Origin of the sequence: Candidatus Planktophila lacus, assembly GCF_002288385.1 — a bacterium.
Classification (GTDB): domain Bacteria; phylum Actinomycetota; class Actinomycetes; order Nanopelagicales; family Nanopelagicaceae; genus Planktophila; species Planktophila lacus_D.
Genome location: NZ_CP016783.1, coordinates 512,302 through 627,644 on the forward strand (window position 1 = coordinate 512,302; position 115,343 = coordinate 627,644).

106 protein-coding genes and 1 tRNA gene (1 of these 107 running past the window's edge) are annotated in these 115,343 nt (G+C 48.4%); 77 read left to right on the forward strand and 30 right to left on the reverse strand.

Annotated elements, in window-relative coordinates:
- The 3 genes in view from A1sIIB60_RS02590 to era are tightly spaced (at most 45 nt apart) and all read left to right on the forward strand, a layout consistent with a single transcriptional unit that may run on beyond the window.
- Positions 1-618: the 3' portion of a YifB family Mg chelatase-like AAA ATPase gene (locus A1sIIB60_RS02590; RefSeq protein ID WP_095677260.1), read on the forward strand. It extends 903 nt beyond the left edge of the window; 618 of the gene's 1,521 nt are visible here — the last part of the coding sequence; its start codon lies off the left edge, out of view; it ends in the stop codon at positions 616-618.
- Entirely contained in the window at positions 615-1,472 is an 858-nt protein-coding gene (gene dprA, locus A1sIIB60_RS02595) for a DNA-processing protein DprA (RefSeq protein ID WP_095677261.1), read from the forward strand. The genes A1sIIB60_RS02590 and dprA overlap by 4 nt, the downstream gene beginning before the upstream one ends.
- Before the next feature lie 45 nt (positions 1,473-1,517).
- Positions 1,518-2,435: a GTPase Era gene (gene era / locus A1sIIB60_RS02600; protein ID WP_095677262.1), complete on the forward strand. Its 918-nt coding sequence runs from the start codon at positions 1,518-1,520 to the stop codon at positions 2,433-2,435.
- On the opposite strand, the gene A1sIIB60_RS02605 is transcribed toward era, so the two are convergent.
- The gene (locus tag A1sIIB60_RS02605; RefSeq protein ID WP_095689009.1) at positions 2,432-3,304 is read right to left on the reverse strand and encodes a DMT family transporter; all 873 of its coding nucleotides are present in this window, start codon (positions 3,302-3,304) and stop codon (positions 2,432-2,434) included. The two genes, era and A1sIIB60_RS02605, sit on opposite strands and share 4 nt — an antisense overlap.
- Positions 3,305-3,340: 36 nt before the next feature.
- Positions 3,341-4,507: a glycogen synthase gene (gene glgA, locus A1sIIB60_RS02610; RefSeq protein WP_095689010.1), complete on the reverse strand. Its 1,167-nt coding sequence runs from the start codon at positions 4,505-4,507 to the stop codon at positions 3,341-3,343.
- A 71-nt stretch (positions 4,508-4,578) separates the two neighbouring features.
- Between glgA and glgC the strand changes: the two genes are divergently transcribed.
- On the forward strand, positions 4,579-5,802 hold the full coding sequence (glgC, locus tag A1sIIB60_RS02615) for a glucose-1-phosphate adenylyltransferase (RefSeq protein ID WP_095689011.1): 1,224 nt from the start codon (positions 4,579-4,581) through the stop codon (positions 5,800-5,802).
- Here the strand turns inward: glgC and A1sIIB60_RS02620 are convergent.
- Both A1sIIB60_RS02620 and xylB read right to left on the reverse strand, forming a co-directional pair.
- Positions 5,792-6,778 carry an alpha/beta hydrolase gene (locus A1sIIB60_RS02620; RefSeq protein WP_223298717.1) on the reverse strand — a complete coding sequence of 329 codons (987 nt, stop codon included), beginning with the start codon at positions 6,776-6,778 and terminating at the stop codon, positions 5,792-5,794. The genes glgC and A1sIIB60_RS02620 overlap by 11 nt on opposite strands.
- A complete protein-coding gene (gene xylB, locus A1sIIB60_RS02625; RefSeq protein ID WP_095689013.1) occupies positions 6,726-8,150 on the reverse strand; it encodes a xylulokinase in 1,425 nt (474 codons plus the stop codon). The genes A1sIIB60_RS02620 and xylB overlap by 53 nt, the downstream gene beginning before the upstream one ends.
- A 98-nt stretch (positions 8,151-8,248) precedes the next feature.
- On the opposite strand from xylB, the gene A1sIIB60_RS02630 reads away from it, so the two are divergent.
- From A1sIIB60_RS02630 to A1sIIB60_RS02640, 3 genes are read left to right on the forward strand one after another with little or no spacing between them, the layout of a single operon-like run.
- Complete coding sequence (locus A1sIIB60_RS02630) at positions 8,249-9,274, forward strand: 6-phosphofructokinase (protein WP_095670957.1); 1,026 nt, start codon at positions 8,249-8,251, stop codon at positions 9,272-9,274.
- A 42-nt stretch (positions 9,275-9,316) separates the two neighbouring features.
- Complete coding sequence (locus tag A1sIIB60_RS02635) at positions 9,317-10,663, forward strand: class II 3-deoxy-7-phosphoheptulonate synthase (protein WP_223298718.1); 1,347 nt, start codon at positions 9,317-9,319, stop codon at positions 10,661-10,663.
- A gap of 10 nt (positions 10,664-10,673) precedes the next feature.
- Complete coding sequence (locus A1sIIB60_RS02640; RefSeq protein ID WP_223298719.1) at positions 10,674-11,168, forward strand: methylated-DNA--[protein]-cysteine S-methyltransferase; 495 nt, start codon at positions 10,674-10,676, stop codon at positions 11,166-11,168.
- Here the strand turns inward: A1sIIB60_RS02640 and A1sIIB60_RS02645 are convergent.
- The 10 genes from A1sIIB60_RS02645 to A1sIIB60_RS02690 all read right to left on the reverse strand — a co-directional run bounded on the left by A1sIIB60_RS02645 (position 11,145) and on the right by A1sIIB60_RS02690 (position 21,649).
- Positions 11,145-12,185, reverse strand: coding sequence for a threonine aldolase family protein (locus A1sIIB60_RS02645; RefSeq protein ID WP_095689015.1), 1,041 nt, complete (start codon positions 12,183-12,185; stop codon positions 11,145-11,147). The genes A1sIIB60_RS02640 and A1sIIB60_RS02645 overlap by 24 nt on opposite strands.
- Before the next feature lie 12 nt (positions 12,186-12,197).
- Positions 12,198-13,292 carry an EamA family transporter gene (locus A1sIIB60_RS02650; RefSeq protein ID WP_095689016.1) on the reverse strand — a complete coding sequence of 365 codons (1,095 nt, stop codon included), beginning with the start codon at positions 13,290-13,292 and terminating at the stop codon, positions 12,198-12,200.
- A 12-nt stretch (positions 13,293-13,304) separates the two neighbouring features.
- On the reverse strand, positions 13,305-14,165 hold the full coding sequence (locus tag A1sIIB60_RS02655) for a DMT family transporter (RefSeq protein ID WP_095689017.1): 861 nt from the start codon (positions 14,163-14,165) through the stop codon (positions 13,305-13,307).
- Positions 14,162-15,019 (reverse strand): deoxyribonuclease IV, encoded by an 858-nt coding sequence (locus A1sIIB60_RS02660; protein ID WP_095689018.1) that lies wholly within the window; start codon positions 15,017-15,019, stop codon positions 14,162-14,164. The genes A1sIIB60_RS02655 and A1sIIB60_RS02660 overlap by 4 nt, the downstream gene beginning before the upstream one ends.
- Positions 15,020-15,023: 4 nt before the next feature.
- Positions 15,024-16,970, reverse strand: a complete 1,947-nt coding sequence (gene pknB, locus A1sIIB60_RS02665) for a Stk1 family PASTA domain-containing Ser/Thr kinase (RefSeq protein ID WP_095689019.1) — start codon at positions 16,968-16,970, stop codon at positions 15,024-15,026.
- A 10-nt stretch (positions 16,971-16,980) separates the two neighbouring features.
- Entirely contained in the window at positions 16,981-17,517 is a 537-nt protein-coding gene (locus A1sIIB60_RS02670) for a uridine kinase family protein (RefSeq protein ID WP_095689020.1), read from the reverse strand.
- Entirely contained in the window at positions 17,483-18,073 is a 591-nt protein-coding gene (gene pnuC, locus A1sIIB60_RS02675) for a nicotinamide riboside transporter PnuC (protein ID WP_095689021.1), read from the reverse strand. Before pnuC ends, A1sIIB60_RS02670 begins: the two co-directional genes overlap by 35 nt.
- A gap of 99 nt (positions 18,074-18,172) precedes the next feature.
- Positions 18,173-19,078: a phytoene/squalene synthase family protein gene (locus A1sIIB60_RS02680; protein ID WP_095689022.1), complete on the reverse strand. Its 906-nt coding sequence runs from the start codon at positions 19,076-19,078 to the stop codon at positions 18,173-18,175.
- On the reverse strand, positions 19,079-20,563 hold the full coding sequence (crtI, locus tag A1sIIB60_RS02685) for a phytoene desaturase family protein (protein ID WP_095689023.1): 1,485 nt from the start codon (positions 20,561-20,563) through the stop codon (positions 19,079-19,081).
- Positions 20,564-21,649: a polyprenyl synthetase family protein gene (locus A1sIIB60_RS02690; protein WP_223298720.1), complete on the reverse strand. Its 1,086-nt coding sequence runs from the start codon at positions 21,647-21,649 to the stop codon at positions 20,564-20,566.
- 34 nt (positions 21,650-21,683) lie between these two features.
- Between A1sIIB60_RS02690 and metF the strand changes: the two genes are divergently transcribed.
- Positions 21,684-22,553, forward strand: coding sequence for a methylenetetrahydrofolate reductase [NAD(P)H] (gene metF, locus A1sIIB60_RS02695; RefSeq protein WP_095689025.1), 870 nt, complete (start codon positions 21,684-21,686; stop codon positions 22,551-22,553).
- Positions 22,550-23,182, forward strand: coding sequence for a CDP-alcohol phosphatidyltransferase family protein (locus A1sIIB60_RS02700; RefSeq protein ID WP_095689026.1), 633 nt, complete (start codon positions 22,550-22,552; stop codon positions 23,180-23,182). The genes metF and A1sIIB60_RS02700 overlap by 4 nt, the downstream gene beginning before the upstream one ends.
- Here the strand turns inward: A1sIIB60_RS02700 and A1sIIB60_RS02705 are convergent.
- The 5 genes from A1sIIB60_RS02705 to A1sIIB60_RS02725 are packed head-to-tail and all read right to left on the reverse strand — an operon-like array spanning position 23,132 to position 28,050.
- Entirely contained in the window at positions 23,132-24,649 is a 1,518-nt protein-coding gene (locus tag A1sIIB60_RS02705) for a phytoene desaturase family protein (RefSeq protein ID WP_223298721.1), read from the reverse strand. The two genes, A1sIIB60_RS02700 and A1sIIB60_RS02705, sit on opposite strands and share 51 nt — an antisense overlap.
- Positions 24,646-25,716, reverse strand: coding sequence for a glycosyltransferase family 2 protein (locus tag A1sIIB60_RS02710; protein WP_223298722.1), 1,071 nt, complete (start codon positions 25,714-25,716; stop codon positions 24,646-24,648). Before A1sIIB60_RS02710 ends, A1sIIB60_RS02705 begins: the two co-directional genes overlap by 4 nt.
- Positions 25,717-25,741: 25 nt before the next feature.
- On the reverse strand, positions 25,742-26,545 hold the full coding sequence (locus A1sIIB60_RS02715; protein WP_095689028.1) for a carotenoid biosynthesis protein: 804 nt from the start codon (positions 26,543-26,545) through the stop codon (positions 25,742-25,744).
- 39 nt (positions 26,546-26,584) lie between these two features.
- Positions 26,585-27,262, reverse strand: coding sequence for a spheroidene monooxygenase (locus A1sIIB60_RS02720; RefSeq protein ID WP_095689029.1), 678 nt, complete (start codon positions 27,260-27,262; stop codon positions 26,585-26,587).
- Positions 27,259-28,050 (reverse strand): alpha/beta fold hydrolase, encoded by a 792-nt coding sequence (locus A1sIIB60_RS02725; RefSeq protein ID WP_223298723.1) that lies wholly within the window; start codon positions 28,048-28,050, stop codon positions 27,259-27,261. The genes A1sIIB60_RS02720 and A1sIIB60_RS02725 overlap by 4 nt, the downstream gene beginning before the upstream one ends.
- 60 nt (positions 28,051-28,110) lie before the next feature.
- Here A1sIIB60_RS02725 and A1sIIB60_RS02730 point away from each other — a divergent pair, with 60 nt between their 5' ends.
- Together A1sIIB60_RS02730 and A1sIIB60_RS02735 are read left to right on the forward strand one after the other, a co-directional pair.
- Positions 28,111-28,800 carry an aquaporin gene (locus tag A1sIIB60_RS02730; protein ID WP_095689031.1) on the forward strand — a complete coding sequence of 230 codons (690 nt, stop codon included), beginning with the start codon at positions 28,111-28,113 and terminating at the stop codon, positions 28,798-28,800.
- Positions 28,801-29,199, forward strand: a complete 399-nt coding sequence (locus A1sIIB60_RS02735) for an arsenate reductase ArsC (protein WP_095689032.1) — start codon at positions 28,801-28,803, stop codon at positions 29,197-29,199.
- On the opposite strand, the gene A1sIIB60_RS02740 is transcribed toward A1sIIB60_RS02735, so the two are convergent.
- The 3 genes from A1sIIB60_RS02740 to A1sIIB60_RS02750 all read right to left on the reverse strand — a co-directional run bounded on the left by A1sIIB60_RS02740 (position 29,176) and on the right by A1sIIB60_RS02750 (position 30,521).
- Positions 29,176-29,565, reverse strand: a complete 390-nt coding sequence (locus A1sIIB60_RS02740; RefSeq protein ID WP_095689033.1) for a VOC family protein — start codon at positions 29,563-29,565, stop codon at positions 29,176-29,178. The genes A1sIIB60_RS02735 and A1sIIB60_RS02740 overlap by 24 nt on opposite strands.
- A 76-nt stretch (positions 29,566-29,641) precedes the next feature.
- Positions 29,642-30,028: a hypothetical protein gene (locus tag A1sIIB60_RS02745; RefSeq protein WP_095689034.1), complete on the reverse strand. Its 387-nt coding sequence runs from the start codon at positions 30,026-30,028 to the stop codon at positions 29,642-29,644.
- A 4-nt stretch (positions 30,029-30,032) separates the two neighbouring features.
- Positions 30,033-30,521, reverse strand: coding sequence for a YbaK/EbsC family protein (locus tag A1sIIB60_RS02750; protein ID WP_095689035.1), 489 nt, complete (start codon positions 30,519-30,521; stop codon positions 30,033-30,035).
- A 22-nt stretch (positions 30,522-30,543) separates the two neighbouring features.
- Here A1sIIB60_RS02750 and A1sIIB60_RS02755 point away from each other — a divergent pair, with 22 nt between their 5' ends.
- Positions 30,544-31,755 (forward strand): MFS transporter, encoded by a 1,212-nt coding sequence (locus A1sIIB60_RS02755; RefSeq protein ID WP_095689036.1) that lies wholly within the window; start codon positions 30,544-30,546, stop codon positions 31,753-31,755.
- On the opposite strand, the gene A1sIIB60_RS02760 is transcribed toward A1sIIB60_RS02755, so the two are convergent.
- Both A1sIIB60_RS02760 and A1sIIB60_RS02765 read right to left on the reverse strand, forming a co-directional pair.
- Positions 31,752-32,489: a sulfite exporter TauE/SafE family protein gene (locus A1sIIB60_RS02760; RefSeq protein ID WP_095689037.1), complete on the reverse strand. Its 738-nt coding sequence runs from the start codon at positions 32,487-32,489 to the stop codon at positions 31,752-31,754. The two genes, A1sIIB60_RS02755 and A1sIIB60_RS02760, sit on opposite strands and share 4 nt — an antisense overlap.
- A gap of 80 nt (positions 32,490-32,569) precedes the next feature.
- Positions 32,570-32,998 carry a DoxX family protein gene (locus A1sIIB60_RS02765; RefSeq protein WP_190279224.1) on the reverse strand — a complete coding sequence of 143 codons (429 nt, stop codon included), beginning with the start codon at positions 32,996-32,998 and terminating at the stop codon, positions 32,570-32,572.
- A gap of 180 nt (positions 32,999-33,178) precedes the next feature.
- Between A1sIIB60_RS02765 and A1sIIB60_RS02770 the strand changes: the two genes are divergently transcribed.
- The 21 genes from A1sIIB60_RS02770 to A1sIIB60_RS02870 all read left to right on the forward strand — a co-directional run bounded on the left by A1sIIB60_RS02770 (position 33,179) and on the right by A1sIIB60_RS02870 (position 55,595).
- A complete protein-coding gene (locus A1sIIB60_RS02770; RefSeq protein WP_095689039.1) occupies positions 33,179-33,460 on the forward strand; it encodes a DUF6504 family protein in 282 nt (93 codons plus the stop codon).
- Between the two features lie 7 nt (positions 33,461-33,467).
- Positions 33,468-36,746 (forward strand): DNA polymerase III subunit alpha, encoded by a 3,279-nt coding sequence (locus tag A1sIIB60_RS02775; RefSeq protein WP_095689040.1) that lies wholly within the window; start codon positions 33,468-33,470, stop codon positions 36,744-36,746.
- Positions 36,743-37,939 carry a DNA polymerase IV gene (gene dinB, locus A1sIIB60_RS02780; RefSeq protein ID WP_095689041.1) on the forward strand — a complete coding sequence of 399 codons (1,197 nt, stop codon included), beginning with the start codon at positions 36,743-36,745 and terminating at the stop codon, positions 37,937-37,939. The genes A1sIIB60_RS02775 and dinB overlap by 4 nt, the downstream gene beginning before the upstream one ends.
- Positions 37,940-38,010: 71 nt before the next feature.
- On the forward strand, positions 38,011-38,379 hold the full coding sequence (locus A1sIIB60_RS02785; RefSeq protein WP_095689042.1) for a DUF3040 domain-containing protein: 369 nt from the start codon (positions 38,011-38,013) through the stop codon (positions 38,377-38,379).
- A 206-nt stretch (positions 38,380-38,585) separates the two neighbouring features.
- A complete protein-coding gene (gene mraZ, locus A1sIIB60_RS02790) occupies positions 38,586-39,017 on the forward strand; it encodes a division/cell wall cluster transcriptional repressor MraZ (protein WP_095677281.1) in 432 nt (143 codons plus the stop codon).
- Positions 39,018-39,227: 210 nt separating this feature from the next.
- Positions 39,228-40,184, forward strand: coding sequence for a 16S rRNA (cytosine(1402)-N(4))-methyltransferase RsmH (rsmH, locus tag A1sIIB60_RS02795; RefSeq protein WP_095689043.1), 957 nt, complete (start codon positions 39,228-39,230; stop codon positions 40,182-40,184).
- Positions 40,185-40,616 carry a cell division protein FtsL gene (gene ftsL, locus A1sIIB60_RS02800; protein WP_095689044.1) on the forward strand — a complete coding sequence of 144 codons (432 nt, stop codon included), beginning with the start codon at positions 40,185-40,187 and terminating at the stop codon, positions 40,614-40,616.
- Entirely contained in the window at positions 40,609-42,432 is a 1,824-nt protein-coding gene (locus A1sIIB60_RS02805; RefSeq protein ID WP_095689045.1) for a peptidoglycan D,D-transpeptidase FtsI family protein, read from the forward strand. Before ftsL ends, A1sIIB60_RS02805 begins: the two co-directional genes overlap by 8 nt.
- Positions 42,432-43,925 carry a UDP-N-acetylmuramoyl-L-alanyl-D-glutamate--2,6-diaminopimelate ligase gene (locus A1sIIB60_RS02810; RefSeq protein WP_095689046.1) on the forward strand — a complete coding sequence of 498 codons (1,494 nt, stop codon included), beginning with the start codon at positions 42,432-42,434 and terminating at the stop codon, positions 43,923-43,925. The genes A1sIIB60_RS02805 and A1sIIB60_RS02810 overlap by 1 nt, the downstream gene beginning before the upstream one ends.
- Positions 43,922-45,307 carry a UDP-N-acetylmuramoyl-tripeptide--D-alanyl-D-alanine ligase gene (locus A1sIIB60_RS02815; protein ID WP_095689047.1) on the forward strand — a complete coding sequence of 462 codons (1,386 nt, stop codon included), beginning with the start codon at positions 43,922-43,924 and terminating at the stop codon, positions 45,305-45,307. The genes A1sIIB60_RS02810 and A1sIIB60_RS02815 overlap by 4 nt, the downstream gene beginning before the upstream one ends.
- On the forward strand, positions 45,308-46,366 hold the full coding sequence (gene mraY / locus A1sIIB60_RS02820; RefSeq protein ID WP_095670989.1) for a phospho-N-acetylmuramoyl-pentapeptide-transferase: 1,059 nt from the start codon (positions 45,308-45,310) through the stop codon (positions 46,364-46,366).
- A gap of 12 nt (positions 46,367-46,378) precedes the next feature.
- Positions 46,379-47,764 carry a UDP-N-acetylmuramoyl-L-alanine--D-glutamate ligase gene (murD, locus tag A1sIIB60_RS02825; RefSeq protein WP_095689048.1) on the forward strand — a complete coding sequence of 462 codons (1,386 nt, stop codon included), beginning with the start codon at positions 46,379-46,381 and terminating at the stop codon, positions 47,762-47,764.
- Positions 47,761-48,936, forward strand: coding sequence for a peptidoglycan glycosyltransferase FtsW (locus A1sIIB60_RS02830; RefSeq protein WP_095689049.1), 1,176 nt, complete (start codon positions 47,761-47,763; stop codon positions 48,934-48,936). The genes murD and A1sIIB60_RS02830 overlap by 4 nt, the downstream gene beginning before the upstream one ends.
- A complete protein-coding gene (locus A1sIIB60_RS02835) occupies positions 48,933-50,015 on the forward strand; it encodes a UDP-N-acetylglucosamine--N-acetylmuramyl-(pentapeptide) pyrophosphoryl-undecaprenol N-acetylglucosamine transferase (RefSeq protein ID WP_223298724.1) in 1,083 nt (360 codons plus the stop codon). Before A1sIIB60_RS02830 ends, A1sIIB60_RS02835 begins: the two co-directional genes overlap by 4 nt.
- On the forward strand, positions 50,015-51,418 hold the full coding sequence (gene murC, locus A1sIIB60_RS02840) for a UDP-N-acetylmuramate--L-alanine ligase (RefSeq protein ID WP_190279225.1): 1,404 nt from the start codon (positions 50,015-50,017) through the stop codon (positions 51,416-51,418). The genes A1sIIB60_RS02835 and murC overlap by 1 nt, the downstream gene beginning before the upstream one ends.
- A gap of 13 nt (positions 51,419-51,431) precedes the next feature.
- Entirely contained in the window at positions 51,432-52,118 is a 687-nt protein-coding gene (locus tag A1sIIB60_RS02845) for a cell division protein FtsQ/DivIB (RefSeq protein WP_095677291.1), read from the forward strand.
- 182 nt (positions 52,119-52,300) lie between these two features.
- Positions 52,301-53,431: a cell division protein FtsZ gene (gene ftsZ, locus A1sIIB60_RS02850; RefSeq protein ID WP_095670996.1), complete on the forward strand. Its 1,131-nt coding sequence runs from the start codon at positions 52,301-52,303 to the stop codon at positions 53,429-53,431.
- A 32-nt stretch (positions 53,432-53,463) separates the two neighbouring features.
- On the forward strand, positions 53,464-54,129 hold the full coding sequence (gene pgeF / locus A1sIIB60_RS02855; protein WP_095689051.1) for a peptidoglycan editing factor PgeF: 666 nt from the start codon (positions 53,464-53,466) through the stop codon (positions 54,127-54,129).
- The gene (locus A1sIIB60_RS02860) at positions 54,126-54,812 is read left to right on the forward strand and encodes a YggS family pyridoxal phosphate-dependent enzyme (RefSeq protein ID WP_095689052.1); all 687 of its coding nucleotides are present in this window, start codon (positions 54,126-54,128) and stop codon (positions 54,810-54,812) included. Before pgeF ends, A1sIIB60_RS02860 begins: the two co-directional genes overlap by 4 nt.
- Positions 54,813-54,821: 9 nt before the next feature.
- The gene (locus tag A1sIIB60_RS07370; RefSeq protein ID WP_095670999.1) at positions 54,822-55,289 is read left to right on the forward strand and encodes a cell division protein SepF; all 468 of its coding nucleotides are present in this window, start codon (positions 54,822-54,824) and stop codon (positions 55,287-55,289) included.
- 24 nt (positions 55,290-55,313) lie between these two features.
- Complete coding sequence (locus A1sIIB60_RS02870) at positions 55,314-55,595, forward strand: YggT family protein (RefSeq protein ID WP_095671000.1); 282 nt, start codon at positions 55,314-55,316, stop codon at positions 55,593-55,595.
- Positions 55,596-55,605: 10 nt separating this feature from the next.
- Here the strand turns inward: A1sIIB60_RS02870 and ileS are convergent, their stop codons facing one another.
- Positions 55,606-58,725, reverse strand: coding sequence for an isoleucine--tRNA ligase (gene ileS, locus A1sIIB60_RS02875; protein WP_095689053.1), 3,120 nt, complete (start codon positions 58,723-58,725; stop codon positions 55,606-55,608).
- A gap of 106 nt (positions 58,726-58,831) precedes the next feature.
- On the opposite strand from ileS, the gene A1sIIB60_RS02880 reads away from it, so the two are divergent.
- The 30 genes from A1sIIB60_RS02880 to A1sIIB60_RS03025 all read left to right on the forward strand — a co-directional run bounded on the left by A1sIIB60_RS02880 (position 58,832) and on the right by A1sIIB60_RS03025 (position 90,719).
- Complete coding sequence (locus A1sIIB60_RS02880) at positions 58,832-59,632, forward strand: TraR/DksA family transcriptional regulator (protein ID WP_223298725.1); 801 nt, start codon at positions 58,832-58,834, stop codon at positions 59,630-59,632.
- A gap of 1 nt (position 59,633) precedes the next feature.
- On the forward strand, positions 59,634-60,149 hold the full coding sequence (gene lspA / locus A1sIIB60_RS02885) for a signal peptidase II (protein ID WP_095689054.1): 516 nt from the start codon (positions 59,634-59,636) through the stop codon (positions 60,147-60,149).
- Entirely contained in the window at positions 60,150-61,088 is a 939-nt protein-coding gene (locus tag A1sIIB60_RS02890; RefSeq protein ID WP_095671004.1) for an RluA family pseudouridine synthase, read from the forward strand.
- A gap of 19 nt (positions 61,089-61,107) precedes the next feature.
- Positions 61,108-64,641, forward strand: a complete 3,534-nt coding sequence (gene dnaE, locus A1sIIB60_RS02895) for a DNA polymerase III subunit alpha (protein WP_095689055.1) — start codon at positions 61,108-61,110, stop codon at positions 64,639-64,641.
- 67 nt (positions 64,642-64,708) lie between these two features.
- A complete protein-coding gene (gene hisD, locus A1sIIB60_RS02900) occupies positions 64,709-66,016 on the forward strand; it encodes a histidinol dehydrogenase (RefSeq protein WP_095689056.1) in 1,308 nt (435 codons plus the stop codon).
- On the forward strand, positions 66,013-67,113 hold the full coding sequence (locus tag A1sIIB60_RS02905) for a histidinol-phosphate transaminase (protein WP_095689057.1): 1,101 nt from the start codon (positions 66,013-66,015) through the stop codon (positions 67,111-67,113). Before hisD ends, A1sIIB60_RS02905 begins: the two co-directional genes overlap by 4 nt.
- A gap of 29 nt (positions 67,114-67,142) precedes the next feature.
- Positions 67,143-67,727, forward strand: coding sequence for an imidazoleglycerol-phosphate dehydratase HisB (gene hisB, locus A1sIIB60_RS02910; protein WP_095671008.1), 585 nt, complete (start codon positions 67,143-67,145; stop codon positions 67,725-67,727).
- Between the two features lie 2 nt (positions 67,728-67,729).
- Complete coding sequence (hisH, locus tag A1sIIB60_RS02915; RefSeq protein ID WP_095689058.1) at positions 67,730-68,332, forward strand: imidazole glycerol phosphate synthase subunit HisH; 603 nt, start codon at positions 67,730-67,732, stop codon at positions 68,330-68,332.
- Complete coding sequence (gene priA, locus A1sIIB60_RS02920) at positions 68,329-69,081, forward strand: bifunctional 1-(5-phosphoribosyl)-5-((5-phosphoribosylamino)methylideneamino)imidazole-4-carboxamide isomerase/phosphoribosylanthranilate isomerase PriA (RefSeq protein ID WP_095671010.1); 753 nt, start codon at positions 68,329-68,331, stop codon at positions 69,079-69,081. The genes hisH and priA overlap by 4 nt, the downstream gene beginning before the upstream one ends.
- On the forward strand, positions 69,082-69,855 hold the full coding sequence (gene hisF / locus A1sIIB60_RS02925; protein WP_095671011.1) for an imidazole glycerol phosphate synthase subunit HisF: 774 nt from the start codon (positions 69,082-69,084) through the stop codon (positions 69,853-69,855).
- A 14-nt stretch (positions 69,856-69,869) separates the two neighbouring features.
- On the forward strand, positions 69,870-70,220 hold the full coding sequence (hisI, locus tag A1sIIB60_RS02930; RefSeq protein ID WP_095689059.1) for a phosphoribosyl-AMP cyclohydrolase: 351 nt from the start codon (positions 69,870-69,872) through the stop codon (positions 70,218-70,220).
- Complete coding sequence (locus A1sIIB60_RS02935; RefSeq protein ID WP_095689060.1) at positions 70,220-71,710, forward strand: anthranilate synthase component I; 1,491 nt, start codon at positions 70,220-70,222, stop codon at positions 71,708-71,710. The genes hisI and A1sIIB60_RS02935 overlap by 1 nt, the downstream gene beginning before the upstream one ends.
- On the forward strand, positions 71,703-71,894 hold the full coding sequence (locus tag A1sIIB60_RS02940; RefSeq protein WP_095677305.1) for a hypothetical protein: 192 nt from the start codon (positions 71,703-71,705) through the stop codon (positions 71,892-71,894). Before A1sIIB60_RS02935 ends, A1sIIB60_RS02940 begins: the two co-directional genes overlap by 8 nt.
- Positions 71,891-72,664 (forward strand): indole-3-glycerol phosphate synthase TrpC, encoded by a 774-nt coding sequence (gene trpC / locus A1sIIB60_RS02945; RefSeq protein ID WP_095689061.1) that lies wholly within the window; start codon positions 71,891-71,893, stop codon positions 72,662-72,664. Before A1sIIB60_RS02940 ends, trpC begins: the two co-directional genes overlap by 4 nt.
- A gap of 10 nt (positions 72,665-72,674) precedes the next feature.
- Positions 72,675-73,886, forward strand: coding sequence for a tryptophan synthase subunit beta (gene trpB, locus A1sIIB60_RS02950; RefSeq protein WP_095689062.1), 1,212 nt, complete (start codon positions 72,675-72,677; stop codon positions 73,884-73,886).
- Positions 73,886-74,686, forward strand: coding sequence for a tryptophan synthase subunit alpha (gene trpA, locus A1sIIB60_RS02955; RefSeq protein ID WP_095689063.1), 801 nt, complete (start codon positions 73,886-73,888; stop codon positions 74,684-74,686). Before trpB ends, trpA begins: the two co-directional genes overlap by 1 nt.
- Entirely contained in the window at positions 74,683-75,171 is a 489-nt protein-coding gene (locus tag A1sIIB60_RS02960) for a DoxX family protein (RefSeq protein ID WP_095671018.1), read from the forward strand. Before trpA ends, A1sIIB60_RS02960 begins: the two co-directional genes overlap by 4 nt.
- 2 nt (positions 75,172-75,173) lie before the next feature.
- Positions 75,174-75,854: a DsbA family protein gene (locus tag A1sIIB60_RS02965; RefSeq protein ID WP_095671019.1), complete on the forward strand. Its 681-nt coding sequence runs from the start codon at positions 75,174-75,176 to the stop codon at positions 75,852-75,854.
- Between the two features lie 11 nt (positions 75,855-75,865).
- Positions 75,866-76,675, forward strand: coding sequence for a prolipoprotein diacylglyceryl transferase (gene lgt, locus A1sIIB60_RS02970; RefSeq protein WP_095689064.1), 810 nt, complete (start codon positions 75,866-75,868; stop codon positions 76,673-76,675).
- A gap of 41 nt (positions 76,676-76,716) precedes the next feature.
- Positions 76,717-77,439: a VIT1/CCC1 transporter family protein gene (locus A1sIIB60_RS02975; RefSeq protein ID WP_095689065.1), complete on the forward strand. Its 723-nt coding sequence runs from the start codon at positions 76,717-76,719 to the stop codon at positions 77,437-77,439.
- 150 nt (positions 77,440-77,589) lie between these two features.
- Complete coding sequence (gltB, locus tag A1sIIB60_RS02980; protein ID WP_095689066.1) at positions 77,590-82,107, forward strand: glutamate synthase large subunit; 4,518 nt, start codon at positions 77,590-77,592, stop codon at positions 82,105-82,107.
- Complete coding sequence (locus tag A1sIIB60_RS02985; RefSeq protein ID WP_095689067.1) at positions 82,100-83,554, forward strand: glutamate synthase subunit beta; 1,455 nt, start codon at positions 82,100-82,102, stop codon at positions 83,552-83,554. Before gltB ends, A1sIIB60_RS02985 begins: the two co-directional genes overlap by 8 nt.
- A gap of 98 nt (positions 83,555-83,652) precedes the next feature.
- Positions 83,653-85,092, forward strand: a complete 1,440-nt coding sequence (gene pyk / locus A1sIIB60_RS02990; RefSeq protein WP_095689068.1) for a pyruvate kinase — start codon at positions 83,653-83,655, stop codon at positions 85,090-85,092.
- Positions 85,093-85,131: 39 nt separating this feature from the next.
- Positions 85,132-85,204 (forward strand) — tRNA-Leu (locus A1sIIB60_RS02995).
- A gap of 1 nt (position 85,205) precedes the next feature.
- The gene (locus A1sIIB60_RS03000) at positions 85,206-85,826 is read left to right on the forward strand and encodes an ANTAR domain-containing response regulator (RefSeq protein WP_095689069.1); all 621 of its coding nucleotides are present in this window, start codon (positions 85,206-85,208) and stop codon (positions 85,824-85,826) included.
- 139 nt (positions 85,827-85,965) lie between these two features.
- Entirely contained in the window at positions 85,966-87,114 is a 1,149-nt protein-coding gene (locus A1sIIB60_RS03005) for a branched-chain amino acid ABC transporter substrate-binding protein (protein ID WP_095689070.1), read from the forward strand.
- A 128-nt stretch (positions 87,115-87,242) separates the two neighbouring features.
- A complete protein-coding gene (locus tag A1sIIB60_RS03010; RefSeq protein ID WP_095689071.1) occupies positions 87,243-88,193 on the forward strand; it encodes a branched-chain amino acid ABC transporter permease in 951 nt (316 codons plus the stop codon).
- Positions 88,194-88,196: 3 nt separating this feature from the next.
- A complete protein-coding gene (locus A1sIIB60_RS03015; protein ID WP_095689072.1) occupies positions 88,197-89,231 on the forward strand; it encodes a branched-chain amino acid ABC transporter permease in 1,035 nt (344 codons plus the stop codon).
- Positions 89,232-89,233: 2 nt separating this feature from the next.
- The gene (locus A1sIIB60_RS03020; RefSeq protein ID WP_095689073.1) at positions 89,234-90,010 is read left to right on the forward strand and encodes an ABC transporter ATP-binding protein; all 777 of its coding nucleotides are present in this window, start codon (positions 89,234-89,236) and stop codon (positions 90,008-90,010) included.
- Complete coding sequence (locus A1sIIB60_RS03025; RefSeq protein ID WP_095689074.1) at positions 90,000-90,719, forward strand: ABC transporter ATP-binding protein; 720 nt, start codon at positions 90,000-90,002, stop codon at positions 90,717-90,719. The genes A1sIIB60_RS03020 and A1sIIB60_RS03025 overlap by 11 nt, the downstream gene beginning before the upstream one ends.
- A 39-nt stretch (positions 90,720-90,758) precedes the next feature.
- On the opposite strand, the gene A1sIIB60_RS03030 is transcribed toward A1sIIB60_RS03025, so the two are convergent.
- Positions 90,759-91,184 (reverse strand): PaaI family thioesterase, encoded by a 426-nt coding sequence (locus tag A1sIIB60_RS03030; protein ID WP_095689075.1) that lies wholly within the window; start codon positions 91,182-91,184, stop codon positions 90,759-90,761.
- A 47-nt stretch (positions 91,185-91,231) separates the two neighbouring features.
- On the opposite strand from A1sIIB60_RS03030, the gene polA reads away from it, so the two are divergent.
- Positions 91,232-93,838: a DNA polymerase I gene (gene polA, locus A1sIIB60_RS03035; RefSeq protein WP_095689076.1), complete on the forward strand. Its 2,607-nt coding sequence runs from the start codon at positions 91,232-91,234 to the stop codon at positions 93,836-93,838.
- 4 nt (positions 93,839-93,842) lie between these two features.
- Here polA and A1sIIB60_RS03040 read toward each other — a convergent pair whose 3' ends face one another.
- Positions 93,843-95,069: an MFS transporter gene (locus A1sIIB60_RS03040; RefSeq protein WP_095671033.1), complete on the reverse strand. Its 1,227-nt coding sequence runs from the start codon at positions 95,067-95,069 to the stop codon at positions 93,843-93,845.
- Between the two features lie 123 nt (positions 95,070-95,192).
- On the opposite strand from A1sIIB60_RS03040, the gene rpsA reads away from it, so the two are divergent.
- The 13 genes from rpsA to A1sIIB60_RS03105 all read left to right on the forward strand — a co-directional run bounded on the left by rpsA (position 95,193) and on the right by A1sIIB60_RS03105 (position 110,809).
- Positions 95,193-96,548 carry a 30S ribosomal protein S1 gene (rpsA, locus tag A1sIIB60_RS03045; protein WP_095689077.1) on the forward strand — a complete coding sequence of 452 codons (1,356 nt, stop codon included), beginning with the start codon at positions 95,193-95,195 and terminating at the stop codon, positions 96,546-96,548.
- 95 nt (positions 96,549-96,643) lie between these two features.
- Complete coding sequence (coaE, locus tag A1sIIB60_RS03050) at positions 96,644-97,234, forward strand: dephospho-CoA kinase (RefSeq protein ID WP_095689078.1); 591 nt, start codon at positions 96,644-96,646, stop codon at positions 97,232-97,234.
- A gap of 9 nt (positions 97,235-97,243) precedes the next feature.
- The gene (gene uvrB / locus A1sIIB60_RS03055; RefSeq protein ID WP_095689079.1) at positions 97,244-99,337 is read left to right on the forward strand and encodes an excinuclease ABC subunit UvrB; all 2,094 of its coding nucleotides are present in this window, start codon (positions 97,244-97,246) and stop codon (positions 99,335-99,337) included.
- A complete protein-coding gene (gene uvrA / locus A1sIIB60_RS03060) occupies positions 99,338-102,211 on the forward strand; it encodes an excinuclease ABC subunit UvrA (protein ID WP_095689080.1) in 2,874 nt (957 codons plus the stop codon).
- On the forward strand, positions 102,212-104,149 hold the full coding sequence (uvrC, locus tag A1sIIB60_RS03065) for an excinuclease ABC subunit UvrC (protein ID WP_095689081.1): 1,938 nt from the start codon (positions 102,212-102,214) through the stop codon (positions 104,147-104,149). It abuts the gene before it with no gap.
- Between the two features lie 32 nt (positions 104,150-104,181).
- Entirely contained in the window at positions 104,182-105,051 is an 870-nt protein-coding gene (rapZ, locus tag A1sIIB60_RS03070) for an RNase adapter RapZ (RefSeq protein WP_095689082.1), read from the forward strand.
- Positions 105,048-106,001 carry a gluconeogenesis factor YvcK family protein gene (locus A1sIIB60_RS03075; protein ID WP_095689083.1) on the forward strand — a complete coding sequence of 318 codons (954 nt, stop codon included), beginning with the start codon at positions 105,048-105,050 and terminating at the stop codon, positions 105,999-106,001. Before rapZ ends, A1sIIB60_RS03075 begins: the two co-directional genes overlap by 4 nt.
- 19 nt (positions 106,002-106,020) lie before the next feature.
- Positions 106,021-106,998: a DNA-binding protein WhiA gene (gene whiA / locus A1sIIB60_RS03080; RefSeq protein WP_095671041.1), complete on the forward strand. Its 978-nt coding sequence runs from the start codon at positions 106,021-106,023 to the stop codon at positions 106,996-106,998.
- A gap of 143 nt (positions 106,999-107,141) precedes the next feature.
- Entirely contained in the window at positions 107,142-108,140 is a 999-nt protein-coding gene (gap, locus tag A1sIIB60_RS03085; protein ID WP_095689084.1) for a type I glyceraldehyde-3-phosphate dehydrogenase, read from the forward strand.
- A 16-nt stretch (positions 108,141-108,156) separates the two neighbouring features.
- Positions 108,157-109,341 (forward strand): phosphoglycerate kinase, encoded by a 1,185-nt coding sequence (locus A1sIIB60_RS03090; RefSeq protein WP_095689085.1) that lies wholly within the window; start codon positions 108,157-108,159, stop codon positions 109,339-109,341.
- A gap of 50 nt (positions 109,342-109,391) precedes the next feature.
- Positions 109,392-110,171, forward strand: coding sequence for a triose-phosphate isomerase (gene tpiA, locus A1sIIB60_RS03095; protein WP_095689086.1), 780 nt, complete (start codon positions 109,392-109,394; stop codon positions 110,169-110,171).
- Positions 110,172-110,235: 64 nt separating this feature from the next.
- On the forward strand, positions 110,236-110,466 hold the full coding sequence (gene secG, locus A1sIIB60_RS03100) for a preprotein translocase subunit SecG (protein ID WP_095671045.1): 231 nt from the start codon (positions 110,236-110,238) through the stop codon (positions 110,464-110,466).
- A 4-nt stretch (positions 110,467-110,470) separates the two neighbouring features.
- A complete protein-coding gene (locus A1sIIB60_RS03105) occupies positions 110,471-110,809 on the forward strand; it encodes an RNA polymerase-binding protein RbpA (protein ID WP_095689087.1) in 339 nt (112 codons plus the stop codon).
- 19 nt (positions 110,810-110,828) lie between these two features.
- Here A1sIIB60_RS03105 and A1sIIB60_RS03110 read toward each other — a convergent pair whose 3' ends face one another.
- Genes A1sIIB60_RS03110 through A1sIIB60_RS03120 form a run of 3 tightly spaced genes read right to left on the reverse strand, consistent with a single transcriptional unit; the run spans position 110,829 to position 115,312 of the window.
- Positions 110,829-112,364 carry a hypothetical protein gene (locus A1sIIB60_RS03110; protein WP_095689088.1) on the reverse strand — a complete coding sequence of 512 codons (1,536 nt, stop codon included), beginning with the start codon at positions 112,362-112,364 and terminating at the stop codon, positions 110,829-110,831.
- A gap of 6 nt (positions 112,365-112,370) precedes the next feature.
- Positions 112,371-114,419, reverse strand: coding sequence for a transketolase (tkt, locus tag A1sIIB60_RS03115; RefSeq protein ID WP_095689089.1), 2,049 nt, complete (start codon positions 114,417-114,419; stop codon positions 112,371-112,373).
- Positions 114,420-114,451: 32 nt separating this feature from the next.
- Entirely contained in the window at positions 114,452-115,312 is an 861-nt protein-coding gene (locus A1sIIB60_RS03120) for a COX15/CtaA family protein (RefSeq protein WP_095689090.1), read from the reverse strand.
- Positions 115,313-115,343: the final 31 nt, after the last annotated feature.

Below are 115,343 nucleotides of genomic sequence, written 5' to 3' on the forward strand. Positions count from 1 at the left end.
CTCTTTATCGATGAAGCCCCCGAATGCGCAGTTGGAGTTTTAGATTCACTCCGCCAGCCGTTGGAATCCGGCACGATCACGATTGCACGTAGCGTTGGCAGCATTACCTTTCCCGCACAATTTCTCTTGGTGCTGGCTGCCAATCCTTGTCCATGCGGAAAGTTCTCCGGTAAAGGTCGGGCATGTATCTGTTCCTCACTTGCGGTGCGGCGCTATCTCGGAAAGCTATCTGGACCTTTGATGGACCGAATTGATATGCGCGTGCAAGTTGAACCAGTTAGCCGAACTGAAATGGCGCAGACCGAACTCGGTGAAAGTAGCGCAGTAATTCGCGATCGGGTAGTTGCCGCAAGAGCTACTGCAGAAGAGCGATTTGCGAACGAGAGTTGGAAGTTGAATTCGCAGATCCCATCTCGGGCACTGCGCACGACATATAAACCTGAACGCGCTGCCATGAATTTTCTCCACGACCAATTAGAGAAAGAGTTGCTCACTGCGCGCGGATTACACAAGATCATCCGCCTTTCGTGGACTCTGGCAGATCTTGCCGGCCACACAATTCCGAACCTTGCTGATGTGCAACGCGCTCACCAACTACGAGAGGGATCAGAGTTATGAGAGATACCCAGGCCCGGCTGGCACTCTTTGCCGCCATTGAAGGTGGACATGTTTTCTGGAGCCAAGAGATCGCAACTTATGGTTCTGATCATGTCTATAAGAAGTTAATAGAAGGAGGTTATGACGGAGTTAAATTCGGAAAGACGATAGACCGATTGCGCGCTCTTAAGGTAGACGAAATTGCCAAAAGCATTGAAAGCGCAGGTGCGATCTTCTTAACGCCAGAAATGGCGCAATGGCCCGAGCAATTAAATGAACTCGCTGCGCCACCAATCGGTTTAATTGTGAAAGGTGATATTGATGTATTGCAAGAACGAGGTCTCGCAATTGTCGGAACGCGCAATCCCACGCCTTATGGAATCCGTAATGCTGGAGATTTCGCTGCTGGCTTTGTAGATCGCGAATGGACGATTATCAGCGGTGGTGCATATGGGATTGATTCAGCAGCACATAAAGGTGCGCTTATTGCCGAAGGATCAACAGTTGCGGTGCTTGCTGCTGGAATAGATGTTGCATACCCGGCAGGAAATGCTCGGCTATTTGCTGAAATCTGCGAGAACGGTGCACTGGTCTCAGAAGTTATTCCTGGCGCCCATGCAATTCCGTCACGTTTTCTAACGCGCAATCGAATAATTGCCGCGCTTTCACAAGCAACCTTGGTAGTTGAAGCCGCCTTTCGTTCTGGCTCACTTCGAACCGCACGCGATGCCGCAGAGCTAATGCGTCCGGTAATGGCTATACCTGGGCCGATAAGTGCTCCAACATCTGAAGGCTGTCATCGCTTAATCGGCGAACGCGCCGCTGAGTTGGTTACATCTGTTGGAGATGCGATCGAGTTGATTTCTACCCTTTAAAAATTTGGTTTAGGCAATGCACGCGCTTAATGAGAGAATAAGCGCATGAGTGAATTCCGTTCGGGCTTTGTCGCAATTGTCGGCCGCCCTAACACCGGAAAATCAACTCTCATCAACGCACTTGTCGGTAGCAAGATCGCGATAACTTCACCGCATCCCAACACCACGCGCCATGCGATCCGTGGCATCGTAAACCAACCAACTTTTCAAGCAGTGCTGGTTGATACCCCAGGTATCCATAAGCCAAAGACTCTGCTCGGCCATCGCCTAAATGCAGTTGTCGGCGAGAGCATGGATTCAGTAGATATCGTTTTGATGTGCCTGCCAGCAGATGAAACTTCTGGGGGAGGAGATGTATTTCTTGCCCAAGAGATTGCTAAACACCCGCGCGCTAAGAAATTCGCACTAGTTACTAAGACAGATTTAATCTCTAAGGAGAAATTGGCCCTGCGTCTAGCCGGAATCAACGATCTCGCTAAGGGATTTACATGGGATGAGATCGTTCCGATCTCTGCAGCGATACATTCACAGATCGATTTATTAGCTGAGTTAATTGGTAAAAGCTTGCCGGTTGGCCCAGCCTTCTATCCCGAAGGAATGAAGAGCGATCAAGATCAGCAGCAGTTGATCTGCGAGTTAATTCGCGAAGCTGCCATGCGCGATGCCCGTGAAGAACTTCCACACTCGATTATGGTGACAATCGATGAGATGTCAGAGCGCGATGAAAAAGGCTCACGACCATTCTTTGATATTCACGCAACTATCCACGTGGAACGCGATTCACAGACCGGAATCATCTTGGGCCATAAAGGCGAGAGATTGAAAGATATTGGAATGCGTGCACGTGCAGATATCGAACGCGAACTTAACGCGCGAATCTTCTTAGGGCTACATGTAAAGGTATCTAAAGAATGGCAGCGCGATCCTAAGTTGCTGCAGCGTTTGGGATTTGGCGAAAACTAAGCGCTTGTTCTGCGGCTTGCTAAATATGAGCCGATCAAAACCAGTGGCAGTCCAACGATAATTCCAAGGGTCAGTGGTTCATTTAAAATAATCACGCCAAGGACAACGGCAAAAGCGGTATTCATATAAGTAACTAGCGATGCGCGGGTTGGCCCGATCTCAGCCATAACTGCAAAGAAGATGGCAAATGCGATGCCGGTCGAAAATACACCTAGTGCGATCAGCGAATAAATTGCCTCGTGGCTTACGGCGCGATCTGGCCAGAAGATAAAGAGCGCTGGTGAGTAAAAGACTGCAGTCATCGCCATTGCAATACCGTTGATCGCAACACCTGAGCCTTCCGGCATCTTGCGCGTAATGTAGATAACGGCGAAGGCGTAACCGATAGATGCAGCAATTACCATCAAGATTGATAGCGGATCAGATGAACCGGTCAAGCTTTCGATTCCTACAAGTAAGAAGACGCCAAGGAAACCGATGGCGATTCCAAACAACCGCTTTGGTTGCCAGACAGATTTATCACCGTAGCGCGATGCGATTAGAGTCGAAAAGATAGGTACTGAGGAAACGAGCAAACCAGCTAGCCCAGATGAGATCTTCTGCTCAGCAGTCCCGATCAGAATCCAAGGACCAACCATTTCGAAGAGGGCATATACCGCTATGTAGCGCCAATTTTTTAGCGCCGTAAAGAAAGTTTTATCGTAAATCGCAATTGGAATAAGAATTAGCGCACCGATGACAACTCTTCCCAAGACCACAATCGCTGGATGAAATCCATCCTGTGGATCAACGGCAACGCGAATAAATAGATAAGGGATGCCCCATAAAAAGCCGGAAAGTAGAAAGAGGATCAAATTTCGGCGCGACATGAGTCGGGGTGCTCCAGTGCTAGAAAGTGTTTTGAATTAACGCAGCACGCTGCGATAGAGCGCAATAGTAGCCTGTGCAACAGCATCCCAGCCAAAGTGCGTTGTGGCGCGTTCGCGACCTGCTTTTCCATAGCGCTTAAGTAGTTCTGGATCCGCCAATAAACGAGTAATCGCTTGCGATAAATCACCCTCAAATTTGGCGTGATCTTCGGTGTATTCAACTAATTCACCAGTTTTTAAGTGATCGACAACTTCTGGAATACCGCCTACGCGCGATGCCAGAACCGCGGTTTGGCATCCCATCGCCTCTAAATTAACAATTCCGAGTGGTTCATAAATTGATGGACATAAGAAGAGTTCGGCTTGAGTTAATACAGCTGTTAACTCATCGTGCGGCAACATATCTTTGATCCACCAGATGTTGTTGCGAGTTTTCTGTAGTTCAGCAATTAGATCGGCAACTTCTGCGCCAATACCTGGTTCATCGGGGCTTCCGGCGCAGAGCACCAAACCATATTCGGCAGGTACTGATTTCCAGGCGCGCAGCAAATGAGCTAAACCTTTTTGACGAGTAATACGACCAACAAATGTGGCATAAGGCCCAGTGATTCCATACTTTGCCAAAACAGATGGATCAGGATTTGGTGCAAACTTTGCAACGTCTACTCCATTTCGAATGGTGTAAACCTTACTTGGATCAACGCTTGGATAGGCGCTTAAGACATCGGCGCGCATTCCATCGCTAACTGAAATTATTGCAGCAGCGCTTTCGTAAGCGGTTTTTTCCGCCCAAGAAGAAATCTGGTAACCACCACCGAGTTGTTCAGCTTTCCATGGGCGCAGCGGTTCAAGTGAATGCGCGCTAACAATGTGGGGGATACCGTAAAGCAACGATGCAGTATGTCCGGCCATATTGGCATACCAAGTATGTGAATGTACAAGCTGCACGCTCTCAAGATTTGCAGCGATTGCCAGGTCTGTTGCGATCGCTTGAAGCGCAGGATTTGCAGATGCGAATTCGCTGGGGGTGTCATATCCAAAAGCGCCATCGCTACGTTCTCCGCCAAAGCAATGCACATCTACCTGAACTCCACTGATGGATCGAAGCGCCTGAGTTAATTGGAAGACATGTACTCCGGCTCCGCCATAGACCTGAGGTGGCCACTCTTTGGTGACAATTCCTACCTTCAGATCTTTACTCATAGATCAGAGCCTAAACCAATTAGCGCTCATTTCATCTGTTGCATCGGCGCTATCGCGAGTAGATTTAGGACATGCAGCGAAGAGAGCGTCCACTAGGAATAGTCCTTGCTGGTGGCGAAGGTAAGCGCTTAATGCCGTTGACCGCAGATCGCGCAAAACCGGCGGTGCCGTTCGGTGGCACCTATCGTTTGGTCGATTTCGTTCTCTCTAATTTAGTAAATGCTGAGATGCGCAAGATCGCTGTACTAACGCAATATAAATCGCATTCTCTCGACCGCCACATAACAACTACTTGGCGCATGAGCACTTTAACTGGAAATTACATAACGCCAGTTCCGGCGCAACAACGCCTTGGACCTCGTTGGTACACCGGTAGCGCTGATGCAATTTTGCAGAACTTCAATTTAATTCATGATGAAAACCCAAACCACGTTCTTGTCTTTGGTGCAGACCACGTCTATCGCATGGATCCTGATCAGATGTTTGAGGCGCATATCGAATCTGGCGCTGGCGTAACTATTGCCGCAATCCGTATGCCACGCGCTGAAGCCCATGACTTTGGCGTAATTGAGTTAGCTGATGATGGAATCACAATTAAGGCATTCCACGAAAAGCCATCGGACCCACCTGCCATGCCAGGCCACCCTGATCTGTGTTTAGTTTCAATGGGAAATTACATCTTCCGCCGCGATGTTATGGAAGAAGCTCTAATTCTAGATTCTGAAGATTTAGAGAGTCGCCATGATCTCGGCGGAAATATCATTCCGATGCTCACCGCAAATGGCAGCGCAAAGGTTTATGACTTTGCAGACAACGTAGTGCCGGGTGAAACCGAACGCGATAAAGGCTACTGGCGTGATGTGGGATCAATCGACGCTTATTACGATGCTCATATGGATCTAGTTTCGATCCACCCAATCTTTAATCTCTACAACCGTGAATGGCCATTACTTACAAATCCACCATCACTTCCTCCTGCAAAATTTAGTGAAGGCGGTATTGCTCAGGATTCAATCGTTGGCGCAGGTTCCATCATCGCCGGTGGCCATGTAAACCGCACTGTTATTTCTCATGATGTTCATGTCGGAGCCGGCGCATTTGTAGATGGTTCTGTGCTTATGCCATCGGTAAAGATTGGCGACAAGGCAGTTATTCGCAGTGCAATCTTGGATAAGAATGTTGTTGTTGAACCAGGTGCGCAGATCGGCGTTGATTTAGAGCGTGATCGTGCTCGATTTACTATCTCTGATGGCGGAATTGTCGTAGTCGGTAAGGGAGTTCGCGTTACTGCTTAGTTTTTACAACAATTTCTTTTGCTGCAAAATCAAGTGCCAGATGTGACGAGGGCGTTGCAGCAACGTTGGCAAAGAAGCCATGGATCATTCCTGGAAATTCTTTATATATAAATTCGGCGCCATCTTTTTCTAGCTTGGCGCAGTAATTCTCAGAGTCACTTACCAACGGATCGTATTGAGCAGTGATCACGATTGATGGGGCAACTCCTGCAAGAGACTTTGCGCGCATGGGCGCAGCATATGAATTGTTATCGTGCTGGCTACCTTGCAGGTATTGATCCCAGAACCATTGCATCGCTTGCGTTGTTAACCCGTAATCTGTTGCCGCATCGACATACGACTTAGTTGTGAAGTCACGATCCAGGCAGGGATAAACAAGTAATTGATAAGTTAAGGAAACCTTTTCATCGCGTGCTTTTAGGGCAACTGCTGCCGCGAGATTTCCGCCAGCGCTATCTCCGCCAACACCAACGCGATTGGGATCGATACCAATTTCTTGGGCGTGTGCTTTAACCCAGAGAAGTCCGGCGTAACAATCATCAAATGGCGCTGGGAATGGATGCTCTGGCGCTTTCTGATAATTAACGCTGATTATTACCGATCCACTTTGATTAGCTAAGCGGTGAAGCGCGGCATCATAAATATCTAGAAAATTTAATACCCAACCACCACCATGGAAAAAGACCATGGCGGGTGCGTTCTGATCTTGATTTGGGCGATAGATCCGAATCGGCAGATCTGCAGAGGGGCCTGGAATAAAGCGATTTGTTACAGAGAGAATTGGTTCTGGAACGCCTGCAAATGCAACGCGACCTTGCGTCAGCTCACGAATAACAGCAACGGGTGCTTCCCAAACTTGCGGAAGTCCTGCCGCTTTCTGATCTGCAAGTTGCTGAATTATTTCAGGGGCTAAGGTCATGTAATTAACTCCAATTCTCTGTGCGATCGCGCAGCGTGCGATATCGCTCAACGACATCGGGTGTTGCAATTGCAGAAACTTTTTCAATCTTTCCAAGATCCCAAATCGGTGCGCTATCTCCACCAAGTAAGGCCCAAGCTGCTTGGCGGGCTGCGCCATTTGCTACATATTCTCCTGCTGGCGGAACAAGTACTTCCCGACCAAAGAGCGCTGCAGCAATTTGCGAAACCGCAGGGTTCTTGGCTGCGCCACCAATCAGAATAATCCGTTTTACATTTACGCCTAACTTCTCGAGCGCATCCACAGCATCTACTAAACCGCAGAGCATTCCTTCGACCATCGCGCGTGCGATATCTGCAGCATTTGAGTTATTTAGATTCATTCCGCCGAAGACACCGGTTGCATGTGGTCGGTTAGGGGTGCGCTCACCTTCGAAGTAAGGAAGTAGCGAAAGCCCGTTGGCACCTGGCTTAGCCGATAAGGCAAGTGCGCCAACTTCATCATGAGTTTTTCCAAGGATACGAGTTGCGGCATCCAATATGCGCGCTGCATTTAGCGTGCAGACAAGTGGCAAGTAGCGACCAGTTGCATCAGCAAAACCGGCAACCTGGCCAGATGCATCATGGGTTGGTGTCTCAGAGACTGCAAATGCGGTTCCACTAGTTCCGAGTGAGACAACAACATCGCCGGCTTGTGCCTGAATACCAAGTGCGGCGGCTGCGTTATCTCCGGCTCCCGGTGCAATTGGAATTCCAGATGGCGTTATTCCGCCAAATTGAGCTGGCGAAATAATTTTTGGCAGATATATTTCGCGATCGGTGCGCAGAACCTTTGCCAAAATATCGCGGCGATATTGCGAAGTTGTTGGATCGAAGTAACCAGTGCCCGATGCTTCGCTGCGATCAGAGAAAAGTTTTCCGAAATCTAGAGCTTCACCTTTACTGTGTTGCAGTTGCCAAGATAACCAGTCGTGGGGGAGAGCAACGCCTGCAACCTTTGCCGCGCTATCTTTCTCAGAATCTGCCAGCCAACGTAATTTTGTGGCGGTAAATGATGCAACCAATACCGAACCAATTTGTTTGGCAGTTTCTGCATTGCCACCAAGCTCTTTATTTAGTGCTGTTGCGGCATCGGCAGAACGCGTGTCATTCCATAGAAGTGCATCGCGAATTACTTTGCCTTGCGCATCGAGTGCGACCATTCCATGTTGCTGTCCACCGATTGAGATCGCTTCAACGCCATCAAGACCGCCAGCTGCAGAAATAGCGGTATCTAGGGCGCTGACCCAGTATGCAGGATTAACTTCGGTGCCATCAGGATGAGTAGCGCGGCCTTCGCGGACTAACTCGCCGGTAACGCCATCGCGGATGACGACCTTGCAAGATTGAGTAGATGAATCCACGCCCGCGATGAGTTTTTGGTTAGCCATGGGTAGAGGTTAGACTGTGCCTGTCAACGTTGACCACTTATTCTCAAGTCTAAAATTCATTTTGGCTTAGATTTATAATTTTTTGAACTGGAGTTTTCATGCGTATTGGCGTCCTTACAGGTGGCGGAGATTGCCCTGGTCTTAATGCGGTTATCCGCGCAGTAGTTCGTAAAGGTGTAAAGGAATACGGCCACGAGTTTGTTGGCTTCCGTGATGGCTGGAAAGGCCCACTCGAGAACTACACAATGGAGCTCAACCTTGAGACAACCCGCGGCATCTTGCCTCGCGGCGGAACTATTCTCGGTTCATCTCGTACCAACCCATTTAAAATTGAAAATGGCGTAGAACGCATCAAGCAGAACCTCGCTGATCAAGGCATCGATGCACTTATCGCAATTGGTGGCGAAGATACTCTCGGCGTTGCCACAAAGTTAGATGCACTTGGCGTAAAGGTAATCGGCGTTCCAAAGACGATCGATAACGACCTTAACAACACCGATTACACATTTGGGTTCGACACATCTGTAAACATTGCAGTTGAAGCGATCGATCGCCTTCACACGACTGCTGAATCACATCACCGCGCACTTATCGTTGAAGTTATGGGCCGCCATGCTGGTTGGATCGCACTTCACTCAGGTATCGCAGGTGGAGCCGCTTGTATCTTGATCCCAGAAGTTAAATTCTCGGTAGATAAGGTCTGCGAATGGGTCGAGTCACGCTTTAAGAGCAGCTATGCACCAATCATCGTTATCGCTGAAGGTGCAATTCCTCAAGATGGTGACATGATCACCAAGGATTCAGAGCTCGATGCTTTCGGTCACGTAAAGCTTTCTGGAATTGGCGAATGGCTTGCTAAGCAGATCGAAACCAAGACCGGCAAAGAGGCACGTACATCTGTTCTCGGCCACATCCAACGTGGTGGAACGCCAACTGCCTTTGACCGCGTTCTTGCTACACGTTTTGGTTTGCAGGCGATCACCGCTGCATCTGAAGGCGACTGGGGCAAGATGGTTGCACTTCACGGAACAGATATCGTCCGCGTTCCGCTTGCAACAGCGACTGAGAAGCTCAAAACTGTTCCAATCGAGCGTTACAAGGAGTCAGAGATCTTCTTCGGATAATTCTCACCCGAGAAACTATCTGAACAAACTACTCTTTATCCCATGATGAATTCATTAGAGACTCTCTTCACCCCTGGACTCGTTGCGGCGCAACAACCGCAATGGCCGGGTGGTGTTGAAGGTGCTCCTGTGAAAACCGCAGTTGCTCAACTGAAATCTTTTCCACCACTTGTCTTTGCTGGTGAGTGCGATGATCTAAAGGCGAAGATTGCTGAAGCAGCTGCAGGGCGCGCATTCTGGTTACAAGGCGGAGATTGTGCCGAAACATTTGCAGCTGCAACTGCAGATTCAATTCGCAATCGCATTAAGACGATATTGCAGATGGCCGCTGTTTTGCAGTACTACTCAAGTCTGCCAGTTGTAAAAGTTGGCCGCATGGCGGGGCAGTTTGCAAAGCCGCGTTCAAATGATTTTGAAACCCGCGGTGATGTAACGCTTCCTGCCTACCGCGGAGATGCAGTCAACGATCTCGAGTTTAATGAAGCATCTCGTACGCCAGATCCAGATCGCATGGTTCGTGTTTACAACACATCGGCTGCAACTCTTAACCTAGTTCGTGCCTTTACCCAAGGTGGTTTTGCAGATCTGCGCCAAGTTCACGAATGGAACAAGGGCTTTATCCGAGATTCGTCTGTTGGCGATCGCTACGAACAAATGGCACGCGAGATCGGCCGCGCACTCGACTTTATGAAATCAGCAGGCGTTGACCCAGATTCATTTAAATCTGTTGATTTCTTCTCTAGCCACGAAGCGTTGATCATGGAGTACGAGAAGGCGTTGACGCGCATCGATTCACGTACCCAACTTCCTTACGATGTTTCTGCACACTTCCTGTGGATCGGTGAACGCACACGTCAGTTAGATGGCGCACATATTGATTTTGCTGCCAAGGTACGCAACCCAATCGGCGTAAAGCTCGGACCTAAGTCAACTGTTGATGATGCGCTGGCTTTGATCGATCGCCTTGATCCCAATCGCGAGCCAGGTCGACTCACATTCATTACTCGTATGGGTGCAGGAAAGATCCGCGAAGCGCTCCCGGCTCTTGTCGATGGCGTTACTAAATCAGGTGCACAAGTGCTTTGGGTCTGCGATCCAATGCACGGCAATACCTTTGAGGCAGCAACTGGTTACAAGACCCGTCGCTTTGATGATGTTATGGATGAAGTTAAGGGCTTCTTTGAAGTACATAAGAGCCTTGGCACACATCCAGGCGGAATCCATATCGAGCTAACCGGTGATGATGTCACCGAGTGCCTAGGCGGCGGAGAGCAGATCTCGGAAACTGATTTAGCCACCCGCTATGAAAGCGCCTGCGACCCAAGACTTAACCATTCTCAGTCGCTAGAGCTTGCCTTCCTAGTTGCTGAAATGTTGCGCGATCGCTAATTTAGCGGACGTGGCACTGCAGATCTCGCACTACAAATCTCCTATCGGGGTTTTAAATCTAATTGCCGATGAACAAATTCTGCTGGGGCTAAACCTTTCTAATATGAAGGCGCTTAAAGATGGCCTCTCCCCAGATGATTTTCAAAAGGGATTTAAGGAAGTTTCTAAGATCCCAGTCATCACTGATTTGTTAAATGATTACTTTGCCGGAGATATCGCTGCCATCAATGGAATTTCTGTCCGCCAACCTGGTGCGCCATTTTCACAGGCAGCCTGGAAAGCGATGCGCAAAGTTAAGGGCGGCAAAGTACTTTCTTATGCAGATTTAGCAGATAACGCTGGATCGCCAGCTGCGGTGCGCGCTGCGGGTTCGGCATGTGCCAAGAATGCAATTGCACTCGTTGTGCCATGTCATCGCATAGTAAAAACTGGGGGAGCCCTCGGAAATTACGCCTATGGGCTAAGTAAGAAAGAGTGGTTGTTACGCCACGAGAACGCGCTTTAATATTTCAATTGCAGCAGCGCATTGCTCGTCATCAAAATCTAAATGAGTAACTAAGCGCGCGTACTTCGGACCTAGCGCGCTAATCCATAAGCCTGCTTCACGGCAACGCGTTGCTAGTTCTGCTGCGGTGTATGGAGCGTTTGCTAAATCAAGTCCAACGATATTTGTCTCAACTAAAGCCGGATCAACAAAGGATTTATCTATAGCAGCGATGGCAACAGCCAACTCTTTAGCGCGGCGATGATCTTCCGATAAGCGAGCAATATTGTTATCGAGTGCGTAATGCGCAGCACCTGCGAGCAAGCCAACCTGGCGCATTCCGGCGCCATAACGCTTGCGCCAGATACGCGCCTTTGTCACACGCTCTTTGGTGCTGAGCATCACTGAACCAATTGGCGCACCTAAACCTTTAGATAAACAGACGCTGATCGTGTCGAAGTATTTTCCGTATTCAGTGAAAGCAACGCCACTTGCAACGTGAGCGTTCCAGATACGTGCACCATCTAAGTGAAGTGCAACGCCAATTTCATCGGCGCCTTTACGAAGCGCTTTAATTTCTTCAAGTGGTTGAACTGTTCCGCCACCAAAGTTATGGGTATTTTCGACTGCGATTGCAGTTGTTGAAACAAGATATGGGCCAGAGTTTGGACGAGCAATTTCCAGCGCATCCTTAGCGACCAACAGCCCATTTTTAGCGGGCCAAGTGCGCGTTGTAATTCCACTAAATACTGCGGCGGCGCCTAGTTCGGCGCGAACGATATGTGAATTAGTTTCAGCGATTAACTCTTCGCCAGGGGCAACGAGCATGCGAATGGCCAATTGATTGGCTAGAGATCCAGTGGGAGTAAAGACTCCGGCTTCTTTTCCAAAGAGCGCAGCGACTCGTTCTTCGAGTGAGTTAACCATTGGATCATCGCTATAGACATCATCGCCAACTTCAGCACTTGCCATCGCTTGGCGCATCGCCTGTGATGGGCGAGTTACGGTATCTGAGCGAAGATCAATTGGGTTGGCCATGGCCTAAGCCTCTCACGCCTCTTTCATTACGATCAAATACATCGCGATCACAACCAAGATTCCGCCAATTGAGACTTGAAGTGAGAGAGATTCTCCACCAAATACAACTGCGAAGAGCGCAGCGAAGACAACTTCCATCGTCAAGATAACTGCCACCTTGGTAGAAGTCATATGGGCTTGCGACCAAGTTTGTACGATGAAGGCAACTGCGGTGCAAACAACCGCGGTGAAAATTACTACGCCCCAAACTCCAGCATCTGGCGGTGTTTCATAACCTTGTCCAAGAGAAATTACGCCAGTTAAGATCGCGCAAATTGTGAGCTGAACAACGGTAAGTGCATAGGCATCTAAACCTAAACTCCATTTACTCAAAGTTACGATATGCGCGGCAAAAGCGATAGCGCTAATGAAGACGAGCGCTTCACCAACTCCGACTGACCAGCCTTGTAGCGAAAGCAGCGCAAGGCCAATCGTTGCCAGCACAACGCAGAACCAGGTAAAAGCTCTGATTCGCTCCTTTAAAAATAACGCTGCAATGAGCGGTGTTAGAACAACGTAGAGTCCAGTAACAAAACCTGTAATTGCAGCCCCAGTGCGAGCAAGTCCGAGAGTTTGGAATATATAACCAGAGCCTAAGAAGAGACCGGCTAGTGAGCCTTTCAAAATTAATTCACGATTTAACTTCTGCAAGACACTTGGGCGCAGAATTACCATCGCAAGAACCGCCACCACAAAACGTGTTGCTAGAAAACTATTTACTGCTTGGCGCTCGATCGCTGGTTTCATCAAAACGAAGGCTGCGCCCCAAGATGCTGAGACCGCTAATAGCGCCCAAGGCGCGCGAACGATATGTGAATTAGTTTCAGCGATTAACTCTTCGCCAGGGGCAACGAGCATGCGAATGGCCAATTGATTGGCTAGAGATCCAGTGGGAGTAAAGACTCCGGCTTCTTTTCCAAAGAGCGCAGCGACTCGTTCTTCGAGTGAGTTAACCATTGGATCATCGCTATAGACATCATCGCCAACTTCAGCACTTGCCATCGCTTGGCGCATCGCCTGTGATGGGCGAGTTACGGTATCTGAGCGAAGATCAATTGGGTTGGCCATGGCCTAAGCCTCTCACGCCTCTTTCATTACGATCAAATACATCGCGATCACAACCAAGATTCCGCCAATTGAGACTTGAAGTGAGAGAGATTCTCCACCAAATACAACTGCGAAGAGCGCAGCGAAGACAACTTCCATCGTCAAGATAACTGCCACCTTGGTAGAAGTCATATGGGCTTGCGACCAAGTTTGTACGATGAAGGCAACTGCGGTGCAAACAACCGCGGTGAAAATTACTACGCCCCAAACTCCAGCATCTGGCGGTGTTTCATAACCTTGTCCAAGAGAAATTACGCCAGTTAAGATCGCGCAAATTGTGAGCTGAACAACGGTAAGTGCATAGGCATCTAAACCTAAACTCCATTTACTCAAAGTTACGATATGCGCGGCAAAAGCGATAGCGCTAATGAAGACGAGCGCTTCACCAACTCCGACTGACCAGCCTTGTAGCGAAAGCAGCGCAAGGCCAATCGTTGCCAGCACAACGCAGAACCAGGTAAAAGCTCTGATTCGCTCCTTTAAAAATAACGCTGCAATGAGCGGTGTTAGAACAACGTAGAGTCCAGTAACAAAACCTGTAATTGCAGCCCCAGTGCGAGCAAGTCCGAGAGTTTGGAATATATAACCAGAGCCTAAGAAGAGACCGGCTAGTGAGCCTTTCAAAATTAATTCACGATTTAACTTCTGCAAGACACTTGGGCGCAGAATTACCATCGCAAGAACCGCCACCACAAAACGTGTTGCTAGAAAACTATTTACTGCTTGGCGCTCGATCGCTGGTTTCATCAAAACGAAGGCTGCGCCCCAAGATGCTGAGACCGCTAATAGCGCCCAAGGCGCAAGCTTTAACTGGAGTTGATGGCGCGCGCTCATCCACGTAAACCTTTTAGAAGTTCAACCTCTTTACCGTGCTCTGGTTCCATGCCGGGTGTCTCCAAAATTAGGGGAGCGTTCTTAACTGCCGGGTGCTTTAGTAACTCTTTAAAGGGATCTACGCCGATAAAACCATCGCCGATATTTTGGTGGCGATCTTTAAGCGCACCGCAGACATCCATCGAATCATTGGCGTGGATTAATTGGATTCGTTCGGCGCCAGCGACTTCAACAAGTAAATCCAAAGTCTCTTTCATGCCACCTTTTTTAGCGATGTCATGGCCTGCGGCAAAGACATGGCAGGTATCAAGACAGATGCCGACTTTAGGGTGGTACTCCAGCGCCTTTAAGTAATATTCCAGATCTTCTAACCGCTTAACAAGTGATTGTCCTTGGCCGGCAGTTGGTTCTAGTAGCAACATTGGAGCATCATCAGTTAGCGCGTTAAGGATCGGCATCATCCCTTTATGGATCTGCTTCCACGCTTTATCAATAAAATCTTCATTAACGGCTGAGCCGGTATGAACTACAACGCCATGTGCACCAATCTCTTTACCGCGCTTTAGTGAAAATTCGGTAGAGGCCAGTGAGTTTTTATAAGTTCCTTCAGTTGGAGAACCCAGATTGATTAGAAATGGTGCGTGTACATAAACCTCAAGATCTAACGCTGCTACCTTTTCACGAAATAACGCATCTGCTTCATGGTTGGTCTCTGGCATTGCCCAGCCGCGTGGATTAGAGGTAAATACCTGGATCGCTTCGGCGCCGATAGTTTCGGCATATGCGATAGAGCGCTTAGCCATTCCACCGGTAGTCGGAGTATGTGCACCGATACGCGGTGAGGTTTTTGGCATTTGCCTACCCTACTGTGATCGTAACTGTGCTGCCACGTTTAACCTTCGTGCCGACCTTCGGAGCGATATTTGTGACCGACTTGACCTTCTTGGCACCGATCTTCTTTACAACAACTTTAAGTTCTAGATCTGCAAGCGCAGCGCGAGCCTTTGCTTCAGTAAGTGAGAAGACGTTAGGGATAAATACAAATTGCGATCCCTTAGAAATCGTCAAGGCGATTTTCTCGCCCTTTGGTAGCGGTGCTCCGCCTGATGGAACCTGGCTAATAACGGCACCCGCTAAAACACTTTCGCTAAATTGATCAATTGTTTCTACATCAAATCCAGCTTCAGTCAATTCATTGAGTGCTTGGTCGGCGGACTTTCCAACATAGGAAACGACATCAAGTGTTTCTACGCCCTTACTTACCAAGATATCAACTATTGCATCGCGCTTAACTTTCTCACCTTGCGCAGGGCTTGATGAGATAACAAATCCCCTAGGCGTTCTATCGTTAAAGACTTCCTTTAACTCGCCAACTTTTATTGGAGACTTTGCAAGAAGATTTACCGCTGCCTCTGGCGTGAGCCCAACCAACATCGGAATTACAAAACGTTCTGGGCCTTTGGAGATAATCGCCTTTACTTGTCCGCCAGCATCAACTTTGCCGCCACCTGCAGGATCAGATTCGATAATCTGGCCATCGCCAACTTCTTCATCAAAGCGTTTTTCAGAGATCACCAGCGTTAATCCGAGAGGAGATAGCGCGCTTAACGCTTGGTTCTCTGTCGCACCGACAATTGATGGCACAACAACACGTGAACCTGGACCGACGAGCGCATACCAACCGAAGATTCCTAGTGAAATTGCCAGACCGGCTGCGATAAAGCGATTACGACGAACTCGCTTGCTTATCTTCTTACGCTTTTTAATCTGCGCCGTTGTTTCGCGCTTTGTCGGCTCTCCCTTTTCAGGTAATTCATTTGAGTCTTCACGATTCTTCTTTAGCGACACAGTCTTTTCCTTTTCGGCGCGCGCACGTTCACGGCGACTTGGTTTCTTCGATGCCGGGCGCATCGGAGCAATAGGGATATCTAGCTCCAAACTCATCTGTCTCTGATTTGGGTCAAGTGATTGTGCGATAGCGCTTAGTGCGGCATGGAATTCGCCAGCATCTTTGGGGCGCCCATCTGGATCTGAATTTGTAGCACGCTGAATCAATTGATCTAGTTCGGCAGGGATACCGTTCTTCTTTGTGCTCATCAGAGGCACGCGTTCATTAACGTGCATATATGCGATCTGTATTGGTTCATCTCCTGCAAATGGTTTCTCACCAGTAAATATTTCAAATGCGGTAATTCCAGCGGAGTAAACATCGCTACGTGCATCTGCAATTCCGCGTTGAACTTGCTCGGGGGATAGGTATGAAACGCTGCCGAGTATGACGCTGGATTCAGCGGTCATCGTTGTGCCAAGTAGCGGCCCCTTCGCTAAACCAAAGTCAGCGATCTTGATACGTCCTTCTTTAGAGATCAGGATATTTTCTGGTTTGATATCGCGATGAACGATTCCAACTTTATGCGCTGCGGCTAGTGCGCTTAAGACAGGTAAGAGAAATTGAATTCCGTTAGCAACCGAGAGCGAGCCCTGCTCATTTAAATATTCACGAAGGGTGTGGCCCTCGACCATCTCCATCACCAGAAAAACCGCAGGCGTTCCGTTCTGATTCCACCCTTGATCTTGTACCGAAACAATGTTGGGATGAGAAAGCGCAGCTGATGCTTTGGCTTCGCGAATAAAGCGTTCTACAAATTGTTCATCCTGTGCAAGATGGGGATGCATGATTTTTACGGCAACTTTGCGATCTAAGCGGGTATCAACTGCCTCATAAATTGTTGCCATGCCACCTGCCGCCATCTGGCGAAGGAGCTGATAGCGCCCATCAATTAGCTCGCCAGTTAGATCGGACATATCTGCAATTTTAGGTAGTGAGAATGAAATCTGCCTTTTCGCGCGTTGAGTGTTGTAAGAAATATTCGGCTTGTGTTCCAAGCCACTTTTGCATCTGCTCATGCATCTGCGCGCCATCGCGATCTAATACACGTTTTAAGCCATCTGCGGGGTCAATCTCCATCCAGATTAGAGCTGCAAATCGATCCTGCAACTCTTTATCTCCGCAACCAACTCCCTCGAGAATTAGGAGATCGCTAACCGGCAGTTCTTCACTTTCGCCGAAGGAAGAACTCTCCCAGTTATACCTTTGAATTTTGGCGGGAGCTTTCGCTTCATGTTGGCTTACTAGGTATTGCAGAATCGTGGAAAGGTCTTTCGATAGAGCGTTATCCCAGCCGTCGTACAAGTCATCCATATGAATAACTTGTACAGACATCTTGTTACTTAGGGCTAAGAAAATTTCATGGGCCAAGGTTGTTTTCCCTGCCCCAGCTGGCCCATCAATTGCAATGACCGGCCGCGACTTCTCCTTACAGAGATCGGCTAGCGCTGCGATGAGCTCCATACCATTTGCTCCATCCCATAGCCGCTAGCACTGTGAAAGTAATATAAAGCACTGAAGTAAAGAGTAAATCCTGTGATGCATAAAGTGCTACATATCCAGCATCTACGACCAACCAGATAATCCAACTTTCAAACTTTTGATAGACCATCAAGATTTGTGCAGAAAGTGAACCGAAGAAGAGAATCGCATCAGCGTAAGTTGATGCCGCACCCCAGTATTTAAGTAGCGGTGCCAGCGCCAACGTTGCCAAGATGATTGCTACTAAAACATATGCGCGATGGCTGCTCTTCAATCTTCCAGGCTTTGCGCCACTTGGTTCCCATCCAAACCAACCTGCAATTGCAGCGATGATAAATACGATTTGCAGCGCCGCGCTGGCGTAGAGCTCCCATTGGAAGAAGAGAATTCCGTAGAGAACTGAACTTAGCGCCCACCAGGGCCAAGTAATTCGTTTACCGGTTATGCCAAGTGCAACTCCGATGAAAGAGGCCATTACCGCGATTAGTTCGAGATAAGACAGTTCGTATCCCCAAATAGTTAAAAATGTAGATGACATAGTTTTACCCTTTCCGCATCCGCATTACCGGACGGGTCAAGCGGTCGATCTGAATTTCAGATCCTCTCAGCCGTTTCAGCGGCTCCCGCGAGATTTACTTTAGCGCAAACGCGCTGCAACGGCGCTTATATAAGCCGCGAAAGCCACTCGCGCTCTGCGAGCTGTCGAAGTCTTGGCGCGCTTATTGAAGATGTCATAACCAATTTTTTCTACCTCATCAACGATTCCACAGTACAACTCACTTGCTGCGCGGATACATGGCTGGCTGGTCTTATCTAGTAGCGCAATACCTGGTTCGGCAGCCTTCTGTAGTTGGCGAACGCGAGCGATCTGAAACTTAAGTGCGCTAATAATTTCAGGAGTTAACTTGCGCGCTTCCAACATTTGGCGAGTTACGCCATGTTCGGCAAGTTCTTGTAGCGGCAGGTAAACGCGGCCGCGGTCTAAATCTTCGCCAACATCGCGAATAAAGTTAGCGAGCTGGAAGGCAACGCCCAGATTCTTTGCTGCTTCTAAAGAATTAACAGTATCTCCGCCCAAGATCGGCACCATCTGCAGACCAATCACTGCGGCAGATCCATATACGTACTCGTATAGATCATCAAAGGTTTGATATTCAGTAACGGTTAGATCCATCTCCATGGAGTGCAAGAAATCTACGAAATGTTGGTGGGGGATATCAAAGCGCTGCACCGTATCTATAAGCGCACGACCAACGAGATCCGAACTCTTACCTGTTTCTAAACCGCGCAGTACATCGGAACTCCATGCGCGCAGAACTTTGGCTTTTTCTTGTGCCGTTAGCGTTGAGGCTAAATCATCGACAATCTCATCGGCATAACGTGCAAAGCCATAAAGTGCGTGAACAAATGGGCGCTTGCTCGCTGGTAATAAAAGAGTTGCGAGATAGTAAGTCTTGCCATGTAGCGAGTTAAGCCGTTTGCACTCTGCATAGGATGCGCGAAGTTCAGGATCGGTAATCCCTGCAGCGTTTAACTCACTCACTTACTTAACCGGACCTACGATTCGCTCTGCCGCTAAGCGTCCAGAAATCAAAACCATCGGAACGCCAACGCCTGGTTGTGTACCTGAACCGGCAAAGACGACATTTTCAAAACCAGCTGCGATATTGCGGGGACGGAATGGTCCGGTCTGGAAGAAGGTATGTGCGCTGGCAAACGGTGCGCCGCGTTCCATGCCTTGTGCTTGCCAATCAAGTGGCGTGGTCATTACTTCGGTTTCTATTGAATCGCCAAAGCCGGTGTAACCGCGATCTTCTAGAGTCTTAATCATGTGATCTCGATATGGCCGCGCTTGGGTCTTCCAGTCAATATCGGCATCCAAGTTTGGAGTCGGATAGAGAATGTAGTAACTCTCTTTGCCGGCTGGGGCAAGAGCTGCATCATCCTTAGTCGGAATAGTCACCAGTACTGAAGGATCAGACATCAAGGTCTTTTTCTTGATTAGCTCATCAAAGACGCCATCCCAAGATTTTCCGAAGTGAATATTGTGGTGAGCGACGTGGTCATACTTCTGAGAAGAACCAACTAGCAAAGTCGCACAAGACGGTGAGTACTTAAGGCGCTTAATGTTTAACGGAGTTTTGCCAAGTAGATCGCGCCAAACAACGGGTAGATCTGGGTTCATGACAACCACATCGCATTCGATGCGTTCGCCCTTATCGGTGATAACCGCTTTAGCGCGCCCGTTCTCAACTTCTAGACGAGTGACAGTGGTGCTGTATTTGAAAGTTACGCCATGCTTTTGCGCAGCAGCAGCAAGTGCGCGAGGTACAGCATGCATTCCACCCTTAGGAAAGAAGACCCCATTTACTGAATCCATATAAGCAATAACTGCATAGATTGCTAGCGCCTGTTGTGGGCTGACGCCTGCATACATAGCCTGGAATGAGTAAACCTTCTGCAGGCGTGGATCTTTAAGGAATTGATTTACTTTTGGAGAAAGTTTTCTAAATCCACCGAGTGCGATCAAGCGTGCCAAGTTGGGGGTCAACAAATTAAATGGAGAATCGATATTGCGATCGATGAAATCGTTCATCTCGTACTTGTATAGCTTGGTTACGAAATCTACGTAACGGCGGTAGCCCAGGGCTTCTTCGGCGCTAACTGTGCGACGGATCTCTTCTTCCATCTCAGCGGTATTGGCATGGACATCGATCTGCGAACCATCGTGATAAAAAGCGCGATACAGCGGCTTAAGCGGTGAAAGCTCTAGCCAATCCTTCATATCTTCACCGACGCAGCTAAAGGCATCTTGAATTAGCGAAGGCATAGTTAAAACAGATGGACCGGTATCAAATGAGTAGCCATCTTTTTCTAGCAAACCGTTGCGACCGCCCGGAACAGATTCGCGTTCTACGACCGTTACTTTGCGACCTGCGCCCGCTAAGCGAAGTGCAGCGCTTAACCCAGCAAGTCCTGCACCAACTACGACTACGTGATCAGTTGGTCCCTTTACCTTTGCCGGCATTTAATGGCTCCTACGAGTTGCGCTAGTTGCGAGTTCAACGAGTAACTCGCGGGCTGAAGGGTCAATTTCATCAGAGTTTGCCGCAGTTAGCGCGTTGGAAAGAAGCCCCTCGATGAGATCTTCGACAACTTTAACTGCGCCCGTTGCGGTAATAAGGGCACGAATTTCTTCGATTTGATCGGCGGTTAGATCTTCGCGGCCTAAAGCGGCGGTGATCTTGGCGCCACTTGCTTGGTCTGCGCGCTCTAGCGTCATCGCCATCAAAACAGTGCGCTTGCCTTCACGAATATCATCGCCGGCTGGCTTACCGGTAACAGATGGATCGCCAAAGATTCCGAGCATGTCATCACGCAATTGGAATGCCTCACCAAGTGGCAGACCATATGCGCTCAAGATATTTGTTAAATCTTTTCGTTCTGCCTCATCGGTAATCGCAAGTGATGCACCTAAATGCAGTGGGCGTTCAATTGTGTACTTTCCAGATTTGTAACGGGCAATGCGAAGTGAGCGATCAACGCTAGGAGAACGTTCACCGGCTTCACGAACATCTAAATACTGTCCCGCCATAAGTTCGATGCGCATCTCATCATGCACCTTTAGCGCCGATAAGAGCGCGCTATTTTCAACACCAGAGGTATGAAGTAAATGATCTGACCAAACTAAAGCTAAGTCGCCGAGAAGTACTGCTGCTGCTTCACCAAATTGATCTGCCAAACCGCTCATCGCTTCTTGTTGATGCAAGTTCTCAAAGTGGCGATGTATCGCAGGTTTTCCGCGGCGAGTATCTGAACGATCCATTAAGTCATCATGGATAAGCGCACATGCTTGCAATAGTTCGAGGCTGGTGAATGCGCGAATATCGGCAGCGGTTGCAACCTTGCCAGTTGCCGCAAAGCCGGCATATGCAAAGAGTGGGCGAAGGCGCTTCCCACCTTCAAGCAAGAAAGATTCGAGGGCATCGCATACTGGGATTAACTCAGAGCCGATGCCACTTAAATATTCGCGCTGCAAGGTCAGATAAGAAGTTAGTTCGCTTTGAACCGTCTCGCGTACCGCTAAAAGCGTGCCACGTGCATCGTTAACCACGGCGCAACGGTACCCTGACCGCGTGGAGATGCGCATGAAGGAGATCGGCGAAGGCGTTACTTACTCCTTCGAGTTCTTTCCTCCGAAAGACCCAGAAGGTGAAGAACGCCTATGGAGCGCTATGCGCGCCCTTGAGCCAATTGCTCCTGATTTCATCTCAGTTACTTATGGTGCAGGTGGCACAACCCGCGATCGCACGATTCGGATAACTTCCGAGATAACGCAGCGCACCCATATTCCAACAGTTGCGCACTTAACTTGCGTTGGTTCCACGCGCGATGAGTTAATCGAAATTTTAGCTCGCTATAAGCAATCTGGAATCCATAACATTCTCGCCCTTCGTGGAGATCCAACCGGGGGACCGCGTGCGCCTTGGACGCCAACACCTGGCGGTTTAAATCACGCCGACGAATTAGTAACGCTCGCTGCTGAAGTCGGCGGATTCACAATTGGCGTTGCCGCATTCCCCGATGGACATCCCGCATCAGGGTTAAATTTCGATGAAGATATTGAAGTTCTGCTCCGTAAAGAAAAAGCCGGTGCATCATTTGCAACAACACAGTTCTTCTTCGAAGTAGATAAATGGAGAGCGCTCGTCGATCGCTTATCAGCACGTGGCTCAAAACTGCCGATCATCGCAGGCATATTGCCGGTCACAAATGTTGCGCAGTTAAATCGTATGGCCGAGTTAAGCGGCACACCGATTCCACCGGCTATCGCTGCGCGTTTTGAAGCGCTGAAAGATTCACCAGATGATGTCCGTAAGTTAGGCGTAGAAATCGCCACAGGCCTCTGTGAAGATTTACTGGATGCAGGCGTGCCGGGTCTTCACTTCTACACAATGAATACTTCTTCGGCAACACGCGAAATATTTGAGCAGATCAAAGATAAGAAACGCGGATGAACCAGACCGATTTTTTCGCCAAGTGGAGCGCGCTCCACGGTAACGCTGAGATAAAGGGAATTGTTAAGGCTTGGCTCAAGATCTCATTTGCATCAGCTAAATTCGTTTCAGCACTGCGCTTAACTCCGAACTTACTCACGCTGCTAGGAATTGTTTTTGCGGTTGCGATGGCAGTTAATCCACTATCGCTCTGGGCGATTCCGCTGCTTGTACTTTCGCTTTACGCCGACGGCATTGATGGCAGCGTTGCTATTTATCAGAACCGCGAGAGCCAATTCGGTGCGATTCTGGATTCAGTTGCCGATCGCATCAGCGAGGCGCTCTGGTTCTATGTCGCCTATCGCATCGGCGCACCTGCCTGGTTGGTACTGATTACCTATGTAATTGCATCTACTCAAGAATATGCGCGTGCCCGTTTAGGTGGTTTAGGAATCAAAGATGTTGGAGTAGTTACACCTGCAGAACGACCAGTTCGCGCCAGTTTTATCTTTATCGCGCTAGTTGCCTATGCAATTGGTCTTAATTTAGTCGTTGTAGTTATGGCAGTTCTCGCCGCACTTCAAATATTTAGCTTCTACCTAGTGGGTCGTTGGGCCTACAACTGCTTGCGCAACAATTTCAGCGCTTAGCCCAACTAAAGGTAAGCCTCCACCTGGATGAGCCGATCCACCAACGCAGTACAAACCCTTTAATGGAGAACGATTCTTGGCGCGCAAAAATGCCGAACGCGCTCCGTTGCTGGAAGTGCCATAGATCGATCCACCTGGCGCCATCACTGTGCGCTCGAGATCTGCAGGTGTGCGAATTTCCAAAACTTCTAAGCGGTCTCTAACTGATATTCCGCGCGCTTCAATGGCATCGATAATCTTCATCGCATAGCGGTGGTTGGCATCTTTATCGTTCCAGTTAAAGCCATCGCTATCGCCATGGCGCGGTGCATTAACCAGCACAAACCAAGCTTCGTGCCCGGGGTGTTTAACCATCGCATCGTCATTTGGCGCGCAGATATAAATCGTTGGATCTTCAACTGGCACCTTACGGCTGAAGATATCTTCAAACTCTTCATCATAATCTTTGGGAAAGAACACATTGTGATGCGATAAACCTGTTGGCTGATCAGTGGGACGAAGTCCAAGTAGAAGTGAGAATCCAGCGAGTGATGGTTCAGCCTTGGCCAAGTTCTTACGGGTGCGCTTTAACTTAGAGACTTTGCCTGAAATCAACTTGTTATAGACCAGCGAAGCATCAGCGTTTGCTACGACAACTTCATAGTCAATTGATCGGCCATCTCCAAGTGAAAGGCCAGTTACAGATTTACCATTCTGGTTAATCGCAGCAACGGGGGAGTTGAATTCAAATTTAACTCCGCGATCAAGGCAACGTTGATAAACGGCATCGGCTAGCTTTCCAACCCCGCCTTTAATGTGCCAAGCCCCGAATGCTTCTTCAACGAAGGCAATAGATGCCAGAACCGCAGGTGCAACGCGCGGATCAGATCCGCTATATGTTGCATAGCGATCCAAGATATTTCGTAGATGAATATCTTTAATCTTTAGCCCGCGCAGAGTTTTCCAGGGAGCAATGATTCGTAAATCACGAAGCAGCGTTGGACGCTTTAAAAGAGATGCAATAGAACGCAGTTCAGATTCGATAAATGGTTCGCGCGAGACATCCCACATCGCCTCAGCAGTGCGCATTACGCGATCCCACTCCTGCCCTGCTTCTGCGCCGAGCGATTCAGTGATTGCCGCCAGAGTCTCTTTGCGAGATAAGTTGGCAAACTTAACTGACTTGCCATCGGCAAAACGGTAATCAAATGATGGATTAACGGGAACTAGCTCTAGAACTCGACCCATGACTTCACCGGTGCGCTGAAAGAAATCGCGATAGACCGCAGGAAGAGTTAAAAGTGATGGGCCGGTATCGAATGCGTAATTTCCGATCCATTCTGTGCGGCACTTACCACCGTGGCGATCAGATGCTTCATAGACAGTTACTTGGTGGCCAGCCTTTGCTAAACGCGCTGCAGTTGTCATTCCGCCCATGCCGGCACCGATTACAGCAACAGCAGGTTTAATTCCACTTACTCTGCTCACAGGGTGCGACCTTTCCATGCAACAACCCCACGAGCGCGCCAACTGTAGATAATTAAATAGATCAAGATCGCACAAGAAATCGGATGCAGAATTGAATCTAGGATTCGCCCGCGCGAACGCGCTGCGCTAAGTGCGCGGGTTATAACTACAAATTGGTAGGCGAAGAAGCCCAGGGGATGGCCACCAAACCAGGCAATTACTGGAGCGATGCCAGTAATAAATAGAAATGCAATCGCAGCTGCGCTGCCGCTCTGACTGCCGAATGCTTTCCAGAGAGATTTTCCATACCCAGCTTTGATTTCAGAGAAGTTTTTATACATGCGGGTCTGCGCCAGCGATGAACCATCTGCGACTCCACCAAATGCGCCTGATTTAATCAGCGCGCGAGCAAGTTCCATGTCGTCGAGAACTTCTGCAGCGATCGCAGTAAATCCGCCGATTTGGTCCAACGCGCTTTTGCGCACCAGAAAGAATTGTCCGTTGGCAACTGCTAAAGAAGTGCGCGTAGATTTCTCGGCAACGCGCAAAGGCACTGTGCTCATCCATGACCATTGCAGTAGCGGTTGAATCAATCGTTCTGAAAAAGTCTTAGCGATCTGACGTGGATACGGCGAGATAAATGAGCGATCGCCCAGCATTGCAATGGCTTGTGCAATAGCGGTTGACGTTAAACGAACATCTGCATCAAGAGTTACAACGATTTCACCCTTAGCCTGCAAATATCCCTGCTGCAACGCCCATGGTTTACCTAGCCAACCATCTAGAAGTTCAGGGGCGTTGATAACTTTAATTTGAGCGCCACCATCTTTGGCTTCCTGCAACTTGTCTGCTGTGTCATCGGTGGATGAGTCGTTGATGAAGATGATCTCTGACTTATTCAAGAACTGTTGTGCCTGCAGGCTAAGTACTAGATCTGCGATGTTTTCCGCTTCATTCCGCACCGGAATCAAAATAGTTACAGATTCACTGCGTTCTGCAGCAGGTGCGGGGCGGCGGATCGTAAAGAAGTTTGCGACGGCTAGCCAGAGTAGAGCAACGGATGCAAAGAAAATTAAGTTAGTTAGCACGATTTATTCGATACAAGTTAAACTGTTAAGGGCGCCCGAGCCAGCGTGAGAAGAGATACGGTGCAAGGAAGGCGCCATAAACCGTTCCGAATAAGAATGCGATACCTGGGCGATCAAAGAAGAATAGATTTGAAACGATGCCGCCAAACCAAGTCCAGATTAAGAAGAAATCAACTGCCGTGTAACTCGCGCTCTGCTTGCGGCGATCGCGCGGTAGAACTAAGTGCAGAACTGCAATTAAAGCCATGCCAGATAACAACCATCCAAATGCATTTGAGAGTGGAATTTCAGGGGTGAAGGGAACATGTGAGCCAGTTACCTCCCAAGTCCAACGACCACCACTAACCATCTGCGGATCAAGGAATAAGTCATAGGCCATCATTCCAAAGCCACCGTAGAGAAACACCCAGTTCTTAGTCACTCGGCGCGCAACACATAAGACTGGATGCGCGATCATCGCCCATGCAAATGGCACAACAAGTGGAACGCTAATTAATTGCGGACCAAGTGATGGGTCATATGAATAGACTCCAAATGGCCAGCCAGTAGAGACGCCAATTAATTCAATAAAGAAACCAAAAGTTAGCGCAATAGCTAAATATGTAAACGCATAACGTGCACCGTATGACAACAGCGCATGTAGCACCATGGCGCCGGCGCCCCAATAAACAGTTGCAATAGTTACAACGCGAAGCGTTTCACCTTCAAGAAGTGGATAGGAAACTTGTAAGAGCAGAGCAACGCCAAGCACCAGATAGAGAAAGAGGCGGGAGCGATCCGAGATACCGCGGCGGTGGCGCCTGCGGGGGTTGTAATGACGAATCGACATGGGCTAATTCTGCCCTAGTAATCGCTCCCAGAAATACCTCTATTTATTAAGCGAACCGCGGATATCGCGCACAGAAAAGCGTGCAAAGAGTTCTTCGGCATACCAAGCATGGCGTTCAGTGGCTGCAATCGCTTCTTGGTGGGCGGCGCCCTTGTAAGCAAAGTTTCTTAAATCTGCGCCAGAGCGCCAATGTGAAAAAGTTCCTTGCAGACCTATCGGAGCTTCACCAATTCCGATGGTCTGCAATAAACCAGGAGATGAATGCAGACTCGAAGTTACTGGTGGAACGGCTTTCCAGAAACGCACATTTTGGGCCCACTTGATTCGAGCGCGTGTAATCGCAACAACTTCACCATCACCAGCGCTCTTTACGTAGTCAAAGGGATTTACCTTGGCCCATAAACCATGAGATGAAATCGGATCAACGAGATATCGAACTTCTTCGCTGCTATTTTTCCGCCAGCGCTTAATTAACTTTGAGCTATCTAGCGCAGCCAATTGAGATTGTTCAATAACAACTAGCGCACCCCAGCGAGTTATATCAGCATCGCGCGGGGTAAATGTTTCACCTTTTCCCGCACCAAGCATCTTGGCAAAACGCACGCCCTTCATTCTGCGAAGGCCGCCACGATCTAGCGCCATCCGCAGAAGTGCGAAACCTAATTTGCGCTGCGTTATCTTCCAGAAATAAATAACTGTGACAAGTTCATTGTTCATCTATTAATACCTGCTACAGCAAATATCTCTGCGGCAACCTCCTGCGGGTGATCCCACATTGGAGCATGGCCACATTCTGCAAATATTTTCCATTGCGCGTGCGCAGGTGCCATTAGGCGTTCTTGGCAGGTTGTCGCTGGCAGAGTTTTATCTGAATCTCCAAAGATAATCGTCACTGGAATCGAGGAATCTACCTTCGAATCAAAACGCTTATTTAGCATTCCATCCCAAGCTGGAAAATAACCCGGGGAATTAGCCATCGCCAAAGTTGCATCTAAGCAAAGCTCTGTAGAAAATTCGCGCCAACGCGGACTAACCGATTCAAAACCTAACTTCCGCGACCACTCATACTTTAAAAATGTAGGCGCAAGCGGCGCAGAATTCTTCGCCAAATAACGAAGCGTTGAAGTGCCCGGATATCGCTGCACAAATGTTGCCAACCAGAATCCAGCAGGGGCAAGGGCAACAACGCTCTTAACCGTTTGCGGATGTGCGGCGGCCATTTCAAGTGCAATCCAGCCACCCCAAGAATTTCCAACAAGATCAAACTCGTTAACTTGAAATTCTCGCCCGACTTCCTTAACAACTAAATTGGCCAATGCATGCGGATCCATCGACATGGTTTTATCCATAGGAGTTTTTCCATGGCCAGGGAGATCAATAGTGATGACGTTGTAACTTCGCTGCAGTAACGGGGTAAGGGGCTTCCAGGCTGTTGCTGCCGAGCCCATCCCATGAACCAGCACAATATGAGGCGCTGATTCGGCCTCAGATGGGAGGAGTTGCATAGAAAGGTTCATCTTAAATTCAGATATTACTCCGTGGCGCTGGTTATTACCTGTTCATCTATGGCCGATGATAGCCATGTGAATTTGAGAAAAACCATCGCCGAGGCAGTTGGTACTGCGACTCTTTTGTTGGTCGTTATCGGCTCTGGCGTAATGGCTACCAATCTTTCAAAAGATGTTGGTGTGCAGTTAACAATTAACTCAGCGGCAACCGGATTAATTCTCTACATCTTGATCACCTTGCTTGGCCCGATTAGCGGCGCCCATTTCAACCCAGTTGTGACTGCAATCCAGTTGTTCAAGAAGAACATCACAGCAGCTCTTGCTGCCGCCTACCTGGCGGCTCAGTTGTTTGGTGCGGTAATTGGCGTTGCACTTGCTAACTTCATCTTTAACTTACCAATAATCGAAATTTCCCAGAAAGACCGAACTGGCGCTGAACTCTTCGTGAGCGAAATTCTGGCAACCGCTGGCCTAGTCTTCATTATATTTACCGCAATCGCGCAAAAGAGCGAGGCGAAGATTCCAGTTCTTGTCGGCGCTTACATATCAGCAGCTTATTTCTTCACTTCATCAACGAGCTTTGCCAATCCAGTGGTGACTGTGGCCAGAACTCTCTCAGATACATTCGCTGGTATCGCACCAAGTTCTGTTGCTCCTTTCATCGCGGCGCAGATTTTGGGCGCTGTCCTAGGTCTAGCTCTAACCAAATTTATAAATTCCCCAAATGAAACAGGAAACGAGAAGTAAATGAGCAAACCAACAGTTCTCTTTGTATGCGTACACAATGCCGGTCGCTCACAGATGGCGGCGGGCTTTATGCGCGAACTCGGGCAGGGACGTGTAGAAGTACTCTCTGCCGGTTCTGCTCCAAAAGATTCCATTAACCCAGTTGCCGTTGCAGCGATGGCTGAGGTCGGAATAGATATCGCAAATAACACTCCAAAAGTATTAACAACTGAGGCTGTACAAGAGTCAGATGCGGTTATCACCATGGGCTGCGGCGATGTCTGTCCGTTCTATCCCGGTAAGCGTTATGAGGATTGGGTACTTGAAGATCCTGCGGGACAGGGGATTGAGCCAGTGCGTGTAATTCGAGATGAGATCAAAGCTCGAGTAGAAAAGTTATTGGCCGAGCTTCTCGATTAAATCCCACTTATTTCCATACTTATCCTTGAAAACAACTACTTGACCAAAACTTTCCTGTCGCGGAGTTTCGGCAAATTCGATCCCGCGAGATTTATATAGTTCGTATGTTTCATTAAAATTAGTTGTGTACATAAAGAATCCAACTCGACCACCTGTTGAGTTTCCTATTGCAGCTATCTGCGCCTCATTTGCTGCTTTTGCCAGCAAAATCTTTCCACCCGTGTCACCAGGTGCGACTACAACCCAACGTTTTTCAGGAGTTAGCACGGTATCTTCGATCAGAGTGAAGCCCAAATCATTTACATAGTGTGCAATCGCTACGTCATAATCGTCTACGACAATTGCGACCATTCCTAAAGTAAGCATTTTTAATCCCCAACAACCATTGCGGAAGCGCTCTTTGATGTTTGATCTTGGGCTCGCACTAAAAGTACCTTCGCCGTTATTTCTGTTCTTTTGTGTCGGATTTTAAAATTCGATAAAAAGCAAATGTAATTATTAATGCAGGGATAACGTTCCAACGCTCATTAGCGCTTCGAGATGCTGCATTAGCCAGAATTCCCAAGGCTCCGAGAATTAGAAAAGCTTTAACTATCCATTTTGGCTTAATTGCTAGGCCGTAGGCGAAGCGAGTAAAAATCACTACCTGATAGGTAATTAGAGCAAAATTTAAAATGTAAATAAATCTTAAGTAGGATGGAAAAACCTCAAATTGGCCACCAGCTGCGCGATCAAGTGCGTAAGAAGCACCCAGCATCACACCGCCAACGAGATATAGGTTCCAGGCAAAAGAAGCAAAAACTGCAGTTACAAAAGTTTTGTTCCTCATTTAACTAGTCTCCTACAACCATTGGGGTGGCGCCCGTGCAAGTAATTAATTCGGCGTAACTAGTTGGGTAGACCGCATGCGGGTGTCCAGATGCTGCCCAGACAACTTCATAATCATTTAACGCTTGATCAATCAGAATCTTCTCGGGTTGGCTAATCCAACCAAGTGGTGCAACTCCACCTACTGAATAACCAGAAATTTCTTTTACATAATTGGCATCTGCGCGACCAAGTTCGGCGATACCTAAATTCTTCGCAACTAAATCAGTATTAACGCGGTGGCGACCACTGGTGATGATCAATAGGGGATTGCCTGAAGGAAGTTTGAAGATAAGAGAAGAGGCGATCTGCCCAACTTCAATTCCTAAACCATTGGCGGCATCGACTGCAGTTCGGGCGGTCTCAGCAAGAACAGTTACTTGTCCTTTAACGCCAAGGTTGGTGGCTGCTTGAATAAAGCGTTTTACCGCTGCCTTTTCGAGGATGCCTTCCATAGTTGCAGGATACCCTTGGCGAATGTCTATCGGAGCACTTGATCAAAACCACCGTGCGAAATTAGCTAGAAATTCTCTTCGCGTCTGTTTCCTCTTGCTCGGAATAGTTTCTATGGGTTGGGTTCCGCGCATTCCCGAGATTAAAGATCTAATCGGGCTTTCAAATGGAGCTTTTGGCTTTGTTCTTTTGGGAAGCACCTTCGGATCAATTACTGGAGCACAGCTTGCCGGAAGGTTGATGCATACCTTCGGATCGCAGAAGGTAATTTTCGTTGGAGTATTCATAATGCCTGCTGGGTTAGCGGGTATGGGCCTAGCAACTAATGCAGTCACCTTGTTCTTGACTTTGTACACCATGGGCCTTGGCTATGCCCTGATTGATATGTGTTACAACTTTCAAGCAACCGTGGTTGAAAATATTTTGGGCCGCCGTTACATGTCCTCATTTCACGCAATGTGGAGCATGGGCGCGTTTGTGACAACTGTTCTTGGTGGCGCAATTACTCGCCATGTTTCACCGCGCACAAATTTGGTTGCCATTGCGATCGTCTCTTTGATCGCCTATCTCATCGCTGCTTACTATTTGCTTCCTTCATCGATTGACGGGCATAAGGGCGATGAAGAACATCAAGCAAAGATTCCGCTTTTCGGTAAATCTGTTATGCCGCTCTGGTTCTTGGGCGTCGGACTTCTCGCCAGCTTGGTCGGTGAAGGCGCGGCAAGTGACTGGGGCGCAATTTTATTGCGCGATGAAATGGGCTATGGCAAAGGTGTTTATGCATCAGCATTCGCATCCTTTGCTCTCGCCATGATTGTCAGCCGCTTCTTAGGCGATCGCGCACTCGATTATTTCGGTCCAGCGCGTTTAGTAAAACTTGGTGGATATTTCGGCGGAAGTATTTGGGGGATTGCGATGCTAATTGCGATTCCAATGTCGGATTCTTATCCAATTCCTGCGCTGATAATTGTGAATATCGGCTTCATCGCAGCAGGCCTTGGCATTGGTCCAATGTTTCCTGCATTTATCTTGGCGGCAAGTAAGACTCCAGGGATTGCGCCAGCAGTTGCAATATCGCGCGTTGGTGTAATTGGTATCGCCGGCTTCTTCTTCGGTCCAACGGTTACAGGTTTGATCGCCGAATATACAAATCTTTCAATTGGTATGGCTTATCCGGTTTTGATGTTGATTCTGGCGGGCTTCTTATCGAAGTCGATTAAGACAGGTAAGGCTTAAATCCAAGTTTGCAATAAAGTAAAGATTGCCAATACAACGAGTACGCCGGCAAAGAACTTCTTTGCTAATACATTGCTATGAGTTTGGTGATGAGAAGACAATAAGGCGATAACCATCGCACTAGCTGCCATCACGAGTGGAATCTTCCAATCAACTTCATCCCAGTGTGATTGATGGCCAATAAATGCAGTTATCGAGTTAAGAGCAATAACAGCTAGTGAAGTTCCAGTTGCAACCCGTGCCGGCGTTCCAAAGGCATGCATCAACACGGGAATGACTATGAAGCCACCACCGATTCCGAAAAGTCCGGTTATCGCGCCAATGCCCAAAGAGAGCAACACCAGGAAGCCAATCGACATCCTGCGTTCTTCTTGTTCTTCAGATTTTTTAAGCATTGAAAGCGCTGCAATAAACAATGTAATGCTAAATCCAGTTGTGATTACTTGATCGCTTAACTTGTGAGCCAAGATCGAGGCCGCGAGGTTGGTAACTAACCCAAGTGCCCAAATGACTACTGCTTCACGGTAGAGAATCTGCTTGGCGCGAATTTTTGGAATAGAGCCTGCTATAGCGGCAGCAAGAACTATCGCTAGCGCACCTGTGGTTGCAGGAATTGCGGTAAACCCAAATACATATAAAAGAATCGGAACCGAGAGCATTGCTCCACCGGCGCCTACAACGCCTAAAACTGCGCCTATAGCTCCACCAGAAATCAGCGCCAGCAAGATATCCATTTCTTAATAATCTCACCCAAAAGCAAAACGGCCCCCATCTCTGGGAGCCGTTTTGGATAAAGCTTTGTAACTTATTGAATTTACTTGTTGAAGAAAGAGATGTTTCCGATGTGTGGACCGAAAGCATCTGCTGAAATTGCACCGCTGTAGATAAGTGCGAAGATGATTAGTGATGCGCCAGCTAAAGCGAGATCCTTGTTGAAAGCGATCATTTCGTTCTGCTTTGCAGTTGCATCAGTCTCTTTCCAGTAGTTGTGGAAGATGACTGCGGCAAGCACCAAAGTGATTGCAAGCATTAGAGCGCCAAGGTCTACCCAGAAGCCGAGTGCGATGTAGATTCCACCGAGAAGGAAGAAAAGGCCACTTGCGATTACGCCGAGCTTTGCAGCAGGCAACTTCTTGTACTTGGCATAGCCAGTCATCATTTCAAGCTTGGCAAAGTGAGCGATTCCTGAGGTGATAAAGATGAAGGCGAAAAGAATTCGGCCAATTACGAGTACTACGTCCATGATTCTCCTTATTTAGAAACTGATTAATAGCGGTTCTGACTCTGGCAATTGTAGGGGAGATAGTTGAACTTTCAACTATTTTGAGCGTGGCGACACACCTTTCTTGCCAATGTCAGGGCCTTGGGCTAGTTTTCGAACACATGTTCGAATTATCCACAGGAAGGCCAGAGGCGCGTAAAAATGTCAGTCCCAGAGATATCACCAGCCTACGAAGTAGTTTCCGATGGAGCAGCAACGCCCATCGAATTCACCTTTCGCGGCAAACGTTTTCGCATCCATGCAGTTCTATCGCGTTGGTGTGAAGCAGGTGGTTGGTGGAACCGGGTTAGCGATGGCATCTATCGCCCCGATGATGGCGCTCGCGCTTTATGGACAGTTGAAGCTGCTCCTATCGGTGCACTTAACACCTTTCAATTAGAACGCGACGAGATAACAGGTTCGTGGATCGTTAAACAAGTATGAGACAAGTATGAGTTTTATACATCTACGTACATCGAGCGCCTTCTCGCTTAAATACGGAACAACGCAGCCGCAAGATCTGGTGCAACGCGCTGCCGAATTTGAATCACCGGCGCTCGCTCTCACCGATCGCGATGGTTTATCAGGATCCATTCGCTTTGCCCGCGCCTGCCTGCAGTACGGGATCGCACCGATTATCGGAGTTAATTTAGCTATCGATTTGTTAAACGATCCGAACAATAAAAACCCCTTAGCGAAAGATCTGCCACGTGTAACAGTTCTGGCACATGGAGACGGGGGATGGCGCGCACTTGTTCGTTTCATGACCGGACTATCCATGAACGCCGTTGATCGCAAGCCAGTTATTACCCTCGAACTACTGCAACGCTTTAGCGAATACTCAACACAGTTACATTTGCTGCACGGCCCTGAATCACCTTTAAGCCAAGCGCTAGTCTTGCACCGCAGCGATATCGCCTACGAGTTATTTAATAAGACTCGCCCCTTCTTTGGTGATCAAGCAATTGACTGTGTTTCACATCTTGTTGCTGGCAAAGGCCCGTTTTCAACAACACATGCCGCGCGCTCTTTAATCTTTGCCCGCGATCACGATATCGATGCAGTTATCACCAATGCGGTGCGGATGCGCGATGCCGCCGATGGACCAGTTGCCGACATCCTCGATTGTGCGCGCCAATTAGTTCCGTTGCATCAACGCCACCTCGAAAGACGTAACGCCGAAGGTTATTTAAAATCTAACGAACAAATGGTTTCACTCGCCGCCGAAATTGCGCGCGCTGCAGGAGAACGAACGCCACGTGCACTTTTAAACACCACGCGACAATGGGCCGAACGCGCGCTGTTATCGCCACAACGCGATCTTGGTTTAGGGGCGATCCATCTACCCGAACCCCATGTGGTTGGGGCAGATTCGGCCAATCAAATGCGCACTTTGCTGCGCAGCCGTTGCGAATCCGGAATCAATTGGCGCTACAACGATTCAACTCTCATCGCTAAAGCGCGCACTCGTTTAGATGATGAACTCGCAACAGTTGCAACCCTTGGTTACGAGTCATATTTCTTAACCGTTGCTGATATCACCGATATGGCGCGCGAAAACAATATCCGCGTTGCAGCTCGCGGCAGTGGCGCGGGCTCTTTGATCTGTCACTTACTTGGCATCTCTGGCGTAGACCCAATGCGCCATGGCCTTTTAATGGAACGTTTCTGTTCACCGCTACGTCGCGCTCTTCCCGATATAGATATCGATGTTGAATCCGCACGGCGTTTAGAAATTTACGACATGGTCTTTAAACGCTATGGAGATACCGATTGGCGCGCACCAGGTGCGCTCTCGCGATGTGCAACTGTGGCGATGGTTGACACCTACCGCGCCCGAAACGCTATCCGCGATACCGGCGCCGCACTTGGTATGTCGCCGATGGAGATCGATCTAATCGCTAAATCTATGCCGCATGTGCGCGCCCGCAATATCGAAGCAACTCTTAAATCACTTCCTGAACTTCGCTCACTTAATTTATCGGCGCCCCTTACCGCGATGGCGATCTCACTTGCCCAGCGCCTTGATGGCTTACCGCGCCATTTAGCGATGCACCCATGCGCCGTTGTTCTCTCTGATGCAGGCTTGCTAGATCGCGCGCCAGTTCAATTTAACGCCGGCGGTTACCCAATGGTTGAATTCGATAAAGATGATGTTGAAGAAATCGGTTTACTAAAACTCGACATCCTGGGTGTGCGGATGCAATCAACAATTGCTCATGCTGTTGCAGAAATAAAACGAGTTGATCAAGCCGAAATTGATATTGATGCCGTGCCACTAGATGACAAAGCAACTTACGAGTTAATCCAATCAACCCGCACCTTAGGTATCTTTCAAGTCGAAAGCCCGGGGCAACGTGAGCTTGTCGGAAAGTTAACTCCGAAAACTTTTAACGATCTCGTAATCGATATCTCGCTCTTTCGCCCTGGCCCAGTAAAGAGCGACATGATCCGCCCCTTCTTAAGTGCGCGCCATGGCTTTACTTCGGCGCAGATAATTCATCCTGATCTCTACGAGATCTTGGCTGAAACTGAAGGCGTGGTTGTATTTCACGAACAAGTGATCTCAATTATCGCCACCATGACCGGCATATCTCTAGCTGCCGCCGACGAAAAACGGCGCGCTTTAGGCAGTAAAGAAGGCCAACAAGAAGTCTGCGATTGGTTCTTTCCTGCCGCAACCGCGCGCGTTTACGAGTTAACAACTATTACCGAGATCTGGGATGTCTTGCGCGCCTTTGCATCCTTTGGTTTCTGTAAGGCACACGCTGCAGCTTTCGCACTTCCTACTTATCAATCTGCATATTTAAAGAGCCATTACCCAGCAGCATTTATCGCCGGTGTTCTTACCCACGACCCTGGCATGTACCCAAAGCGTTTGATGGTTGATGAAGCACGTCAGTTAGGCGTTGGGCTGGCACCGCTTGATATCAATTTTTCAAATGAAAACTACACAGTTGAGAAAAGTAACGAAGGCGCTTACAGCGTACGTATCGCACTTTCTACAGTTGGCGGCATTAGCGCGGGGGAGATCGATTCAATAATCGCAGGGCGTCCCTATATTGATTTAGCAGATTTCTATCGCAGATCAGGTGCCTCACATCCAATCATCGAAACTTTAATCATGACTGGCGCTTTCGATCGAGTGCACTCGCTTAGCGATGGCGCCCTAAATCATCGCGATCTACTTCTGCATTTATCTGATCTAACTCGTTCACCGGCTTCAAATATTTCTGGTTCGCAGATGGTCTTTGGCTTTGCCCCACCCGCACTTGCCACCAGTGGTCTACCTGCGATGGGCGCTTCTGAAAAAGTGCGTAACGAAGTCGAGCGCTTAGGAATGGATATCACCCACCATATGCTCGAGTTCTACGCGCCATTTCTAAATGCCATCGGCGCAGTTAAATCATCGGATCTACTAACACTTCGATCACAGAGCGATATCTTGGTTGCAGGAGTAAAGGTGGCGATGCAGACCCCACCAGTGCGCTCTGGGCGGCGCGTTATCTTCTTAACTCTCGATGATGGTTATGGTTGCACTGATTCAACATTCTTCTCTGATGCGCAAGAGGGTTTTGCTTCCACTCTCTACTCAACATCCTTATTGTTAGTCCGTGGCAAAACTAGACGCACCGGCGAACGCGGTATCTCGATCAACGCTAGCGGTGCCTGGGACCTACGCCAGGCTTATGAAAAGTGGTCGCGCAAATTAATCGAGAGAGCGATATGACCCAAGAGAAAGCGCAAGAGTCCACGATCTTGCATGTGGATATGGATGCCTTCTATGCATCTGTTGCCGAACTCGATCACCCAGAACTTCGCGGTAAGGCAGTTGTTGTTGGCGCAGGTGCCCGCGGCGTTGTTCTATCTGCAAACTACGCCGCACGTAAATTCGGAATCCGTGCAGCAATGCCAGTAGGCCGGGCGCAACGTATGGCACCGAACGCAATCTTTATCGCACCAGATCACCATCGATACTCTGAAATCTCCGAACGCGTAATGAAGATCTTCGAATCATTCACTCCGCTGGTAGAACCGATCTCACTAGATGAAGCTTTCTTAGATGTAACAGGTGCGCGCAAATTACTGGGCACAGGTCGCGAAATTGCAACGGCTATCCGCGCCAGGGTTGAGCAAGAAGAAGGCATAACCTGTTCAGTCGGTATCGCTCCTTCAAAATTTATTGCAAAGCTCGCATCACAACATTGCAAACCAAATGGCATGCTCGAAATAACAACTGATCGCATCTTGACTTTCCTACATCCACTGCCAGTTGGCGCAATCTGGGGAGTCGGGCCAAAGACTGCTGAACAGCTGGAAAGACTTGGGCTTCATACAGTTGCAGATATCGCAAACACGCCGCGCAGCACTTTGATTCGCGCACTTGGTGATGCAGCAGGTGCTTCACTTTATGAACTTGCGTGGGGGCGCGACTATCGCGATGTCACACCTGAAGAACCAGATAAATCAATTTCGGCTGCTGAAACATTTTCCACCGATCTTGATAATCCAATTGAGATCTTGCAAGAGTTTCTACGTATGACCGAGAAAGCAACGGCGCGACTTCGCGAGAAAGGTTTATTTGCAAAGACAATTTCGATCAAGGTGCGCTTTGCAGATTTCTCAACGATCAACCGCTCAAAGACTCTGCCACTTGCAATCGATAGCACCCACGAGGTTTACGAAGTTGTTAAGGCGCTTTACTTGGCGTTAAAGATCGATCGCGCACGGCTTCGCTTAGTTGGAGTCTCATTGGAAAACTTGCAGGATGATTCACCAGAACAGTTGGTCTTGGGTGCGCGTGAAAAGGGTTGGCGCGATGCTGAAGGGGCAATTGATCGTGCAAAGGCGCGCTTTGGGAGGGGCAGTGTGCGGCCGGGGCGCCTGATTAAGGCTGAATCTGATGAGGAAGAGACCGACTAGCACCGCTAGGTCCTCTGGACTAGTTGGTGAACCAACTAGCACCTAGAGAAATCTTGTTCTATTGTGGGCATATGGCACTTTCCGATCGCGAATTACGCTTGCTAGCCGAGATGGAGCAGGCGCTATCAGCTGATGACCCAGCTCTCGTCTCCACGCTCTCAGGTACACGCCGTCGCGGCCCAGGCGCTGCAATTGGTGTTGTCGCCCTAATCGTAGGAATCGCCACTCTCTTTGCCGGCCTAATCGCACAGGTCACCGTCGTCGGCGTCGTCGGCTTTATCTTCGCCCTCGTAGGCGTAATCGTCTTGGCCAATGCGATCTCGGCTGCGGCTAACGGCGCTCGCCAGGGTTCCTTTGCCAAGCGCCCACGCGGTAAAGGCTTTGGAAAGGGCTTCACCCAAGGTTTTGAAGATCGTTGGGATCAGCGCAATAACGGCTAACCGCCGCTAAATCAGACCTACCAAGCCCTCGCTCACGCGGGGGCTTTTTTCTTGCCTATTTGCGGGCAAAACCGGTGGGGAGGCGTGGGGAGGCTGTGGGGGAAAGGTGGCGGAGGGTGGTTGAAAAAGGAGGAAAGTGGAGTAAAGTGGGGGATTAAGCGGGAATTGCCGCTTATCAGAGTCCTCGGGGAAGGGGGTTCGCGAAGATGTTTCTCGGTACCCACGAGCCACGCCTTGATGAAAAGGGCCGCTTAATCCTTCCCGCAAAATTCCGCGAAGAACTCTCTGCAGGTTTAGTAATCACAAAAGGACAAGAACGTTGTCTCTACGTTTTTCCATCTGCTGAATTTGCAACGATCACCGAAACACTGCGCCAGGCACCAGTTACATCAAAGAATGCCCGCGATTACATGCGCGTGATGTTTGCCGGCGCACACGATGAAATTCCTGATCGCCAAGGTCGCGTAACTATTCCTGCAGGACTTCGCACATATGCAGGACTTGAAAAAGAGTGCGTTGTCATTGGTGCAAATACTCGCGTTGAAATTTGGGATAACGCAGCTTGGAACTCTTATTTATCAGATCGCGAAAAGGGCTTTGCCGAGGTTTCAGAGGAGATTTTTCCGGGTCTCTTCTGAGAAAAATTAATACAACTTAATAAAACAACTAAATAGCAAGTAAAAAATTAAATAGCGCTCTCATCTGTGGCCACCGCCGACCTAAAGCCGGCAGCGACACCCCTTCCCCGGTGTCGCTTTCGTTAGATCCGTCGGCCGGCGGTGACCAGAGATGAGAGATGAAGTTAAATAAGTAAATGCGAGATAACTAGTTAAGAAAAGGGGGAGTGTATGAACGATGCAAGTACGCAACATATTTCAGTAATGCTTGATCGTTGCATTGAACTACTCTCTCCAACAACTCAGCTAACCCAATCACCAGTTATCGTTGATTGCACACTTGGTTTAGGCGGTCACACCGAAGCCCTCCTTGAAAAGTTTCCAACCCTTACCGTAATCGGAATCGATCGCGATCCAATTGCCTTAGAACGCGCATCTGCACGCCTTGCTCGCTTCGGAGATCGCTTCAAACCAAACCACGCTATCTTCGATCGCATTGGTGAAGTTGTTGCTAGCCATGGGTATAAAAGCGTGAATGGAATCCTCTTTGATCTTGGCGTTTCATCCATTCAATTAGATGAAGTAGATCGCGGATTTTCATATTCACAAGATGCGCCTCTTGATATGCGCATGGACCGCACTCGCGGGATTACCGCTTCAGAGATTGTAAATACCTATGCTCCAGGCGCACTGGTAAAGATTCTGCGCACTTACGGTGAAGAAAAGTTTGCAACACGTATCGTTGAAAATATTGTTAAGGCCCGTGCGAAAGCACCTCTTAACTCAACCCAAGAACTTGCTACATTAGTTAAAGAGAGCATTCCTGCTGCAACCCGTCGCACCGGTGGTAATCCGGCAAAGCGCACCTTCCAGGCCCTACGCATTGAAGCCAATGACGAACTCGGTGCGGTTACTCGCGCACTACCTGTTGCACTCGATCTCTTGATGGTGGGCGGCCGAGTTGTTGTTCTCTCCTTCCAATCGCTAGAAGACCGCATCGTTAAAGAGATCTTTGTTGAGCGTTCGACATCAAAGACGCCACGTGATCTTCCAGTTGATCTTCCAGAATTTGCTGCGAAGTTTGCACTTGTTTCCAAATCAGGTGAAACACCTTCTGATCAAGAGTTAGCTAACAATCCGCGCTCGGCATCGGTTCGATTACGTGCGATCGAAAGGTTGGCTGCTTAAATGGCACTTACCCAAACGATTGCAACTCGCGCCCCACGTGCTCCACGCCAGAAGCTCTCTGAAAAATCTGCAGAAGTATTCTTAAAGTTAGTACCAAATGTTTCTGATGGTGCCCAAGCTACTCATCGCTTCTTTGCAACCTTCTTATCGGTTGTTGCCGGTATCGGTTTGTTGATGTTGCTAGTTGTAAATATCTTGCTGGCACAAGATGCCTTCACGCTCTCAGAGTTAAAGGCTGAAGCCAAGATCGTTGCAGATCAACGTGAAGCGATTAACCGCCAGATTGATCTCGCATCATCACCAGAGGCGCTAGCTAAGAAAGCAGCCGAACTCGGAATGCGTCCATCTGAATCTCCCGTATTTCTAAACCTGGCACCAATTGCAGACGCTGCAACTTCTGAAATAACTAATGGAGATGTAGCCCGTGGGTAATTTAAATCTGGCCGCATCTCGCATCCGCATACTCATCGTCTTTATCTTGATCTTCTTCCTACTATTTGCGGCGCGCTTGATTCAAATCCAGGCGATCCAAGCCAGCGACTATCGCGCTAAAGCTGCCAATGAGATGGAGTCAACGCGTGCTATCCCAGCCGCGCGCGGTGAGATAACCGATATAAATGGCGTTGCTTTTGCGCGCAGCGTCTCAGCGATAAATATCGTCGTTGACCAAACTTTGATTACCGATGCACCTGCCAGCGCGAACTTTGCTGCGCCAATCCTTGGAATGACAGTTGCGCAGGTACAGAGCGCGATATCTGGAACAAAGCGCTATTCGATGGTTGCTCGAAATGCGAAGCCTGCGATTTGGCGCACCTTAAGCGATTCCATCGATGCTCATAATGCAGCGCTATCAAAAGAGAATTTTGATAAGCGAATTCTGGGTTTCTTCGCCGAGCGCAATTACATCCGCGAGTATCCATCTGGCTCTCTTGTCTCCTCTCTTGTTGGCTTCGTTCGCCAAGATGGAATCGGTGCTACAGGCCTCGAATCAAGTATGAACTCACTGATTTCCGGAACCGATGGACGTTATTCATATGCGCGTGGCTTAGGTGCAGAAATTCCTGGTTCACAGAATGAAATAGTTGCGGCAAAGAAGGGCACAACGGTTCGTTTAACTATCGACCGTGATGTGCAGTGGGTTGCAGCGCAAGCTATTCAAGACGCGGTTTCCAAATCTCGTGCAACTAGCGGAACAGTAATTGTCATGGATCCAAAAACTGGCCATATTTTGGCGCATGCGACTGCTCCAACATTTGATCCAAATAACACTAAGTCGGTTTCTCAATCACTGATGCGAAATCCATCAGTACAAGATGTTTATGAGCCTGGTTCAACTGGAAAGATTATGACTCTGGCTGCTGCGCTTGAAGAAGGGAAGATAACTCCAGAGACGGTTCTATCTGTTCCTTACTCAATCAAGCGCGGGGGAGATACCTTCCACGACCATGAGCGCCATCCAGTTCAGCATCTAACAACTTCTGGAATCTTGGCAGTTTCCTCAAATACTGGAACTATAAAAATTGGCGAAATGCTTTCAAACGACAAGTTGCACAACTATTTAACTAAATTTGGAATTGGCGTATCAACGGGATCTGGTCTACCTGGTGAATCTAAAGGGTTATTCCGCCCTGTCAGCGATTGGTCTGGAACTACAGCGCCAACTGTTGCTTTTGGTCAGGGATACTCAGTTACCGCAATGCAGGCAACTAGCATCTTTGCAACTATCGCAAATGATGGTGTTCGCGTTTCTCCAACTGTTATTGCAGGCACTAGCGACAGCACTGGAAAGTTTACTGTGGCCGCAGATCGCACCAGCCAGAGAGTAGTTAGCGCAAAGACTGCACAACAGGTTCGCTTGATGATGGAATCAGTTGTTTCAGGACACGGAACCGCGCCAAGTGCGGCGATACCTGGATATCGAGTGGCTGGTAAAACTGGAACTGCCGAACGTTACAACGTTGATTGTGGTTGCTACAGCGGATACACCGCATCATTTATTGGCTTTGCCCCTGCAGATGCTCCAAAGTATGTTGTTAGCGTGACTATCCAAGATCCAAAGGGCTCGTACTACGGTGGCTCACTCGGTGGTCCAGTATTTAAAAAGGTTATGACATTTGTATTGCAGGCAGAGCATGTTGCACCAACTGGAACAAAAGTTCTTCCAGTAGCGCTAACCCAAGCAGAGCTTCGCCAGAAAGAGCGTCGCGAAACTGCGGCAACCGCACAGGCGAGTTTAAAGAGCAGATAATGCGCCCATTTAGCCAGAGCACTTTAAAGTTAACGAAAGTCGCCGGCGCTGTCTCTGCAACCTGTGAATTAAGCGAAGCGGAACTTTCTAAGATAGAAATTTCCGGCCTCACTCATAACGATTCTCAAGTAGAACCCGGAGATCTCTTTATTGCGATACCGGGTGCTAATCGCCATGGTGCAGAGTTTGCGATGAGCGCAGTAAGTAAAGGCGCGGTAGCGATTTTGACCGATAGTGCAGGAGCCGCTTACGTTCAGGGCATCCCAGTTCTAGTTGTGGCGGATCCTCGCCGCGTTGCGGGCAATATCGCTGCTCTGTTCTACAACGAACCAATGCGCGATCTATCGAGTATCGGAATTACCGGTACAAATGGCAAGACGACTGTTTCTACTTTGATTTATCAAATATTCGAAGCAGCTGGGCGCGATAGCGGGCTAATCGGAACGATCGAAACACGTATCGGAAAAGATGCCATTGATAGTTCGCGAACCACACCGGAAGCCACAGATTTGCAAGCGCTCTCGGCGGTAATGCGCGAGCGACATATGCGCCATCTAGTTATGGAAGTCTCTAGCCATGCCATGGTCTTACATCGCATGCAAGGCGCACATTTTGCCTTTGTTGGTTTCACAAACTTGACTCAGGATCACCTAGATTTTCACGGAGATATCGAGAGTTATTTTGCAGCCAAAGCCAAGTTGTTTACCTACGAATTTGCAGATCAAGCCGTTATCAATATAGATACTGAATATGGCGCAAGGTTGGCTGATAAAACTGAACTTCCAGTGATCTCTCTATCTCGGCTGAATCCGCAAGCTACTTGGCACTTTACAGATATTGATACCTCTGGAAAGCAAGTTCACTTTAAAATCCGTGGCTCTGGCGGAATGCTTATTGAATCCTCAACAAAACTTCGCGGTGGCTATAACTTGGATAACCTTTTAATGGCTATCGCTATCGCAGTTGAATCTGGTGTGGATCCAATCGATATTGCAGCCGCTGTTCCGGCGCTATCAGGTGCAGCAGGTCGGCTAGAAGAGGTAAGCGTTGGTCAGAGTTATTCGGCCTTTGTTGACTATGCGCACACTCCTGATGCAGTCTCTAACGTGCTCGAATCAATTCGCGAATTTACATCTGGAAAAGTTATCGCCGTGCTAGGTTGCGGCGGGGATCGCGATTCCTCAAAGCGTCCCTTGATGGGGCAAGCGCTTCTAAAGGGTTGCGATATTGCAGTGTTTACCAGTGATAATCCGCGATCTGAAGATCCAAGCCAGATTCTCAAAGAGATGGTTGGTAACTTAAAAGTTTCTGCGCCAGCGATAGTAATTGAAGATCGCAAGAGCGCGATTGAGTACGCCGTATCTTTGGCATCGCAAGGAGACACAATTGCGATCTTGGGTAAGGGCCACGAACTCGGGCAAGAGATTGCTGGACAGAAATTAGATTTTGATGATCGCAAAGTTTTGGCACAGGCGATTGCAGGTGTGAAATGATTGAATTAAAGGCATCAGAGATCGCCAAGATCGTCGGCGGAGATTTAATAGGCAGTGATATCACCGTCACAGCAGCACCGATCTTTAATTCAAATCAAGCGACTAAAGGATCAATCTTTCTCGCTCTCGTAGGTGAAAAAACTGATGGCCATAACTTCGTTTCAGATGCTTTTGCGCACGGCTGCGTTCTCGCCTTTGTAACTAGGGAAGTCCCAGAACGCTGCATAGTCGTCAAAGATGTTCTTGCAGCGCTTAACTCACTTGCATCTTATGTTCGCCAGGCGCTACCTGAATTAAAGGTAATTGCGCTAACTGGTTCTCAAGGAAAGACAACAAGTAAAGATCTGCTCCGCCACATCTTGGAAACCGTCGCACCTACCGTGGCCCCGGCTGGAAACTTCAATAATGAACTAGGTGCACCGATCACTTTGTTGCAATGCGACGAGAAAACCAGATTCTGCATCCTAGAAATGGGAGCTCGTCATGTTGGCGATATCGCAAAGTTATGCCAGATGGCCACTCCAGATATTGGAGTTGTTCTCAGAGTCGGAACTGCACACGTTGGTGAATTTGGATCCGAAGAGTTAGTCGCCAAAGCTAAGTCAGAGATGATTTCATCACTAAGCGGCTCTGCGATAGCGGTTCTCGGTCAATACGATCAATACACGCCAGCAATGGCTTCCTTGCACAGCGGCGCAACGGTGACATTTGGTGAGACAACAAGTGCAGATGTTCGAGCCACAGATATTGAAATTCGCGAGGGCCGTCCGCATTTTGATCTAGTAACTCCGGCAGGTCGTGCATCGGTTGGCTTAAGAATTGTTGGAATTCATCAAGTATCTAACGCACTTGCCGCGGCAGCGATCGCAACCAATTTAAAGATCTCAATTGATCTAATTGCTGGCGCACTTTCTACCGCCGAGCTTCACAGCAAGTGGCGGATGGAGATCGCAGAGATAGATGGGCTTGTGCTAATCAATGATTCTTACAATTCAAGTCCTGAGTCGGCTGAAGCAGCGCTACGCACCTTGGTGCTCTTTGCCCAAGAACGGGGCGGTCAATCCTGGGCTTTCCTAGGAAAGATGCATGAACTCGGCGCGTCATCGCTTCAACACCATTCACGACTTGGCACCCTTGCTTCAGAGTTAGGAATTGACCATCTCGTCTGCGTGGGTTCTCCAGAGTATGCCGCGCAGATTACTGGTTCCAGCGCAATGACAGTTCACCTCCTTGACTCTAAAGAGTTGGCAGATGAGTTAGTTAGTCAGATGAGCCAGGGAGATGTAGTTCTAGTGAAAGCATCTCGCGCAGAGAAGTTTGAGGAAGTTGCAGAGTCAATCACTGAAAAGTGGAATAGCCGTGAAGTTGGGGGAGAGAATTAAATGAGAGAAATTCTGATCGCTGGTGCGATCGCCTTGTTCTTATCTCTCTTCGGAACGCCAGGTTTAATTCGCATACTTGCCCGCCGCGGTTATGGACAAATTATTCGAGATGATGGACCTTCTTCGCATCACACTAAGCGCGGGACGCCAACTATGGGCGGCATCATTATCATTTTCGCAACGGCAGTGGGATATTTCATCGCCCACGCAATTTCGCGAAACACAGTTAGCACCTCAGCGCTCTTAGTTCTTGGTTTGATGGCAGGTCTGGGATTTCTTGGATTCTTAGATGATTGGCTAAAGGTTTCTCGCCAGAAATCACTTGGTTTAAATGCCAAGCAGAAAATCTTTGGGCAGATTGTGGTTGCTGCAACCTTTGCTTACTTAGGAATCAACTTTCCAGATCGCGATGGGCTTACGCCAATATCCCAGAATTTATCTACCGTTCGCGATACCTCAATTACTTTAGGAACCACCTTGGTAATCATCTGGGTTGTCATAATGGTGACCGCTACCAGCAATGGTGTGAACCTCACCGATGGTTTAGATGGCTTAGCCACTGGCGCAGCTGTAATGACATTTATCGCATTTATTTTGATTGGCGTTTGGGAATTTGGTCAGAGTTGCGCGGTATCACCTGGCGCTAACTGCTATCTAGTTCGAGACCCGTTAGATATTGCTGTTCTATCTGCAGCGCTAGCTGGGGCCTGTGCCGGTTTTCTCTGGTGGAACGCTTCGCCAGCAAAGATATTTATGGGCGATACCGGTTCGCTAGCACTGGGCGGTGCCCTTGCTGGAATCGCAACAACGCTGCGTATTGAGTTATTACTAATTCCACTAGGTGGCTTATTTGTAATAATTAGCGCTTCAGTGATTCTGCAAGTTGCCTACTTTAAAATCTCAGGTGGAAAGCGAATCTTCAAGATGGCGCCACTGCAACATCACTTCGAATTAATGGGCTGGGGTGAAGTAACAATTGTGCTTCGCTTCTGGATCATCGCTGGCCTTTGCGTCGCAGCTGGCCTCGGACTCTTCTACGCGCAATGGGTTACGGCATAAGGCCGAGAAGAAATGGCTATTAACTTATCGGGTGAGAGCGTTTTGATCCTTGGCGCTGGAGTAACTGGAATAGCAGTCGCCAGATCACTCAGCGCTAAAGGCGCATCAATTCTCTTCGCCGATGACCAGGTTGAAACTGTAGAAGGATTTAAAGTTTCAAAGTCAGATCAAATACAGGTTGATGGGCTTTCATTTATCGTTATCTCACCAGGCTGGAAAGAGAGCCATCCACTTATCGTTAAGGCGCAAGCCGCCGGCATACGTTTGGTAAATGAGATTGATCTGGCTTGGTCTTTTCGCGCAGAACTTGTTCCCGGTCAAAAGTGGATCGCTTTAACTGGAACCAATGGAAAGACAACAACTGTTGAAATGGCGGCTGCAATGCTGCGCGCAGGTGGGGTTTCAGCCATTGCTTGCGGAAATGTTGGTACGACGGTAATTGAAAGCGTAGAAAGCCCCGAGAAGTATGAAGTCCTCGTGCTTGAACTCTCATCTTTTCAACTGCACTGGTTGAGAGAAGCAAGTTTTGTGGCGGCAGCGATTTTAAATATTGCTGAAGATCATCTTGATTGGCATGGCACTTTCACCGAATATGCCCGCGTTAAGGGTTCGATTCTAGATCGCACATCTACTGGAATCTTTAACTCGGCAGATTTGGAAGTCGTAAATCAAGCAGCGCATTGGCAGGGACGTAAAGTCTTTTTCTCACTCGACACGCCTGCACCTGGTGAAATCGGCGTAGTTGAAGAGTTATTGGTAGATCGTGCATTTGTAAGTGATCCCCAGGAAGCGGCGATGCTTGCAGAGATAGTTGATGTAAAACCTACCGTTCCACACAACGTGGCAAATGCCTTGGCCGCCGCAGGGCTGGTTCGAGCCCTTGGCGTATCTCCGGAGGCAGTTCGCAGCGCTCTACAAAATTTCTCATTGGGCAGACACCGCATCGAAGAAGTAGCAAATATAAATGGAATCTCTTGGGTAAATGATTCAAAGGCGACAAATCCCCATGCGACAGTGGCATCTTTAAACTCAGCGCTATCGTCTATCTGGATCGCAGGTGGTTTGGCTAAGGGCGCTGAGATGCAAGAGCTAATCGCTAAGTGCAAATCAAGAATTAAAGTTGCAATTCTTATCGGTACCGACCGCGAGCTAATCGCCGATGAATTGCGTTCGCAAGCACCAGAAATTGAAATCGTTTACGTCGATGCTCCCGGCACATATCAGCGAGGCGGAACAGATAATTCACTGATGGAGGCGGTCGTTAAAGCTGCCGCTGAACGCGCTAAGACCGGGGATCGAGTATTACTCGCCCCAGCTTGCGCATCAATGGATCAATTCATCTCCTACTCCGATCGTGGAGATAGGTTTGCAGCAGCGGTAAAGAAAGTAGTCCAATGAGCGCCCCAGCCAAGTTCTTCGCAAAACCAGTTAACAATTTCTACATCTTGGCAGTCAGCTCTCTCGCACTCTCGGTTATTGGTTTGGTGATGGTCTTTTCGGCATCATCGATTCATTCCTTAGATACAAGAGGCAACGCTGTTGCAATTGTTCTACGCCAAGGCTTCTTCTTCGCACTATCTATCCCGTTAGCAATCTATCTATCGCAAAGATCGCTAACCCAGTGGCGTTGGTTGGCAAGATTTGGCTTACTCATTTCAGTTGCAATTCTCGCTTTCCTGCAAATCCCTGGCGTTGGAAAGACAGTTAATGGAAATACCAACTGGATCGCTCTTCCATTTGTAGATGTGCAGCCAAGTGAAATCTCAAAATTCCTCTTGATTCTCTGGGCGAGCTACTTGTTGGCAAATCAGGAGAAGAACGGAAAGACTCGGATTAATGTCTTTGCTCTTATTACTCCGGGATTTATGGTTGTTATCTTCTTAATCTTGTTGGGTCGCGATCTTGGTACGGCATGCGTTGTTGCAGCAATACTCGGCGGATTACTTTTTGTTTCAGGCGTTGAACTTCGTTTGCTAGGTACATTGGTTGCAGCCGGAGCAGTTGTTCTGGCAGCGCTTATTGCAACCGCTGGCTATCGTGCCGCAAGATTTCTTGTTGTACTTGATCCATTCGCAGCAGAGCAGTATAAAAACGCAGGTTGGCAACCAGCACATAGTTTGCTCGGGCTAGCATCTGGTGGAATTTTTGGAGTTGGCTTAGGGGGCAGTCGTCAAAAGTGGGGCAACCTTGCCGAAGCACATACCGACTTTATCTTTGCAGTAATCGGTGAAGAACTCGGGCTACTCGGCACTCTTGCGGTTCTAGCCTTACTTGCAGCGCTGATCTTTTCAATCTTTAAAATCGCGCTTCGTTGCAAAGATCCAATGTCTCGTTATGTTGGCTCTGGAATCGGCTGTTGGATCGCAGTACAGACAGTTCTTAACATTGGTTCAGCAACTAGTGTGCTACCTGTTGTCGGTGTAACTCTTCCCTTTGTTTCCTATGGAGGCTCAGCGCTAATTTCTCTCTATATCGGACTCGGTTACATATTTGGCAGCGCGCTGCGCGATCCTGAAGTTTCCAATGAACTCCAGAAAGCGATAGAACGGCGTAGATTACGCACATCATGAAGATCGTTCTTGCAGGCGGTGGAACTGCTGGCCATGTCGAACCAGCCCTTGCCGTCGCCCGCACCTGGCGCGCAAATCACTCAGGCGATCAGATTGAATTCCTCGGAACTAAATCAGGGCTCGAAAATCAACTAGTCCCTGCAGCAGGATTTAACCTCTCACATATCTCGAAGGTAGTTATTCCCCGCAAAATCTCACTCTCACTCTTTGTCGCACCTACGACATTAACTCAGGCTTTTCTTGAAGCCCGCGCAGTGCTTAAAGGCGCCGATCTTTTAATCGGTTTCGGGGGATATGTTTCTGCACCGGCGTATTTAGCCGCTCGCTCCTTAAAGATTCCGATAGTCATACATGAAGCAAACGCGAAGCCAGGTTTAGCAAATCGCTTAGGCGCACTTTTCACAAACCATCTAGCCGTCGCTCAACCAGTTAAATCCGGAAAATTGAGCAGGGCGCTAATTACTGGGCTGCCACTGCGTTCTGATGTGTCGAAAGCTCTTCAAGCTAGCGGCAGCGATTGGGCAGCAGCGCGGAGTAAAGCAAAGGCTGCTCTAGGAATGAGTGAAAAGGCACCAGTCATTGCAATCTTCTTTGGCTCCCAAGGCTCGGTAGCGCTCAATAAGGTAATCGCCGATTCTCTCCCTATCTTTGAAAAGAATGGTGCACAACTGCTCCACGCAGTTGGCAAATCAAATCAACTTCCCAAAGCTGCACCTAATTACAAACCTGTCTCATATCTCGAAGATATGGCCAGCACTTATCTAGCTGCAGATTTGATTATCGCGCGTAGCGGCGCCGTAACTTGCTCAGAAGTAAATGCGCTCGGAAAATATGCGCTCTTTATTCCACTGCCGATTGGAAATGGCGAACAGAAAGTAAATGCCCGTTTGGTGACCGAACAATCTCGTGGAGAAATCATCGATCAAAGCGAATTCACTTCGCAATGGATTGAAAAGCACCTAGATCGCTTACTTAAGAATTGCGAGATGGCTAGCCCGTCAGGCAACGCTTCTGATTTGCACGCCAGCGAAAAAATCGTGGCTCTTATGGAAGAAGCCTTGAAAGTGAAGGCGAAGTAATGGCAAACGATATTTCGAACTGGTCGGGCAAGCGCCTGCACTTCATCGGTATTGGTGGGGCAGGCATGAGTGGTTTAGCGCGCATTGCTCTCTCGCACGGGATTACAGTTACAGGCTCTGACGCCAAAGATTCAACGGTATTAAGCGCGCTGCAGGCACTTGGAGCGCAGGTTTCGCCAGAGCATAAAGCGAGCCAGGTAGATGGCGCTGACTACATTATTTTTTCAACAGCTATCGGTACAAGTAATGTTGAGTTGATTCGCGCCCAAGAGTTACAGATTCCTGTACTGACGCGTGCGCAGGCGCTAGCAACTTTAATGTCGCAAGATCGCAGCATCGCTGTCGCCGGAACTCATGGCAAGACGACTACTTCATCGATGTTGACTGTTGCGCTGCAATCATGTGGATTGGATCCTTCATTTGCGATCGGTGGCACGTTGACTTCATCAGGATCCAATGCTCATAAAGGAACGGGCGATCTCTTTGTCGCCGAAGCCGATGAATCTGATGGATCATTTATTGAATACCATCCCAATGCAGCGATCGTTACAAATATTGAGCACGATCACGTTGACTTTTTCGCAAAGCCTGAGGATGTAACCAACGCATTTAACTCTTTTGCTGCAACCATTAGTCAAGATGGAGTTCTGGTTTATTGCGCCGATGATGCGGGTTCTGCCGCTTTGGGCAGAGACCCCAAATTGCGCCCTGATCTAAAAGTTGTTTCCTATGGAACTACCCAAGGTAGCGACCTATATATCGATTCAATCAATCTATTGGCGATGGGATCAACGGCGAGAGCGCTTTGGAACGGCCGCTTAGTCGGGACTCTCTCACTGCAAGTTCCTGGTTTACACAATGTTTTAAATGCAGGCGCAGCTTTAGCGATGGGCCTAGCCCTTGGCGCACCAGCTGCCGAACTACTTGCCGGATTAGCAAGTTTCCATGGCGCCGGGCGTCGCTTTGAGTTAAAGGGAACGGTTCATGGAATTCGCGTAATCGATGATTACGGACACCACCCCACTGAAATTACCGTGACCTTAGAAGCGGCAAAGCGCTATGCCGGTGATGGAAGAGTTCTTGCGATATTTCAACCGCACCGTTATTCGCGAACGCAAGCATTTATGAAGGAGTTCTCAACGGCGTTAGATATAGCCGATGAAGTAATTCTCCTTGAAATCTATGCTGCATCCGAGAAACCTTTTCCCGGTGTAAGCGCTGCGCAGATCGCATCCGCAATGGAACGCGGCCAATTTATTCCAAACTTTATCGAGGCATCTGACTGGGTTATCGAAAATGCAAAACCAGGAGATGTAATCCTGACCCTTGGTGCAGGAGACGTGAACTCACTGGCGCCAATTATCTGCGATGGGCTAGCGCGCCGATTTAACTCACCGGTCTAAAGATCTGAAAAAAATGAAGATAAGCCCCAAAACCGCGCGCATCGCAATCGTCGTCATTCTCATCTTTGGCGCAGGCTCTTACCTTCTAGGTTGGTCTCCACTACTTTCAGTCAGAAGTGTTGAAATAATTGGGGCGCCGACTAAAGAGAGTCAACTTGCAATCTCGCGCTCTTTAAATATCGCAGAAGGCGAAAAGTTAGCCAGAGTTGACCCCAGATCACTCTCGAATCGTTTACGTTCATTTGATTGGATTGAAAGTTCGCAGGTCTCAAGAAATTGGATTAATGGAAGAGTTTCGATTTCGATTACAACACGAACTCCAATCGCTCTATATAGCCAACCAGGTAAACCTCAAGTAGTACTTGACTCTTCAGGAAATACCTTTGCCACTCCGGCAGATATTGAAGAAGGACTTCCGAAGGTAAGCGCCAAATCAGTTGATGGGGGGCTGGCGGCGATTAAAGTCTTTACATCGCTACCTGAAAGCTTCAGCAAAAATATCGATCGCATGAGCGCTGCCCGCAGCGATAACTTCTTAATTTACGGCAGATTTGAAGGACAGGATCTACGAATTATTTGGGGAGATGGCGAAGATACAGATCTGAAGGTTGAGGTAATCGAGGCGCTGTTAAAGCGAGAAGAGAATAAGAATTTACGGATGATTGATGTAAGTGCTCCACATGCTCCTATCGTGAAGTGATGTGAAGATTAATTTTTTTAAATATTTACTCGATTTCTTTTCTCTAAAATCGTTGAAAAATTTATTGAAAATTCTTTGAGTCGGTCTTTGCTTTCGCTTGCCTAACGCCTTACGTTGCCCTTATTACAGAGAGTAGAAATGTAATTCTCAAGTAGAGGTTTACAGTTCTAAAGGGGGATATTGTGGCTGCACCACAGAATTATTTAGCTGTCATCAAAGTAGTTGGAATTGGTGGCGGTGGAGTCAATGCAATCAATCGCATGATTGATGTTGGATTGAAAGGCGTTGAGTTCATTGCAATTAATACCGATGCACAACATCTATTGATGAGTGATGCTGATGTGAAACTAGATATTGGTCGCGCATCAACTAAAGGTCTTGGTGCAGGCGCTGCTCCTGAAAAAGGTCGTCAAGCGGCGATCGATCACACAGAAGATATTGAAGAGATTTTACGTGGCGCAGATATGGTCTTCGTTACAGCAGGTGAAGGTGGCGGTACCGGTACGGGTGGTGCACCAATCGTTGCAAAGATCGCGCGCGATCTTGGAGCGCTAACAATCGGTGTTGTAACTCGTCCGTTCTCATTTGAAGGAAAGATTCGCTCTGCGCAAGCAGATGAAGGAATCGAACTACTCCGTGCAGAAGTAGATACCTTGATTGTTATCCCAAATGATCGCTTACTTGCAATTTCAGATCGCAACATAACTGCAGTCGATGCATTTAAGAGCGCTGATCAAGTTCTTCTCTCAGGCGTTCAAGGAATTACCGAAATCATTACACAACCAGGTCTTATCAACCTTGACTTTGCAGATGTTAAAACAGTTATGACCGATGCTGGTTCTGCTCTTATGGGAATCGGATCTGCGCGCGGAGAAAATCGCGCAACACGTGCCGCAGAACTGGCGATCTCAAGTCCGCTTCTAGAAGCATCAATTGACGGTGCAATGGGAGTTCTTCTCTCAGTAGCTGGTGGATCAGACCTTGGGCTCTTTGAGATCAACGAGGCTTGCGAACTAGTTCAAGCAGCTGCACATCCCAATGCCCGCATAATCTTCGGTACAACTATTGATGACGCTCTAGGCGATGAAGTTCGCATCACTGTTATTGCTGCTGGCTTTGATGGCGGAGAGCCGAAGAAGGTTTCAGTTCCGGTAATTGATAAAGCGAGCCTTTCAGGTATCGCTAATCCAATTCCAAGTAACGATCCAATTTCTGTCGCCCTTGATCTCGATGGCAGCGCACCTCGTAAGCGCGTTACCTTTGAAGATCTCGTTGCCGAAGATGAGATCGACGTTCCCGACTTTATGAAGTAATTAGCTCCACTCCAAAGGCGAGTGAGCTAACTATGGGAACCTTCTTTACCGATCGCTTAGGTGGCAACAGTTCTGGTGAGTATGCATCCCTTAATTTGGGGGACCATGTTGGGGATACTCCGGAGGTAGTTACCAGCAATCGCGCTTTGATTGCCGCAAAATTTGGACCCACTCAATATATGAACCAAGTCCATGGCAATCGCGTTGCGATCATCGAAGAAGTTACAGATGAATTTCCAACTGCGGATGCGCTAGTTACGGGAATTCCGGGAGTAACTCTTGCGGTCATGGTTGCCGATTGCATTCCACTCTTACTCAAATCCAAGGACGCCGTTGCGGCAGTTCACGTTGGTCGTAAAGGTTTGCTCAACCGAGTAGCGGAAAAAGCTATAGAAGTAATGCGCGAGATTTCCGATGCCCAGGTTACAGCGATTATCGGGCCCGCTATTTGTGGCAAATGCTATGAAGTCTCAAAAGAAATTTTTAGCGAGGTAACTGCTAGCCATCCAGAGAGCGCTAGCCAAACTGCATCCGGAACTCCTTCTCTGGATCTAATCTCTGCCCTCATCTCAGATCTTCAAAAATTGGGGATTACAGATATTGATAACCAAAGTCGTTGCACCTTAGAACACGATGATCTCTACTCTTATAGGCGAGATGGAGCCACCGGGCGCCAAGCAGGGTTGGTCTGGCTATGACTGAGCGCCGTGAATTTATCAGCAACTCACTGCAAGATGTGAAGTCACGAATTGCTAGCGCCGCTCAATTGGCTGGGCGGGATATTGCCGAGATAACTTTGATCGCTGTTACAAAAACTTATCCAGTATCCGATGTTCAAATTCTTCGCGATCTTGGCGAAGGAAATTTTGGCGAGAATCGAACCGAAGAAGGCGCGGTGAAATCCTTAGAGGTGCCTGGGATTTGGCATTATCAAGGACAAGTGCAGAGTCGAAAATTACGTGAGATCGCTTCTTGGGCCAATGTCATTCATTCCTTAGATCAAATAAGTCATATCGAAAAGTTAAACCGCATCTGCGAAGAGCTAGATAAGAAAATTAGCGTCTTTATCCAACTCTCTCTAGATGGCGCACCCGATAGAGGGGGAGTAGTTGAGCAAGAACTAGCGGGGCTTGCCGAAGTCGTTGCTACAAGCTCGGCGCTAGAACTCAAAGGGTTGATGTGCGTTCCCCCAGTTGAGTATGAGCATCAACTCGCCTTTACCGAAATCGCGCAAATTCACCAACGTTTTATCAGCCGATTCCCAAGCGCAAAATCACTATCTGCTGGTATGAGTTCTGACTTTGAAATTGCCATTGCCCATGGCGCGACACATATCCGGATAGGTAGCCAAATCCTCGGTTCGCGGACCTATCACCCCTAACCTTTACCTATGTCTGCACTCAATAAAATGATGGGCTACCTCGGTTTGGTAGATACCGATGAAGAAGCTCAACAACAAGAAGCAACTCCAGTTCGCAACACTGAACGTCCAGCACGCGAGATAGCACGTCCATCTCGTGATCGCGCCGGCGTAACCGTCGTTGGTTCAACTGTCGCAGCTGCTCCAGTTCAAGAGTCGAATTACCACATCATCACTTTGCAACCACGTTCATACTCTGAAGCCCGCAAAATGGGCGAGCACTACCGCGAAGGTAATCCAGTCATCATCAATCTCGATGATATGGAAGAGAGCGAACGTAAACGTCTAGTCGACTTCGCAAGTGGACTTGTATTTGGTTTACACGGACGTATCGAACGAGTTAGCCATAAAGTCTTCCTTCTCTCACCTGCAAATGTAAATGTAAGCAGCGAAGATAAGACCGCTGCAGCACAGGCAAGTTTCTTTAACCAGAGTTGATTTAAGAACCTTCCCTCTCAGTTAATGATTACTTCACTCCTGCTCACGCTACTTGATCTCTTCAAGTATGCACTTTTCATTCGCTTAATTGTTGACTACGCCAGAATTTTTGCACCTAATTGGCGCCCTAAATCTTTCTTGATCGCTTTCTTCGAATTGATTTATTCAATAACCGATCCACCAATGAAATTTGTTGGTCGCTTCGTGCCACCACTGCGTTTGGGTGGAGTAGCAATTGATCTTTCATTTATCGTTCTCTTGATCGGCATTAGCCTGGCCAAGAGCATCATCATCGTCGTACTTTAAATATAACTTTCTAAGCTTTTTTAAGTACTACTTCGATCCCAAGTTCATTATCGCTAGTTGCAATCGTTTCATCGCGCTCGAACTCGAGAGCAAGTACTTCATCGCTGATATGCGCCTTTGCACTTGAAATTGCAGATAGAACTGATTGTTCCGCGTTCCAGCGAACTTTGATCCGGTCCGAGATCTCAAAGCCATCGCTCTTGCGACGTTCCTGGATAAAGCGGATTACTTCACGAACGTTTCCGGCCTCAATTAACTCAGGTGTTAGCGCTAGATCAAGAGCTACCGATTCGCCATCGTGGCTAGCAACCATCCAGCCAGATTTCGGCACTTCAGTCACAACGAGATCAGCTAAATCAATCTCCCATGTGCCCACTTTGGCGCTACCAGATTTGCGAAGACCCTTAACAAGTTCTGTTGGATCGGTAGCAGCAATCGCCTTAGCAATATCTTGAACCTCTTTGCCAAACTTAGCGCCGAGTGATTTGAAGTTAGCCTTTACAGAGATATCAACTAAATCTCCATCGGCATCGGCGATATCGGCTAGATCGATCACATTTAACTCATCTGCGATCTGTTCCTTCATATCTGTTGGCAGAGTCGACCAGCCATTTGCAGAAATCAGAGCGCGTTGCAACGGTTGGCGAATCTTGATCGCCGATTCAGCGCGAGCAGAACGGCCCAATTCAACAACGCGTCGAGTCATCGCAACTTGCGCATTTAGTTCTAGGTTAATTCGGGAAGGATCGGCGATAGGGAAATCTGTTAGGTGCACAGAGGCGGCAACGGATGGATCTGCAACCTTTACCAACTCTTGCCAAACATGCTCGGTAATAAATGGAACCATCGGTGAAAGTAGCTGAGTCAGCGAGACTAGACATTCATGAAGTGTTGCCAAGGCAGCGGCGTCGCCATCCCAGAAACGACGACGCGAGCGTCGCACATACCAATTAGAAAGGTCATCGATAAATCTGGCTAGCGCCTTACCTGCGTTCTGTGAATCAAATTCTGAATATGACTTATCAACTTCTTGAACGAGTGCGTTTAACTCGCTGATGATCCACTTATCCATCATCGAGCGATCCTTGAGCGCTGGTGATTGGCTTAGCTCAAATCCCGATGCTTCGGCATAGAGAGTATGGAATGAGATCGTGTTCCAGTAAGTAAGTAAGGTCTTGCGTACAACATCGCTGATCGCATCGTGGCCAACGCGGCGCGCAGACCAAGGAGAACCGGCGGCCAACATGTACCAACGCACCGCATCCGCGCCATGTTGATCCATTAGCGAAATCGGTTCGAGCACATTGCCCAGGTGCTTACTCATCTTGCGACCATCTTTATCAAGGATGTGGCCGAGGCAGAGCACGCTCTTATATGAACTTTGATCAAAGACCAAAGTTCCAATAGTCATCAGCGTGTAGAACCAGCCGCGCGTTTGATCGATCGCTTCGCAGATAAAGTCAGCAGGATAAGCAGCTTTAAATTTTTCAACTGAACCTGGCTTATGTGGATAGCCCCACTGAGCAAATGGCATGGCGCCTGAGTCATACCAACAGTCGATAACTTCAGGTACGCGATTCATAACTTTGGAACATTGCGCACATGGGAAGGTAATGTCATCAACAAATGGGCGATGCGGATCTAGGTTAGAAAGTTCTTGCCCGGCAAGCGCGCCGAGTTCAGCGAGTGAATCAACGCAGATTTCATGCTTATCTTCACAACGCCAGATCGGTAGTGGCGTTCCCCAGAAACGATTTCGCGATAGCGCCCAGTCAATGTTGTTATTGAGCCAATCACCGTAACGACCACTCTTAATTGTCTCGGGATGCCAATTGGTCTTGTTATTCTCGCGGATCAACTCATCTTTAATTGAGGTAGTGCGGATATACCAAGATGGTTGTGCGTAATAAATAAGAGCAGTGTGACAGCGCCAGCAGTGTGGGTAAGGGTGCTCAAATGGCTGGTGCTTATATAAAACACCGCGTGATTTAAGTTCCTTAACCAAAGTCTTATCGGCTTCCTTAAAGAAGAGCCCGCCAACTAGTGGAACTTCTGGCAAAAACTTTCCATCAGGTGCGATTGGATTTACAACAGGAAGTCCATAGCCACGGCAAACCGCTAAATCGTCTGCGCCAAAGGCAGGGGATTGGTGAACTAAGCCAGTTCCATCTTCAGTTGTTACATATGTTGCAAGAACGATGAAGTGTGAATCAGGAATTTCAATCAAATCAAGTGGACGCTTATAAGTAACTCGCTCGAGGTCCTTACCCTTAATCACCTTAAGAACTTTTACTTCACCGGTCAGGGAGCTAAGAAGCGCTTCTGCAACAACTAGGACTTCCCGGTTTTCTTCAACCACAACTTCAGCGACCGCGTAATCAACATCTGGATGAACTGCAACAGCGGTATTTGAAACTAAGGTCCAAGGCGTAGTTGTCCAGACAAGAAGCGCGGCACCAAGATCTGCTAACTCACCAGATGTAACTGGGAAGCGAACATAGACCGAAGGATCGGTAACTGTTTCGTATCCCTGTGCTAATTCATGATCGGACAGGCCGGTTCCACAACGCGGGCAATATGGTGCAACGCGGTGATCTTGAACGAGGAGACCTTTCTTCCAGATTTCCTTTAAGCTCCACCAAACGCTTTCGACATATTCGGGAGCCATCGTCCAATAAGCCTGATCAAAATCAACCCAGAAACCCATCCGGTTGGTCATCGTTGTAAATGCATCAACGTGGCGAGTTACAGATTCGCGACACTTATCGTTAAACGCTGCAATTCCATATTTCTCAATATCGCCTTTTCCAGAAAAACCTAACTCTTTTTCGACCGCGATTTCTACAGGTAGGCCATGGCAATCCCAACCTGCTTTGCGAGTTACATACTTACCCTTCATCGTTTGATAACGCGGGAAGACATCTTTAAATACACGCGCTTCGATGTGATGCGTTCCGGGCATTCCATTGGCTGTTGGAGGGCCTTCATAGAAAGTCCAAGGTTGTGCGCCTTCTCTTGCCTGTGTGCTTGCCTCAAAAATCGAATTCGTGCGCCAGAAATCTAGGATCGAACGCTCCATACCTGGGAGGTCGATCGCAGCGGGAATTGGGCGCATCTTTGGAGAATTCATAAGGAGGCGAGTCTAACGCCCGCCTTGCGCAGAACTGTTCAAGAATTTGTGCGGGCTATGAGTGGCAGAGTTGGTGGCGCGTGGAAAAGGGCATAAGGTGCGCGGCGTGCCAGCAAAAAAGAAGACCGTGAAGAAGCCGGTTAAGAAGGTAGCCAAGGCAAAGAAGGCGCCTGCTAAGAAAGCCGCGGCCAAGAAAGCTTCTGCCAAGAAAGTTGCTAAGAAAGCTCCTGCTAAGAAAGTTGCTAAGAAAGCGCCAGCTAAAAAAGCCGCTGTTAAAAAAGCGCCAGCCAAGAAATCTGCCTTGAAGAAAGCGCCAGTTCGACCTTTCCCATCTAAGGCTGGAAAGACAACTCTTACCGTTGATGAAAAATCTCAAACAGTTAGCGTTGCAACAGTTGTTGCGCCAGTTGCTGCTCCAGTAATTGAAGAGCGCCGTCTAGTAATGCCCCCACCTCCGCGCCCAGTAAAGAGTGGAAAGAAAGTTGCGCCACTTAAACCAATCAAAGCAGCGCCTACTCCGGTAACTGCCAGCGATGGTGAAGCGCCATGGTCGGCTGCAGAGTTAAAGGCAGTTAGAACTGAAATCTCTGCTGATCTTGAACGCCTGCGCCGTGAACTTGCACTAGTAGAAGCAGAGATGGATGAGTTGATTTCTGATTCTGGTGAAGGCGCTGGAGATGATCAGGCAGATTCAGGTACGAAAACCTTTGAACGTGAGCATGAGATGTCTCTGGTAATTAACGCGCGCGATATGGTTTTGCAAACAGAGCGCGCTCTTGAACGAATCGACAATAAAACTTATGGAAATTGCGAAGAGTGCGGCAGCCCAATCGGTAAAGCCCGCCTTCAAGTATTTCCGCGTGCGACGCTCTGCATGATCTGTAAGCAGAAGGAAGAGCGGCGCTAACGTGCGCCTTTCTCCACTTAGCAAACGTCTCTACTCAATCGCCTGGGCTATTTGGCTAATTGATTTCGCTACCAAGACTTGGGCGATCGCTAATTTAGATTCCCGAGATCCCATTAAATTGATTGGCTCATTTCTACAGTTAACGCTAGTTAAAAACTCAGGAGCAGCATTTAGCTTTGCGACAGGTGCAACTCTTATTCTCTCAATATTTGCTTGTTGCGTCGTAGCCGCAATTGCTTACTACGCACCAAAGATCACCTCAGAGGGATGGGCGATCGTGATTGGTCTAGCCCTTGGTGGAATCGTGGGCAATTTAACTGATCGAATCTTCCGTGCACCGGGCTTATTTACCGGCCATGTGATCGACTGGATTGAGTTGCCAAATTGGCCGGTATTTAACATCGCAGATACCGCTATTGTGGTTGCAACAGCGATCGCAGTGGTCCTGTCAATAAAAAATATTTCTCCGATAGAGCCAGCAAATATCGAGAAAAAAGATCGTTCCGAGGAGGCGTAAATGTCACGCGAAGCGCGCACATTAAGCGTTCCTGAAGGAGTTGCAGGCGAGCGTATCGATAGCGCGCTAACTCGTGTTCTCGGGCTCTCTCGAACCGCAATCGTAAAACTTTTAGAAGATGGCGACATCACAACTTCTGGTCGTGCGATGGCTAAATCAGAGCGCGTAACCAGCGGACAAGTTATCGATGTCTTAATGCCAGAACCGCTGAATCAAGATCCAATTCCGCTAACTCCACTTGATGGGTTACGAGTTGTTTACGATGACGAACACATCGTTGTAGTTGATAAGCCGGTTGGTTGTGCAGCGCACCCAAGCCCAGGATGGATGGGGCCAACAGTTGTCGGCGCACTTATGGCTGCTGGTTACACAATATCTACTTCAGGTCCTGCCGAACGCGCGGGAATCGTTCATCGCTTAGATGTTGGCACGAGCGGTTTAATGATCGTTGCCAAAACTGATGTTGCCTACACACGATTGAAGGAAGCATTCCGTAACCACGAAGTGGAAAAGACTTATCACGCACTCGTGCAGGGACATATGGATCCTGTTTCTGGAACCATCGATGCACCAATCGATCGTCATCCCAAAGAAGATCATCGCTTCGCAGTAATTGCCGAAGGAAAAGAGAGCATCACTCACTACGAAGTTATCGAGTTCTATCGCTCCGTCTCACTCGTAAAAGTTGAACTCGAAACTGGTCGCACACATCAAATTCGCGTGCATTTTTCTGCGTTAAATCATCCACTCGTGGGGGATACAACTTATGGCGCAGATCCAGTCCTTGGTAAATCGTTAGCCATGTCACGTCCGTGGTTGCACGCCCTTGAACTTCGCTTTAAACATCCCGTCTCATCAGAAGAGCTCATTCTCAACGCTCCCTATGCACCTGACCTTCAGGCTTGCTTGGCGTTGCTATCCGAGGCTGTTCTGCCGTAACGACTAATCTTGTGCAACTGTGACAACCGAAAACCCAACCCAGCCAAAAGCGAGTAAAGATTCTTTTGTGCACCTTCATGTGCACACTGAATACTCAATGCTCGATGGTGCCGCACGTATTGGCGATCTCGTAGAAGAAGTAGCGCGCCAAGAGATGCCGGCGATCGCAATGACTGATCACGGAAATGTGTTCGGCGCTTTTGATTTTTATAAGCAAGCGGTCAAGGCGGGCGTTAAACCAATCATTGGTATCGAAGCTTATGTGGCTCCAGAATCGCGCTTTGATAAGAAGAAGGTTCAATGGGCCGATGGTGGAGATGACGATGTTTCAGGCGGCGGTGCATATACGCATATGACCATCTTGGCCGAGAACAATCATGGTCTGGCTAATTTATTTAGACTCTCTTCTCTTGCTTCCCTTGAAGGTTATTACTACAAGCCGCGTATGGATCGTGAACTACTCTCTAAATATGCAGATGGCTTAATAGCAACTACTGGTTGCCCAGGCGGAGAAATCCAGACTCGCCTGCGTATGGGAAATTACAAAGAAGCGATGCGCGCGGCAAGTGATTACAGAGATATTTTTGGGGCACATAATTTCTTCCTTGAGTTAATGGATCACGGTATTGATGTTGAAACCCGCGTTAAAGAAGATCTCATCAAACTTGGCCGCGAACTTAAACTTCCGCTGCTTGCGACAAATGATCTGCACTACACCCGACACGAAGATGCGCCTGCACATGAAGCCCTGCTCTGCGTGCAATCTGGTTCCACTCTGGCAGATCCAAAGCGCTTTAAATTCGATAACGATGAGTTCTATCTAAAGTCACCTGCGCAAATGCGCGAGCTCTTTAAGGATCTGCCTGAAGCCTGCGATAACACCCTGCTCATCGCCGAGCGCTGCAATGTAAAACTTCGCGAAGGCGAAAATCTCATGCCCGCCTTTGCGGTGCCGCCAGGTGAAACAGAAGATTCTTGGTTACGTAAAGAGGCAGAGCGCGGGCTGGTTACACGTTTTGGAGATAAGGCAACAGATGCTCATCGCGTTCGGTTGAGTTACGAATTAGATGTAATGGCCAATATGGGATTTCCAGGTTACTTCTTAGTTGTTGCTGACTTAGTTGCGCATGCCAAGAAAGTTGGAATCCGTGTTGGTCCTGGTCGCGGCTCTGCTGCGGGCTCATTAGTTGCGTATTCACTCGGAATTACCGGCCTTGATCCAATCGAACACGGCTTACTCTTCGAGCGATTCTTAAATCCAGAACGTATCTCTATGCCTGATATCGATCTGGACTTTGATGAACGTCGGCGCAGCGAGATGATCCGTTATGCAACTGAGAAATACGGCGAAGATCGCGTAGCCCAGATCATCACCTACGGCACAATTAAATCTAAGCAATCAATTAAAGATGCAACACGCGTTTTAGGCTATCCCTATGTAATTGGTGAGAAGTTAACGAAAGCGCTTCCACCTTCAGTGATGGGAAAAGATATTTCACTCGCTGGAGTATTCGATTCACAAGACTCGCGCCATGGCGAGGCTGGCGAATTTCGCGAGCTCTATAACACCGACCCTGGTTCAAAGAAGGTTGTTGATTTAGCGCGCGGACTCGAGGGACTCAAGCGCCAATGGGGCGTGCATGCCGCTGGCGTCATCCTTTCGCGTGAACCACTTCTTGATGTAATCCCAATCCATCGACGCGAAGCCGATGGGGCAATCATCACCCAGTTCGATATGGGCGCTTGCGAATCAACAGGCTTGTTAAAGATGGACTTCCTGGGTCTTCGCAACTTATCCGTACTAGATGACGCACTACTAAATATCAAAGAGAATCAAGGAATAGATGTAGTCCTTGAAGATCTACCACTGTCAGATCAAAAGACATTCGAACTCTTATCACGCGGTGACACACTTGGTGTATTTCAACTCGATGGTGGACCAATGCGCGCACTCCTTCGCAGCATGGCGCCAGATTCATTTGCCGACATATCTGCGGTTATCGCGCTCTACCGCCCTGGTCCAATGGGCGAAAATGCACACAATAACTATGCCGATCGCAAGAACGGACGCAAACCAGTTGAACCAATTCATCCAGAGCTCTCTGAAGTTCTCCAAGAAATTTTGGGGGATACCTACGGTCTTATTGTTTATCAAGAACAAGTAATGGCGATCGCCCAGAAAGTTGCCGGGTTCTCACTTGGTCGTGCAGATCTTCTACGTAAGGCGATGGGTAAGAAGAACAAGGAAATTCTGGATAAGGAGTACATACCTTTCGAAGCTGGTATGAAAAAGAATGGATTCTCAACCGCCGCTATCAAACGTTTATGGGATGTTCTTATTCCCTTCTCTGACTACGCATTTAACCGAGCACATAGCGCAGGTTACGGTGTTGTTTCATTCTGGACCGGTTATTTAAAGGCGAATTATCCAACCGAATATATGGCAGCCCTGCTTACCAGTGTGCGTGATGATAAAGATAAGTCAGCGCTTTATTTATCCGAATGTCGTCGCATGGGTATCAATGTTCTGCCGCCCGATGTCAATGAATCAAATGCTGAGTACACGCCTCGCGGCAAAGATATTCGCTTTGGGCTTGCTGCAATCCGTAACGTTGGTGAAGGCGTAGTCGCTTCCATAAAGTCTGCCCGTACAACCAAGGGTGCCTTCACCTCATTTGGTGATTTCCTCGCCAAGGTAGATGCGCAAGTTTGCAATAAGAAAACAATTGAATCTTTGATTAAGGGTGGAGCGTTTGATTCGCTAAACCATCCACGTAAGGCTCTAATGTCTGTTCACCTAGAAGCTATTGATTCGGTAATCGAAACCAAGCGAGCAGAGGCGATCGGTCAATTTGATCTCTTTGGAGGCGAGTCTATGACGCAAGTTTCAGGTCTGGAAATTGAGATTCCAAACTTCGAATGGGATAAGTCAACGCTGCTTAGTTTTGAACGCGAAATGCTGGGCCTCTATGTTTCAGATCATCCACTGCTTGGTGTTGAACATATTTTGCGTTCCAATACCGATATGTCTATTAGCGCGCTACAAAGTGATGAAAGTACGCCAGATGGCATGGTCACTTTGGGCGGCTTGATTACAGGCGTTCAACGCAAAGTTTCTCGCACAGGTTCATCGTGGGCGATTGTTAGTCTGGAAGATCTGGAAGGCGCTATAGAAGTTCTCTTCTTCTCAAATACTTACAACCAATATGCACTTACCTTGATTGAAGATCGCGTTGTCACTGTTCGCGGTCGCTTTGAACGGCGCGATGATGTACTGCGCTTTACGGCTCTTGAAATGAAGTCGCTCGATGTTTCGACTGGCCCCATTGGACCATTATTAATCTCTTTGCCAATCGCGCAGTGCACACCACCAGTAGTAGATCGCATGAAGGAAATTCTGCGTTCACATCCCGGCAAACGCGAAGTACATATGCAGATCGATGACCAAGGCGTACTAACAACGATGAAGATCGATGCACTCGTAACAGCATCGCCGAGTTTGAGCGCAGATCTGAAATCTATCTTGGGGCCAGACTGCTTAGTTCGAATGTGATTTTGCGCTTTATCGCCTAATTTTATTGGCAACGCCCCGAAGAGGTGGCAGCCGTTAGACTTGCCCCATGATTCGCTCGCTTGATCTACGCGGTAAAGCTCTTACTAAAGCGGGCTACCAGAAAGCTATTCCGCGAGCGAAGTTAGATATCGCAGCCGCCCTAGTTGCGATTGAGCCAATTCTGCAAAAAGTTAAATCAGGTAACGAGGCAGACTTAATGCAACTTGCCGAGGAATTTGATGGCGTTCGACCACCTTCAATCCCCGTTCCACAATCTGCTTTAGATAAAGCACTTGCCGATCTAGATCCAAAGATTCGCGCCGCACTTGAACTATCGGCTGAGCGAATCCGTAAAGTTCACAACGATCAAACCCGTGGCGTAACTTCTACGAAAGTTGTTGATGGGGGAGTTGTAACCGAGCGCTGGATCCCGGTTGACCGAGTCGGTTTATATGTTCCTGGTGGTCGCGCCGTTTACCCAAGTAGCGTCTTAATGAATGTCATCCCAGCACAGATCGCCAAAGTTTCTAGCATCGCTGTTGCATCACCACCACAGAAAGAGTTTGGCGGACTTCCGCACCCAACGATTCTTGCTGCTTGTGCACTCCTTGGTATCACTGAGGTTTACGCAGTCGGTGGAGCACAAGCAATCGCGCTCTTTGCCTATGGCATGGATGGCCTCTGCGAGAAATGTGATTTGGTCACTGGTCCAGGCAATATCTATGTCGCTGCTGCTAAGCGCGCTCTCCGCGGTGTTATCGGTATTGATTCCGAGGCAGGCCCAACTGAGATTGCAATTTTGGCTGATGAAAGTGCGCGCGCAGGAGATGTTGCCGCAGATCTAATTAGCCAGGCCGAGCACGATGTTATTGCCGCTGCAGTTCTAGTAACAACTTCTGAAAAATTAGCAGGCGATGTTGTTAAAGAGTTGGAAGTCAGAGTCGCCAAGACGAAACACTCAGCCAGAATCCGTGAGGCACTTTCTGGTATTCAATCTGCAATCGTTCTGGTTGATTCAATTGAACAAGGATTAGATGTCGTAAATGCCTATGCAGCAGAACACTTAGAGATCCAAACCCAGAACGCTGCGAAAGATGCGTTGAAAATTCGTAACGCTGGCGCAGTCTTCATCGGACGCTTCTCACCAGTCTCACTTGGCGATTATTCAGCAGGTTCAAACCACGTACTCCCAACAGGTGGATGTGCCTGCCACAGTAGTGGGCTATCTGTACAAACCTTCTTACGCGGGTTGCACTACATCGAATATTCGAAGGAAGCATTTATTGATATTTCACAGACCGTGATTACTCTTGCAAATTCAGAAGATTTGCCAGCACATGGTGAAGCGATGACCGCGCGTTTGGAAGATTTATGAGTGAGAAGAAATGGCCACTTTGGCTGCCACTTCGCGATGATTTAACTTCTCTTTCCCCATATGGAGCGCCACAGGTTCCAGCTGAGGCGACGTTAAATACCAACGAGAATCCTTATGCTCCATCTCCTGAACTCGCACAAGCGATCGCCGACCGCGTGCATAGGGTTGCTACAACTTTAAATCGCTATCCAGATCGTGATGCCACAGTTCTGCGCGCGGCTCTTGGTAAATTTATAAATACTCTATCTGGAACAAATTTCACAGCAGATTCAATCTGGGCAGCCAATGGCAGTAACGAGATTATCCAATCTCTTTTCATGGCATTCGGTGATCGAGGCGCACTTGGATTTACACCTTCATATTCAATGCACCCGCTAATCGCCAAGGTAGTTGGCGTTACTTGGCAAGATGGAGGACGTCGCGCAGATTTCACTTTAGATACCGCCAAGGCGATCACGGAGATTTCGGGAAAGAAACCAGCCCTAACTTTCGTGACAACTCCAAATAATCCAACCGGCACTCTTCTAAAAATCGGCGAGATTGAAGAGTTAGCAAAGGCGACAGCACAAGTTAACGGTTTGCTAGTCGTTGATGAGGCTTATGCAGAATTTTCTAGCGAAATATCTGCCGTCACGCTAATTGAAAAGTATCCAAATGTGGTGGTTATTCGAACCATGAGTAAAGCATTCGCTTTCGCCGGTGCGCGCGTGGGTTATTTAGTGGCCAACCCCGATGTCGTGGATGCGATGTTTCTGGTGAGATTGCCTTACCACTTAAGCGCAATTACTCAGGCAGCTGCTGAAGTTGCACTTGAGTATCAAGGCGAACTTTTAGGAACTGTTGCGACGCTGATTGATTCACGTGGGAAAGTTATTGCTGAGCTGGAATCCATGGGCCTAACCGTTGCTCCAAGCAGCGCAAACTTCATCATCTTCTCAGGATTTAACTCAGAGCCAGCGCAGATCTGGCGCCAACTTCTCGATCGCGGTGTTCTGATTAGAGATGTGGGATTATTAGGGCACTTGCGTATGACCATTGGCAATGAGGCCGAGAATCAGAAATTTGTTGGCGCCTTAAAAGAGATTTTGCAGAAGTAATTTAATACCAAGCTAATGGAGATAAATAGATGAGAACAGCCCGAGTAGAACGTAAAACTAAAGAGTCCCACGTAATTGTTGAGTTAAACCTCGATGGTGTCGGTGAGATATCAGTTGATACTGGCGTGCCATTCTTTGATCACATGCTTTCACAGCTTGGAAAGCACTCCGGTTTCAACCTCACTGTAAAGACAACAGGTGATATAGATGTCGATTCTCATCACACGGTTGAAGATACTTCACTGGCATTTGGACAAGCGCTACGCGAAGCACTCGGGGACAAAATTGGTATCCGTCGCTTTGGTGATGCCATGGTTCCACTTGATGAAGTTCTAGTTCAGGCAGCAGTTGATCTTTCTGGTCGTCCATATCTAGTTCACCGCCAACCAGAAATCGTTGAGTTAATCGGAACTTTCGATACCACTCTTGGTAAGCACATCTGGGAATCAATCGTTGCCGAAGCTCACATCGCACTGCATATTCGCGTTTTAGAAGGACGCAATGCCCACCACGTATTTGAAGCACAATTTAAAGCGGTTGCTCGCGCACTTCGCGATGCAGTTTCCCTTGATGGCGGAATCGCAGGAGTTCCTTCAACAAAAGGTTCGCTTTAATAGTGATCGCAATCCTTGATTACGGTTCTGGAAATTTAAGGTCGGCACAACGCGCTTTCGAGCGCAGCGGTAAAGAAGTTGTCGTTACATCTGATCGCGAGATCGCACTCAATGCGCAAGGGTTAGTGGTTCCGGGCGTCGGTGCATTTGCGGCATGTATGCGCGGTTTAGTTGCAGTTGGGGGAGATGCGATTGTTCGCGAACGCCTTGCTAAGCAACGTCCAACTTTAGGAATCTGTGTTGGAATGCAAATTCTCTTCAGAGATGGCGATGAACATACCAACGGGCCACTGCACCAAGGCGTTGGCATCTGGCAAGAGAGCATCACCAAGTTAGATGCGCCGATATTGCCGCATATGGGTTGGAATACCGTAGAAGTCTCGTCAAACTCGAACTTGTTTAAAGGAATAGAAGATCAGTCCTTCTACTTTGTTCACTCTTATGCGGCAAAGAAGCCAGTTGGTATTGCACAGGCGTGGAGCACGCACAATGAAAAGTTTTTGGCGGCGGTAGAAGACGGTGCTATTGCAGCGACGCAATTTCATCCTGAGAAATCTGGCGATGCCGGTCTTGCGTTAATTAAGAATTGGGTTGGGATGCTATGACGACAAACAATCACCAAGTAAATTATCTGGAGCTCTTGCCAGCAGTGGATGTTAAAGATGGCAAAGCAGTTCGCTTAGTCCAAGGTGAACTTGCTCAAGAAAGTATCTATGGCGCACCTCTTGAAGTCGCACTCGAGTTTCAAGCAGCGGGAGCTGAATGGCTTCACCTAGTTGATCTAGATGCAGCATTTGGTCGCGGCGAAAATACATCTTTGTTAGCCGAGGTCGTGGGTCGCCTGGATATAAAAGTTGAACTCTCTGGTGGCATTCGTGACGATGAATCTTTAAAGCGTGCATTGGCCACAGGATGTACTCGCGTAAACCTTGGCACTGCCGCTTTAGAAAACCCCGAATGGACAGCGCGCGTGATTGCCGAACACGGAGATCGCATCGCAGTCGGTTTAGATGTCCGTGGTCATGTTTTAGCGGCACGCGGTTGGACTAAAGAAGGCGGCGATCTCTTCGAAACAATTGAGCGTCTGGAGCGCGATGGCTGCTCTCGTTACGTTGTCACCGATGTTACAAAAGATGGAACGCTCCAAGGTCCAAACCTAGAACTACTTAAAGAGGTATGTGCGGCAACTAAGAAGCCGGTTGTTGCCAGCGGTGGAATCTCATCTCTTGCCGATATCACTGCACTTTCATCACTTCATGCAATTGGAGTTGAAGGCGCAATAGTTGGTAAGGCTCTTTATGCAGGTGCGTTCACCCTTGAAGAAGCTTTGGCGATCACTAAGGGCGCGAAGTAAATGGCGTTATCTATTCGGATCATTCCCTGCCTTGATGTAACCGAAGGACGCGTAGTAAAGGGAGTTAACTTCACCGATCTGGTTGATGCGGGTGATCCAGTTGAGATGGCATCTCTTTACAATCTAGAAGGCGCCGACGAGCTAACTTTTCTAGATATCTCTGCCAGCAGCAGTAACCGCGAAACAACTTTGGATGTAGTGCGCAAAACGGCTGAACAAGTCTTTATCCCGTTAACAGTTGGCGGCGGCATTCGCTCGGTTGATGATGTGGACCGTTTACTGCGCGCCGGTGCAGATAAAGTTTCAATCAATACATCTGCCATTGCGCGCCCTGAATTAATCGCAGAAATCGCCGATCGCTTCGGCTCTCAAGTTTTAACCATCTCTATTGATGCGCGCCGCGCAAGAACCGAATCAGGATTTGAAGTTACAACGCATGGTGGTCGACAGAGCGCCGGGCTTGATGCTCTTTCATGGGTTGAAAAAGCTTGTGCACTTGGAGCAGGAGAGATCCTGCTCAACTCAATGGATGCCGATGGAACTCGCGCGGGCTATGACATCGGAATGATTACCGCGGTTCGCGCCATCTCTAAAGTTCCACTAATCGCCAGCGGTGGTGCAGGCGCGCTAGAAGATTTTGCCGCTGCCCTTGATGCTGGCGCAGATGCGCTACTTGCAGCAAGCGTCTTTCACTTTGGAATTCACCGCATAGGTGATGTGAAGCGCTATCTAAGCGCGCAGGGTTATTCCATTCGCAACAACGCAACTGCGTAAGGCAGAATAAGCACATGAGCGCTGCGATCCCACTAGATATAGCAACGCGCCTAAAAGAGGGTATCGATTTAATTCCAGCGATCGCCCAAGATGCGCAAACCGGTGAAGTCTTAATGCTGGCGTATATGAACCGCGAATCTCTTGCACTAACTCTGGCAACAGGTAAGGCAACTTACTGGAGCCGCAGCCGCAGCGAACTCTGGGTAAAGGGTGCGACATCAGGACACACCCAAGAGGTAGTTTCAATTTCACTTGATTGCGATGGCGATGCGTTGCTACTGAAAGTTAACCAAGTTGGCGCCGCTTGCCACACTGGAGATAAGACTTGTTTCCACAACCCTCTACAGATAAGTGCGGGAAAGTAATGCAACTATCTGAATTTCGCGAATACGCGAAGAGTTACAACGTTATTCCGGTCTATCGCAAACTCCTTGCCGACGGTGAAACACCGCTAGGTGTTTATCGCAAGATTGCAAAGAACGAAGCATCAACTTTTCTCTTGGAATCTGCCGAACACGGGGGAGCCTGGTCGCGTTATTCATTTATCGGCGCCCATTCGCAAGCAACTTTAAGTGAGAAAGATGGCAGTTCAATTTGGGTTGGAACAACACCTGCCGGCGCACCTGTCGGAATAGATCCACTTGAAGCGCTTCGTCTATCAGCTGCGCATCTGAAATCTCCAAAAATTGCCGGACTCCCACCGCTTACTGGTGGGCTAGTTGGCTACATGGGTTATGACGCAGTTCGCCGCTTAGAGAAATTGCCGAACCAAAGCGCGAAAGATATTCCACTTCCAGAAATCGCCTTTATGTTAACTAGCGATCTCGCTGTGATGGATCACGCTGAGGGAACGATTACCTTGATCGCAAATGCCATCAACTGGGATGGCAGCAATGAGCGAATTGATGAAGCATTTCACGACGCTCAACTTCGTTTAGATCGTATGCAATCTGATCTGCAAAGTTCGCTGCCTGGTTACATCGATCAGATTCCAGAACGCCAAACTCCAAAATTCACCCAGAACATTTCCAGTGATGAATTCAAAACTAAGGTGCTACAGGCCAAGGAAGAGATTGTTGCGGGTGAGGCTTTTCAAATAGTCCTATCACAGCGCTTTGCTATGGAATGTAGCGCTGATGCTTTAGATGTTTATCGTGCGCTGCGTCTTCATAACCCGAGCCCTTATATGTATCTCTTCCGCTTTACAGATGGGATTGAAGTAGTTGGATCAAGCCCAGAAGCTTTGGTTAAGGTGACCGGTAAAGAGGTAATGGTTCATCCAATCGCTGGAACTAGAAAACGTTCATCTTCTGCTGAGGAAGATCATCGTTTAGGCGAAGAGTTATTGGCAGATCCTAAAGAGCGCGCCGAACATTTGATGTTAGTTGATCTAGGTAGAAATGATTTAGGGCGTATCTCAAAGCCAGGCACCGTTGAAGTTATCGACTTCATGCATATCGAACGCTATTCACATGTGATGCATATCGTTTCAACAGTTATCGGGGAACTTGCAGAAACCTCTACGCCAGTTGATGCGCTCTTTGCCGTATTTCCTGCTGGCACTTTATCTGGCGCTCCAAAGCCAAGGGCGATGGAGATTATTGAAGAACTCGAACCTACTCGACGCGGGCTCTATGGTGGCGCAATTGGATATATTGATTTCACAGGCAATATCGATACTTGTATCGCAATTCGTACCGCACTGATTTATAACAAGATGGCATACGTTCAGGCAGGCGCCGGAATCGTAGCGGATTCGGATCCTGCATCTGAAGATCAAGAATGTGCAAATAAAGCAGCGGCGGTTCTAGGTGCCATTAGCGCTGCAAATAAAATGAGGTCATCCAGTGTCTGAGTTTGTTCAAATTGCCATCTCAATTTTAATTGTTGCAGCGCTCACGATCTATATCTCTAAACGTTTTAGAATTTCCAAACGTTACGAACGCCAATCGCGGAGTACGCCACCCATGAATTCCTGGAGCGCGCTCGATCACGGAATAGATCCCAGCGAAGTTAAAGGCGAGACTGAGAAACCATGACTGTTCTAGATTCAATTATTGAGGGCGTGCGCGAAGATTTAGCAAAGCGTCGCAAATCGCTCAACCAAATTCATGAAGAGATGACACAGGCTGCTCCGGTTCGCGATGCTCACATTGCCTTAACAGGGGATGAGATGAAAGTGATTGCGGAGGTAAAGCGATCTTCGCCTAGCAAAGGGGCGCTATCTGCAATCGCTGATCCCGCAGCGTTGGCTGAGCGTTATCAAAGCGCAGGTGCAAGTGTGATTAGCGTTTTAACAGAAGAGCGCCACTTTAAAGGATCGCTCGCTGATTTAGATGCAGTACGTGCTCGCGTTGATATTCCAGTTTTAAGAAAAGATTTCATGGTTGATGAGTATCAATTCTTCGAAGCGCGCGCTCATGGCGCAGATTTGGTTCTACTTATAGTTGCCGCGCTATCCAAGAGCCAACTTAAAGACTTTTTTGATATCGCAACTGAATTAAAGATGGCATCTCTCATTGAAGTTCACACAGCAGATGAGTTAGAGAGAGCGCTAGAAATCTCTCCTCGAATAGTCGGAGTAAATTCCCGAAATCTAAAGACCTTGGAAGTAGATCCCACAGCATTCTCTGATTTGATTCCGAGAATTCCTGCCGAGTTAATCCGCGTTGCAGAATCTGGAATTTCAACTCGCAGCGATGTTGAATTTGCGCAGAACTCAGGCGCAAAGGCGATTCTGGTAGGTGAAGCACTGGTTACATCGGGGGATCCGGATTTGGCGATGCGGACCTTATTGGGTCGAGGGTAGGCTTAATCCCATGTCGACTACGCCGCAGGAAGATCTTGGATCAATCTTGGGCCACTTCGGTCCATACGGTGGTCGCTTTGTACCTGAAGCGCTGATCGGCGCTCTCGAAGAGCTAGAAGCAGCGCATCGCACTGCGCAGGAAGATCCTTCATTTGTTGCAGAGCTCGCAGAACTTCATCGCACGTACACAGGTCGTCCTAGCATCCTCACTGAAGCAAAACGTTTTGCCGAACATGCAGGTGGCGCGCGCATAATTTTGAAGCGTGAAGATTTAAACCACACTGGCAGCCATAAGATCAATAACGTTTTAGGACAAGCGTTACTTACAAAGCGCATGGGTAAGAAACGTATCATCGCCGAAACCGGTGCAGGTCAGCATGGCGTTGCATCTGCAACCGCTGCAGCCCTTTTTGGGTTGGAGTGCGTCGTCTACATGGGCGAAGAAGATACAAAACGCCAAGCGCTAAATGTTGCCCGTATGAAGTTACTTGGCGCAGAAGTTATTCCTGTTACAACAGGATCACGTACCCTAAAAGATGCCATCAATGAAGCGATGCGCGATTGGGTAACTAACGTTGAAACCACTCACTACATGCTGGGCACCGTTGCAGGTCCGCACCCCTTTCCAACTATGGTTAGAGATTTTCATAAGATCATCGGCGAAGAAACGCGCGAACAAGTTTTAGCGCTCACCGGTCGACTACCTGATGCAGTACTTGCCTGCGTCGGTGGCGGTTCGAATGCCATCGGAATTTTCCACCGCTTTATCTCCGATCCATCAGTACGTTTGATTGGGCTAGAAGCAGGTGGAGATGGCGTGGAAACCGGACGCCATGCAGCAACAATTACTGGTGGAACTCCAGGAGTTCTGCACGGAACTCGATCTTATGTTTTGCAAGATGCTAATGGTCAAACTGTTGAGTCACATTCAATTTCTGCTGGTCTTGATTATCCTGGTGTAGGTCCTGAGCATGCGTACTTGCATGACATTGGGCGCACTGAGTATCGCGCCATCACAGATGAACAAGCGATGCATGCCTTCGCACTTCTTTCGAAGACAGAAGGAATTATTCCGGCGATCGAAACTGCACATGCTCTAGCAGGTGCGCTCCAGGTTGGAAATGAACTAGGTAAAGATGCGATTATCGTTATCAACCTTTCTGGTCGCGGTGATAAAGATGTGCAGACTGCGGCGCAATACTTTGGAATTCCACTGGATTAATGACTGCACTCGATCAACTATTTGTAAAGGTTCGCGCTGAAAATCGCGCTGCTCTAATTGCCTATATCCCTGCAGGTTTTCCTTCTCAAGCAGGTTGTGCAAAAGTTATTCAAACCTTTATCGATGCCGGAGTTGACGCGATCGAGATTGGTTTTCCATATAGCGATCCGGTAATGGATGGTCCAACTATTCAGGCGGCGGCAGTTACCTCTTTAGAAAATGGAACAGGCGCTGCTGAAGTTATGTCAGCGCTAAAGGTTGCAACAGACGGCGGAGTTGCTGCAGTAGTTATGACTTACTGGAACCCGATTGAGCGCTATGGCGTTGAAGAATTTGCCGAAGCGATTGCAGCAAATGGTGGATCTGGCGTAATTACTCCAGATTTAACAATTGAAGAGTCCGTCGCCTGGTTAGGCGCTACTAAGCAAAATTCGATTAATCCAATCTATGTAATTGCGCCAAGCACATCTGATGCGCGCATGCCAAAGGTAACTGCAGCTTGTGGTGGATTTGTTTATGCCGCAAGTTTGATGGGCGTAACTGGAGCACGTAATTCGGTTTCATCAGGTGCTGCAGATTTAGTCGCGCGCATTCGCACAACTACTGGACTACCAGTCGCCGTTGGCTTGGGTGTATCAACTCGCGAGCAAGCTAAAGGCGTTGCTGCATACGCTGACGGAGTTATCGTCGGTTCCGCCTTTATTAAGGCTTTGCAAGATGCTCCAAATGAGGAAGCCGGATTGGCTGCAGTTAAAGAGTTGGCAACAGAGTTAGCGAAAGGTGTACGTGAGGGACGATGAGTAAATTCGAAAAGCTACAGCCCTGGATAGGACTTCTTTCGCGTCTGACCCTTGGTGGCGTTCTTTTTGTTGCCGGTTATCTTAAGGTCGACAAACTAGAGGTATCTCAAATGGCAGTTCGGTCATATGAATTACTTCCAATTCCTATCGCTAATTTTCTTGGCCAGACCCTGCCTTTCTTTGAAGTTGTCGTTGGCCTACTACTTATTCTTGGAGCAGCAACTAGAGCGGTCGCAGCGCTCGGTGGCTTTACAATGTTTATTTTTATCATCGCTATTGCTCAAGCGTGGGCGCGCGGCTTAAACATTGATTGCGGCTGCTTCGGTGGCGGAGGCACAGTAGATCCTGGTCAGACACGCTACCTTCAGGAGATTCTCAGAGATGCTGGGCTAGTAGCGCTTGCCCTATTCTTAGTGCGATATCCGATAACCAAGTTTTCTATTGATAAAACACCTAAACAATCTAACGCAGGAGATACGGAATAAAGATGGCACAAGCGAAAAAATCAAACGGCGGAAAAGATAACTTCACACGTAATCTCGTAGTTGCAGTTGTGGTTGGAGTAGCTCTAATCATGCTGGTGCCAACAGTTCTCTCTAAGCAAGGCGATTCCACTGCTGCAATTCCTGCTACCGCCTCAGTAAATGATGGTTATGGGTTGGTCTTTAACAGCGAATTAACTGACGTTCCATTTATCGAAATTTACGAAGACTTCCAGTGTCCGGCTTGCGCACGCTTTGAAGCGATCAGCGGTCCTTACATCGAAGAGTTAATTGCTACCAAGAAGGCCAAGGTGGCATTCCACATGCTCTCCTTCCTAGGTGGTGAATCACAGATTGCAGCAAATGCAGCAGCATGTTCTGCAGATCAAGGAAAATTCCTAGAATTCCATAAAACTCTCTACGCTAACCAGCCTGCCGAAAATACAGGTGCTTGGACATCTCAGTATTTTGCAACTCTTGGAATCGGTCTAGGAATTTCTAGCAGCGATTACGACAAGTGCGTAACAGGCCAGGATTACATGGGTTGGGTTAAGAACGTTGCAGAAGAAGGATCGAAGCGAAATATCAATTCGACTCCAACGGTTTTGATCAACGGTAAGGAAATAGATCGCAACACTGCATATGGAAGCCTTGCTGACTTTATGCTTGCGGTTGAAAAAGCCTAACTAGATTCCGCATGAATCGCTCGATACCTACTCCCTCTATTTCGGAAGTATCAATCGGGCCTTTCACCGTTCATTTCTATGCGCTCTGCATAATTGCTGGAATTGCTATTGCAATTTGGCTAGGCAATAAGCGCCTTGCTTCTCGTGATGAATCGTTAAGAGGCGTTGTCTCTGAAGTCGCAGTGATCGCAGTGCCCTCCGGAATTATTGGTGGAAGGCTCTATCACGTAATAACAACACCAGAAGATTTCTTCGGTGCAGATGGCGAACTCCTTGCGATATTAAAGATTTGGCAGGGTGGGCTTGGAATTTGGGGCGCGATATCACTCGGTGCGCTGGGAGCGTTCTACTCTTATAGAAGACTAGCGCGCACAATGAATTTGCCGAGTTTTGGAATCTTTCTTGATGCAATTGCTCCAGGAATTCTCCTTGCGCAAGCGATTGGTCGATTTGGAAATTGGTTTAACGCCGAACTCTTTGGTCGCCCGCTAGATACTTGGTGGGGATTATCAATTCCATATAAATATCGACCAAGTGGATATGGCCTCGTTGAAACATTTCACCCAACATTTCTTTACGAAGCGATCTGGTGCACTTTGATCGCCTTCGTATTGATGGGCGCATCGAAACACTGGTCTGCTGGTTCTACCTTCGCGGCATATGTATTTAGCTATTCGCTGGGCCGCTTCTTTATCGAATCTATCCGTATTGATCCAGCACATAACTTTGCGGGACTACGGATAAATCAATGGGTGAGCATGGGGCTAGTGATGGTTTCTGCGCTAGTTTTCCTCCGACTACGCGCCCGCGATAAGGCCTAAACCTTCGCAGTTTTTCCGCATTGATCCGATAGGCTGTAAATATGGCACTTGAAGATGTTTACCGTAGAAATCTACATCACCGCACTCATCGCGCAGGTTGGTTACGCGCTGCAGTTCTCGGAGCAAATGATGGTTTAGTTTCTACCGCATCGCTAATGATTGGTGTATCCGCGGCAAAAGCTGGCGGAGTAGACGCACAAGCGTTCTTGATTACTGCTGGCGCCGCCGGAATCGCTGCGGGTGCGATGTCGATGGCTGTTGGCGAATACGTTTCAGTTCGTTCACAAAATGATATTGAAGAATCTGATCGAGTCTTGGAGATGCAACATCTAGCAATTGATCCTGATTCAGAACTTATCGAACTGCAACATATCTATATCGAACGTGGGCTAACGCCAGAACTTGCGATGCAAGTTGCAAAGGCAATGCACGATCGCGATCCTTTAGAAGCTCATCTACGCGATGAGCTCGGACAGTTTCCTCACACTAAAGCGCGACCAGTCCAAGCAGCGATGGCATCTGCTGCAGCATTCACCGCTGGAGGATTAATCCCATTCGTTGGCGCCTTTGCTCCAACTCCAGGAAAAGCGGCAGCGACAATTGTCGCTTTCACCATTATTGGTTTAACTCTGACCGGAATCCTGAGCGCAAAGACGGCAGGCTCAAAGATCCTCGCTCCGACTCTTCGCGTGATCGTGGGCGGGTGTATCGGCATGGCAATTACCGCTGGAATCGGCCAGGCGCTCCATTTGAGTGGTATCTAAACTCACTCTCGCGCAGGCTAATTCGGGAGTGCCGAATACCGCCAACAGTTGCTACCCTTTTGCATCTACCACCGCTCGCGGTGGCTCTTTCGGGCCAAAGTTGTCCCACTCTTTCAACAATTAAGTGTGAGCAACAGGAGCGTGTAACTGATGGCTCTTCCATCTAATTACCCAGCACAACAGGGTCTCTATGATCCCGCAAACGAGCATGATGCATGCGGCGTTGCAATGGTTGCTACTCTAAATAAAGTTGCTACACATGAGATTGTTGAAAAGGCGCTTACCGCTCTACGTAACTTAGAACACCGCGGCGCATCAGGTGCTGAACCAGATAGCGGTGATGGCGCAGGAATTTTGATTCGCGTTCCAGATGCTTTCTATCGCGCAGTTACCGACTTTAAACTTCCCGCTGAAGGCCACTACGCAACAGGTATTGCATTTGTTGCACAAGGTTCCGAAGTTCGATCAGAAATTGCGAAGATCGCAGCGGAGGAAGGCCTAACTGTTCTCGGTTGGCGCGATCTTCCGATCAATGCGAAATCACTTGGCAAAACTGCAGTTTCAGTTATGCCAAAGTTTGAACAAGTCTTTCTTGCCGGCAAAAAAGACGAATCAGGTATTGCGTTAGATCGTCTCGCCTTCTGCCTTAGAAAACGCGCTGAACATTCACTCGATCTTTACTTCCCATCACTTTCTTCACAGACAATTGTTTACAAAGGAATGCTTACAACAGGACAGCTCGAAGAGTTCTTCCCGGATCTAAGCGATGTGCGCGTGGTATCTCCGCTTGCACTTGTCCACTCACGATTTTCTACAAATACATTTCCATCTTGGCCACTTGCCCACCCATACCGATTTATTGCACACAACGGAGAAATCAATACCGTTAAGGGAAACCGCAACTGGATGCGCGCCCGCGAGTCACTGCTTGCTAGCGAGTTAATTCCTGGAGACCTCAGCCGCCTCTTTCCTATCGTGGAAATGTCCGGAAGTGACTCTGCTTCCTTTGATGAAGTCCTAGAACTTCTCTATCTAGGTGGACGATCCCTGCCACATTCTGTTCTGATGATGATTCCGGAAGCTTGGGAGAATCACACAACAATGTCGCAGAAACGTCGAGACTTTTACGCCTTCCATGCATCTCTTATGGAGCCATGGGATGGACCAGCATGTGTAACTTTTACAGATGGACATCAAGTTGGTGCGGTTCTAGATCGCAACGGGCTACGTCCATCACGTTTCTGGGTTACCGACGATGGCTTAGTTGTGCTGGCATCTGAAGTCGGTGTTCTTGATTTTCCTGCTGAAAAGATTGTTCGCAAGGGTCGTTTACAACCAGGAAAGATGTTCTTAGTTGATATTGAGGCCGGGCGCATCATTGAAGATGATGAGATTAAAGATTCTTTGGCTGATGCTGCGCCTTATGGCGAATGGCTTCATGCCGGAATCATGAAGTTATCTGAACTTCCTTCGCGTGAACATATTGTTTATCCCCACTCATCTGTGGTTCGTCGCCAACGTGCCTTCGGTTACACCGAGGAAGAACTTCGTATCTTGGTTACTCCAATGGCTAAGAACGGCATGGAAGCGCTCGGCTCAATGGGAACCGATACTCCAATCGCTGCGCTCTCTGAAAAACCTCGTCTGCTATTTGATTACTTCTCTCAACTCTTTGCACAAGTTACAAATCCACCACTTGATGCAATCCGTGAAGAACTTGTCACAAGTTTGGGCGGTTCAATAGGACCAGAGCATAACTTGCTTGATCCAGGACCTTCTTCTTGTCGTCAAATCTCGCTCGCATTTCCTGTTATCGATAACGATGAACTTGCCAAGATCATCCACGTAAATGCTGATGGCGACCATCCAGGTTTATCTGCCTACGTTGTTCGCGGACTCTTCCCAGTATCTGGCGATGGAAATACTTTGCACACTCGTTTAGAAGAGATTAAGCGCGAAGTATCTGATGCAATTTCTGCAGGTGCGCGCATCATTGTTCTATCCGATCGCGATGGCGATGCCGAGGATGCACCTATTCCTTCACTTCTCTTAACTGCGGCAGTTCACCACCATTTGATTCGCGAAAAGACTCGCACCAAGGTCGGATTAGTTGTTGAAGCCGGCGATGTTCGCGAAGTTCACCACGTAGCACTCCTTATCGGTTACGGCGCCGCGGCGGTAAACCCATATCTTGCGATGGAATCTGCCGAAGATTTAGTCCTACAAGGCGTGATCACTGGCATTACTCCCGAAAAGGCCGTACGTAACATTATTAAGAGTTTAGGCAAAGGCGTTCTCAAGGTTATGTCGAAGATGGGTATTTCAACGATCGCCTCTTACACCGGAGCACAGGTATTCGAAGCGATCGGACTTTCTCAAGAAGTTGTCGACGAATACTTTGTTGGCACCACTTCACGTCTTGGTGGAATCAGCCTCGACACAATTGCTGAAGAAACTTTGGCGCGCCACCACATCGCATATCCACCAGGTGGAGCGATCCCTGGTTCAAAGCGTCTGCCAATTGGCGGCGAGTACCAATGGCGTCGCGATGGCGAACCGCATCTATTTAATCCAGAGACTGTCTTTGCGCTCCAACACTCAACTCGTTCAAAGCGCTACGACATCTTCAAGCGTTACACCAGCAAGGTCGATGGCCAGAGTAAAGAGCTAATGACTCTACGCGGACTCTTTGCATTTAATGAGGGTGTTCGTCCAGCAATTTCCATCGATGAAGTTGAACCAATTTCTGAGATCGTCAAGCGCTTCTCAACAGGTGCGATGTCATGGGGCTCGGTCTCACAAGAAGTTCATGAAACTTTAGCGATCGCCATGAACCGACTCGGCGCCAAATCAAATACTGGCGAAGGCGGAGAGGATCCATCGCGCTTTACCCCGATGGAGAATGGCGATTCCAAGCGCAGCGCGATTAAGCAGGTTGCGAGCGGTCGTTTTGGAGTAACAAGTAACTACCTTGTTAACGCCGATGATATTCAAATCAAAATTGCACAAGGTGCAAAGCCTGGTGAAGGCGGACAGTTGCCTGGCAACAAGGTTTATCCATGGATTGCAAAGGTGCGCTACTCAACTCCAGGTGTTGGCTTGATTTCACCACCACCTCATCACGATATTTACTCAATCGAAGATCTGGCACAACTGATCCACGATTTGAAGAATGCCAATAAGAATGCGCGTATTCACGTCAAACTGGTTGCTGAAGTCGGTGTCGGCACCGTTGCTGCAGGAGTTAGCAAGGCGCATGCTGATGTTGTTCTGATCTCTGGTCACGACGGCGGAACTGGCGCATCTCCACTTACTTCACTTAAACATGCTGGTGCTCCTTGGGAGTTAGGTCTTGCCGAAACGCAGCAGACGCTTCTGTTAAATGGTCTGCGCGATCGCATCGTTGTACAAGCAGATGGTCAGCTAAAGACGGGTCGCGATGTTGTTATCGCAGCGTTACTTGGCGCCGAAGAATACGGTTTTGCTACCGCGCCGCTAGTCGTTTCTGGTTGCGTAATGATGCGCGTCTGTCACTTGGATACCTGTCCAGTTGGTGTGGCAACGCAAAATCCGGAGCTACGCAAGAAATTTACGGGTAAGCCAGAGTTTGTCGAAACTTTCTTCGAGTACATCGCGGAAGAAGTACGTGAAATTTTGGCCAGCCTTGGTTTCCGCACAATGCAAGAAGCGATCGGTCACGTTGAATATCTCGACACTCGCGATGCGGTAAATCACTGGAAAGCCAGCGGCCTGGATCTAGCACCGCTACTAGTACGCCCAGATGTGGATTCACCTCTGCACCGCACAACAGTGCAAGATCATGGATTAGCTGCAGCGCTCGACAATAAGTTGATTGAACTCTCCGCCCCAGCACTCGATAAGGGTGAAAGCGTTCGCATCGACCTGCCTGTACGAAATGTGAACCGAACAGTTGGCACGATGTTGGGTGCAGAAGTCACAAGACGTTACGGCGCTGATGGACTTCCAATCGGCACGATCGATGTAACTCTGCATGGCTCTGCTGGACAGTCACTTGGAGCTTTCTTGCCTCAAGGAGTTGTTATTCGCATGTATGGCGATAGCAATGATTACGTAGGTAAAGGAATTTCTGGCGGTCGCGTAATCGTTCGCCCAGATGAAAGAGCCACCTTTGCATCACATGAAAATGTAATTGCTGGAAATGTTATCGGCTATGGATCTACATCTGGCCAGATCTATATTCGTGGTTTGGTCGGCGAAAGATTCTGTGTCCGCAACTCAGGCGCAACTGCAGTAGTCGAAGGAATCGGAGATCATGGTTGCGAATACATGACGGGTGGCACTGTTGTTGTACTGGGCCGCACCGGTCGTAACTTTGCAGCAGGTATGTCTGGTGGCCGTGCTTTTGTTTTGGATCTAAATCCTGCACAAGTTAACGGCGAACTCGTCGACATCTTGGCAGTTCCAGAAGATCAAAAGGAGTCGCTAAAGGCTCTGGTCTCTGACTTCTTCACAGAGACCGGCTCTGAGGTTGCATCTGCGTTACTGGCAGATTGGAACGCAGCGCTAAATCGCATCTCGTTGGTAATGCCACGCGACTACGCGCGCGTCTTAGCGGCCATTGAACGCGCTACAAAAGATGGCTTACCTGTTGATCAATATGTAATGGAGGTTGCAGCAAATGGCTGATCCAAAGGGATTTCTAACTACGCCGCGCGAGACTCCAAAGCGCCGTCCAGTTGATGTACGTATCAAAGATTGGCATGAGGTTTACGAACCACAGAGCATGGAGCACTTGCAGAAGCAGGCAGGTCGTTGCATGGATTGCGGTATTCCTTTTTGTCATCAAGGTTGTCCACTCGGAAATTTAATTCCCGAATGGAATGACTTGATCTGGCGCGGAGATAAAGAAGAAGCTATCGATCGCCTTCACGCAACAAATAACTTCCCAGAATTCACAGGTCGCCTCTGCCCAGCACCTTGCGAGACTGCCTGCGTCGTTGGAATTAACGCTGATGCGGTAACAATCAAGCAGGTAGAACTGCGCACAATTGAAGAAGCTTTTGGTGCCGGAAATGTAAAACCGCTTGCCCCAGAAAGATTGACCGGAAAGACAGTTGCAGTAATAGGTTCTGGCCCTGCAGGCCTAGCTGCTGCTCAACAACTAACTCGTGCCGGACATACCGTTGCCGTTTATGAACGCGCCGATAAGATCGGTGGACTTCTTCGCTACGGAATTCCTGAATTTAAGATGGAGAAGAACATTCTGGATCGCCGATTAACTCAGATGGAGAAGGAAGGAACTCGTTTCCGTCCTGGAGTTAACGTTGGAGTTGAACTAACTGGAAGTGACCTGCGCAAGAAATATGATGCAATAGTTCTTGCCGTTGGTGCAACGCAATGGCGCGATCTTCCAATTAAAGGTCGTGAAAATAAGGGCATCTATCAGGCGATGGAGTTCTTACCTTGGGGCAATAAGCAAGCACTTGGTGAAGTCGTTAACCCTGATATTAACGTTGCAGGAAAGCATGTAGTAATTCTTGGTGGGGGAGATACGGGCGCAGATTGCTTGGGTACTTCAATCCGCCAAGGCGCAGCAAGCGTTACTCAACTTGAGATCATGCCTCGCCCAACTGAAGAACGCCCATCATCACAACCTTGGCCAACTTACCCAATGATTTACCGCGTTTCTTCTGCGCATGAAGAGTTGGATAACCGACTCTTTGCAGTCAGCACTGAAGAATTTATCGGTGATGGAAACGGCAATGTAAAAGCGATCAAACTTGTAGAAACAAAGTTTGAAAATGGAAAGTTTGAGCCAGTTCCAGGAACAGAGAAAGAAATTCCTGCTGACTTTGTATTTCTTGCAATGGGCTTTACTGGTCCAGAAAAGTCAGCGCTACTAACTCAGCTCAACGTTGAATTAGATGAGCGCGGAAACATTAAACGCGATGCCAACTTCCAGACTAGCGAAGAAGGAATTTTCGTTGCTGGAGATGCCGGTCGTGGTCAATCTCTAATTGTTTGGGCAATCGCTGAAGGGCGAAGCGCAGCAGCGGGCGTTGATAAGTATCTAGAAGGTGAGAGCCAATTACCTTCACCAATCGAACCAACAGATCGCTCCCTAATGGTTTAAGGCGAGGTGGTTTAAAGTCTCAGCGGTCTAAAGCCGCGGTGGCTTAAATCTCGTTCTCCAAACTGTCCAGTAGTAAAACGATTAGATAAGGTAGCCACATGCGTCGCGCGAAGATTGTCTGCACAATGGGTCCAGCCGTTGAATCACCCGAAAAAGTTCGTGAGTTGATTGCAGCCGGTATGAATATGGCTCGCCTCAATCTCTCTCATGGCGGCTATGAAGAACACCAGAGCCGACTTAATGAAGTCCGCGCAGCGGCGAAAGAGGCAGGAAAACCTGTTGCGATTCTCGTAGATCTACAAGGACCAAAGATTCGCTTAGCTCGCTTCAAGGCCGGCCCACATGATCTATCTCGCGGAGATATCTTCACAATTACTACTGATGAAGTAGAAGGCACTAAAGAGCGCGTCGGTACTACTTACAAAGGCCTACCTGGAGATTGCAAGCCAGGAGATCGCATTCTTATCGACGATGGAAAAGTTACCGTTGAAGTTACTGAGGTAAAAGGCAACGATGTCGTAACCAAAGTTATCGAGCCGGGCGCGGTTAGCAACAATAAAGGTATTAACTTGCCAGGCGTCGCCGTTTCAGTTCCAGCGCTCTCTGAAAAAGATAAAGAAGATCTTCGCTGGGGGCTAAATGCCGGCGCTGACTTCATTGCGCTTTCATTTGTGCGCAGCGCTGAAGATATTGTTGATGTTCATAAAATTATGGATGAAGTTGGTATCCGCATTCCAGTTATCGCAAAGATTGAAAAGCCTCAGGCAGTTGCAAACTTGCAGGAGATCGTAAACGCCTTTGACGGCATCATGGTGGCTCGCGGTGACCTCGGTGTTGAACTCCCAATTGAAGAAGTTCCACTTGTACAAAAGCATTGCATCGAATTAGCTCGTGAAGCAGCAAAGCCGGTAATCGTTGCAACTCAGATGCTTGATTCGATGATTACAAATTCTCGTCCAACTCGCGCCGAAGCGACAGACTGTGCAAATGCAGTTCTAGATGGCGCAGATGCCTTGATGCTCTCTGGCGAAACATCGGTTGGCGAATTTGCCATCGAAGCTGTTCAAACTATGGCTCGCATCATCAGCCATACTGAAGAAGGCGGCATGGATATGATCCGCCCGATGAAATCAGCGCCTAAGACAAAGGGCGGTGCGATCACCAAGGCTGCAACTGAAGTCGGCGCAATTGTTGGCGCTAAATATTTGGTTACCTTCACGCAATCCGGAGATTCTGCGCGCCGCACTGCGCGACTTCGTTCTCCAATTCCGATCTTGGCATTTACCCCTGAAGTTGGCACATATAACCGAATGGCGCTGGACTGGGGAGTAGAACCAGAGTTAACGCCGATGGTTAAGCACACCGATGAAATGGTTATGCAGGCCGATACCCTCTTGATCAAATCTAAGCGCTGCGTTGAAGGTGAACTAGTCGTGATCGTCGCTGGTTCGCCTCCTGGAATTCCAGGATCAACGAACGCTATGCGCGTTCACCGCGTGGGCGATGCCGTGAGTGGCGCTGCTCCTGCATACCGTTAAGATTTGGCTTGTAACTTTCCTGTAAGGGAATTGCAAAGAGCCTCGGTACTCCAACGGTAGAGAGGGCAGTCTCAAACACTGCATAGTGTCGGTTCGAATCCGACTCGAGGCACATGAATACGACCAGTAGCGCAGATAAATCTCCAGTCAGACCTAAATCGCCAATCAGAATTGTCGTTGCCGAGGATGAAGCGCTTATCCGTATGGACTTAGTCGAAATGTTGCGCGAAGCAGGTTATGAAGTTGTTGCAGAAGCTGCAGATGGTGCCCAGGCGATTGAACTCGCACAGTTACATAAACCAGATTTAGCAATTCTTGATGTGAAGATGCCGGTGCTGGATGGAATATCAGCAGCAGAAAAGATAATTGATATTGCACCAGTTCTTATGTTGACCGCATTTTCACAACGCGAACTCGTAGAACGTGCACGAGACGCCGGCGTTATGGCCTACGTTGTAAAACCATTTTCGATAGGTGACCTTGTGCCTGCAATTGAAATTGCAATTAGTAGACATATGCAGATGCGATCACTTGCCGATGAAGTTGCAGATCTTCACGAGCGACTCGAAACTCGTAAATTGATTGATCGCGCAAAGGGAATTTTGATGCAGGCGCTAAACCTCTCTGAACCAGAGGCTTTTTCGTGGATCCAGCGCGCTGCGATGGATCGCCGGCTGACCATGAAAGAGGTCGCCGCGGCCGTTATCTCCCCAGATGCTGTACCTGGCCACTGAACTCTCAGGAAAGGCTCAAAAGTAACCAAACCTTTACATTGGCAGGCTTAACCCTGGGTTGATAGATCTTCCTCACCCCCTTTACACTTTCAGCCTCCCTGTCCCGGGACACATGCAAGAAAAAACAGGAAGGCAATACATGAACAAGAAGATCAAAGCTTCTGTCGCTATCGTTGCCGCAGCTGCGCTTTCACTAGGCGTATTTGCATCAACATCAGCATCAGCAGCAACAAAGACTTACACAATCGCATACCAGGGTCCACTTTCAGGTGGAGAAGCATCAACTGGTATCGATGAGCAGAACGCCGTTAAGTATGCTGCAAAGCTATTCATGGCAAAGAACAAGAACATCAAGATCAAGGTTCTTTCAGTTGATGACCAAGGAGATCCAGCTGTTGCATCAACAGTTGCTCCAGGCGTTGGCAATAACAAGAGCGTTCTTGGCGTTGTAGGACCTGCTTACTCAGGTGCAACAATTGCTTCACTTCCTTACTACAAGGCTGGATCACTAGTAATGATCTCTCCTTCAGCAACACGCGTATCAATTACAGATCCAGCATCACCTGACTTCGGCGGACCAGTTTTCCACCGCGTAGTTGGTAAGGATGACTTGCAGGGTCCAGCGTTGGCTAAGTACGCAACAAAGGGTGTAGCAAATGCAAAGGTATTTATCTTTGATGACCAGTCTGCATACGGCGTGCCATTGGCAGGCTATGTAACTTCAGGTCTGAAGAAGGTTGCTGGAGCATCTGTTGTAGGAACTGACTCAGTTCCAAACACAACTACAGATTTCAGCCCAACAATTGCAAAGATCAAGACATCTGCAGCAACTGTTGTTATCTACACCGGCTACTACAGCCAGGCTGCTATTTTCGTAAAGCAGCTTCGTGACTCAGGTTCAACAGCGATCTTCGCTGGTGGCGACGGAGTCTTCAACCAGGAGTTCCCAAAGCTTGCGGGAGCATCTGCTGAAGGTTCACGTGTTACAGGTGTAGGTGGACTTGCAGGAATCAGCGCAAAGATCGAAGCTGATTTCAAGAAGCAAATGGGCGTTTCATCTGGTGTTTACTCAGTTGAATCATTCGATGCTGCAAATATCCTTCTTGAAGGAATCAAGGCAGGCAAGACAACTCGTGAAGCAATGCTCAAGTTCGTCAAGGCCTACAACGGTAAGAGCGTCTCAGGAAACACCATCAAGTTCGATAAGAACGGTGACGTTTCATACGGTCTCTTTGCTGGATTCACATCAAAGGGTGGCGTTCTAGTTAACACAGGTATTATCAAGTAATTAGATAGACCTGATGCATTAAAGGTTGGTGGGTGCTTTTAATCTCTCGAAAGAGAGAGGCGAGGCACCCACCAATTGCATAATTTGAGAGCATAGAATGACCGAATTGAAGTTACTGAAGGAGATTCATGTTTGCGGTACTGATTGATCAGTTCTGGGCCCTAACGATTGCAGGGCTAGCGTTAGGATTTATCTACGTTTTGATCTCGCTCGGATACACCATGGTTTACGGTGTATTGCGCATGATCAACTTCGCTAACTCAGAAATTTTTATGTGGGGAACTTTCGGTACAGTCATCACCTCGCGCGATATCTTTAAGTACACACAGGTCTCTGAACCTGCAACAGGGTTCAAACTCGCCCTTGTCTTATTATCAAGTTTGCTCATGTCAATGCTCGTAGCGGGACTCACTGCAGTATTTGTTGAGTTCGTCGCCTACCGTCGCTTGCGCATGAGAGGCACCAACCGTTTAGCGACTCTGATTTCAGCGATCGGAATTTCAATCGTCTTATCAGAGATCATGCGCCTACTTACCGACTCTCGTCCGGTTGGATCTCCTCGAGTACTAGAGAAGACAATTCTCACTGAAGTTTGGGGCGCAAATATTCGCCTCGATACCGTTATTACAATTTTTGCTGCAGCAATTATCTACTTCATCCTTGAGCGCTTCGTAAAGCTCTCTCGTATGGGTAAAGCGATCCGCGCAGTATCTATGAATGAAGACGCTGCAAAGTTGATGGGCGTAAACCTAAACCGCGTTATCACCGCCACTTTCTTGGTCGGTGGACTTGCAACAGGTGCCGCCAGCTTCTTCTACATAACAGTCTTTGAATACACCAAGTTCAACATTGGTTTCACTATGGGCCTCGCCGCCTTTACCGCAGCAGTTATCGGTGGAATCGGAAATATCCGCGGCGCTTTCTACGGCGGCCTCGCGCTTGGACTTCTTGAAGTTTATGCCTCTGCTGTTCTTGGAACACAGTGGAAAGCGGTTACCGTCTTTATCGTTCTAGTTCTAGTCCTTCTCTTTAAGCCGAATGGTTTATTCGGTGAAGCCGTTCAGACAACGAGGGCATAACTCATGAAAATTAGAAACTATTGGAACCTCCGCGATTGGGGCGCAGGCATCTGGGAGCGCTCTGGCCGTCCCGCTCGAGTACTAATCGCAATTACAACAATTTTCCTTGTCGGACTACTGCCATTTGCTGGTGCATCATTTCTAGCAACACCAATCGCAGCTTATGACGCAGTTCTTGTCTATCCAGTTGCAGTCTTCGTTCTTATGGCGCTGGGGCTAAATATTGTTGTTGGTAAGTCCGGAATGCTCGATCTTGGTTACGTTGCCTTCTTCGCAATCGGTGCTTACACGATGGCGATTATGGGAACGACTACAAGTTTAAATACTTGGGAGATCATGCCTTTCGGTATCGCCTTTGCGATGCTTGCTGGCGTCATCCTTGGTCTACCAACACTTCGCTTACGTGGTGATTACCTCGCCATCGTTACCTTGGGCTTTGGTGAGATCGTTCGCCTTGTTCTGCTCAACTCTTCTTGGAGTAAGGGTCCAAATGGAATTGCAAACGTTCCGATGCCACCTGATATCGGACCGCTTAAATTCAAATTAGATGATCAGAAAGTCTTCTTCTGGGTTGTTCTAATTATGATTCTGCTTACGATCTGGATGATCCGCCGCCTATCAGTTCGTCGTCCAGGCCGCGCTTGGGAAGCGATCCGCCAAGATGAAGATGCTGCAGAGTTAATGGGTGTAGCAACTCTTAAGTACAAGATCTGGTCATTTACTCTCGGTGCTGCAATTGGTGGCGCTGCCGGCGTTCTCTACGCTTCAAAGAACCTCTTTATCGCACCTGAAATGTTTACCTTAAACGTTTCAATTCTCATCCTTGCCTGCGTGGTATTTGGTGGAATCGGAAATATCTGGGGCGTAATTATCGGTGCAACAATTCTTGGTTACCTGCCAGATCGCATCCGCTTTATCTCAGATGCTCGCCTCTTAGTCTTCGGCTTAGTTCTTGTTGTTGTTATGAACTTCCGCCCAGATGGCCTACTACCGCGAAAGAAACGCGAAAAAGCAATTGTTAAGAAAGGGGCGAATTAAAGATGGCTAAAGTTCTCTTGAGTCTGGAAAACCTCACCATGAAGTTCGGTGGAGTCACAGCGCTTAATGAAGTAAATCTTGAGGTTCGCGAAGGCGAAATTCTCGCCCTGATCGGCCCTAACGGTGCGGGAAAGACAACAGTCTTTAACGTGATCACCGGCGTCTATCAAGCAACTTCTGGTTCAGTTAATTTCGATGGCCAGAAGATTGGTGGCAAGAAGCGCTATCAGATCACTGGTCTCGGTATCGCACGTACCTTCCAGAACATTCGCTTATTCGGAGATATGACAACGCTTGAAAATGTCATTACCGCAACCGATGTTCATAAGAAGAGCGGTCTAGTTTCTTCTCTCTTTGGAACACCTCGCGCCCGTCGCGAAGAACGCGAGCACCGCGCTAAGGCGCACGAAATTCTCGAATTCATCGGAATCGATGAGTACTCAGATCGCTTAGCTCGTAACTTGCCTTATGGTGTGCAGCGTCGCCTTGAGATCGCTCGCGCTATGGGAACCTCACCTAAGTTGCTTCTCCTTGATGAGCCAGCAGCAGGTTTTAACCCACAAGAAAAGGTTGAACTTGCCGCGACGATTAAGAAAGTTCGCGATGCCGGTTACACAGTTCTCTTGATCGAACACGATATGTCGCTGATCATGGGAATCTCTGATCGCGTCGTTGTCCTTGATTTCGGTACAAAGATCGCCGATGGCTCACCAGCTGATGTACAAAACGACCCTCGCGTTATTGAGGCTTACCTAGGAGTACCTGCAGATGCGTCTTGAAATTAAAGATCTACACGTTCACTACGGCAAGATTGAAGCGATCAAGGGCGTATCAATCGTTGTTAATGAAGGCGAGATTGTTACTCTCATCGGCGCTAACGGTGCCGGCAAGACAACAATGCTTAAGACAATTTCAGGTCTTCGCCCAGTCACAACTGGTCAGATCATTTTTGATGGTCAAGATATCTCTAACGTTCCTGCGCACAAGCGCGTAGATCTCGGTCTATCGCAAGCACCAGAAGGCCGCGGAATTTTCCCAGGTATGACAGTTTTGGAAAACCTAGAAATGGGTAAGTTCCATCGCCATAACCGTAAGAGCGAGATGGCCGAAGATCTAGATAAGGTCTACACGCTCTTTCCTCGTTTGAAAGAACGCGTCTCACAAGCCGGCGGAACTTTATCTGGTGGAGAACAGCAGATGCTTGCAATCGGCCGCGCCCTAATGGCTCGTCCAAAAGTTCTTCTCCTCGATGAGCCTTCAATGGGTCTTGCTCCTCAGATGATTGCAAATATCTTCCGCATCATCACCGAGATCAATAAGACCGGCGTAACAATTCTTCTCGTTGAACAGAATGCACAGCAAGCGCTACAACGCGCACACCGCGCCTACATTCTTGAGACCGGAAATATTGTTAAGGAAGCTAAGGCATCCGATCTACTTAACGATCCTGCAGTACGCGAGGCATACCTCGGTACTGGCGCTCACTAATTTTTTATTAGCGCTCAGCATTTTTAATCGCTGAAGGCGCTACGCTCTTTCAGCCAGGATCATGCAGGTAATACGTGCAGAACAAGTACGTTGACCCTGCTCGTTGGTAATCACAACTTCGTATACACACAAGGTTTTTCCTATTGATACCGCTGTGGCAACGCCGGTCACATATCCTGACATAGCCGATTTGTGATGTGTGGCATTGATATCAACGCCAACAATTCTGCGGTTCGGTCCAGCGTTTAATTGGGTACCAATTGAACCTAGCGATTCAGCCAAAACGACATTTGCGCCACCGTGAAGTAAACCGATTGGTTGAGTATTTCCCTCAACTGGCATACGGCCAACTAGTCGTTCAGGAGAAGCCTCCAGAATCTCAATTCCCATCTTCTTATCGAGGGCGCCGCTTCCACGTTCCCGGATTAGCTCTAAATAATTTGGCGTATTTTCTGGCTGCGTCATAGTTCGAAATAGTAACTTGTTAACGGGTACTTCTCTAGGATGACGCCATGGCCCAGAAGCGTTTATTACTTATCGATGGCCATTCGATGGCATATCGCGCCTTCTTCGCACTTCCCGCCGAGAATTTCACAACCGCGCAAGGTCAACATACAAATGCTATTTATGGCTTTGCGACGATGTTGATTTCACTTTTAAAGGATGAGAAGCCAACCCACGTTGCCGTTGCCTTTGATGTTTCACGTAAGACATTCCGCACCGATATCTTCCCTGATTACAAAGCCAATCGCGCTAAGACTCCGGACGAATTCCGTTCGCAGATGTCTTATCTAAATGATTTGGTTACAGGATTCGGAATAACCCAGTTTGCACTTGAAGGTTACGAAGCTGATGACATCATCGCGACGATTACCAAACAAGCCGAACGAGAAGGTGCTGAAGTACTCATCTGTACGGGTGATCGGGACAGCTTTCAGTTGGTGACAGATAAGACCACTGTTCTCTATCCAAAGCGCGGAGTCTCCGAAATGGTGCGCATGACGCCAGATGCCGTGCAAGAAAAATACGGCATGAGCCCTGACCAATATCCTGATTTTGCCGCGTTACGCGGAGACCCCAGCGATAACTTGCCATCGATTCCAGGCGTTGGTGAAAAGACCGCTGCAAAGTGGATAGTCGAATATGGCTCACTTCAAGATTTAATTGCAAACGTAGATAAAGTCGGCGGCAAGGTAGGTCAATCACTTCGCGACAACATCAACGATGTCATTCGAAATCGCGAACTAACTCAACTCGTGCATGATGCACCGATCGAATACCAAGTAGAAGCACTCGCATGGGCCGGCGTGGTCGAAAGTGATCTCACCAAGTTATTTGAACAACTTGAGTTTCGAACCCTCAAAGATCGATTAAAGCCAATTCTTAATCCCGACTCAGTAGTCAAAGAGGTAAAGGGTCAGAGCAACAACGATGAGTTCACGCTCTTTGCCCCAGTGATCGAAGGCGGAACTCTGTCACCTGAAGAGTTAAGTGAGAAGATATCTCAGCACTCAGGAGATATCGCTCTATCTTTTGAGCTACTTGATGAGAAGTTGCATCGTTATGCAGTTGCCTTTAATCCGAGCGATGTCTATTTAATTCATTCGGCACAGATGGGGGAGTGGGCCCAGGATCCAAAAGTTTCGAAGATTGCACATGATGCCAAGTCGCTGGCTCGTGAAAACCTACTCGATGGAGTTGTTTTCGATACTGCACTCGCTGCATATCTTGTAAATCCAGGTGTGCGAGCACAGGAGTTATCCGATCTATTAGAGCGCTGGGGAGATGGTGCTCAAATTGATACCTCTTCTCCAGAACAATCACTTCTTACAAGCGCCGCCGCCCTCTTTAAATTACGTGGCTCACTTCTAACCGAGATGAAAGATCGCGGTGTACTTGCCCTCTTTACAGATTTAGAACTTCCTATTGCGCGCCTCCTCGCAGTTATGGAGAACCGTGGCATCGCCGTTGATCGCAAAGAGCTTGAAAAGTTAGCGACATTCTTTGAAGGAGAAGTCGCGCGCGAGACAAAGGCAGCTCACCTAGCCGCTGGCCATGAATTTAACGTGGCATCTCCAAAACAGCTACAAGTTGTTCTCTTCGATGAGCTAAACCTGCCAAAGACGAAGAAGATCAAGACTGGATTTACAACCGATGCCGAGGCGCTTAACTGGTTATTTGAAAAGACTAAGCATCCACTCCTTGAATCACTTCTTCGCATTCGAGAAACCAAGAAGTTAGGCACAACTGTCGAAGGTCTTATTGCAGAAATAGGAAGTGATGGAAGAATCCGCACCCACTTTGCGCAAACAGTTGCAGCAACGGGTCGTCTTTCATCTGTCGGACCAAACCTGCAGAACATTCCGGTACGCACCGAAGAAGGACGCAGTATCCGTAACGCATTTATCGCAGGTAAAGGCTTTAGTGGACTCTTAACTGCAGATTACAGCCAGATCGAAATGCGGATCATGGCTCATCTCTCAAATGATGCCGGGCTACTTGCAGCATTTGAAACCGGTGAAGATCTACACGCCACCGTTGCTGGTCTTGTCTTTGGTGTGAAAGCCAATGAAGTTGATTCAGAGATGCGCCGTCAGATCAAAGCGATGTCTTACGGACTTGCCTACGGCTTGAGTTCTTATGGTCTTGCCGCGCAGTTAGATCTCTCACCACCTGCGGCGCAGGATTTAATGGATCGCTACTTCCAACGTTTTGGTGGAATCCGCGATTACTTGAGCAGCGTCGTAGAACAAGCACGTAAAGTTGGATACACCGAAACCGTTATGGGGCGCAGACGCTACCTGCCAGATCTAATGCACGATAACCGCCAGCGCCGCGAGATTGCAGAACGCATGGCGCTAAATGCTCCGATTCAAGGCTCAGCCGCCGACATCATCAAACAGGCGATGCTAAATGTCGAGCGCGCGTTGATTAGCGAGAACCTTAAATCACGTCTCTTGCTGCAGGTTCACGATGAGTTGATCCTTGAAGTTGTAGCGGGTGAAGAAGAAGTTCTAACTAATTTGGTGCGACGTGAGATGGGTTCTGCCTTCCCGCTTCGCGCACCGCTTGATGTAAGCGTCGGTATCGGTAAGAGCTGGAACGAAGCTGCACACTAAGGGGCTAAGTAGTAGTTGGTGAATTATCAGACATAGCTGCGAGATCTTCTTCATCTGTTGGTATGCGATCTGCCGCAGATAAACGTTTCTTTCCTAAATTAAGAATGATAAATCCGGTAACGATAGTGAAGCAGGTTATGGAGAGAGCAAATCGCGGTGAATAAGTCTCTGCGATCCAACCACCAGCAGCAGCACCAATTGACATCAGAGTTCCTTCAACAGTCCAGATCCAACCCATCATTCCAACTGCCGAACCCTTAGGGCGCACCGCCTCCATAACTTCCCAGTAAAAGACTTGGATCGTTCCGCCTACCAAACCTAGGAATGAAGCGGCAATAACCATCGACCAGCCTGGATAAGTAAAGACGATCGGTATTGAGATGAAGATCCAAATCAAGTAGGTAATTCGCATCGCCTTAAGTGCAGATACTTTCTTTGAGACAAGACCGCCAAGAAGTCCACCAAAGATATTTGCGATTCCCATCGCCGCTAAAATCCAAGCAGTTCTGTGGGGCACTTCTTCTAAAGTTGCGAAAGCTGGAACGGCTACATCGAAAACGCCCCAACCGAAACCAATAAAACACCCCTCGATCATCAGCAATTGAATTGCCTTGTGGCGCCAGAGGGAGATGTGATTCTCTTCTTTCTTCTCTGGGATCCAATTACGAGAAACTTTGGTAATCGCTAAACCGCCGCCTCCTATCAACATAAAGATGGAAGCCACCACAAGCGGGCTTCCTGGACGTGATGAGAGAGCCAATGAAGTGGCAATAACCGGACCTAGAACACCTGCAGAACTCATTACCGATGTATCTACGGCATAAGCGGTGCGCAAGAAATCTTTTGGAACGACATCGCGCCACAACGGACGTACTGAGAGATTAATTGGAGGCGCGGTAATTCCCATAATGAAGGCGGCCAACAAAATACCATTTCGATTTTCCATAGTATTTAAAATCAACATCATTCCGGCGTAACCTGGAACAAAAATACGCAGTGGCCATTTCTGTCCATATTTATCCATCAACATGCCACGTAATCCAGCAGTTGCGGCGCCCGCGACAGAGTTAATTCCAATAGCAAATCCCGCAGCAGCAATCGAGCCGGTTGCATCTTCAGTCTTAAAGAAAATGGCGAGTGCAACCATGCCGTAGGCGACACGGGCCGGGAATGCTGAGAGAACTAAGACCCATACATTGGGAATGGCAAAGAGTTCTCTGTAGCGTTTCATTGGTTGCTAGTTTACGCCTGACTATTAGGCGGATTTGCTCTAATTACTGCTAAAACCGTACGCTTACGCCCGTTCACCAGAAGAGTTCTGGAGTCCTATTACTTTCTATCCCTACGGAGCAACTTGAGCACATCATCACCAGTCGTAGCAGTTAACGACATCGGATCGGCAGCAGATTTTCTTGCAGCAATCGAAGGCACAATCAGAAATTTCAATGACGGCGATTTGGTCGTCGGAACAGTAGTCCAAGTAGATCGCGAAGAAGTTCTTCTTGATATTGGTTACAAAACAGAAGGCGTAATTCCTTCACGCGAACTCTCAATCCGCCACGATGCAGATCCAAATGACATTGTTAAGGTCGGCGACCGCATTGAAGCGCTCGTTCTCCAAAAGGAAGATAAAGAAGGCCGCACAATTCTCTCTAAGAAGCGCGCACAGTACGAGCGCGCCTGGGGCGAAATCGAAGGCAAGAAAGAGCGCGACGAAGTTGTCGTCGGAACAGTTATTGAAGTTGTTAAGGGTGGCTTGATCGTTGATATCGGTCTTCGCGGCTTCTTGCCAGCCTCACTCGTTGAAATGCGTCGTGTACGCGATCTAACTCCTTACATCGGTAAGGAAGTTGAGGCTCGCATCATCGAACTCGACAAGAACCGCAATAACGTTGTTCTTTCACGTCGCGCATTCCTAGAGCAGACCCAATCAGAGTCACGCACTACATTCTTGAACCAGCTACAAAAGGGTCAAGTTCGTACCGGCGTTATCTCATCGATCGTTAACTTCGGTGCATTCGTTGACCTTGGTGGCGTAGACGGTCTAGTTCACGTTTCAGAGCTTTCATGGAAGCACATCGATCACCCAGGTGAAGTTGTTGAAGTTGGCGATGAAGTAACCGTAGAAGTTCTCGAAGTTGATTTCGAGCGCGAGCGTGTTTCACTTTCTCTTAAGGCAACACAAGAAGATCCATGGCAAGCATTTGCGCGTACCCACACAATCAATCAGGTTGTTCCGGGCGTCGTGACAAAGCTTGTTCCATTCGGTGCATTCATTCGTGTTCATGAAGGCATTGAAGGACTTGTTCACATCTCAGAGTTGGCAGAACGCCACGTTGAGATCCCAGAGCAGGTTGTCGCTGTAGATGACGAACTATTTGTAAAGATCATCGATATCGATCTTGAGCGTCGTCGTATCTCACTATCTCTTAAGCAGGCTAATGAAGGTCATGAAGTTGAGATCGAAGCATTCGATCCAACCCAATACGGCATGGCAGCTCGCTATGACGCAGCAGGTAACTTCATCTACCCAGAAGGTTTCGACCCTGATACTCAGGAGTGGAAGCCTGGACATGACTCACAACGCGAAGAGTGGGAACGTCAATATCAGGAAGCACAAACTCGCTTCCTTGCTCACAAGAAGCAGAAGGCAGAAGCAAAGGCAGCAGATGCTGCAGCTCCTGTTGCTGAAGAAGCAGCTGCTGAATAATTAGCAGGTAATGAGGAAGGGCTCACCTTCGGGTGGGCCCTTATCTCTTTTATAAAACTTCTATAAAAGTAGTTGCGGAAGGTAGAGTCTGAACCATGTTGGTTGTCGCACTTACTGGTGGAATAGGCGCAGGTAAATCTCTCGTTGCGCAGCACTTCTCAGAACTTGGCGCACGCGTTGTAGATGCAGATCAACTATCTCGTATAGCAATCGAACGTGGGTCTGAAGGTTTCGATGAAGTCATCACTCGATTTGGCGAAAGTATCCTGCGCAACGGCGACATAGACCGCAAAGCGCTAGGTGAAATAATCTTTAAAGATAAGAGCGCTAAGGCTGATCTGGAAGCGATTATCCATCCACGAGTTCGCGAACTTTTCTTTGAAGTTGTCAGCGATCTCGCGGCAGATGAAATCCTGATTTATGAGATCCCGTTGCTAGTTGAAACCGGCGCGGCTAGTAATTTTGATCAGATCATTACCGTCGAAGCAGATCTCGAGATTCGTAAATCCAGACTCTTAAAGCGCGGCATGTTCTCTTCCGAAATTGAATCTCGCTTAGCTGCACAGGCTTCACCATCTGAGCGTGAGGCAGTCGCTACCCACATAATCGAAAATAGCGGCGATGAAGATCAACTGCTGCGCAAGGTGGAAAACCTCTGGGAGGAACTCCAGCGCCTTTCAAAGTAGGCTAGGAAAATGCGCCCGATCTCTGATCTCCAAAGAAAGGTTCACCCTTTCCAGGTAATTAGCGACTACGTTCCTGCAGGAGATCAACCTCAGGCAATCGAAGAGATCGTCACCCGAATAAACGCGGGTGAAAAAGATGTAGTGCTACTAGGTGCAACAGGTACTGGAAAATCGGCAACGACCGCTTGGTTAATTGAGCGCCTACAACGCCCGACCCTGGTTCTCGCTCCTAATAAGACTCTCGCCGCGCAGTTGGCAAATGAATTCAAAGAGCTACTACCCAATAACGCAGTTGAATATTTCGTTTCTTACTACGACTATTACCAACCTGAAGCCTATGTTCCGCAGACCGATACCTTTATCGAGAAAGACTCCAGCGTTAACGATGAGGTCGAACGTCTGCGACATTCGGCCACGAACTCGCTCCTAACTCGTCGCGATGTCATTGTTGTCGCAACTGTCTCTTGTATCTATGGCCTTGGAACGCCGCAGGAGTACATCGACCGCATGATTCGCCTGAAGGTTGGCGATGAGATTGAGCGCAATCAACTGCTACGCAGATTCGTAGATGTGCAGTACTCACGTAACGATATGGCCTTTGAACGCGGCACCTTCCGCGTCCGCGGCGACACCATTGAAATCATTCCGATGTACGAAGAACTAGCCATCCGCATAGAGATGTTCGGCGATGAGATTGAAAAGATCATGACCTTGCATCCACTTACCGGCGAGATCATTCGCGATGAGACTGAGATCTATATCTTCCCAGCCACTCACTACGCCGCAGGCCCAGAAACGATGAAACGTGCGATGGGTGAGATCGAAGATGAACTTCAGATTCAACTTAATCTCTTTGAAAAGCAAGGAAAACTGCTTGAAGCACAGCGCCTTCGCATGCGCACAACTTTTGATCTCGAGATGATGCAGCAACTTGGGTTCTGTTCCGGTATCGAAAACTATTCCCGCCACCTAGATGGTCGCGATCCAGGATCTGCACCGAACTGTCTACTTGATTACTTCCCAGAAGATTTCTTAGTTGTTATCGATGAAAGCCACGTAACAGTGCCGCAGATTGGCGCAATGTACGAAGGCGATGCATCTCGTAAACGCACTCTTGTAGAACACGGCTTCCGACTTCCCAGCGCTCTCGATAACCGACCACTTCGTTGGCCAGAATTTCAAGAACGCGTTGGTCAGACTCTTTATCTCTCTGCAACTCCCGGAAAGTACGAAATGGAGAAGGTCGGGAGAGATGTTGTAGAGCAGGTAATTCGCCCAACTGGCTTGGTTGATCCGGGGATCATTATCAAACCAATTAAAGGTCAGATCGATGATCTCCTCAATGAAATCAATATCCGCGCGGCAAAGAATGAACGCGTACTTGTTACAACTCTGACTAAGAAGATGTCTGAGGATTTAACAGATTATCTGCAGGAACGTGGAGTCCGAGTTCGTTATCTGCACTCGGAAGTAGATACCTTGCGCCGTGTAGAACTTTTACGTGAACTTCGCTCTGGTGAATACGATGTTTTGATCGGAATCAACTTGCTCCGTGAAGGCCTTGATCTACCTGAAGTATCACTGGTTGCAATCTTGGATGCCGATAAAGAAGGCTTCTTGCGTTCGGCGACATCTCTAATTCAGACCATTGGTCGCGCGGCACGTAACGTGTCAGGTGAAGTTCATATGTATGCCGATAACATTACAAAGTCGATGGCGCAGGCAATTGATGAAACAAATCGTCGTCGCGCCAAGCAAGTGGCCTATAACCTCGAACGCGGAGTCGATCCACAGCCGCTACGTAAGAAGATCGCTGATATCACCGACACTATCGCCCGCGAGAGCGATGACACCGATGAACTTATGGCGGCTCGGAAATCATCCGGTAAATCAAAAGGTTCATCTTCTGTTCTTGATATCGGATTTAACGCCCGCAGCGTTATCTCGCTACCGCGCCAAGAATTACTTGCCTTGATAGGCTCGCTCACCGAACAGATGCGCAGCTCAGCTGCTGATCTACAGTTCGAACTCGCAGCTCGCCTGCGTGATGAGATCAGAGAGCTCAAGAAGGAGCTCCGCGGAATGGATGAGGCGGGAATTTAAGTGAGCATCGATAAGTTAATTGTGCGCGGTGCCCGCGAGCACAACTTAAAGAATGTCTCTATCGAACTACCGCGTGAATCCTTAATCGTCTTCACCGGTCTTTCCGGTTCTGGAAAATCAAGCCTGGCCTTCGACACGATATTCGCTGAAGGCCAGCGTCGTTACGTCGAATCTCTATCAGCGTATGCGCGACAGTTCTTGGGTCAGATGGATAAGCCAGATGTTGATTTCATCGAAGGTTTATCACCTGCCGTTTCGATTGATCAGAAATCCACCAACCGAAATCCTCGTTCGACAGTTGGAACAATCACTGAGGTTTATGACTATCTGCGTCTGCTCTTTGCGCGCGCCGGACGACCACACTGTCCTAAGTGCAGCAAAGCAGTTTCGCGCCAGAGTCCACAGCAGATTGTTGATCAAATTCTCACCATGCCCGCCACAACCAAATTTCAGGTTTTGGCGCCGGTTATTCGTGAACGTAAAGGTGAATTTGTTGACCTCTTTGCCGAACTTGTCACTCAGGGTTATTCACGTGCACGCGTCGATGGCGAAACCATCTCACTCTCTGAACCACCAAAGTTAAAGAAACAAGAGAAGCACACCATTGAAGTTGTCGTAGATCGCTTGACCGCAAAGGCAGAATCAAAATCACGCCTTACCGATTCAATCGAAACTGCGTTGCGGCTAGCCTCCGGAATAGTGTTGCTTGATTTTGTAGATGCTAAAGGCGCTGAGAAAGAGCGCACCTTTAGCGAACACCTAGCCTGTCACGATTGCAACCTCTCCTTTGAAGAGCTCGAACCGCGTTCATTCTCATTTAACTCACCGTTTGGTGCATGTGCTGAGTGCTCTGGAATCGGCACAAAGCTTGAAGTAGATGAAGAGTTAGTTATCCCTGATGACAATCTCTCAATTAATGACGGCGCTATCGCCCCTTGGTCTAGCGGTCACACATCCGAATACTTTCTACGTTTGCTGGAAGCGCTTTCAGATGAAGTTAAATTCTCGCTTGATAACCCTTGGAAAAAGTTATCCGTTAAGGCCAAAGAAGCGATCCTCAATGGTTTTGAATATGAAGTTCATGTCAAGTACAAGAATCGCTATGGTCGAGTCCGCAATTACTCATCTGGCTTTGAAGGTGTAATTCCCTTTATTCACCGCAAACACGATGAAACCGATAGCGATTATTCTCGTGAAAAGTACGAGTCTTATATGAGACAAATCCCGTGCAATGTTTGTAAAGGGGCGCGTTTAAAGCCAGAGGTTTTATCTGTGACAGTGGGGGATAAGAACATCTCTGAAATCTGCGAACTCTCAATAGCTGATTGCGCAGCTTTCTTAAAGAGTATTTCGCTCAACGCTCGCGAAGCGCAGATCGCAGAGCGTGTTATGAAGGAAGTCCATGCACGTTTGGGGTTCTTACTCGATGTTGGACTTGATTACCTATCTCTGGCACGACCTGCTGCAACACTTTCTGGAGGCGAAGCGCAACGTATTCGTCTGGCAACTCAGATCGGATCTGGCCTAGTTGGCGTGCTTTATGTTTTAGATGAACCCAGTATCGGATTACACCAACGCGATAACCGTCGCCTAATCGAAACTCTCACACGTCTGCGCGATCTCGGAAATACCCTGATCGTTGTAGAGCATGATGAAGAGACTATTCGCACCGCAGACTGGATCGTAGATATTGGTCCTGGCGCGGGTGAACATGGCGGAAAAGTTGTCGTCTCCGGTTCTTATGAAGAGCTAATTGCATCTAAAGAATCAATCACCGGCGCTTACTTATCGGGGCGTAAGTCGATTGCTATTCCAAGCAAACGTCGACCAATAGATCCAAAGCGTAAATTAGTTATCAAGGGCGCCAAGGAGAATAACCTCAAAGATGTTGAAGTAGAGATCCCGCTTGGTCTCTTTGTCTCTGTTACAGGAGTAAGTGGTTCAGGTAAATCAACTCTAGTAAATGACATTCTCTACACAACCCTTGCCAACAAGTTAAACGGAGCGCGCTTGGTTCCAGGTCGCCACCGCACTGTCACCGGCGTGGATCAATTGGATAAAGTCGTACACGTCGATCAATCACCGATCGGTCGCACGCCACGTTCTAACCCTGCAACCTATACCGGTGTCTTTGACAAGGTGCGCGCCCTCTTTGCAGAAACGACTGAAGCCAAGGTGCGTGGTTACCAACAGGGTCGCTTCTCATTTAACGTAAAAGGCGGGCGCTGCGAGAACTGTTCGGGCGATGGCACCATCACCATCGAAATGAACTTCTTGCCAGATGTTTATGTGCCATGCGAGGTCTGTCATGGCGCCCGTTATAACCGCGAAACTTTGGAAGTTCATTACAAGGGCAAGACGATCGCTGAAGTTCTCGATATGCCAATTGAAATCGCGCACACTTTCTTTGAATCAGTTCCAACTATCGCTCGCTATTTGAAGACGCTCTGTGACGTTGGCCTTGGTTATGTTCGCTTAGGCCAGTCGGCGCCAACTCTTTCAGGTGGCGAAGCGCAACGCGTAAAGTTGGCTACCGAGCTGCAACGACGCTCTACCGGTCGGACAATTTATGTCTTAGATGAACCAACAACTGGTCTGCACTTCGAAGATGTCAGTAAGTTACTTGGGGTGCTTAGTCGTTTGGTTGATTCCGGAAATACAGTCGTTGTAATTGAACATAATCTTGATGTGATCAAGTGTTCTGACTGGGTTATCGATATGGGGCCGGAAGGTGGTTTCCGGGGTGGCATGGTTGTCGCTGAAGGAACACCTGAAGATGTTGCGAAAGTTAAAGCGAGTTACACAGGTAACTTCCTAGCCGAAATGCTTGCTACCAACCGCGCTCCTGCTAAGAAAAAGACTGCCGTTAAGTAAATGGCTGATCCAGCTAGTTATCGCCCCAAGGAGATTCCAGAGGATCCCGGGGTTTATCGCTTCTATAACGGAAAAGATAAAGTCATCTATGTTGGCAAGGCAAAGAATTTAAAGAATCGGTTAACGACTTACTTTGGTTCAAATCTTGCGCGCAAGACACACCGCATGGTTAACGAAGCGGTCCGTGTTGACTGGACGATCGTTGCTACCGAACTCGAAGCGCTGGCTCTGGAATTTTCATGGATCAAGCAATATCAACCAACTTATAACGTGCAGTTCAAAGATGATAAGTCTTACCCATACCTTGCAATTTCCATGCAAGATGAATTCCCCCGAATCTTTATTACTCGCAAGGAGAAACGCCCCGGCCTTAAATACTTCGGCCCCTACACGAATGCCTGGGCACTCCGAAATACCTATGAAGTACTCCTCAAAGTCTTTCCAGTTCGATCTTGCTCTGAAGGAAACTTCGCGCGGGCTAAGCGGAGCAAGCGCCAGTGCTTGCTAGGGGATATCGGTAAATGCGCCGCACCTTGCGTCGGCTGGGTAACGCCTGAAGAACATCGCGAGATCGCAGTAAAGCTTGATGCCTTTATGGAGAAAGGCATGGAAGATATCTTGCCTAAGTTGCGCAGTGAGATGGATCTAGCATCTGAACGCGAAGAGTTTGAACGCGCAGCGCGTATTCGTGATCAGATCGAATCCTTCGAAAAAGCACAACGTTCCACCCAGGGAAATCTCTCAGATGATCTAGATGGAGATTTCATTTCAATACATGAAGAAGGACTTCATGCTGCGGGTTCGATATTCATGGTTCGCCGAGGATCAATTAAAGGCTCGCGCTCGTGGATTGTCGATCAAGAACGAGCACTTGAGGGTGATGATCAAGTCGCTTCACTCTTCTTCTCTATTTACAGCCAGAGCGCACCAACGGATATCCCAAGCGAGATTTATCTAAATCGTGAGCCGATTGACCAAGAAGCGTTAGAAGACTGGCTTACAAATCTTCGCGGAGCAAAAGTTTCAATAAAAGTTCCACAACGTGGCGAGAAAGTGGAGCTACTGCAGACCGTTGAGCGAAATGCCCACTATGCCTTGATCCAATTCTTAAGTAAGCGTGCAACCGATGCCGCCGTTAGCGGCAAGGCGCTGCTAGAAATCGAAGAGCAGTTAGAGCTAAAGCGCACACCGCTTCGTATCGAGTGTTATGACATCTCAAATATCTCTGGCACATCAGTCGTGGCATCTATGGTCGTCTTTGAAGACGGTATGGCTAAGAAGAGCGAATACCGCCGCTTCATAATCGATACTAAGGAAGCAACCGATGACACTCGGGCCATGCACCAGGTCATTACTCGCCGCATGAAGCGTTTACTAAATGACCGAGCTGTAGATGAAAGTGATGTCGCCGCTATTGGCGGCAAGTTGAGTAAGTTCTCATACCCACCGCAGTTAATCGTTGTAGATGGTGGAGCGCCACAAGTTGCTGCTGCCCAACGCGCACTTGATGAACTTGGCGTAACTGATGTTGCTTTATGTGGGTTGGCTAAGCGCTTAGAAGAAGTCTGGCGTCCCGGTGAAAGCGATCCGCTTATTCTTCCACGCACCAGTGAAGGTATGTATTTGCTGCAAAGAATTCGCGATGAAGCCCACCGCTTTGCTATTACCTTCCACCGTTCGCGTAGATCAAAGGTGATGCTCGAATCTATTTTGGATGAAATTCCGCAGATGGGACAGGCTCGTCGCGCCTCCCTGCTTGAACAATTTGGATCAGTCGCCGCACTGCGTAAAGCAACGCTGGCAGAAATCGCAATGACACCAGGTATCGGAGAAAAGATCGCTGAGATCATCTTTGAGTATCTCCAGAAATCAGCGCACGGCTCGGTTGCGGAGATTGTTAATACTCAAACCGGCGAGATTACAACCGCTACGAAGTAGCCAAAGAGAGCGCCGCAAGGGAGAATAAAGCCATGTCAACGAAGGAACTCCTTGTTGTAACGGGAATGTCAGGTGCGGGTCGCTCAACCGTTGCCCACGCGCTAGAAGATCTCGGTTGGTATGTCGTTGATAACTTGCCACCTTCTTTGTTGCCTGAATTAGCGGTTCAAACTAAGAGTTCAGATATCGCATCCCTGGCAGTTGTCGTGGATGTGCGCGGTGGTAAGTTCTTTGACGCGCTAAGCAACTCACTTCAAACTCTAAAAGACTCTGGTATTTCATACCGTTTGCTCTTTCTAGATGCCACTGATCAATCATTGGTCCAACGCTTTGAATCGACTCGTAGGCCGCACCCGCTGCAAGCTAAAGACCGTATCGTCGATGGCATCGCACGTGAACGTAGCAAGTTAGAGGAACTGCGCTCTGGCGCGGATGTGGTTATCGATACCTCAAATCTAAATGTGCACCAGCTAGAAAAACGGATCGGTGAAATCTTCTCAGCGGGAATGTTAGATGCCATACGCATCAATGTTCTCTCCTTTGGCTACAAGTATGGAATTCCTGTCGACTCAGATTTAGTTTTAGATTGCCGCTTTATCCCAAATCCCCATTGGATCCCGGAGCTGCGCCCTCTCACCGGTCTGACCAAAGAAGTTTCAAATAAAGTTTTGACCAGCGAGGGCGTATCGGAATTTGTAAAGAGTTATGTTGGAGTTATTCGCCAGATGATGCCGGGTTACCTTCGCGAAGGTAAGAAGTACGTGACCATCGCAATTGGTTGTACCGGTGGAAAACATCGCAGCGTGGCGATCTCTGAGGAAATTGCTAAACAGCTTTCTTCGGAAGAATCACTGATTGAAATTTCTGCACACGCGACACATCGTGATGTAGGTCGTGAATGAGTGGCAGTAAACCGCGAGTAGTTGCACTTGGGGGAGGCCATGGTCTGGCGGCAACTCTTTCCGCACTTCGCCAAATAACTACGGATTTAACTGCGATTGTCACAGTGGCTGATAACGGTGGCTCAAGTGGTCGCCTGCGCGAAGAGTTTTCAATTTATCCTCCCGGTGATTTAAGAATGGCGCTAGCGGCGCTCTGCGCAGATGATGAATGGGGCCGTAGTTGGGCTGAGATCATGCAATATAGATTTGAAAGTGATGGCGTACTTGATGGCCACGCCGTTGGAAATTTACTGCTTGCAGCGCTTTGGAATAAGGGTGAGGATCCAGTTGCAGGGCTAGATCGGGTTGGATCGTTGTTAAAAGTTATTGGTCGAGTATTACCGATGTCTGTCGAACCCCTTGATATTGAAGCAACTTTCACTAACTCAACAGGTCGCTTTATTGTTAAGGGGCAAGTACAAGTGGCTACTGCAAAAGGTCGCCTAGAAAGTCTGCGCCTGCTCCCTGAAAATCCAACCGCCCGACCTGAATCTCTTGCTGCAATTGATGCAGCAGATTGGATTGTTATGGGCCCAGGATCTTGGTTCTCCAGCGTTCTGCCACATCTGATGGTTCCCCAACAACGCGATGCGTTAGTTGCAGCAAAGGCAAAGAAGATTCTCATCCTTAATTTGGATTCAGCAACTGAAAATGGACCAGTCATAAATTCGGGGGAGTACGCCGGATATACCGCTACAGAACATATAGAGATATTGCACACCTATGCTCCCGATCTGCGCTTTGATTTAATCGTGGCAGATCAAAGCGTTGTCGCCGGATCCGATCAGCTACAGCGCCATCTTTCAAGTACAGGTGGAGAGTTATTGATCGCCGACCTACGTGACCAACGTTCCTTGGTCCATCACGATCCAAAGAAATTAACTTCACTTTTCGTACACATAGCAGGCTAAACCCTGCTTGGATATGCCCATGGCAATGACCGCAGCAGTTAAAGACGAGCTAAGCCGTCTTTCAGTAACCAAACCTTGCTGCCGCAAAGCCGAAGTATCTTCTCTTCTGCGCTTTGCTGGTGGCCTTCATATTGCAGCAGGCAAAGTTGTAATCGAAGTCGAACTCGATACTTCACAGAGCGCACGTCGCCTTAAGAAAGATATTGCAGATATCTACGGCCACGATAGCGATCTCGCAGTTCTCTCATCCAGTGGGTTGCGTAAAGGTTCTCGTTATGTGGTGCGCGTTATTGAAGCCGGCGACGCTCTTGCCCGCCAAACAGGTTTAATCGATAGCAACGGTCGCCCAGTTCGTGGTCTGCCACCACAAGTTGTCGCTGCCAATATCTGCGATGCCGAGGCTGCTTGGCGGGGTGCTTTTATTGCACATGGTTCACTAACCGAACCGGGTCGTTCATCTTCACTTGAAATTACTTGTCCAGGTCCAGAAGCAGCGTTGGCGCTCGTTGGAGCAGCTCGTCGTTTAGGAATTACCGCAAAGGCGCGCGAAGTTCGCGGCGTTGATCGCGTTGTTATTCGCGATGGCGATGCCATTGGAGTTCTTCTTACTCGCCTTGGCGCACATGAAAGTGTTCTTGCCTGGGAAGAACGTCGCATGCGCCGCGAAGTTCGCGCCACTGCAAATCGTTTAGCAAACTTTGATGATGCCAATCTGCGTCGCTCAGCACGCGCTGCAGTTGCAGCAGCTGCTCGCGTACAACGAGCTATGGAAATTCTCGGCCCACAAATCCCTGATCATCTAAAAGAGGCCGGCGAACTTCGCATCAGCCACGGACAGGCAAGTCTTGAAGAACTCGGTTCATTGGCTTCTCCACCAATGACCAAGGATGCGATCGCAGGACGTATCCGACGACTCCTGGCAATGGCTGATAAACGCGCCTCTGAACTCGGAATTCCAGATACTGAAGCGGGCTTATCGCCTGACTTGCTCAACTAGTCCTACGCAGAAGTAACTCCACGCGGCTGGTAAGGTTAGCCACGACCCCAATGTTGTGGCAGTTTTATTGCCGTACACCCAATTGGCGTAACTTTTAATGAGTACCCAGCGGGTCCTGACACTTTCTAGAGCGAGGTTTTCACGTGATTAATGTTGGAATTAATGGATTTGGACGTATCGGTCGTAACTTCTTCCGCGCAGCGCTAACCAACCCAAATATCAATATCGTAGGTATCAACGACCTAACCGATAACGCTACTTTGGCCCACCTCCTCAAGTACGACTCAATCTTGGGTCGCCTAGGACTTGAAGTAACCCACACAGAAGACACGATCACTGTTGGTGGCAAGACAATCAAAGTTTTCGCAGATCGCGATCCAGCAAATCTTCCATGGGCATCAGTTAAGGCAGATATCGTCATCGAATCTACCGGCCACTTCACAAAGGCAGCCGACGCCAAGAAGCACATCACTGCAGGCGCCAAGAAGGTAATCATCTCTGCACCAGCGACAGATGAAGACATCACAATCGTTATGGGCGTAAACCACGACAAGTACGACCCAGCAAACCACAACGTTATTTCAAATGCTTCATGTACAACTAACTGCCTTGCTCCAATGGCCAAGGTTTTGCAGGATAACTGGGGCATCGTTAAAGGCTTGATGACAACAATTCACGCCTACACAAACGATCAGGTAATCCTTGATTTCCCACATAAAGATCTTCGCCGCTCACGTGCAGCAGCGACAAATATGATCCCAACCTCAACGGGGGCAGCAAAGGCGATCTCTTTGGTCATGCCAGAGCTAAAGGGCAAGCTTGATGGTTACGCAATGCGCGTTCCAGTCCCAACAGGTTCAGCAACAGATCTAACAGTTGAACTTGCTAAGGAAGCAACTGCGGCAGAGATCAACGCTGCAATGAAGGCTGCTTCAAATGGGGCACTTAAGGGTTTCCTTACCTACACCGAAGATCCGATCGTCTCTTCAGATATCGTCACCGATCCTTCATCTTGTATCTTCGATTCTGGCCTAACCAAGGTAATCGGAAACCAAGTTAAAGTCGTCGGTTGGTATGACAACGAATGGGGTTACTCAAACCGCCTAGTTGATCTTGTCGGCCTCGTCGGCAAATCTCTCTAACCATTACCTGTAATTAATGTCGCTTCAAAACTTTGATGTAGCCGGCAAGCGAGTATTCCTTCGCTGCGATCTCAATGTTCCGTTGAAAAACGGCGAGATCACAGATGATGGACGCATCCGCGCCTCGCTGCCGACTATCAAAACTCTCATCGCAAACGGTGCCAGCATCGTTATCGCAGCGCACCTCGGTCGCCCGAAAGGTGAGGCCAAACCAGAACTTTCACTAGCACCTGTTGCAAAGCGTTTATCTGAATTACTTGGCGCACCAGTGCAATTTGCTGGAGCTGTCACTGGAAGCGATGTAACTTCTAAGGCAGCAGCGCTCAAGGCAGGCGAGATCTTGTTGCTGGAAAATATTCGCTTCTCCGCTGCTGAAACTTCTAAGGATGAGACTGAGCGCCAAGTTCTTGCCAAAGAGTTAGCAGCACTTGCTGATGCATACGTTGGCGATGGTTTCGGTGCAGTCCACCGCAAACATGCATCTGTTTTCGATCTTCCTAAGTTGTTGCCACACGTTGCTGGCACGCTTGTGGCCGCAGAAGTTGAAGTGTTAAAGAAGTTAACCCAAAACCCAGAACGCCCTTACGGTGTAGTACTTGGGGGAGCAAAGGTTTCAGACAAGATCGGTGTTATCTCTAACTTGCTCGGCAAGGTAGATGTCATGGCGATCGGTGGCGGAATGGTCTTTACCTTCCTCGCTGCACAAGGAAGAGAGATCGGCACATCTCTAGTTGAAACCGATCTGATCGAAACTGTTAAGGGTTTGATCAAGCAGGCTGCAGATTCTGGTGTGAAGTTGGTACTTCCAACAGATATCTTGGTAGCACCAGCCTTTGCATTTGATGCACCTGCAACTTTGGTTAGCGCCGATGCAATTCCCGCAGATCAGATGGGTCTAGATATTGGTCCAGATTCAGCGGCAGCCTTTGCGACAGCGATTCGTTCTTGTAAAACTCTTTTCTGGAACGGGCCGATGGGCGTATTCGAATTTCCAGCATTTGCTAGCGGTACTAAGGTTGTGGCACAGGCGCTTACTGAGGTTTCTGGCATCTCCGTAGTCGGTGGTGGAGACTCTGCCGCTGCGGTACGCGCACTTGGTTTCGCAGATTCAGCCTTCGGATATATTTCTACCGGCGGTGGCGCATCGCTTGAATACCTAGAAGGCAAAGAACTTCCAGGTTTAACTGCTCTAGGTCTATAAGTAATTGGTCTGTAATTTTTCATCACAATCTAAGTTAGAAGGAGTAAAAAATGCGTAAGCCACTTATGGCAGGTAACTGGAAGATGAACCTCAATCACCTTGAGGCGATCGCGGTTGCACAGAAGCTTGTCTACTCACTCTCTGATAAGGATTATGACGCAGTTGATATCGCGATCATCCCCCCATTTACCGATATTCGTTCGATTCAAACAATGGTTGATGGTGACCGACTTCGCTTGCTATACGGTGCGCAAGATGTATCACCAGAAAGCAGTGGAGCATTTACTGGAGATATTTCTGGTTCAATGCTGGCAAAGCTCGGCTGCACCTTTGCCGTCATCGGCCACTCAGAGCGCCGCGCAATCCATCACGAAGATGATGCGCTTATCAACCGCAAGATCAAAGCGGCGCTAGCAAACGAGCTAACTCCTATCTTCTGCGTAGGTGAAGAACTTTCTATCCGCGAATCTGGTGCACATGTATCTCATGTAATCCGACAAGTTCGCGCAGGGCTTGAAGGATTTACCAAGCCAGAACTTAAGAAAATTGTTATCGCCTACGAACCAGTTTGGGCGATCGGTACCGGAAAGACGGCAACTCCTGAAGATGCGCAAGAAGTATGCGCTGCGATCCGGGAAGAGATCCAAAGCATCGGTTCCCCTGAGATCGCTGCAAATATGCGCATTCTCTACGGCGGATCAGTTAAATCATCTAACGTTGTCGAAATCATGAAGCAGGTCGATGTTGATGGCGCCCTAATCGGGGGAGCGAGCCTAGATCCTGAGGAATTGGCCAAGATCGCCAAGTTCTACTCGGTGGAAGGCGCCTAATCTCGCACTTCGATCTAGTATCCTTAGGCTCTATCTCCATCCACAAATTGAGGAGTTTTACACCGTGGCTCTAGCTCTATCTATCTTGCTTGTTATTACAAGCATCTTGATGATCCTGCTCGTTCTCCTTCACAAAGGAAAAGGTTCAGGCCTCTCCGATCTATTTGGCGGCGGAATGTCATCAAACTACGGCGGTTCATCTGTTGTAGAACGTAACCTCGATCGCATCACAATCGTTGTTGGCGGTATCTGGTTCGGCGGCGTTGTCGCACTCAGTCTTGTTTTGAAGGGTTAATTCCATGGCAAGTGCAATTCGCGGAAGCCGTGTCGGCGCTGGCCCAATGGGCGAAGCTGAACGCGGAGATCAGATTGAACGCGCCACAGTTTCATACTGGTGTGGCAATGGACATGAAGTTCGCCCATCATTTGCAGTTGAAGAGACTGTAGTAATTCCAGCCGAATGGGATTGCCCTAAGTGCGGTCTTCCTGCAGGTCGCGATCGCAACAATCCACCAAAGGCAGTTGTAAATATTCCTTACAAGACCCACTTAGCTTATGTAAAAGAGCGTCGCACAGATACTGAAGGCGCAAAGATTCTTGAAGAAGCGCTTCGTAAACTCCGTGGAGATGACGATTAATTAAAAGTAGTAAAAGTTTTTAGAGAGCTTTAGCGGCTCTCAAGATCTGGTCGATACCCGCGCTACGTTCTGTACAATGCAGACGAAGCAGCGGGTATTTTCTTGTCGCTAAAGCGCGGTTATCACCGAGGGCCTGCGCCATTAGCAAAGTACGGAAATCAAAGGCGCGACCTGGAACTGGATAGTTATTCACTGTCTCACCAGTTATCTGTAAGAACGATCCGTTCTGTTGTCCACCCTTATGGAATTGCCCGGTGGAGTGCAAGAATCGTGGACCCCACCCAAAGCTAACTGGACGTCCAGATTTCTGAGATAGAACCGCGCGAAGTTCAGTGAGTTTGCTATTTCCTGCGCGATCCAAATAAGCAGTGATTGCGATGTAACCGTCAGCGTCGGTATTTGCGATGAGATTCTTTAAAGCTGCAACTAAGGTATTTCCATCGCCAAAGATCTCAACGTCATCTTCGCTGTTGGTGGTGGTAATCACGGGAAGTGAGTTATTCCATTCCGCAAGTACCGCAGAAGTTGCTTCCTTCGCCTCAGTCACATTGGGTTGATTGAAGGGATCAATTTCAAGCGCTGCACCAAGCAGAGCAGTTACCCATTCCCAGAATAAGAAATGCTCACCAAGTTCTGCTTCAACTGTTAGATCTGCACCAGGTGCAAAGGCAACAGCGAAGGCACCGCCCATCGCCGCCTCTTTAAAATCTTCAGTGGCAATTGGCAGACGCCCTTGCTCTTCCTTACCTGTTGACTCAGCGATAAGTTGTTCGATCCAATCAGAAAGTCCAGGAAAGTTTGAACCTCTATCTGTGAAACCTAAAAATTGTTTGGCTTGAGTTAGTAGCAAATAAGCGACATCTAGAACTACTTCTGGATTGGTTTTCATGAGTTCGCGGCAGTCACTTGCTTGATCAAGGAGCACTGAGGCATCAACGCCCATCAGCGCTGCAGGAGTTAGCCCAAAAGCGGTGAGCGCGCTAAAGCGTCCGCCTACATTTGGATCAGCGTTGATAACTGTAAATCCAGCTTTACGTACATCCTGATCTAGCGGTGAACCAGGATCGGTTACAAAGACCATATGTTCAGTGGGATTTAACCCTGCATCACCTAAATACTTTTCAAAGAAGGCGCGCTGTGAAGAAGTTTCAATGGTGGATCCTGATTTCGAAGCAACCAGGACAAGCATCCTGCTGGAATCGCCTTGCAGCGCACGATGCAGATAATCCGGATCCGTTGAATCCAAGATAAAAACTTTCTTCTTATAGGTCTGTGCGATTACCTCGGGGGCAAGTGACGAGCCACCCATGCCACAGAGAACCAAATTAGTTTTATCGCGAAATTTAGCAGCGAGAGCATCGAGCAAGGGGAGTAGCTCGCGTGAACTTTGATCTAGGTCAACCCAATTCAGACGGATCGCAGCCTCTGCACTTGCTGCCTGGCCCCAGGTATTTGCATCTTTGGCAGCGATACGAGGATGTGCTTTGGCCAACGCCAAGTATTTAGGATCGTTACGATCAATCTTGGATAGAGATGGTCCGCTTAATTTGATCATCGTTCTTTACTTCAGAGCGTTCTGGATTTTTGCGGCAATTACATCTGGGTCGAATCCAAATTCAGTAAAGAGCTTTCCAGCAGATGCTGAAGCCCCAAAGTGTTCTAGCGATATGGCGATGCCTGAATCACCGATGTAATCGCGCCATCCTTGGGCGATTCCAGCCTCGATGCTTACGCGCAACTTGGCGGTTTTGGGAATTACTTGGCCTTGGTATGCAGAATCGGTTTCTTTAAACCATTCCAGACAAGGAGCGCTCACTACACGCGTGGAGACCCCTTGGCCTTCAAGAATCTCTTGTGTTGCAATTGCGACACCAACTTCAGAACCAGTTGCGATTAGAACAACATCGGCTGAGCCAGAGGCTTCTTTCAAAATGTAGGCGCCTTTACCAACAAGTGCGACATCGCCATGTGTTGCGCGATCAACTACCGGCAAATTCTGGCGAGAAAGCAATAAACCTGCAGGCTTGCGGCGTTGCAGAATTACCTTCCATGCCTCGCGAACTTCGTTGGCATCGCCTGGACGCACCACATCAAAGTTAGGAATCGCACGTAGCGCTGCCAAATGTTCAACCGGTTGATGCGTTGGACCATCTTCGCCCAAACCAATTGAGTCATGGCTCCAGATAAAGATAGATGCAATATTCATGATTGCCGCTAAGCGAACTGCTGGACGCATGTAATCGCTAAAGACGGCAAATGTTCCACCGAAGCAACGCGATAAGCCGTGCAGAGCAACCCCGTTTAGAATCGATCCCATCGCATGTTCACGAATGCCAAAGTGAATCATGCGTCCGTAAGGGTTTGCATTCGCCATTGCACTCGAAGCAGGAAGGAAAGAACCCGCGCTATTGATAACGGTGTTATTGCTTCCTGCCAGATCTGCAGAACCGCCCCAAAATTCTGGAAGCACCTTTGCAATAGCGGCAATTACATCACCTGAAGCTTTTCGTGTTGCTACATCTTTTCCTGGTGCAAAGACTGGAAGCTCTTTATCCCAGCCGGCAGGAAGTCCTTTAGATAACAGTCGCTCAAGCAGTGCAGCACGATCGGAGTTAGCCGACTTCCAAGTTGCGAAGTTCTTATCCCAATCTGCGCGTAGCGCAGCACCACGTTCCTTTATTTTGCGAACATGTGCGATCACATCTGCTGGTGCAGCAAAACTTTCTTCCGGATTTAACCCGAGAAGCACTTTTGTTGCGGCAATCTCTTCGGCGCCAAGGGCAGAACCATGAGATTCGGCGGTGTTTCTAGCCTTAGGTGCGGGCCAAGCAATGACAGAGTTCATGCGAATCAAAGTTGGCTTTAGAGTTTCTTTCTCAGCGGCGACCATTGCCGCATCCAAAGCTAAAAGATCAACATCTCCATCGGACTTCGTAGCAACTTCAATAACTTTCCAACCATAGGCTCGGTAACGCGCTGATACATCTTCAGTAAAGGCAACATGGGTATCGCCTTCAATCGAGATGCGATTATCGTCATAGATCATCTTTAAATTGCCGAGCTCTTGTGTGCCGGCGAGTGAAGATGCTTCACCGCTCACACCTTCTTGTAAATCTCCATCTGAACAGATGACCCAAATGTTGTGATCGAAGATTGACTTTCCGACAGGCGCATCTGGATCTAGTAAACCGCGCTCATAACGCGCAGCCATAGCCATTCCAACAGCAGTTGCAACACCCGCTCCTAACGGTCCAGTCGTCATTTCAACGCCAGCGGTGTGACCGTATTCAGGGTGACCCGGTGTAAGTGAGTTCCAAGTTCTAAATGATTTCAGATCATCTAACTCAACGCCGTAGCCGCTGAAGTAAAGTTGAATGTAAAGAGTTAGTGAAGAATGGCCGCAAGAAAGAACAAAGCGATCGCGCCCCAACCAATTTGGGTCAGCAGGATCATGGGTTAAATGGTTTTGAAATAGGTTGTAGGCAACTGGAGCAAGTGACATCGCGGTACCGGGATGTCCGTGGCCCGCCTTTTGAACTGAATCCATAGCGAGTGCACGGGCAATGACCACAGCGCGATCATCTAATTCAGTCCATTTCTTCATAGCCATCCTTTATTCATATTTTTCATCTACTTATTGAACTATTGAATTACCAAAGTCTTTGTAACGGTAATGCGGATTCGCCACGCTGCGATCCAAACAAGGGTTGCTCCGAGAAGATGAGCAGCCACAAGTATTTCAGGTATCCCAGTGAAGTATTGGATATATCCAATCGCGCCTTGGGCGAGGGCGATCGTTGTGAAAACTGCAATTCTCCGAACTAGCTCTTTATCGCTTCGAACCAGAATGAAGAAGGCTGCAGTTAGACCCAGCAGCGCAATGACCGCATCGGCATGCAGCCATGCAACAACGCGAATATCGAATCCAAAGCGCTGTGCCTTCTCATCTCCTGCATGTGGACCAGATCCGGTCACGATTGTACCGAGAATAATCACCGCGAAAGTTAATCCGATATGTAAGAGTGAGATTCGCTTTGTTAATTTATCTAGATCTGTGCGCGGGCGAGCTGAATACTCTCGTCTCGAGTAAAGCGATGCCGCGCCAGCGATCAGAATTATCGATAGCAAAAGATGGCCAGCCACTGGTAGCGGATGTAAATCGGTGAGAACAGTTATTCCACCTAGTACGCCTTGGCCAAGAATTCCAAGGAGTTGGCCGATAGCCAGCGAGCGCAGATCGCGACGACGTTTATAGAGAACATGAATCAGAACTGCTAGTGACACTGCAACGAGTGCAAAGGTTAATAAACGATTTCCAAACTCGATCCAAGCATGTAACTGACCTTCTGCTTGATGAGGAACCGGCGTATATGAACCAGGTGTGCATTCTGGCCAAGTTGGGCAGCCCAGGCCTGATCCCGTAATTCGCACTGCGCCACCGGTTAAGACCAAACCAGCTTGTAAAGTTAGTAGCGCGCCGTAGAGGAATCTGCGCAGCTTCATAGCCTTAGCCTAAGACCGCGCGAGGAAAGAG

What these genes read in the sequence shown, in the direction of transcription:
- dprA (WP_095677261.1), top strand. Translation starts at nt 615, where the DNA reads ATGAGAGATACCCAGGCCCGGCTGGCACTCTTTGCCGCCATTGAAGGT.
- era (WP_095677262.1), top strand. Translation starts at nt 1,518, where the DNA reads ATGAGTGAATTCCGTTCGGGCTTTGTCGCAATTGTCGGCCGCCCTAAC.
- A1sIIB60_RS02605 (WP_095689009.1), bottom strand. Translation starts at nt 3,304, where the DNA reads ATGTCGCGCCGAAATTTGATCCTCTTTCTACTTTCCGGCTTTTTATGG.
- glgA (WP_095689010.1), bottom strand. Translation starts at nt 4,507, where the DNA reads ATGAGTAAAGATCTGAAGGTAGGAATTGTCACCAAAGAGTGGCCACCT.
- glgC (WP_095689011.1), top strand. Translation starts at nt 4,579, where the DNA reads ATGCAGCGAAGAGAGCGTCCACTAGGAATAGTCCTTGCTGGTGGCGAA.
- A1sIIB60_RS02620 (WP_223298717.1), bottom strand. Translation starts at nt 6,778, where the DNA reads ATGTCGTTGAGCGATATCGCACGCTGCGCGATCGCACAGAGAATTGGA.
- xylB (WP_095689013.1), bottom strand. Translation starts at nt 8,150, where the DNA reads ATGGCTAACCAAAAACTCATCGCGGGCGTGGATTCATCTACTCAATCT.
- A1sIIB60_RS02630 (WP_095670957.1), top strand. Translation starts at nt 8,249, where the DNA reads ATGCGTATTGGCGTCCTTACAGGTGGCGGAGATTGCCCTGGTCTTAAT.
- A1sIIB60_RS02635 (WP_223298718.1), top strand. Translation starts at nt 9,317, where the DNA reads ATGATGAATTCATTAGAGACTCTCTTCACCCCTGGACTCGTTGCGGCG.
- A1sIIB60_RS02645 (WP_095689015.1), bottom strand. Translation starts at nt 12,185, where the DNA reads ATGGCCAACCCAATTGATCTTCGCTCAGATACCGTAACTCGCCCATCA.
- A1sIIB60_RS02650 (WP_095689016.1), bottom strand. Translation starts at nt 13,292, where the DNA reads ATGGCCAACCCAATTGATCTTCGCTCAGATACCGTAACTCGCCCATCA.
- A1sIIB60_RS02655 (WP_095689017.1), bottom strand. Translation starts at nt 14,165, where the DNA reads ATGAGCGCGCGCCATCAACTCCAGTTAAAGCTTGCGCCTTGGGCGCTA.
- A1sIIB60_RS02660 (WP_095689018.1), bottom strand. Translation starts at nt 15,019, where the DNA reads ATGCCAAAAACCTCACCGCGTATCGGTGCACATACTCCGACTACCGGT.
- pknB (WP_095689019.1), bottom strand. Translation starts at nt 16,970, where the DNA reads ATGTCCGATCTAACTGGCGAGCTAATTGATGGGCGCTATCAGCTCCTT.
- A1sIIB60_RS02670 (WP_095689020.1), bottom strand. Translation starts at nt 17,517, where the DNA reads ATGGAGCTCATCGCAGCGCTAGCCGATCTCTGTAAGGAGAAGTCGCGG.
- pnuC (WP_095689021.1), bottom strand. Translation starts at nt 18,073, where the DNA reads ATGTCATCTACATTTTTAACTATTTGGGGATACGAACTGTCTTATCTC.
- crtI (WP_095689023.1), bottom strand. Translation starts at nt 20,563, where the DNA reads ATGCCGGCAAAGGTAAAGGGACCAACTGATCACGTAGTCGTAGTTGGT.
- metF (WP_095689025.1), top strand. Translation starts at nt 21,684, where the DNA reads ATGAAGGAGATCGGCGAAGGCGTTACTTACTCCTTCGAGTTCTTTCCT.
- A1sIIB60_RS02700 (WP_095689026.1), top strand. Translation starts at nt 22,550, where the DNA reads ATGAACCAGACCGATTTTTTCGCCAAGTGGAGCGCGCTCCACGGTAAC.
- A1sIIB60_RS02715 (WP_095689028.1), bottom strand. Translation starts at nt 26,545, where the DNA reads ATGTCGATTCGTCATTACAACCCCCGCAGGCGCCACCGCCGCGGTATC.
- A1sIIB60_RS02720 (WP_095689029.1), bottom strand. Translation starts at nt 27,262, where the DNA reads ATGAACAATGAACTTGTCACAGTTATTTATTTCTGGAAGATAACGCAG.
- A1sIIB60_RS02725 (WP_223298723.1), bottom strand. Translation starts at nt 28,050, where the DNA reads ATGCAACTCCTCCCATCTGAGGCCGAATCAGCGCCTCATATTGTGCTG.
- A1sIIB60_RS02730 (WP_095689031.1), top strand. Translation starts at nt 28,111, where the DNA reads ATGGCCGATGATAGCCATGTGAATTTGAGAAAAACCATCGCCGAGGCA.
- A1sIIB60_RS02735 (WP_095689032.1), top strand. Translation starts at nt 28,801, where the DNA reads ATGAGCAAACCAACAGTTCTCTTTGTATGCGTACACAATGCCGGTCGC.
- A1sIIB60_RS02740 (WP_095689033.1), bottom strand. Translation starts at nt 29,565, where the DNA reads ATGCTTACTTTAGGAATGGTCGCAATTGTCGTAGACGATTATGACGTA.
- A1sIIB60_RS02745 (WP_095689034.1), bottom strand. Translation starts at nt 30,028, where the DNA reads ATGAGGAACAAAACTTTTGTAACTGCAGTTTTTGCTTCTTTTGCCTGG.
- A1sIIB60_RS02750 (WP_095689035.1), bottom strand. Translation starts at nt 30,521, where the DNA reads ATGGAAGGCATCCTCGAAAAGGCAGCGGTAAAACGCTTTATTCAAGCA.
- A1sIIB60_RS02755 (WP_095689036.1), top strand. Translation starts at nt 30,544, where the DNA reads ATGTCTATCGGAGCACTTGATCAAAACCACCGTGCGAAATTAGCTAGA.
- A1sIIB60_RS02760 (WP_095689037.1), bottom strand. Translation starts at nt 32,489, where the DNA reads ATGGATATCTTGCTGGCGCTGATTTCTGGTGGAGCTATAGGCGCAGTT.
- A1sIIB60_RS02765 (WP_190279224.1), bottom strand. Translation starts at nt 32,998, where the DNA reads ATGGACGTAGTACTCGTAATTGGCCGAATTCTTTTCGCCTTCATCTTT.
- A1sIIB60_RS02770 (WP_095689039.1), top strand. Translation starts at nt 33,179, where the DNA reads ATGTCAGTCCCAGAGATATCACCAGCCTACGAAGTAGTTTCCGATGGA.
- A1sIIB60_RS02775 (WP_095689040.1), top strand. Translation starts at nt 33,468, where the DNA reads ATGAGTTTTATACATCTACGTACATCGAGCGCCTTCTCGCTTAAATAC.
- dinB (WP_095689041.1), top strand. Translation starts at nt 36,743, where the DNA reads ATGACCCAAGAGAAAGCGCAAGAGTCCACGATCTTGCATGTGGATATG.
- A1sIIB60_RS02785 (WP_095689042.1), top strand. Translation starts at nt 38,011, where the DNA reads ATGGCACTTTCCGATCGCGAATTACGCTTGCTAGCCGAGATGGAGCAG.
- mraZ (WP_095677281.1), top strand. Translation starts at nt 38,586, where the DNA reads ATGTTTCTCGGTACCCACGAGCCACGCCTTGATGAAAAGGGCCGCTTA.
- rsmH (WP_095689043.1), top strand. Translation starts at nt 39,228, where the DNA reads ATGAACGATGCAAGTACGCAACATATTTCAGTAATGCTTGATCGTTGC.
- ftsL (WP_095689044.1), top strand. Translation starts at nt 40,185, where the DNA reads ATGGCACTTACCCAAACGATTGCAACTCGCGCCCCACGTGCTCCACGC.
- A1sIIB60_RS02810 (WP_095689046.1), top strand. Translation starts at nt 42,432, where the DNA reads ATGCGCCCATTTAGCCAGAGCACTTTAAAGTTAACGAAAGTCGCCGGC.
- A1sIIB60_RS02815 (WP_095689047.1), top strand. Translation starts at nt 43,922, where the DNA reads ATGATTGAATTAAAGGCATCAGAGATCGCCAAGATCGTCGGCGGAGAT.
- mraY (WP_095670989.1), top strand. Translation starts at nt 45,308, where the DNA reads ATGAGAGAAATTCTGATCGCTGGTGCGATCGCCTTGTTCTTATCTCTC.
- murD (WP_095689048.1), top strand. Translation starts at nt 46,379, where the DNA reads ATGGCTATTAACTTATCGGGTGAGAGCGTTTTGATCCTTGGCGCTGGA.
- A1sIIB60_RS02830 (WP_095689049.1), top strand. Translation starts at nt 47,761, where the DNA reads ATGAGCGCCCCAGCCAAGTTCTTCGCAAAACCAGTTAACAATTTCTAC.
- A1sIIB60_RS02835 (WP_223298724.1), top strand. Translation starts at nt 48,933, where the DNA reads ATGAAGATCGTTCTTGCAGGCGGTGGAACTGCTGGCCATGTCGAACCA.
- murC (WP_190279225.1), top strand. Translation starts at nt 50,015, where the DNA reads ATGGCAAACGATATTTCGAACTGGTCGGGCAAGCGCCTGCACTTCATC.
- A1sIIB60_RS02845 (WP_095677291.1), top strand. Translation starts at nt 51,432, where the DNA reads ATGAAGATAAGCCCCAAAACCGCGCGCATCGCAATCGTCGTCATTCTC.
- pgeF (WP_095689051.1), top strand. Translation starts at nt 53,464, where the DNA reads ATGGGAACCTTCTTTACCGATCGCTTAGGTGGCAACAGTTCTGGTGAG.
- A1sIIB60_RS02860 (WP_095689052.1), top strand. Translation starts at nt 54,126, where the DNA reads ATGACTGAGCGCCGTGAATTTATCAGCAACTCACTGCAAGATGTGAAG.
- A1sIIB60_RS07370 (WP_095670999.1), top strand. Translation starts at nt 54,822, where the DNA reads ATGTCTGCACTCAATAAAATGATGGGCTACCTCGGTTTGGTAGATACC.
- A1sIIB60_RS02870 (WP_095671000.1), top strand. Translation starts at nt 55,314, where the DNA reads ATGATTACTTCACTCCTGCTCACGCTACTTGATCTCTTCAAGTATGCA.
- ileS (WP_095689053.1), bottom strand. Translation starts at nt 58,725, where the DNA reads ATGAATTCTCCAAAGATGCGCCCAATTCCCGCTGCGATCGACCTCCCA.
- A1sIIB60_RS02890 (WP_095671004.1), top strand. Translation starts at nt 60,150, where the DNA reads ATGTCACGCGAAGCGCGCACATTAAGCGTTCCTGAAGGAGTTGCAGGC.
- hisD (WP_095689056.1), top strand. Translation starts at nt 64,709, where the DNA reads ATGATTCGCTCGCTTGATCTACGCGGTAAAGCTCTTACTAAAGCGGGC.
- A1sIIB60_RS02905 (WP_095689057.1), top strand. Translation starts at nt 66,013, where the DNA reads ATGAGTGAGAAGAAATGGCCACTTTGGCTGCCACTTCGCGATGATTTA.
- hisB (WP_095671008.1), top strand. Translation starts at nt 67,143, where the DNA reads ATGAGAACAGCCCGAGTAGAACGTAAAACTAAAGAGTCCCACGTAATT.
- priA (WP_095671010.1), top strand. Translation starts at nt 68,329, where the DNA reads ATGACGACAAACAATCACCAAGTAAATTATCTGGAGCTCTTGCCAGCA.
- hisF (WP_095671011.1), top strand. Translation starts at nt 69,082, where the DNA reads ATGGCGTTATCTATTCGGATCATTCCCTGCCTTGATGTAACCGAAGGA.
- hisI (WP_095689059.1), top strand. Translation starts at nt 69,870, where the DNA reads ATGAGCGCTGCGATCCCACTAGATATAGCAACGCGCCTAAAAGAGGGT.
- A1sIIB60_RS02935 (WP_095689060.1), top strand. Translation starts at nt 70,220, where the DNA reads ATGCAACTATCTGAATTTCGCGAATACGCGAAGAGTTACAACGTTATT.
- trpC (WP_095689061.1), top strand. Translation starts at nt 71,891, where the DNA reads ATGACTGTTCTAGATTCAATTATTGAGGGCGTGCGCGAAGATTTAGCA.
- trpB (WP_095689062.1), top strand. Translation starts at nt 72,675, where the DNA reads ATGTCGACTACGCCGCAGGAAGATCTTGGATCAATCTTGGGCCACTTC.
- trpA (WP_095689063.1), top strand. Translation starts at nt 73,886, where the DNA reads ATGACTGCACTCGATCAACTATTTGTAAAGGTTCGCGCTGAAAATCGC.
- A1sIIB60_RS02960 (WP_095671018.1), top strand. Translation starts at nt 74,683, where the DNA reads ATGAGTAAATTCGAAAAGCTACAGCCCTGGATAGGACTTCTTTCGCGT.
- A1sIIB60_RS02965 (WP_095671019.1), top strand. Translation starts at nt 75,174, where the DNA reads ATGGCACAAGCGAAAAAATCAAACGGCGGAAAAGATAACTTCACACGT.
- lgt (WP_095689064.1), top strand. Translation starts at nt 75,866, where the DNA reads ATGAATCGCTCGATACCTACTCCCTCTATTTCGGAAGTATCAATCGGG.
- A1sIIB60_RS02975 (WP_095689065.1), top strand. Translation starts at nt 76,717, where the DNA reads ATGGCACTTGAAGATGTTTACCGTAGAAATCTACATCACCGCACTCAT.
- gltB (WP_095689066.1), top strand. Translation starts at nt 77,590, where the DNA reads ATGGCTCTTCCATCTAATTACCCAGCACAACAGGGTCTCTATGATCCC.
- A1sIIB60_RS02985 (WP_095689067.1), top strand. Translation starts at nt 82,100, where the DNA reads ATGGCTGATCCAAAGGGATTTCTAACTACGCCGCGCGAGACTCCAAAG.
- pyk (WP_095689068.1), top strand. Translation starts at nt 83,653, where the DNA reads ATGCGTCGCGCGAAGATTGTCTGCACAATGGGTCCAGCCGTTGAATCA.
- A1sIIB60_RS03000 (WP_095689069.1), top strand. Translation starts at nt 85,206, where the DNA reads ATGAATACGACCAGTAGCGCAGATAAATCTCCAGTCAGACCTAAATCG.
- A1sIIB60_RS03005 (WP_095689070.1), top strand. Translation starts at nt 85,966, where the DNA reads ATGAACAAGAAGATCAAAGCTTCTGTCGCTATCGTTGCCGCAGCTGCG.
- A1sIIB60_RS03010 (WP_095689071.1), top strand. Translation starts at nt 87,243, where the DNA reads ATGTTTGCGGTACTGATTGATCAGTTCTGGGCCCTAACGATTGCAGGG.
- A1sIIB60_RS03015 (WP_095689072.1), top strand. Translation starts at nt 88,197, where the DNA reads ATGAAAATTAGAAACTATTGGAACCTCCGCGATTGGGGCGCAGGCATC.
- A1sIIB60_RS03020 (WP_095689073.1), top strand. Translation starts at nt 89,234, where the DNA reads ATGGCTAAAGTTCTCTTGAGTCTGGAAAACCTCACCATGAAGTTCGGT.
- A1sIIB60_RS03025 (WP_095689074.1), top strand. Translation starts at nt 90,000, where the DNA reads ATGCGTCTTGAAATTAAAGATCTACACGTTCACTACGGCAAGATTGAA.
- A1sIIB60_RS03030 (WP_095689075.1), bottom strand. Translation starts at nt 91,184, where the DNA reads ATGACGCAGCCAGAAAATACGCCAAATTATTTAGAGCTAATCCGGGAA.
- polA (WP_095689076.1), top strand. Translation starts at nt 91,232, where the DNA reads ATGGCCCAGAAGCGTTTATTACTTATCGATGGCCATTCGATGGCATAT.
- A1sIIB60_RS03040 (WP_095671033.1), bottom strand. Translation starts at nt 95,069, where the DNA reads ATGAAACGCTACAGAGAACTCTTTGCCATTCCCAATGTATGGGTCTTA.
- coaE (WP_095689078.1), top strand. Translation starts at nt 96,644, where the DNA reads ATGTTGGTTGTCGCACTTACTGGTGGAATAGGCGCAGGTAAATCTCTC.
- uvrB (WP_095689079.1), top strand. Translation starts at nt 97,244, where the DNA reads ATGCGCCCGATCTCTGATCTCCAAAGAAAGGTTCACCCTTTCCAGGTA.
- uvrC (WP_095689081.1), top strand. Translation starts at nt 102,212, where the DNA reads ATGGCTGATCCAGCTAGTTATCGCCCCAAGGAGATTCCAGAGGATCCC.
- rapZ (WP_095689082.1), top strand. Translation starts at nt 104,182, where the DNA reads ATGTCAACGAAGGAACTCCTTGTTGTAACGGGAATGTCAGGTGCGGGT.
- A1sIIB60_RS03075 (WP_095689083.1), top strand. Translation starts at nt 105,048, where the DNA reads ATGAGTGGCAGTAAACCGCGAGTAGTTGCACTTGGGGGAGGCCATGGT.
- whiA (WP_095671041.1), top strand. Translation starts at nt 106,021, where the DNA reads ATGGCAATGACCGCAGCAGTTAAAGACGAGCTAAGCCGTCTTTCAGTA.
- A1sIIB60_RS03090 (WP_095689085.1), top strand. Translation starts at nt 108,157, where the DNA reads ATGTCGCTTCAAAACTTTGATGTAGCCGGCAAGCGAGTATTCCTTCGC.
- tpiA (WP_095689086.1), top strand. Translation starts at nt 109,392, where the DNA reads ATGCGTAAGCCACTTATGGCAGGTAACTGGAAGATGAACCTCAATCAC.
- A1sIIB60_RS03105 (WP_095689087.1), top strand. Translation starts at nt 110,471, where the DNA reads ATGGCAAGTGCAATTCGCGGAAGCCGTGTCGGCGCTGGCCCAATGGGC.
- A1sIIB60_RS03110 (WP_095689088.1), bottom strand. Translation starts at nt 112,364, where the DNA reads ATGATCAAATTAAGCGGACCATCTCTATCCAAGATTGATCGTAACGAT.
- tkt (WP_095689089.1), bottom strand. Translation starts at nt 114,419, where the DNA reads ATGGCTATGAAGAAATGGACTGAATTAGATGATCGCGCTGTGGTCATT.
- A1sIIB60_RS03120 (WP_095689090.1), bottom strand. Translation starts at nt 115,312, where the DNA reads ATGAAGCTGCGCAGATTCCTCTACGGCGCGCTACTAACTTTACAAGCT.